This window comes from Lentzea sp. NPDC042327 (assembly GCF_040647275.1).
Lineage (GTDB): Bacteria > Actinomycetota > Actinomycetes > Mycobacteriales > Pseudonocardiaceae > Lentzea.
The window spans coordinates 388,931-502,578 of sequence record NZ_JBEZBX010000003.1 but is presented as its reverse complement, the minus strand read 5'-3'; the positions used below and the strand labels follow the sequence as shown (position 1 = coordinate 502,578).

106 protein-coding genes, 1 tRNA gene and 1 riboswitch (2 of these 108 running past the window's edge) are annotated in these 113,648 nt (G+C 71.5%); of the genes, 48 read left to right on the top strand and 59 right to left on the bottom strand.

Annotation, left to right across the window (positions count from 1 at the left end; all coding sequences use genetic code 11):
* Positions 1–1,066: the start of a hypothetical protein gene (locus AB0A63_RS10195; RefSeq protein WP_360387897.1), read on the bottom strand. The gene continues 4,382 nt to the left of window position 1, outside the view; the window shows 1,066 of its 5,448 coding nt (coding positions 1–1,066); the start codon lies at positions 1,064–1,066; its stop codon lies off the left edge, out of view.
* Between the two features lie 492 nt (positions 1,067–1,558).
* The gene (locus AB0A63_RS10190) at positions 1,559–2,170 is read right to left on the bottom strand and encodes a TetR/AcrR family transcriptional regulator (protein ID WP_360387895.1); all 612 of its coding nucleotides are present in this window, start codon (positions 2,168–2,170) and stop codon (positions 1,559–1,561) included.
* Positions 2,171–2,348: 178 nt separating this feature from the next.
* On the opposite strand from AB0A63_RS10190, the gene AB0A63_RS10185 reads away from it, so the two are divergent.
* The 3 genes from AB0A63_RS10185 to AB0A63_RS10175 all read left to right on the top strand — a co-directional run bounded on the left by AB0A63_RS10185 (position 2,349) and on the right by AB0A63_RS10175 (position 4,822).
* Complete coding sequence (locus AB0A63_RS10185) at positions 2,349–3,968, top strand: SDR family oxidoreductase (protein ID WP_360387892.1); 1,620 nt, start codon at positions 2,349–2,351, stop codon at positions 3,966–3,968.
* Positions 3,969–4,135: 167 nt separating this feature from the next.
* Positions 4,136–4,258, top strand: coding sequence for a hypothetical protein (locus tag AB0A63_RS10180; protein WP_360387889.1), 123 nt, complete (start codon positions 4,136–4,138; stop codon positions 4,256–4,258).
* Between the two features lie 27 nt (positions 4,259–4,285).
* On the top strand, positions 4,286–4,822 hold the full coding sequence (locus AB0A63_RS10175; RefSeq protein ID WP_360387887.1) for a hypothetical protein: 537 nt from the start codon (positions 4,286–4,288) through the stop codon (positions 4,820–4,822).
* Positions 4,823–4,867: 45 nt separating this feature from the next.
* Here AB0A63_RS10175 and AB0A63_RS10170 read toward each other — a convergent pair whose 3' ends face one another.
* Both AB0A63_RS10170 and AB0A63_RS10165 read right to left on the bottom strand, forming a co-directional pair.
* The gene (locus AB0A63_RS10170; protein ID WP_360387884.1) at positions 4,868–5,281 is read right to left on the bottom strand and encodes a tetratricopeptide repeat protein; all 414 of its coding nucleotides are present in this window, start codon (positions 5,279–5,281) and stop codon (positions 4,868–4,870) included.
* 87 nt (positions 5,282–5,368) lie between these two features.
* The gene (locus tag AB0A63_RS10165; protein WP_360387881.1) at positions 5,369–5,887 is read right to left on the bottom strand and encodes a DUF4231 domain-containing protein; all 519 of its coding nucleotides are present in this window, start codon (positions 5,885–5,887) and stop codon (positions 5,369–5,371) included.
* A gap of 121 nt (positions 5,888–6,008) precedes the next feature.
* On the opposite strand from AB0A63_RS10165, the gene AB0A63_RS10160 reads away from it, so the two are divergent.
* Positions 6,009–6,542 carry a hypothetical protein gene (locus AB0A63_RS10160; RefSeq protein WP_360387879.1) on the top strand — a complete coding sequence of 178 codons (534 nt, stop codon included), beginning with the start codon at positions 6,009–6,011 and terminating at the stop codon, positions 6,540–6,542.
* A 46-nt stretch (positions 6,543–6,588) separates the two neighbouring features.
* Here the strand turns inward: AB0A63_RS10160 and AB0A63_RS10155 are convergent, their stop codons facing one another.
* Positions 6,589–7,992, bottom strand: coding sequence for an AlkA N-terminal domain-containing protein (locus tag AB0A63_RS10155; RefSeq protein ID WP_360387876.1), 1,404 nt, complete (start codon positions 7,990–7,992; stop codon positions 6,589–6,591).
* 122 nt (positions 7,993–8,114) lie between these two features.
* On the opposite strand from AB0A63_RS10155, the gene AB0A63_RS10150 reads away from it, so the two are divergent.
* The 6 genes from AB0A63_RS10150 (at position 8,115) to AB0A63_RS10125 (ending at position 14,369) form a co-directional block, all read left to right on the top strand.
* The gene (locus AB0A63_RS10150; RefSeq protein WP_360387873.1) at positions 8,115–8,804 is read left to right on the top strand and encodes an SGNH/GDSL hydrolase family protein; all 690 of its coding nucleotides are present in this window, start codon (positions 8,115–8,117) and stop codon (positions 8,802–8,804) included.
* A gap of 137 nt (positions 8,805–8,941) precedes the next feature.
* Positions 8,942–10,711, top strand: coding sequence for a carbamoyltransferase C-terminal domain-containing protein (locus AB0A63_RS10145; RefSeq protein WP_360387870.1), 1,770 nt, complete (start codon positions 8,942–8,944; stop codon positions 10,709–10,711).
* A gap of 6 nt (positions 10,712–10,717) precedes the next feature.
* A complete protein-coding gene (locus tag AB0A63_RS10140) occupies positions 10,718–10,996 on the top strand; it encodes a hypothetical protein (RefSeq protein WP_360387868.1) in 279 nt (92 codons plus the stop codon).
* Positions 10,986–12,458: an MmgE/PrpD family protein gene (locus AB0A63_RS10135; protein ID WP_360387865.1), complete on the top strand. Its 1,473-nt coding sequence runs from the start codon at positions 10,986–10,988 to the stop codon at positions 12,456–12,458. The genes AB0A63_RS10140 and AB0A63_RS10135 overlap by 11 nt, the downstream gene beginning before the upstream one ends.
* 16 nt (positions 12,459–12,474) lie before the next feature.
* Positions 12,475–13,680, top strand: coding sequence for a cytochrome P450 (locus AB0A63_RS10130; protein WP_360387863.1), 1,206 nt, complete (start codon positions 12,475–12,477; stop codon positions 13,678–13,680).
* Entirely contained in the window at positions 13,671–14,369 is a 699-nt protein-coding gene (locus AB0A63_RS10125) for an HAD family hydrolase (RefSeq protein ID WP_360387861.1), read from the top strand. The genes AB0A63_RS10130 and AB0A63_RS10125 overlap by 10 nt, the downstream gene beginning before the upstream one ends.
* Here the strand turns inward: AB0A63_RS10125 and AB0A63_RS10120 are convergent.
* Both AB0A63_RS10120 and AB0A63_RS10115 read right to left on the bottom strand, forming a co-directional pair.
* Positions 14,315–14,839, bottom strand: a complete 525-nt coding sequence (locus AB0A63_RS10120; protein WP_360387858.1) for a methylated-DNA--[protein]-cysteine S-methyltransferase — start codon at positions 14,837–14,839, stop codon at positions 14,315–14,317. The two genes, AB0A63_RS10125 and AB0A63_RS10120, sit on opposite strands and share 55 nt — an antisense overlap.
* The gene (locus AB0A63_RS10115; RefSeq protein ID WP_360387855.1) at positions 14,836–14,961 is read right to left on the bottom strand and encodes a hypothetical protein; all 126 of its coding nucleotides are present in this window, start codon (positions 14,959–14,961) and stop codon (positions 14,836–14,838) included. The genes AB0A63_RS10120 and AB0A63_RS10115 overlap by 4 nt, the downstream gene beginning before the upstream one ends.
* Before the next feature lie 10 nt (positions 14,962–14,971).
* Here AB0A63_RS10115 and AB0A63_RS10110 point away from each other — a divergent pair, with 10 nt between their 5' ends.
* The 5 genes from AB0A63_RS10110 (at position 14,972) to AB0A63_RS10090 (ending at position 19,536) form a co-directional block, all read left to right on the top strand.
* On the top strand, positions 14,972–16,360 hold the full coding sequence (locus AB0A63_RS10110; protein WP_360387852.1) for an MFS transporter: 1,389 nt from the start codon (positions 14,972–14,974) through the stop codon (positions 16,358–16,360).
* 46 nt (positions 16,361–16,406) lie between these two features.
* A tRNA-OTHER gene (locus AB0A63_RS10105) sits at positions 16,407–16,495 on the top strand.
* A gap of 22 nt (positions 16,496–16,517) precedes the next feature.
* Positions 16,518–17,408, top strand: coding sequence for a diacylglycerol kinase family protein (locus tag AB0A63_RS10100; protein ID WP_360387850.1), 891 nt, complete (start codon positions 16,518–16,520; stop codon positions 17,406–17,408).
* Positions 17,408–18,478: a ferritin-like domain-containing protein gene (locus AB0A63_RS10095; RefSeq protein ID WP_360387847.1), complete on the top strand. Its 1,071-nt coding sequence runs from the start codon at positions 17,408–17,410 to the stop codon at positions 18,476–18,478. The genes AB0A63_RS10100 and AB0A63_RS10095 overlap by 1 nt, the downstream gene beginning before the upstream one ends.
* A complete protein-coding gene (locus tag AB0A63_RS10090; protein WP_360387844.1) occupies positions 18,478–19,536 on the top strand; it encodes an alcohol dehydrogenase catalytic domain-containing protein in 1,059 nt (352 codons plus the stop codon). The genes AB0A63_RS10095 and AB0A63_RS10090 overlap by 1 nt, the downstream gene beginning before the upstream one ends.
* A gap of 58 nt (positions 19,537–19,594) precedes the next feature.
* On the opposite strand, the gene AB0A63_RS10085 is transcribed toward AB0A63_RS10090, so the two are convergent.
* Genes AB0A63_RS10085 through AB0A63_RS10035 form a run of 11 tightly spaced genes read right to left on the bottom strand, consistent with a single transcriptional unit; the run spans position 19,595 to position 29,479 of the window.
* Positions 19,595–20,827: a beta-ketoacyl-[acyl-carrier-protein] synthase family protein gene (locus tag AB0A63_RS10085; RefSeq protein WP_360387842.1), complete on the bottom strand. Its 1,233-nt coding sequence runs from the start codon at positions 20,825–20,827 to the stop codon at positions 19,595–19,597.
* Positions 20,824–21,063, bottom strand: coding sequence for an acyl carrier protein (locus AB0A63_RS10080; protein WP_360387840.1), 240 nt, complete (start codon positions 21,061–21,063; stop codon positions 20,824–20,826). The genes AB0A63_RS10085 and AB0A63_RS10080 overlap by 4 nt, the downstream gene beginning before the upstream one ends.
* Before the next feature lie 16 nt (positions 21,064–21,079).
* Positions 21,080–22,039 (bottom strand): beta-ketoacyl-ACP synthase III, encoded by a 960-nt coding sequence (locus tag AB0A63_RS10075; protein ID WP_360387837.1) that lies wholly within the window; start codon positions 22,037–22,039, stop codon positions 21,080–21,082.
* A complete protein-coding gene (locus AB0A63_RS10070; protein ID WP_360387834.1) occupies positions 22,036–23,067 on the bottom strand; it encodes an acyl-CoA desaturase in 1,032 nt (343 codons plus the stop codon). The genes AB0A63_RS10075 and AB0A63_RS10070 overlap by 4 nt, the downstream gene beginning before the upstream one ends.
* Positions 23,064–24,029 (bottom strand): VlmB-like protein, encoded by a 966-nt coding sequence (locus AB0A63_RS10065; RefSeq protein ID WP_360387831.1) that lies wholly within the window; start codon positions 24,027–24,029, stop codon positions 23,064–23,066. Before AB0A63_RS10065 ends, AB0A63_RS10070 begins: the two co-directional genes overlap by 4 nt.
* 2 nt (positions 24,030–24,031) lie before the next feature.
* Positions 24,032–24,475: a flavin reductase family protein gene (locus AB0A63_RS10060; protein ID WP_360387828.1), complete on the bottom strand. Its 444-nt coding sequence runs from the start codon at positions 24,473–24,475 to the stop codon at positions 24,032–24,034.
* 11 nt (positions 24,476–24,486) lie between these two features.
* Positions 24,487–24,963 (bottom strand): hypothetical protein, encoded by a 477-nt coding sequence (locus tag AB0A63_RS10055; protein WP_360387826.1) that lies wholly within the window; start codon positions 24,961–24,963, stop codon positions 24,487–24,489.
* A complete protein-coding gene (locus AB0A63_RS10050) occupies positions 24,963–25,442 on the bottom strand; it encodes an SRPBCC family protein (protein WP_360387823.1) in 480 nt (159 codons plus the stop codon). Before AB0A63_RS10050 ends, AB0A63_RS10055 begins: the two co-directional genes overlap by 1 nt.
* Positions 25,435–26,715, bottom strand: a complete 1,281-nt coding sequence (locus AB0A63_RS10045) for an aminotransferase class III-fold pyridoxal phosphate-dependent enzyme (protein ID WP_360387820.1) — start codon at positions 26,713–26,715, stop codon at positions 25,435–25,437. The genes AB0A63_RS10050 and AB0A63_RS10045 overlap by 8 nt, the downstream gene beginning before the upstream one ends.
* Positions 26,712–27,854, bottom strand: coding sequence for an acyl-CoA dehydrogenase family protein (locus AB0A63_RS10040; protein WP_360387818.1), 1,143 nt, complete (start codon positions 27,852–27,854; stop codon positions 26,712–26,714). The genes AB0A63_RS10045 and AB0A63_RS10040 overlap by 4 nt, the downstream gene beginning before the upstream one ends.
* 11 nt (positions 27,855–27,865) lie before the next feature.
* Positions 27,866–29,479, bottom strand: coding sequence for an aldehyde dehydrogenase family protein (locus AB0A63_RS10035; RefSeq protein ID WP_360387816.1), 1,614 nt, complete (start codon positions 29,477–29,479; stop codon positions 27,866–27,868).
* 152 nt (positions 29,480–29,631) lie between these two features.
* Here AB0A63_RS10035 and AB0A63_RS10030 point away from each other — a divergent pair, with 152 nt between their 5' ends.
* A complete protein-coding gene (locus tag AB0A63_RS10030; protein WP_360387813.1) occupies positions 29,632–30,630 on the top strand; it encodes a DUF2156 domain-containing protein in 999 nt (332 codons plus the stop codon).
* Between the two features lie 4 nt (positions 30,631–30,634).
* On the opposite strand, the gene AB0A63_RS10025 is transcribed toward AB0A63_RS10030, so the two are convergent.
* Positions 30,635–31,399, bottom strand: coding sequence for an AfsR/SARP family transcriptional regulator (locus AB0A63_RS10025; RefSeq protein ID WP_360387810.1), 765 nt, complete (start codon positions 31,397–31,399; stop codon positions 30,635–30,637).
* 249 nt (positions 31,400–31,648) lie between these two features.
* Here AB0A63_RS10025 and AB0A63_RS10020 point away from each other — a divergent pair, with 249 nt between their 5' ends.
* Entirely contained in the window at positions 31,649–32,164 is a 516-nt protein-coding gene (locus tag AB0A63_RS10020; protein WP_360387807.1) for a hypothetical protein, read from the top strand.
* A gap of 61 nt (positions 32,165–32,225) precedes the next feature.
* On the opposite strand, the gene AB0A63_RS10015 is transcribed toward AB0A63_RS10020, so the two are convergent.
* Positions 32,226–32,972, bottom strand: coding sequence for an NAD(P)H-binding protein (locus tag AB0A63_RS10015; protein WP_360387805.1), 747 nt, complete (start codon positions 32,970–32,972; stop codon positions 32,226–32,228).
* A 91-nt stretch (positions 32,973–33,063) separates the two neighbouring features.
* Positions 33,064–33,927 carry an RNA polymerase sigma-70 factor gene (locus tag AB0A63_RS10010; RefSeq protein WP_360387802.1) on the bottom strand — a complete coding sequence of 288 codons (864 nt, stop codon included), beginning with the start codon at positions 33,925–33,927 and terminating at the stop codon, positions 33,064–33,066.
* A gap of 86 nt (positions 33,928–34,013) precedes the next feature.
* Between AB0A63_RS10010 and AB0A63_RS10005 the strand changes: the two genes are divergently transcribed.
* Complete coding sequence (locus AB0A63_RS10005) at positions 34,014–34,517, top strand: DinB family protein (protein WP_360387800.1); 504 nt, start codon at positions 34,014–34,016, stop codon at positions 34,515–34,517.
* A 173-nt stretch (positions 34,518–34,690) separates the two neighbouring features.
* Here the strand turns inward: AB0A63_RS10005 and AB0A63_RS10000 are convergent, their stop codons facing one another.
* Positions 34,691–35,119: a hypothetical protein gene (locus AB0A63_RS10000; protein ID WP_360387797.1), complete on the bottom strand. Its 429-nt coding sequence runs from the start codon at positions 35,117–35,119 to the stop codon at positions 34,691–34,693.
* 157 nt (positions 35,120–35,276) lie between these two features.
* Here AB0A63_RS10000 and AB0A63_RS09995 point away from each other — a divergent pair, with 157 nt between their 5' ends.
* A complete protein-coding gene (locus tag AB0A63_RS09995; RefSeq protein WP_360387795.1) occupies positions 35,277–35,564 on the top strand; it encodes a muconolactone Delta-isomerase family protein in 288 nt (95 codons plus the stop codon).
* Here AB0A63_RS09995 and AB0A63_RS09990 read toward each other — a convergent pair.
* Entirely contained in the window at positions 35,561–36,187 is a 627-nt protein-coding gene (locus tag AB0A63_RS09990) for a DUF2238 domain-containing protein (RefSeq protein WP_360387793.1), read from the bottom strand. The two genes, AB0A63_RS09995 and AB0A63_RS09990, sit on opposite strands and share 4 nt — an antisense overlap.
* Positions 36,188–36,193: 6 nt before the next feature.
* Positions 36,194–37,327 (bottom strand): MFS transporter, encoded by a 1,134-nt coding sequence (locus AB0A63_RS09985; protein ID WP_360387791.1) that lies wholly within the window; start codon positions 37,325–37,327, stop codon positions 36,194–36,196.
* 45 nt (positions 37,328–37,372) lie between these two features.
* On the opposite strand from AB0A63_RS09985, the gene AB0A63_RS09980 reads away from it, so the two are divergent.
* On the top strand, positions 37,373–37,924 hold the full coding sequence (locus AB0A63_RS09980) for a TetR/AcrR family transcriptional regulator (RefSeq protein WP_360387789.1): 552 nt from the start codon (positions 37,373–37,375) through the stop codon (positions 37,922–37,924).
* A 10-nt stretch (positions 37,925–37,934) separates the two neighbouring features.
* Here AB0A63_RS09980 and AB0A63_RS09975 read toward each other — a convergent pair whose 3' ends face one another.
* A complete protein-coding gene (locus tag AB0A63_RS09975; RefSeq protein WP_360387786.1) occupies positions 37,935–38,324 on the bottom strand; it encodes a VOC family protein in 390 nt (129 codons plus the stop codon).
* Between the two features lie 354 nt (positions 38,325–38,678).
* Between AB0A63_RS09975 and AB0A63_RS09970 the strand changes: the two genes are divergently transcribed.
* A complete protein-coding gene (locus tag AB0A63_RS09970; protein WP_360387784.1) occupies positions 38,679–40,475 on the top strand; it encodes a S8 family serine peptidase in 1,797 nt (598 codons plus the stop codon).
* Positions 40,476–40,548: 73 nt separating this feature from the next.
* Here AB0A63_RS09970 and AB0A63_RS09965 read toward each other — a convergent pair whose 3' ends face one another.
* Positions 40,549–43,410 carry an AAA family ATPase gene (locus AB0A63_RS09965; protein WP_360387781.1) on the bottom strand — a complete coding sequence of 954 codons (2,862 nt, stop codon included), beginning with the start codon at positions 43,408–43,410 and terminating at the stop codon, positions 40,549–40,551.
* A 207-nt stretch (positions 43,411–43,617) separates the two neighbouring features.
* Positions 43,618–43,992 carry a helix-turn-helix domain-containing protein gene (locus AB0A63_RS09960; protein ID WP_360387778.1) on the bottom strand — a complete coding sequence of 125 codons (375 nt, stop codon included), beginning with the start codon at positions 43,990–43,992 and terminating at the stop codon, positions 43,618–43,620.
* Between the two features lie 96 nt (positions 43,993–44,088).
* Between AB0A63_RS09960 and AB0A63_RS09955 the strand changes: the two genes are divergently transcribed.
* A complete protein-coding gene (locus AB0A63_RS09955; RefSeq protein WP_360387775.1) occupies positions 44,089–44,472 on the top strand; it encodes a RidA family protein in 384 nt (127 codons plus the stop codon).
* Positions 44,473–44,483: 11 nt separating this feature from the next.
* Here the strand turns inward: AB0A63_RS09955 and AB0A63_RS09950 are convergent, their stop codons facing one another.
* Positions 44,484–44,849, bottom strand: a complete 366-nt coding sequence (locus AB0A63_RS09950; protein WP_360387772.1) for a hypothetical protein — start codon at positions 44,847–44,849, stop codon at positions 44,484–44,486.
* A gap of 128 nt (positions 44,850–44,977) precedes the next feature.
* Between AB0A63_RS09950 and AB0A63_RS09945 the strand changes: the two genes are divergently transcribed.
* A complete protein-coding gene (locus AB0A63_RS09945; RefSeq protein WP_360387769.1) occupies positions 44,978–46,009 on the top strand; it encodes an NAD(P)/FAD-dependent oxidoreductase in 1,032 nt (343 codons plus the stop codon).
* Between the two features lie 18 nt (positions 46,010–46,027).
* Here the strand turns inward: AB0A63_RS09945 and AB0A63_RS09940 are convergent, their stop codons facing one another.
* From AB0A63_RS09940 to AB0A63_RS09915, 6 genes are read right to left on the bottom strand one after another with little or no spacing between them, the layout of a single operon-like run.
* A complete protein-coding gene (locus tag AB0A63_RS09940) occupies positions 46,028–47,101 on the bottom strand; it encodes a S1 family peptidase (protein WP_360387766.1) in 1,074 nt (357 codons plus the stop codon).
* Between the two features lie 8 nt (positions 47,102–47,109).
* On the bottom strand, positions 47,110–49,821 hold the full coding sequence (locus tag AB0A63_RS09935; protein ID WP_360387764.1) for an AbfB domain-containing protein: 2,712 nt from the start codon (positions 49,819–49,821) through the stop codon (positions 47,110–47,112).
* Between the two features lie 7 nt (positions 49,822–49,828).
* Entirely contained in the window at positions 49,829–50,779 is a 951-nt protein-coding gene (locus tag AB0A63_RS09930; protein ID WP_360387761.1) for an ABC transporter permease, read from the bottom strand.
* The gene (locus tag AB0A63_RS09925) at positions 50,776–51,708 is read right to left on the bottom strand and encodes an ABC transporter permease (RefSeq protein ID WP_360387758.1); all 933 of its coding nucleotides are present in this window, start codon (positions 51,706–51,708) and stop codon (positions 50,776–50,778) included. Before AB0A63_RS09925 ends, AB0A63_RS09930 begins: the two co-directional genes overlap by 4 nt.
* A complete protein-coding gene (locus tag AB0A63_RS09920) occupies positions 51,689–53,191 on the bottom strand; it encodes a sugar ABC transporter ATP-binding protein (RefSeq protein WP_360387755.1) in 1,503 nt (500 codons plus the stop codon). The genes AB0A63_RS09925 and AB0A63_RS09920 overlap by 20 nt, the downstream gene beginning before the upstream one ends.
* Positions 53,181–54,227 (bottom strand): ABC transporter substrate-binding protein, encoded by a 1,047-nt coding sequence (locus AB0A63_RS09915; RefSeq protein WP_360387752.1) that lies wholly within the window; start codon positions 54,225–54,227, stop codon positions 53,181–53,183. The genes AB0A63_RS09920 and AB0A63_RS09915 overlap by 11 nt, the downstream gene beginning before the upstream one ends.
* 128 nt (positions 54,228–54,355) lie before the next feature.
* Here AB0A63_RS09915 and AB0A63_RS09910 point away from each other — a divergent pair, with 128 nt between their 5' ends.
* On the top strand, positions 54,356–55,336 hold the full coding sequence (locus AB0A63_RS09910; RefSeq protein WP_360387750.1) for a LacI family DNA-binding transcriptional regulator: 981 nt from the start codon (positions 54,356–54,358) through the stop codon (positions 55,334–55,336).
* A 21-nt stretch (positions 55,337–55,357) separates the two neighbouring features.
* Here AB0A63_RS09910 and AB0A63_RS09905 read toward each other — a convergent pair whose 3' ends face one another.
* From AB0A63_RS09905 to AB0A63_RS09880, 6 genes are all read right to left on the bottom strand, one after another.
* Positions 55,358–55,855 (bottom strand): O-acetyl-ADP-ribose deacetylase, encoded by a 498-nt coding sequence (locus AB0A63_RS09905; RefSeq protein ID WP_360387747.1) that lies wholly within the window; start codon positions 55,853–55,855, stop codon positions 55,358–55,360.
* 7 nt (positions 55,856–55,862) lie between these two features.
* Positions 55,863–57,113 (bottom strand): prolyl oligopeptidase family serine peptidase, encoded by a 1,251-nt coding sequence (locus AB0A63_RS09900; RefSeq protein WP_360387745.1) that lies wholly within the window; start codon positions 57,111–57,113, stop codon positions 55,863–55,865.
* 11 nt (positions 57,114–57,124) lie between these two features.
* Complete coding sequence (locus AB0A63_RS09895) at positions 57,125–57,499, bottom strand: STAS domain-containing protein (protein WP_360387743.1); 375 nt, start codon at positions 57,497–57,499, stop codon at positions 57,125–57,127.
* Between the two features lie 87 nt (positions 57,500–57,586).
* Positions 57,587–58,486: a helix-turn-helix transcriptional regulator gene (locus AB0A63_RS09890; RefSeq protein ID WP_360387741.1), complete on the bottom strand. Its 900-nt coding sequence runs from the start codon at positions 58,484–58,486 to the stop codon at positions 57,587–57,589.
* Positions 58,487–58,615: 129 nt separating this feature from the next.
* Positions 58,616–58,750, bottom strand: coding sequence for a hypothetical protein (locus AB0A63_RS09885; protein WP_360387739.1), 135 nt, complete (start codon positions 58,748–58,750; stop codon positions 58,616–58,618).
* Between the two features lie 453 nt (positions 58,751–59,203).
* Complete coding sequence (locus tag AB0A63_RS09880) at positions 59,204–59,590, bottom strand: nuclear transport factor 2 family protein (protein ID WP_360387736.1); 387 nt, start codon at positions 59,588–59,590, stop codon at positions 59,204–59,206.
* 68 nt (positions 59,591–59,658) lie between these two features.
* Here AB0A63_RS09880 and AB0A63_RS09875 point away from each other — a divergent pair, with 68 nt between their 5' ends.
* On the top strand, positions 59,659–59,967 hold the full coding sequence (locus AB0A63_RS09875) for a hypothetical protein (RefSeq protein WP_360387734.1): 309 nt from the start codon (positions 59,659–59,661) through the stop codon (positions 59,965–59,967).
* 12 nt (positions 59,968–59,979) lie between these two features.
* Here the strand turns inward: AB0A63_RS09875 and AB0A63_RS09870 are convergent, their stop codons facing one another.
* Positions 59,980–60,375, bottom strand: coding sequence for a GNAT family N-acetyltransferase (locus AB0A63_RS09870; RefSeq protein WP_360387731.1), 396 nt, complete (start codon positions 60,373–60,375; stop codon positions 59,980–59,982).
* Between the two features lie 405 nt (positions 60,376–60,780).
* Here AB0A63_RS09870 and AB0A63_RS09865 point away from each other — a divergent pair, with 405 nt between their 5' ends.
* From AB0A63_RS09865 to AB0A63_RS09845, 5 genes are all read left to right on the top strand, one after another.
* The gene (locus AB0A63_RS09865) at positions 60,781–63,633 is read left to right on the top strand and encodes a LuxR C-terminal-related transcriptional regulator (protein ID WP_360387728.1); all 2,853 of its coding nucleotides are present in this window, start codon (positions 60,781–60,783) and stop codon (positions 63,631–63,633) included.
* 209 nt (positions 63,634–63,842) lie between these two features.
* Positions 63,843–64,367, top strand: a complete 525-nt coding sequence (locus AB0A63_RS09860; RefSeq protein WP_360387725.1) for a hypothetical protein — start codon at positions 63,843–63,845, stop codon at positions 64,365–64,367.
* A 73-nt stretch (positions 64,368–64,440) separates the two neighbouring features.
* Entirely contained in the window at positions 64,441–65,754 is a 1,314-nt protein-coding gene (locus AB0A63_RS09855) for a PepSY-associated TM helix domain-containing protein (protein ID WP_360387722.1), read from the top strand.
* A 164-nt stretch (positions 65,755–65,918) separates the two neighbouring features.
* Entirely contained in the window at positions 65,919–66,905 is a 987-nt protein-coding gene (locus AB0A63_RS09850; protein WP_360387720.1) for a YbaB/EbfC family nucleoid-associated protein, read from the top strand.
* 78 nt (positions 66,906–66,983) lie between these two features.
* Entirely contained in the window at positions 66,984–68,312 is a 1,329-nt protein-coding gene (locus AB0A63_RS09845) for a M28 family peptidase (RefSeq protein ID WP_360387717.1), read from the top strand.
* Between the two features lie 61 nt (positions 68,313–68,373).
* Here the strand turns inward: AB0A63_RS09845 and AB0A63_RS09840 are convergent, their stop codons facing one another.
* A complete protein-coding gene (locus tag AB0A63_RS09840; RefSeq protein WP_360388371.1) occupies positions 68,374–70,338 on the bottom strand; it encodes a bifunctional diguanylate cyclase/phosphodiesterase in 1,965 nt (654 codons plus the stop codon).
* Between the two features lie 209 nt (positions 70,339–70,547).
* Between AB0A63_RS09840 and AB0A63_RS09835 the strand changes: the two genes are divergently transcribed.
* Both AB0A63_RS09835 and AB0A63_RS09830 read left to right on the top strand, forming a co-directional pair.
* Complete coding sequence (locus tag AB0A63_RS09835) at positions 70,548–71,552, top strand: sugar ABC transporter substrate-binding protein (protein ID WP_360387714.1); 1,005 nt, start codon at positions 70,548–70,550, stop codon at positions 71,550–71,552.
* A 132-nt stretch (positions 71,553–71,684) separates the two neighbouring features.
* Entirely contained in the window at positions 71,685–73,148 is a 1,464-nt protein-coding gene (locus AB0A63_RS09830; protein WP_360387712.1) for an amidohydrolase family protein, read from the top strand.
* A 191-nt stretch (positions 73,149–73,339) separates the two neighbouring features.
* Here AB0A63_RS09830 and AB0A63_RS09825 read toward each other — a convergent pair whose 3' ends face one another.
* Positions 73,340–74,737, bottom strand: coding sequence for a non-reducing end alpha-L-arabinofuranosidase family hydrolase (locus AB0A63_RS09825; protein ID WP_360388368.1), 1,398 nt, complete (start codon positions 74,735–74,737; stop codon positions 73,340–73,342).
* 470 nt (positions 74,738–75,207) lie between these two features.
* Complete coding sequence (locus AB0A63_RS09820; protein ID WP_360387709.1) at positions 75,208–75,987, bottom strand: SDR family oxidoreductase; 780 nt, start codon at positions 75,985–75,987, stop codon at positions 75,208–75,210.
* A gap of 85 nt (positions 75,988–76,072) precedes the next feature.
* On the opposite strand from AB0A63_RS09820, the gene AB0A63_RS09815 reads away from it, so the two are divergent.
* A complete protein-coding gene (locus tag AB0A63_RS09815) occupies positions 76,073–76,921 on the top strand; it encodes a helix-turn-helix transcriptional regulator (RefSeq protein WP_360387706.1) in 849 nt (282 codons plus the stop codon).
* Between the two features lie 4 nt (positions 76,922–76,925).
* On the opposite strand, the gene AB0A63_RS09810 is transcribed toward AB0A63_RS09815, so the two are convergent.
* Both AB0A63_RS09810 and AB0A63_RS09805 read right to left on the bottom strand, forming a co-directional pair.
* Entirely contained in the window at positions 76,926–77,618 is a 693-nt protein-coding gene (locus AB0A63_RS09810; protein WP_360387704.1) for a class I SAM-dependent methyltransferase, read from the bottom strand.
* Between the two features lie 85 nt (positions 77,619–77,703).
* Positions 77,704–79,308 (bottom strand): FAD-dependent monooxygenase, encoded by a 1,605-nt coding sequence (locus tag AB0A63_RS09805; RefSeq protein ID WP_360387702.1) that lies wholly within the window; start codon positions 79,306–79,308, stop codon positions 77,704–77,706.
* 203 nt (positions 79,309–79,511) lie between these two features.
* On the opposite strand from AB0A63_RS09805, the gene AB0A63_RS09800 reads away from it, so the two are divergent.
* The 7 genes from AB0A63_RS09800 to AB0A63_RS09770 are packed head-to-tail and all read left to right on the top strand — an operon-like array spanning position 79,512 to position 88,786.
* Complete coding sequence (locus AB0A63_RS09800; protein WP_360387699.1) at positions 79,512–80,204, top strand: methyltransferase domain-containing protein; 693 nt, start codon at positions 79,512–79,514, stop codon at positions 80,202–80,204.
* Entirely contained in the window at positions 80,201–83,248 is a 3,048-nt protein-coding gene (locus tag AB0A63_RS09795) for a ferritin-like domain-containing protein (protein ID WP_360387696.1), read from the top strand. Before AB0A63_RS09800 ends, AB0A63_RS09795 begins: the two co-directional genes overlap by 4 nt.
* Entirely contained in the window at positions 83,248–84,486 is a 1,239-nt protein-coding gene (locus AB0A63_RS09790; RefSeq protein ID WP_360387693.1) for an FAD-dependent oxidoreductase, read from the top strand. Before AB0A63_RS09795 ends, AB0A63_RS09790 begins: the two co-directional genes overlap by 1 nt.
* Positions 84,483–85,493, top strand: coding sequence for a methyltransferase (locus AB0A63_RS09785; RefSeq protein ID WP_360387691.1), 1,011 nt, complete (start codon positions 84,483–84,485; stop codon positions 85,491–85,493). The genes AB0A63_RS09790 and AB0A63_RS09785 overlap by 4 nt, the downstream gene beginning before the upstream one ends.
* Before the next feature lie 25 nt (positions 85,494–85,518).
* Positions 85,519–87,066, top strand: coding sequence for a tryptophan halogenase family protein (locus tag AB0A63_RS09780; protein WP_360387689.1), 1,548 nt, complete (start codon positions 85,519–85,521; stop codon positions 87,064–87,066).
* A gap of 5 nt (positions 87,067–87,071) precedes the next feature.
* Positions 87,072–88,307, top strand: coding sequence for a cation:proton antiporter (locus tag AB0A63_RS09775; protein WP_360387686.1), 1,236 nt, complete (start codon positions 87,072–87,074; stop codon positions 88,305–88,307).
* Positions 88,304–88,786: a flavin reductase family protein gene (locus AB0A63_RS09770; protein WP_360387684.1), complete on the top strand. Its 483-nt coding sequence runs from the start codon at positions 88,304–88,306 to the stop codon at positions 88,784–88,786. Before AB0A63_RS09775 ends, AB0A63_RS09770 begins: the two co-directional genes overlap by 4 nt.
* Before the next feature lie 42 nt (positions 88,787–88,828).
* Here the strand turns inward: AB0A63_RS09770 and AB0A63_RS09765 are convergent, their stop codons facing one another.
* Positions 88,829–89,623, bottom strand: coding sequence for an alpha/beta fold hydrolase (locus AB0A63_RS09765; protein WP_360387681.1), 795 nt, complete (start codon positions 89,621–89,623; stop codon positions 88,829–88,831).
* A gap of 166 nt (positions 89,624–89,789) precedes the next feature.
* Between AB0A63_RS09765 and AB0A63_RS09760 the strand changes: the two genes are divergently transcribed.
* The 3 genes from AB0A63_RS09760 to AB0A63_RS09750 are packed head-to-tail and all read left to right on the top strand — an operon-like array spanning position 89,790 to position 94,143.
* Positions 89,790–91,286 carry an NAD(P)/FAD-dependent oxidoreductase gene (locus AB0A63_RS09760; RefSeq protein WP_360387679.1) on the top strand — a complete coding sequence of 499 codons (1,497 nt, stop codon included), beginning with the start codon at positions 89,790–89,792 and terminating at the stop codon, positions 91,284–91,286.
* Positions 91,283–92,968, top strand: coding sequence for an FAD-dependent monooxygenase (locus tag AB0A63_RS09755; protein WP_360387676.1), 1,686 nt, complete (start codon positions 91,283–91,285; stop codon positions 92,966–92,968). Before AB0A63_RS09760 ends, AB0A63_RS09755 begins: the two co-directional genes overlap by 4 nt.
* Positions 92,965–94,143, top strand: a complete 1,179-nt coding sequence (locus AB0A63_RS09750) for a cytochrome P450 (protein WP_360387673.1) — start codon at positions 92,965–92,967, stop codon at positions 94,141–94,143. The genes AB0A63_RS09755 and AB0A63_RS09750 overlap by 4 nt, the downstream gene beginning before the upstream one ends.
* Here the strand turns inward: AB0A63_RS09750 and AB0A63_RS09745 are convergent, their stop codons facing one another.
* The 3 genes from AB0A63_RS09745 to AB0A63_RS09735 form a co-directional block, all read right to left on the bottom strand.
* Positions 94,144–94,323: a hypothetical protein gene (locus tag AB0A63_RS09745; RefSeq protein WP_360387671.1), complete on the bottom strand. Its 180-nt coding sequence runs from the start codon at positions 94,321–94,323 to the stop codon at positions 94,144–94,146.
* Positions 94,324–94,399: 76 nt separating this feature from the next.
* The gene (locus tag AB0A63_RS09740) at positions 94,400–95,035 is read right to left on the bottom strand and encodes a VTT domain-containing protein (RefSeq protein WP_360387668.1); all 636 of its coding nucleotides are present in this window, start codon (positions 95,033–95,035) and stop codon (positions 94,400–94,402) included.
* Positions 95,036–95,145: 110 nt separating this feature from the next.
* Positions 95,146–96,030, bottom strand: a complete 885-nt coding sequence (locus AB0A63_RS09735) for a DUF5829 family protein (RefSeq protein ID WP_360387665.1) — start codon at positions 96,028–96,030, stop codon at positions 95,146–95,148.
* A gap of 58 nt (positions 96,031–96,088) precedes the next feature.
* Between AB0A63_RS09735 and AB0A63_RS09730 the strand changes: the two genes are divergently transcribed.
* Complete coding sequence (locus AB0A63_RS09730) at positions 96,089–97,156, top strand: class I SAM-dependent methyltransferase (protein ID WP_360387663.1); 1,068 nt, start codon at positions 96,089–96,091, stop codon at positions 97,154–97,156.
* A 31-nt stretch (positions 97,157–97,187) separates the two neighbouring features.
* On the opposite strand, the gene AB0A63_RS09725 is transcribed toward AB0A63_RS09730, so the two are convergent.
* From AB0A63_RS09725 to AB0A63_RS09715, 3 genes are all read right to left on the bottom strand, one after another.
* Positions 97,188–97,514 (bottom strand): hypothetical protein, encoded by a 327-nt coding sequence (locus tag AB0A63_RS09725; RefSeq protein ID WP_360387661.1) that lies wholly within the window; start codon positions 97,512–97,514, stop codon positions 97,188–97,190.
* 19 nt (positions 97,515–97,533) lie between these two features.
* Positions 97,534–99,237: a glycosyl hydrolase family 8 gene (locus AB0A63_RS09720; RefSeq protein WP_360387658.1), complete on the bottom strand. Its 1,704-nt coding sequence runs from the start codon at positions 99,235–99,237 to the stop codon at positions 97,534–97,536.
* A 229-nt stretch (positions 99,238–99,466) separates the two neighbouring features.
* On the bottom strand, positions 99,467–100,300 hold the full coding sequence (locus AB0A63_RS09715) for a patatin-like phospholipase family protein (protein ID WP_360387656.1): 834 nt from the start codon (positions 100,298–100,300) through the stop codon (positions 99,467–99,469).
* A gap of 62 nt (positions 100,301–100,362) precedes the next feature.
* A riboswitch (S-adenosyl-L-homocysteine riboswitch) is annotated at positions 100,363–100,444 on the top strand.
* Between the two features lie 13 nt (positions 100,445–100,457).
* On the opposite strand from AB0A63_RS09715, the gene metH reads away from it, so the two are divergent.
* From metH to AB0A63_RS09700, 3 genes are all read left to right on the top strand, one after another.
* Positions 100,458–104,039 carry a methionine synthase gene (metH, locus tag AB0A63_RS09710; RefSeq protein WP_360387653.1) on the top strand — a complete coding sequence of 1,194 codons (3,582 nt, stop codon included), beginning with the start codon at positions 100,458–100,460 and terminating at the stop codon, positions 104,037–104,039.
* Positions 104,040–104,172: 133 nt separating this feature from the next.
* Complete coding sequence (locus tag AB0A63_RS09705) at positions 104,173–105,231, top strand: sugar ABC transporter substrate-binding protein (RefSeq protein WP_360387651.1); 1,059 nt, start codon at positions 104,173–104,175, stop codon at positions 105,229–105,231.
* The gene (locus AB0A63_RS09700; protein ID WP_360387648.1) at positions 105,228–107,153 is read left to right on the top strand and encodes an EAL domain-containing protein; all 1,926 of its coding nucleotides are present in this window, start codon (positions 105,228–105,230) and stop codon (positions 107,151–107,153) included. Before AB0A63_RS09705 ends, AB0A63_RS09700 begins: the two co-directional genes overlap by 4 nt.
* A gap of 134 nt (positions 107,154–107,287) precedes the next feature.
* On the opposite strand, the gene AB0A63_RS09695 is transcribed toward AB0A63_RS09700, so the two are convergent.
* Positions 107,288–108,217, bottom strand: coding sequence for a phosphotransferase (locus AB0A63_RS09695; protein ID WP_360387646.1), 930 nt, complete (start codon positions 108,215–108,217; stop codon positions 107,288–107,290).
* A gap of 64 nt (positions 108,218–108,281) precedes the next feature.
* Between AB0A63_RS09695 and AB0A63_RS09690 the strand changes: the two genes are divergently transcribed.
* Positions 108,282–108,722 carry an NUDIX domain-containing protein gene (locus AB0A63_RS09690; RefSeq protein ID WP_360387645.1) on the top strand — a complete coding sequence of 147 codons (441 nt, stop codon included), beginning with the start codon at positions 108,282–108,284 and terminating at the stop codon, positions 108,720–108,722.
* Here AB0A63_RS09690 and AB0A63_RS09685 read toward each other — a convergent pair.
* The 5 genes from AB0A63_RS09685 to AB0A63_RS09665 all read right to left on the bottom strand — a co-directional run.
* Entirely contained in the window at positions 108,716–111,715 is a 3,000-nt protein-coding gene (locus AB0A63_RS09685; protein WP_360387643.1) for a DPP IV N-terminal domain-containing protein, read from the bottom strand. The two genes, AB0A63_RS09690 and AB0A63_RS09685, sit on opposite strands and share 7 nt — an antisense overlap.
* An 81-nt stretch (positions 111,716–111,796) precedes the next feature.
* Positions 111,797–111,961 (bottom strand): hypothetical protein, encoded by a 165-nt coding sequence (locus tag AB0A63_RS09680; RefSeq protein WP_360387640.1) that lies wholly within the window; start codon positions 111,959–111,961, stop codon positions 111,797–111,799.
* A gap of 30 nt (positions 111,962–111,991) precedes the next feature.
* A complete protein-coding gene (locus AB0A63_RS09675) occupies positions 111,992–112,285 on the bottom strand; it encodes a hypothetical protein (RefSeq protein ID WP_360387638.1) in 294 nt (97 codons plus the stop codon).
* Positions 112,282–113,463, bottom strand: a complete 1,182-nt coding sequence (locus tag AB0A63_RS09670) for a cation:proton antiporter (protein ID WP_360387635.1) — start codon at positions 113,461–113,463, stop codon at positions 112,282–112,284. The genes AB0A63_RS09675 and AB0A63_RS09670 overlap by 4 nt, the downstream gene beginning before the upstream one ends.
* 5 nt (positions 113,464–113,468) lie before the next feature.
* Positions 113,469–113,648 carry the 3' portion of a TrkA C-terminal domain-containing protein gene (locus AB0A63_RS09665; RefSeq protein WP_360387633.1) on the bottom strand. Its footprint extends 294 nt past the window's final position, so only the last 180 of its 474 coding nucleotides appear in the window; its start codon lies off the right edge, out of view; its stop codon occupies positions 113,469–113,471.

Sequence of the window (113,648 nt, the reverse complement as noted above, 5' to 3'; positions counted from 1 at the left end):
CGATCTTCGGCTCGGTCTCGGGCAGCGCCTCGTCGACCGCCACGGCGACCGGCGTCACGGCGACCGGCGTCATGGCGACCGGGTCCGGCCGCGATCCCGACGCGGGCTTCTCCTCCGGTGTTCTCCCAGGGCCGGCGTTCGTTGTGGTCGTCAACGCCGCGTGGTCCCTGCGCAGCACCGCCAAACTGTTCAGCAGTCCGGCCTTGGCCTCCTCGGGAAGAGTGGCGAGCAGGGCTTCCAAGCCGGCGATCTGACCGCGCAGCTCCTCGGCGCGCGCCGCGACCGAGGCCTCTGCCCGCAGGCGGTCGGCTTCCTCCGCGCGCAGCTCCTCCACCCGCGCCTCGATCTCCACGAACTCCACGTGCTCCGGGAGGTCCAGCGCCAGCACCAACTGTTCCCGCTGGCTCGCGTACTCCTCGAGAGGCGCCGTCAGGACGACCGCTCCTCCCCGGTCTGCGACCTGCGCCGCAGCCCGCAGAGCAGCCGAGACCTCCGCGGCGAGGTCGCGGAGCCCGGTCAGCCGCAGCTCGTTCTCGGCGAGCCGGTAGCCGTCCCCCACGGCGCTCGCACGGTCTGTCACGTGGTGTTCCCCGCTCCCGATGAGGTCTGACAAGGTCTTCCTGGCCGCGCCGCCCACAGCGCGTTCGAGCTCGTCGCGATGACGCGTGGCGGCCGGAGTGGCCCTGGCGTTGCCGAGCAGGAGGCCGTACAGCGTCAGCCGCCCCATCAGCTGTCCGAGGGCGACGAGCATCGCGCTCAACTGCTCGTCGGTCGGATCGGCGACCTCGGCCTCGCTGAACGACAGGTGGTGGATCAGCAAGTGGGCAGCGGGGCTCAGCACGGCCTCCGCGACCAGTGCCAGCTGGTGGGTGTGCGCCTTGGCCAGCCAGGCGCGGACCGCTTTGAGCTCGCGGCGCACCGGCAGGCGTGTGGTGACCGCACCGTGGGAGAGCTTGGCTGCAGCTTGCAGCGGCCCGCTCAACACCACGACGACACCGAGGTCGGCGTCATCGAGCGTCTTGAGCCACCTGCGCAGTTCGTTGGAGACATCGGCGACGACTGTCACGGTGGGTAGTTGTACGCCTCACTCCAACGGAACCGGCCAGGCCACCGCTCAAGATCACCTGAGTGGAGCAGTGCAATTGGCTCAATTGCGCTCGAACGGCCCAATGCAGCCAGCGGCACAGTCATTTGAATGACGCAAGAAGCGCCGCCGTAACACCACGCAAGGATCACGCGATAGAGGATCAACCACCCGCAGCAAAGTCGGAGTCAGACCGATTCGAACACATAACTCCTGCTCAACATGGCAGGCACGATCTACTCGCGGCACCACGCGTCAAATAAGATGATGTCCAGCTTTTGTCCTTCTACTGTCACTTTTTCGCATCGGGGAAGCACAACTCAATCGACAGCATCCGCCGTACGAGTTGCATGTTGACGAGGAGAATTCCGGTAACTCTCCACGATGACGCAAAGTGACACGCCGCTGCGCCGAAGAGGTCACGGAAAGCAGCCACCTACACCCGCGTGGAGCTGAACGGCTCACACGAGGTTCTCAGCGCAGGCCGTGCGCGATCCGGGTCACGAACGCCACCAGCCGGTCCGGCGTGAACTTGTCCGGATCGGTCAGCACCAGCCGCCCTGACATCTCCGCCAGCGCCAGCATCGCGTGCCCCAGCAGGGCGGAGTCGAGGTCGTCGAGGCCGCCGAGCTCCTCCAGGCCGAGTGCGGCGAGCTCCTCGATCTGCGCCAGCACGCCGGAGCGCACCAGCTCGACCTGTGCGCGGAACTCGCGCGGGGTGCCCTCGGGGGGCAGCAGCACCAGGCGCCAGCGGTCCGGGCAGTCGACGACGGCCTGCACGAACACGCGGACGGCGTCGGCGAAGGCGTCGTCGGGGGCGCGGGTCGCGAAGTCGGTGGGCAGGGCGGCGAGGACCTGGTCGGTGGCGCGGGTGGCCTCGCGGTCCAGCAGGGCGGAGATCAGCTCGGCGCGGTTGGCGAACAGGTCGTAGAGCACGGGCTTCGTGACGGCCGCCGCGCGGGCCACCGACTCCATGGTCACCGTGTCGAAGCCGGCGGAGATGAGGCCCAGGGCGGCGTCCAGCAGCTGCTCGCGGCGTTCTTCCGGGGGCAGGCGGGGGGCGTACTTCCTGCGCGTTGTGCTCACGGGTCCATATTGCTACGGTGGCGTAGCTTTCACAAAGCTACGCGTGCGTAGTAATCGTCGGGCCGAGGACGGAGCCGGACAACCGTTCGCGGTGGGACCGCACCGCAGCGGGTAACCCTCGACGTGCCGGCACGTGCGGCGTGCGGATCTGCGGCGACTGCCTGGTGTTGGAGGAGATGTGAAGGTTCGCTCCGGAGAACTCGACCTGGCCGTGCAGGTGCGCGGGACGTCGGGACCGGTGGTGGTGCTGGTGCACGGCTACCCCGACACGCACGCGGTGTGGGACCGGGTCGCGGCGTTGCTGGAGGGGGACTTCCGGGTCGTCACCTACGACGTGCGCGGCGCGGGTGGGTCCACCGCGCCGTCCACTGAGGACGGTTATCGGCTCGAACACCTGGCGCGGGACCTGTTCGCGGTGGTCGACGCGGTCAGCCCGGACGAGCCGGTGCACCTGGTCGGGCACGACTGGGGGTCGATCCAGTCGTGGGAGGCGGTCACGACACCGGGCGCGCGGATCGCGACGTTCACCTCGATCTCCGGACCGTGCCTCGACCACCTGGGCCACTGGTCGCGGAAGCGGTTGTCGCTCGCCCACGTCAAGCAGTTCCTCCGCTCCTGGTACGTCGCCGCGTTCCAGCTGCCGGTCGTCGCACCCGCGTTCTGGCGCCTGTACCTCGCGCGCCGCTGGGGTGGCGTGCTCCAGCGGCTGGAGGGCGTTGACGCGCGACCGGCGAGGACCATCGCGTCCGACGCCGTGAACGGGATCTCGTTGTACCGGGCCAACATCCGGCAGGTGATGCGCTCGCCTCGGCAGCGCGTCGCCTCCATGCCGGTGCAGGTCGTGCAGCCGACCCGCGACCGCTACATCCGCACCGAGCCGCTCGACCTCGAACGCTGGGTGCCGTCCCTGCGCCGGCGCCGCATCGCCGCCGGCCACTGGGCGCCGCTGAGCCACCCGGAGCCGGTGGCGCGGATGATCAGGGAGTTCATCGCGGACTCCACTCCCCCGCGCGAGCTCGTCGTGATCACCGGCGGCGGCAGCGGAATCGGGCGGGCGACGGCTCTCGCCTTCGCCGCGACGGGTGCGCGGGTCGTGGTGTCCGATGTGGACTTCGCGGCGGCTGAGGAGACCGCGGCGCTGGCCGACGGGCACGCCTACGAGGTGGACGTGCGGTCGGAGGAGGCGGTGCGGGCGTGGGCGCGGCAGGTCGCCGACGAGCACGGTGTGCCGGACGTGGTCGTGAACAACGCTGGCATCGGGCACTCGGGGTCGTTCCTGTCGACCTCGACCGAGCAGTGGCAACGGGTGCTGGACGTCAACCTGTGGGGCGTCGTGCACGGGTGCCGCGCGTTCGGCGAGCTGATGGTGGAACGCGGCGAGGGCGGCCACATCGTCAACCTGTCCTCGGCGGCCGCCTACCTGCCGTCGAAGATCCTCTCGGCGTACGCCACCAGCAAGGCGGCGGTGTTCATGCTGTCGGACTGCCTGCGTGCCGAGCTCGCACCGCACGCGATCGGGGTCAGCGCAATCTGCCCAGGGGTGGTGAACACGAACATCACGGCCACCACGACGTTCTCCGGGGTCAGCGCCGACGAGGAGCGGCGCAAGCAGGACCGCGCGTCACGGCTCTACGCGCGGCGCGGGTTCGGGCCGGAGCGGGTGGCGGCGGAGATCGTCACGGCGGTGCGGCGCAACCGGGCGGTGGTGCCGGTGACCGCGGAGGCGAAGGCGGCCCGGCTGGCCAGCCGGGCGGCGCCGGGGTTGTTGCGGGCGTTCGCGAAACTGGACATCGTCTAGGACAACAGGATTCCCCTGGAGCGGGAAAGGTTTCCCCGAACAGAGCAACCCGCCGATCCGGTGTAACGAGCTGTTGGCACGCGTCGAAACAGGTGCCGTAAGACCTCGACACAAGCCGGAAAGGTGTGTCCACTATGGCTCCGAAGTGTCCACATTGCGATGTCTCCATGTGGATTTACGAGACCGTGCAGAAGGCCGACGGACCGTACGGCCGCTACGAGTGCAAGACGCAGCACTGCCCGAAGTGCAACGGCAGGTGCACGCACACGGTCGGACAGACGATCTCCTGACCACCGCGTCCCCGACCAGGAGCAGCCATGGGCATTTTCGGCCGTCGCGAGGAAGTTCAGACCGTCGACGTGGAGAACGTCCCCGTCGATCCGGGGGTGGCTGAGCGTCTGCCCGACGCGGGCGACTTCCTGCTGCGCAACCTGTCGGACCTCCCGGCGAGCTCGCTGCGCGAACTCGCCGCGGAGATCGAACGGGTCCGGCACCCCAACGGCTCCATCACGAACCGCAACCTCGACGGTGTGGGGGTGCGGGACTGGAGGAGCGGGCCGCTCACGAACCTCGTGTGGATCACCGCCGCGGACTGGATCATCACGGGCGTCTGGGCGTCGTTCGGGCTCAGCGGCCGCGACCGACGCCAGGTCGAGCGCACCGCGGAGACCATCGCCAGGGGACAGGGGGTGGCCGCCGCCGCGACCTGGGCGTTGCGGGCCAGGCCGGAGGGCAGGCTCCGCATCGAGTCGCTCGCCTCGCAGCTCGAGGACTCGCACAGCGAGTGGTACGGCAAGCTCACGAACGGCGACGTCATCAAGTCGTTCAAGAAGTGGCGCCGGCAACCGGGGTGACCGCACCGGCCGCGGTGAACGCGGCCGGTGCGGGACCGGAGGTGCTCAGGCCACCGGTTCGCCGGAGAGGGCGGCGGCCAGGCGGAGCCACGGCGTGGCCTCGTCGGACCGCCCCTGGCGCTCCAGCGTGCGGCCGAGCAGCAGGTGGGCGTAGTGGTCGACCGGGTCGCGGTCGACGAGCGCCCGCAGCTGCGCCTCGGCCTTGGTCAGCTGGGCCGAGTGGTAGTAGGCGCGGGCGAGCAGGAGGCAGAGGTCCGCCTGGAACGGCACCTCGTCGACCACCTCGGCCAGCAGCGTCGCGGCCCTGGTGTACTCCTTGGCCTCGAAGAGCAGCTGGGCGCGTTCCCACTTCTCGGCCGCGGTCTCCTCGTGGCCGGTGTCGAACAGGTGCGTCGCGGTCACCCACCGGTCCGGCGACACGTGGCCGTTCGGCAGGTAGTCGGTGAAGTTGTCCTTCATGAAACCTCCTTCCGCCGCCTACAACGCCGCACGGCCGCTGCTATTCCCGGCCGTCGAGCAACGCGAGGACGACCGCCGGCGATCCCGTCACGACTTGGTGCTCGGGAACGCCATGTCCTTGAAGTAGGTGGTCGCCTCGCGTTCCCGCAGCTCCCCCAGCCGGTCGATGAACGCGGCGGCGTTCTTCTCCTGCACCAGCCGCTGCTCTGGCTCCTCGGTCACCGGGAAGTTGCCCGGCGCGGCCTTCCACTCCAGGTAGGCGGCGGTCACCGCCATCTCGGTGTTGCGCAACAGGATCCACGACTGGTCCCACCGGTAGAACGCGCGCAGCCCGGTCAGGCCCGCGACGAGCACACCGGCGAGCGAGATCAGCCAGCTCTTGCCGGGGTACTCCAGGCTGGTCAGCACGGGCAGCGCCGCGCCGACGAAGATCACCGCGACGCCGCTGAGGCGGTAGAACCGCCGGTGCCAGCGGGCGCGGACGTCGTAGAACGTCCTCAGCCACGCGCCGTACGCGTCCGCCGTCGCCACGACACCGTCGTTCAGCGACGCGATCCGAGCGGGAAACGACGGAATCCGCCTCATCTCCAGGCCCCCTCTGAGCATTGTGGCCACACGGTATCCACGACCGAGGCCGGGCCGCTCCCCGGCAACTGCGCGACACCGCTTTCTGATCCTCCACAACGCCTTCACGCTTCGCGCACAACTCGGACCTAGCGTGCGGCACGTGCTGGGGGAACTGGAGCGGTCGCGGGTGGCCGTCGTCGTGCTGGTGGTCGCTGCCGGAACGTCCGCGCTGGTGGCCTGGACGGCCGGGCTGGTGGTGGTCGCCGGCGGGTGGGTCGTCCCGGACTGGGCGGTCACCGGTGCGCTGCTGGTGGCGGCCGGTCTGGTCGTGGTGGTCCGCTGGCGGGGCCGGACCCCGTGGCCGTTCCGGGTGGTCGCCGTGCTGACCGCGCTCGCGACCCTGCTGTCCGGGCTGGGCGACACCCTGGCGACCTACACCGTGCTGCCGCCGGACGGCTGCCGGGTCGTGGTGCGCGAGACGTCGTTCCTGTTCGCGGGCTCCGGTGACGTGTTCCTGACCGGGCCGCTGGGCGTCGGCACCCGCGTCGGCTCCTACCGCACCGACGACGGGTACCTGCCGGTGGCGAGTGGCGACTACTCGTTCCGCTGGGAGTCCGGCACCGGGCGGCTCGGCTTCGCCGGACGTCCTGGCGACCCGGTCCTGAACCTGGAGATCGAGCCGTTGCGCTGCTGACGGCCGCCTCCCCGGACACGGTTCCGGGAACCGCGGCGGGCGGGTGTCAGCGGCCTGCCAGGTGCTGGGCCGCGTACGCCCGCCACGGCCGCCACTGCCCCGTCCGCTGCTCCAGCGCCTCCGCGGACGACGGCAGCCCCAGCTCCCCCGCCGCCTGCCGGACCCGCGTGTCCACCGCGAACGCGTCGGGGTCGCCCAGCGCCCGCATCGCGATCGTCTCCACGGTGGTGCCGCCCATGCCGGTGAGACCGCCCAGCACCGCGCGGGCCTGCGCCCAGTCGCCGCCGACGCTCAGGTCCACCGCACCGGAGACCAGCGCGCCGGCCACCGAGTGGATCGCGGCCGCCCTGCGCGGTGACACGGGCAGGTCCGCCTCGTGCAGCCGGTCCGGGCTCGGGAACAGGTGCGTGAGCCCGCCGCCTGGGTCCACGACGGGGTCGCCGTGCGCGGCCACCAGCTTCGCCGACGACGAGCCCGCGACGGCGCGCACGGCGAACTCGGCGCCGTCCACGGTGCGCGGCACCCGCCGGCCCGGCACCTTGGCCACGAGCGGCGCGAGCACCGGGTCGCGGCCCAGCAGGTCGTCCACGGCCACCGGGTCCGCGTCGAGGTCGAGCAGGAAGCGGCACCGGCTGATCGCGATCGACAGGTCGCGCAGGTCGGTGAGCGTCAGGTGGCAGCTCACGTGGTCGGGCAGGGCCCGCAGCTCGGCGATCGCGGGGCCGTGCGGCAGCCGCAGGGTGCGGCGGTAGGCGCCGTCGCGCCACTCCTCCACACCGGGCACCGCGGTGGCGACCAGCTGCTCGAACAGCTCGTCCGGCGCCAGCGGGGCGCGGAAGGGCAGCCGCAACGTCAGCGCGCCCGCCGTTCCCACCGGGCTCTTCCTCTTGCCGGCGCGCGCCCGCAGTTCCGTGGGGGACAGGGCGAAGACCTCGCGCACGGTGTCGTTGAACGTCCGCACGCTGGAGAACCCGGCCGCCAGCGCCACCTCGACCATCGGCAGGGCGCTGGTCTCGATCAGCAGCCTGGCCGTCTGCGCCCGCTGGGCCCTGGCCAGCGCCAGCGGACCGGCGCCGATCTCGGCCAGCAGCTGCCGCTCGACCTGGCGGGTGCTGTACCCGAGGCGCCGGGCCAGCCCGGGAACGCCCTCCCGGTCGACCACCCCGTCGGCGATCAGCCGCATGGCCCGCGCCACCAGGTCCGCGCGCACGTTCCACGCGGGCGAACCGGGGCTCGCGTCCGGCCGGCACCGCTTGCAGGCGCGGAACCCGGCCTGCTGGGCGGCCGCCGCGCTGGGGTAGAACCGCATGTTCTCCACCTTGGGCGGCACCACCGGGCAGCTGGGCCGGCAGTAGATCTTCGTCGTGACGACGGCGGTGAAGAACCACCCGTCGAACCGGGCGTCCTTGGACCGCACGGCACGAAGGCACCGCTCGCTGTCGTTGTGCACACCACGAGCATCACCCCGGCACCCCGGTGCGGTCTAGCAGGAATGCGACACGGTGATCCGTACGGGTGGTGATGTCGCAAAACCGCCAGACGGACCCCTCACCCGGTGGTGGAGTTGCCCGCATGACCAGTTACGCGCGCGAGGAAGCCGACCCCTACTGCGCCTGGCCCGCCGAGGCCGACCTGCTCGTCCGCGCCACCCCGTGGAAGCGGGTCGTGGTGGTCGGCGACAGCGTGGCCGCGGGCATCCGCGAGCCGCTGGAGGGCTACCGCGACCTCGACGGCACCGGCCGGGTCGCGGACGCCTTCGGCTCCTCGGTGGAGTACCTGAACCTGGGGGTGCGCGACCTGCGCATCGCCGAGATCCGCGCCACCCAGCTGGAACCGGCGCTGGAGTTCGCACCGGACCTCGCGATCGTGGCGGCGGGCGGCAACGACGTGCTCGGCCGCAAGTTCGACGAGCAGTACGTGGAGACCGAGCTGACCGCCGTCGTCGGACCGCTGGTGGCGCAGGGCGCGCAGCTGGCGATGATCGGCCTGTTCGACCTCGCCCGCTCCGGGCTCGTGCCCGCGGAGCACGCACCGGCGCTGGCCGAGCGGTTCGACCGCTTCGACGCGCTGACCAAGCGCGTCGCGCAGGCGCACGGCGGTGTGCAGTCGGAGAACCACGCGCACCCGCTGGCCGCCGACCCGAGCATCTTCTCCTCCGACCGGATCCACTGCAACGCCCGCGGCCACGCCATCGCCGCGACCACGTTGCTGGAGGCGTTGCTGGTGCTGTGGAAGCGCCAGGACGAGGAGCGCACCGCCTGACCCCGGTGACCGGAGGCCGTACCGGACAACCGGGGGCGCGGCGCTGAAGTTCGGGTCTCAGCCCGTTCTCAGAGCGATGTCAGCGCCCTCGTGTTGCATGAGTCCAGTTCACGGCCGACCGGTAAGGGAGATCAGCAGTGATCGTCGTCGGTTACAACGGATTCACCCGAGGCGCCGAACTCTTCGCCGGCCTCTACGGGGCCACGGGCAGGGACCGCCACAGCATCCTCGGCCACGACGCCGCGGTGGCGCTGATGATCGACGGCGAGCTGGTCGTGGCCGTGGAGGAGGAACGGCTCAACCGGGAGAAGAAGACCTCGGACTTCCCCATCGAGTCCCTGCGCTACTGCCTGGACCAGGCGGGGGTGGCGATCGACCAGGTGGACAGGTTCGCCTTCCCCTGGTCCTTCCCCTCGTCCACGGTCACCACGATGATCAACGCGATCGCCGCCACCGAGCTGCCGGACGCGGCCAAGTTCGACCGGCTGCGCAGGTTCGGCGACCTCCACACCGGAATCCTGAGCCACCAGGCCATCCGGGCCGACCTCGCGGCGAGGACCGGCTTCGACGTGCCGGCGGAGAAGATCGTCACGGTCCCCCACCACCTGGCGCACCTCAGCTGCGGCCGCCACTTCAGCGACGGCGGGGACGCCGCGTTCCTCATCAGCGACGGCCGGGCGGAGATGTGCTCCGCCATCGCAGGCGAGATCCGCGACGGCGAGATCACCGTCTTCGACGACATGACGATCACCGTCACCCACTCGCTCGCGCTGCTGTACGGCGAGATCACCCGCTACCTGGGCTTCATGCCGAACAACGACGAGTACAAGGTGATGGGCCTGTCGGCGTTCGCGGACACCGAGCAGCCCAACCCGCTGATCGAGCACGAGGTCGTGCAGCTGCTGCCGAACGGCCGCTACGCCCTCGCCATCCCGAACGACCCGGCCGGCACCAGGGGCTACTACGCCCTGCTGGACCGGATCTTCGGCGGTTCCGAGGACGTCCGGGAGGAACCGTCCTACCAGGCCAGGGTGGCGCGGGCCGCGCAGGACATGGTGGAGGTCGTGACGGCACACCAGGTCGCGGAGCTCGAACGGCGGACCACCGCGCCGCAGCTGCTGATCGAGGGCGGCTTGGCGCTCAACTGCGTCAACAACACCAAGCTGCTGGAGAACTCCCGGTTCGCCGACGCGCACGTGAGCTTCGGGGCGAGCGACCCCGGCGTCGCGATCGGCGCGGCGGTGTACGCGGGCGGCACCACCACCCGCGACCCCTCCCCCTACCTCGGCCCGCATTACTCCGACGACGAGGTGGAAACCGTTCTGCGGCAGTACACCGACCGCGTCCGCTGGGTCGTGATGGACGACATCGCCGGTGAGACCGCCAAGCTGCTGACGGAGAAGACGGTCATCGGCTGGTTCCACGGCAGGACCGAGTACGGCCCGCGGGCGCTGGGCAACCGCAGCATCCTCGCGAACCCGAGCTTCCCCGACATCAAGGACATCATCAACACCAGGGTGAAGCACCGCGAGCCGTTCCGCCCCTTCGCCCCGATCGTGCTGGAGGACGACGCGGCGAAGGTGTTCGAGCTGGGCAAGAAGAAGTCCTCGCCGTACATGACGTTCGTGTTCCCGGTGAGGCCGGAGTACGTGAGCGTCATCCCCGGTGCGGTGCACGTGGACGGCACGTCGCGCATCCAGACGGTGACCGAGGAGGGCAACCCGCTGCTGGCGGAGCTGCTCGGCCGGTTCACCGAGCTGACCGGCATCCCCTGCCTGGTCAACACCTCGTTCAACGTCGCGGGCGAACCGATCGTGTGCTCCCCGCGCGACGCCGTCGAGTGCTTCCTCAACACCGAGATCGACCACCTGGTGCTCGGCCGGTTCCTGGTCTCGAAACAGGACTGACCCGCCGTGGCCGGGGGGAAGTCGGTGCGGGACATGCTGGAGCACGCGCTCGGCGAGCTCCTGGAGGCAGGCCGCAGGGAGGAAGCACTGGTGGAGGCCAGCATCGCGGCCGTCGAGTGCGCGCTGCGGCTCGTGACGGTCTCCGAGGGGGCGCAGCGGGGCAACCCGAACCTGGTCGAACCCACCAGGGAGGCGCTGGCGTCGGCCAGGGCCTCGGTGGTCGCCACCAGCTGTGCACTGTGGACGATGGACGACGAGCGCAGGGAACGCACGCATGAGCGGTGAGCGCACTCTCGCGACGGAGCTGGCCACCTGGGCCGCCCGGCTGACGTACGCGGACCTCCCCACCCGGATCACCGACTACGCGGTCAGCGCGGTCATCTCGCACCTGGGGGTGCTCCGGGCGGGCATCTCGCACCCGTTGGGGTGGAAGCTGCTGAAGGCGTTCGGCTCACCGCTGGCCGACGACCCGGCACGGGCCGCGCACGTGCTGGCCGGGCTGTCCTCGTGCCTGTACTACGAGGACAGCATGTACGTGGGGCACGTGACGCACTCGACGGTCAACGTGCCGCTGGCCTACCGCAGGCAGTCCGGTCTGGACGGACGCGCGCTGCTCGCCGCCGTGGTGGCGTCGAGCGAGTGCGCCGCGCGGGTCACCGCAGCGGCGGCGCTGGGCACGTTGCGCGGCCAGGGCGCGAGCTACGCGCAGCTGGTCGGCGCGGTGGCCGCGCGCTCCCACGCCCAGGGCGACCCGGTCGAGGCGTGGGTGAACGCGTGGGGCATCGCGCTGAGCGCACCGCCGTGGCCGCTGCGCAGGGCATTCCTGGGCAGCGACGCCAAGGTGCTGTCCGCGGCGGTGCCGGTGCGCATCGCGCTGGACGCCTGCGACGCCGCGGCGGCGGGGCTCACCGGCGCACCGGACCTGTTGGAGCACCCGAACGGGCTGCTGGCCAAGGTCTCCCAGGTCCCCTCGCCCGAGGTGATCACGAGCGGGTTCGGCGAGCGGTGGCACACCGAGACGCTGACGGTGAAGCTGCACCCCGCCGGTGCCTACGTGGACGCCGCGATCGACTGCGCGATGGCGTTGCACGACAAGCTGACCGCGCAGGACGCGGACGACATCGCGGAGGTCGAGGTGCGGGCGGCCGGGCTGACCATCGCCATGGACGCGGACGGCGCGCCGTACCTGGACCGGGAACGTTCGGCGATCATGGCGCTGAACCTCTCCGTCGGGTACAACGTGGCCACCGCGCTGCTCACCGGTGCCGTCACGCCCGCGGACCTGACCGGACCCGCCACCGCGGACCCGCGCCGCTGGGAGCTCGCCGAGCGGACGCGGCTGCGGTTCGACCCGGAGCTGAGCCGCAACCTGCTGCGGGCGACGGCCCCGCTGGGCGAGGCGGTCAGGCAGGCGGGCGAGCGGGCCCGCGGGTGGCTGGCCGACTTCTCCGGTGGCAGGGCCGCGCCACCGCCCGGTCCGCCCAGCACGACCTTCGAGAACGCGACCAAGGCCGTGGGTGCCGTGGTGACCCTCGTCTTCAAGGACGGCCGCAGGCTCACCGAGGGCCGTGCCCACGCCGCCGGCTCGGCCGGCGAGGAGACCAGGCGCGAGCACCGCGCCATGGCACGGGCGAAGCTGCTCGCGACCGGTGTCCCGCAGGAGGTGGCCGACGAGCTCGACCGGCTCCCCGAGCTCGACGCGCGGCAGCTCGACCACCTGATCCGCACCGCACTGACCGCCCACTGAGGAAGGACGTTCCGCCATGGCCGAACACACTCCGCGGTTCGCCTACCCGTTGCTGCGCACGAGTCCCGTGGACCCGCCGGAGGAGTACGCGCAGCTGCGCAGGGAACAACCGGTGTGCCCGGTCTCGCTCGCGACCGGTGACCCCGGCTGGATCGTCACGAGGCACGACGACGCGCGGGTCGTGCTGAACGACCGCCGGTTCAGCCGCGAGGCGGTGTTCCTGCCGGGCGTGCCCAAGGCGCAGCACGTGCTGCCCGACCCGAACAGCATGCTGAGCATGGACCCGCCGCGGCACACGCGGCTCCGCAAGCTCGCCAACCCCACGCTGACCGCGGCGAAGATCGACGCGATGCGCCCGCACCTGCAGAAGGTCACCGATGAGCTGCTGGACGGGCTGGCCGCGCAACCGCAGCCGGCCGACCTGCTGGAGCACCTGGCGCGGCCGCTGGCGCTGCGGATGATCTGCTCGATCCTCGGCGTGCCGTTCGCCGACCACCACCTGTTCGGCGGCTGGACCGACCGGTTCATGTCGCTGACCAAGTACCCCGGCGAGGAGATCGCCAAGGCCAACGCCGACATGCGCGCGTACTTCGCCAAGCTGATCGAGGACAAGCGGGCGGAGCCGGGCGACGACATGATCAGCTCGCTCGTCGCCAAGCACGACAGCGAGGGCGACGAGACGATCACCGAGACCGAGATCGTGAGCCTCGGCGTGCTGCTGCTGCTCGCCGGGCACGACACGACGGTCACCGTGCTCGGTTCGTCGGTGGTGACGCTGGTCCGCAACCCCGACCAGCTCGCGATGCTGCTCGAGGACCCGTCGCTCTACCCCGCCGCGGTCAACGAGATGGTGCGGCTCAACGGGCTGGGCGGCGGCACGTCCATCCGCGTCACGGTCGACGACGTGGAGCTGAGCGGGGTCAAGATCCCCTCGGGGTCGGCGGTGATCGCGTCGGTCGCGTCCGGCTGCCGCGACGAGTCCGTGATCGAGAACCCGGACACCTGCGACATCACCCGCGCCGAGACCACGCAGCTCGGGTTCGGCTTCGGGCCGCACTTCTGCATCGGCGCGAACCTCGCCAAGGCCGAGCTGGAGATCGCGCTGCGCGGCCTGTTCGACCGGTTCCCCGGCCTGCGGGTCGCGGTGCCGCTGGAGGAGCTGCGGTGGAAGGACTACGCCGCGCTCGGCGGGTGGGAGGAGCTCCCGGTCGCATGGGACTGAGCGCCGCGTTCTTCGACGTCGACGAGACGTTGCTGGCCGTCCGCAGCATGTTCCGCTTCCTGCAGCACCACCGGCCCGACCGGTTCACCGAGGTCACCACCCGGCTGCGCGCGCTCGCCGCGGCCGGGTGGTCGCGGGCGGAGGTGATCGGCGACTACTACCGCGTGTTCGCCGGTGAGGCGGTCGCGGAGCTGGCGGCGGCGGGCAGGGAGTGGTTCTCCGCGTACCCCGACCCGGAGGAGCTGTTCCTGCCCGCCCCGCTGGAGGCGTTCCGGTGGCACCGCGACCGCGGCGACCTCACCGTGCTGGTGTCCGGGTCGTTCGAGGTGTGCCTGGCTCCGATTGCCGCCTGGCTGGGCGCCGACCTCGTGCACGGCACCCGGCTCGCGGTGCGCGACGGGCGCTACACCGGTGAGGTCGTCACGCCGATGATCGGGCCGGACAAGGCCGACGTGGCGAACGCCGTGATGGCGGCGCACGGCCTGGACCCGGCGCTGTGCACCGCCTACGGCGACCACTCGACGGACCTGCCGATGCTGCTGGCCGTCGGCACCGCCGTGGTGGTGGGCGACGATCCGGTGCTGGTGGAGCAGGCAGCCGCGCGGGGGTGGACGCGGCTGCCTGCCGCGGCTGCTCAGACGCGTTCCATCTCCAGCAACCGCATCTTGCGCGGTAGCCCGCCGCCGTAACCGGTCAACGAGCCGTTCGCGCCCACGACCCGATGACAGGGCAGGATGATCGAGATCGGGTTGCGCCCGTTGGCGGCACCGACCGCGCGTGACGCGGTCGGCTTGCCGATGGCCAGGGCGATCGCGCCGTACGTCGTGGTGACACCGCACGGCACCGTGCTCAGCTCACGCCACACCTCCAGCTGGAAGGGCGTTCCCCGTGGCGCGAGCGGCACGTCGAACACCTTCAGCTCGCCGGCGAAGTACGCGTCCAGCTGGCGTTCCAGCTCCCCGAACAGGCCGGGGTCGCGCACCCAGTCGTCGGCGATCGCCGGCATGTACATCTGGTCCGGCATCATGTAGATGCCGGTGATCGACTCCCCGTCGCCCAGGAGCAGCAGCTCCCCGATGGGCGTGGGGGTGATGGTGAACCTGCGCGGTCCCCCGAGCGGGACCGCGAACTCCACGGGTGGCAGTGGTGCTGACGTCACCTGATCATGGTGGCGCATTCCCCGGCGCTTGACTGGCAGTTTTGCGACACGATCCGCACCGGGTCACGGCCCGGACGGGTGATGTCGCAAAACCGCCAGAGCCGCCCGGCGATCACTGCCATGGTCGACTCCATGACCCGGCCCGGCTTCACCACCGTCGTGCTGCTCGCGTGCGGAGCGACGTTCCTGTCGCTGCTCGACGCGACCATCACGAACCTCGCCATCACCGACCTGCACCGCACCTTCCCCGACGCCTCCGCCACCGACGTCACCTGGGTGATCTCCCTGTACGCGGTGCTGTTCGCGTCGCTGCTCGCACCCGCCGGCCGGCTCGCCGACGTCGTGGGACGGCGTTCGCTGTACACGTTCGGCGTGGGCCTGTTCACCGCGGCGTCGGTGCTGTGCGCCGTCGCCCCGACCCTGCCGGTGCTGCTGATCGCCCGCGGGCTGCAGGGCGTGGGCGCGGCCGCGATGATCCCCGCGTCGCTGGCCGTGGCGCTGGTCGACTCACCGCCGGAACGCCGTGCGGAGGCCATCGGCCTGTGGGCTGCCGCTGCCTCCGCTGCCGCGGCCGCCGGACCCGTGCTGGGCGGCGTGCTGATCGACGCGTTCGGCTGGCGGTCGGTGTTCCTGGTCAACCTGCCGCTGGGCGTCGCGCTGCTGCTCGGCATCCGCAAGACCGAGAAGTCCGCGCGGCACAGCGGGAAGCTGCCCGACCTGCTCGGCACGGCGGTGCTGGCGTGCGGTGTCGGCCTGCTCACCCTGGGCGTGACCGAGGGGCAGACCTGGCGCTGGGACTGGCGGGCGCTCACCGCGCTCGGCGCCGGCGCGGTGCTGCTGGCGGTCGCGATCGTGCGCTCGTGGCGGCACCCGGTGCCCGCGCTCGAGACGAGGCTGTGGCGCACCAGGACGTTCGCGCTGGCCAATGCCGTCTCGCTGTTCTTCGGCGCCTCGCTGTACGCGTGGCTGCTGATCGGCGCGCTGGTGCTGGTGAACGTCTGGCACATCTCGTGGCTGGTCGCCGGTCTGGTGATGAGCCCCGGCGCGGTGGTGTCCGCGATCGTGGCCGCCCGCGTCGGCAAGGTGCTGAGCAAGCGCAACCCGCGGCTGGTGGTGTCGGTCGGCGCCCTGCTGGTCGTGGCCGCCGGGGTGTGGCTCTACCTCGGGCTCTCCGCAGAGCCGCAGCTGTGGTCCCTGTGGCTGCCGGTGGGCCTGGTGGCCGGGCTCGGCATGGGCGCGGTGAGCACCGGTGTGTCGAGCGCGGCGGCGTTGTCCGTGCAGCCGACCCAGTTCGCCGGCGCGACCGGGCTGAACATGGCCGTGCGGCAGATCGGCGGGGCGCTGGGCATCGCCGCGCTGGCCGCGATCCTGCCCGTCGAGGTGTCGTCCGATCCCGTCCCGCACGGCCACGTGGCGCTCTTCTGCTGCGTGACGGCCGCGATCGCGGGTCTGATCAGCCTCGGCCTGTCCATCCACACCGGTGCGCCGGCACCGCGCGCGGAGACCGCGCTGAAGCGGTGATCTCAGTGGAATGTAAGGACCTTCTGGCAGCATCGGTGTCGAACGAGGAGAGATTTCCGTAGTGGCCCAACGGAGGTCGGGCTCGCCCGATCGAGGCCCCCGTGGCTTCCGCAGGTTCGAATCCTGCTCTCTCCGCTGACAGCGAAGGGACCCCCGCATGCCGGTGATCATCACCAATCCCGTTGCCGGACAGGGTGGTCGGTCCCTCGCAGACGAGGTCGCCGGTACGTTCGCCACGGCGGACGTGCTGGTCACCGAGTACCCGGGACACGCGGAGGAGCTCGCCACCAAGGCGGCCGCCGACGGCGCCGACCTCGTCGTCGCGGTCGGCGGTGACGGCACCGTGCGCGAGGTCGCCTCCGGGCTCGTCCGGGCGGCCGGCGAGGCGCCACCGCTGCGGATCGTGCCCGCGGGCACCGGCAACTCAACCTACCGCGAGCTCTGGTCGGACCTGCCGTGGCGGGAGGCGCTGCGGGCGCCGTCGCGGGTCGCCCGGCTCGACGTGGGCTGGGTGCTGGAGACCGACCGCTACTTCCTGCTCGGCGCGTGCACCGGTCTGGTCGCGCAGGCGCTCGTGAGCGCCGCGCGGCTGACGCAGCACCACGGCCGTGAGCGCTACCAGCGGGCCGTCGCCGAGACCATCGCCACCTTCACGCCCTACCCGGGCCGGGTGCTCGTAGACGACCGGCTAGTGCACGACGGCACCGTGGTGCTGGCCAACGTCGGCGGCGGCCGGTTCCGCGGCGGCCGGTTCATGGTGCTCCCCCACTCCCTGCTCGACGACGGGCTGCTCGACGTCTGCGTCGTGAGCGGTGAGCTCGACCCGAAGGCGCTGCCCGGCCTGACCGCCGACGGCAGCCACGTCCACCGTCCCGAGGTGACCTACGTCCGCGGCCGCCGGTTCGTGCTCGAACGCACCGACGGCGAGCCGCTGGTGTTCGAGCACGACGGCGAGCTGCAGACCACGCCCGAGTCGCGGTACACGATCGAGGTCGTGCCCGGCGCGCTGCCCGTGGTCGTCCCCTCCGAACCTGTGGAGAGTTCCTGATGGACAGCACGAACTGGACGTTCCCCGCGGCCGGCGACACCTACTTCAGCTGGGACTACGACTCCGGCCGCGAACGGCTGCTGAGCCTGTACCAGAAGGGCAAGGACAAGCAGTGGGACAGCGTCAAGCGGATCGACTGGGACATCGAGGTCGACCCGTACGACGTGCTCGGCACACCGGAGAACACGCTGGCGCTGTACGGGTCGCGGCAGTACGAGAAGCTGAACGACCAGGAGCGCAAGGTGATGCGCCAGCACATGGCGTCGTGGGAGTTCAGCCAGTTCCTGCACGGTGAGCAGGGCGCGATGATCACCTCGGCGCGGATCGTGCAGTCGGTGCCCGACATCGATGCCAAGTTCTACGCCGCCACGCAGGTGATGGACGAGGCGCGGCACGCGGAGGTGTTCTCCAAGTTCCTCGACGAGAAGATCGGGCTGACCTACCCGATCAACCCGCACCTCAAGTCGTTGCTGGAGGACGCGCTCAACGACTCCCGCTGGGACATGCCCTACCTGGGCATGCAGGTGCTGATCGAGGGGCTCGCGCTGGCCGCGTTCGGCATCCTGCGGGACAAGACGAACAAGCCGCTGCCCAAGCAGATCCTCGCGTACGTCATGCAGGACGAGGCGCGGCACGTGGCGTTCGGCCGGCTCGCGCTGAAGGACTACTACGCCGAGCTGTCGGCGAAGGAACGGGCCGAGCGCGAGGAGTTCGTCATCGAGGGCTGCTACCTGATGCGCGACCGGCTGCGCATGCAGGAGGTGTGGGAGAACCTCGGGTTCGACATGGCCGAGTGCATGGAGCTGATGAACAAGGGCCCGCGCATGCGCGCTTTCCGGTCGTTGCTGTTCGCGCGGATCGTGCCGTGCGTGCGCGACATCGGCCTGTGGGGCCCTGCCGTGCAGAAGGCCTACGACGACATGGGCGTGCTGGACATGGCGAACAAGGACCTGCTGAAGCTCATGGCGGCCGACGAGGACCAGGCGGAGCAGCTCGACCGGGAACGCCGGGAGCTCCAGGAGCGCCAGGCCGAGATCGACGAGACCATCTCGATGGCGGCGGCCGACTGATGCGCGTGCTGGCCGCGGTCACCACCGGTGGCCCGCTGAGCGTGGAGAAGATCTCGCTGCGCGCCCCCGGTCCCGGCGAGGTGCGGGTCCGCCTGACCGCCGCCGGTGTCTGCCACTCGGACCTGTCGCTGGCGCAGCGGACGCTGCCGCACCCGTTGCCCGCCGTGCTGGGGCACGAGGGCACCGGCGTGGTGGCCGAGGTGGGACCGGACGTCACCGGTGTGCGGGTGGGCGACCACGTGGTGCTGAGCTGGCGGCCGGCCTGCCGGTCGTGCCGGTGGTGCCTGCGCGGTCAGCCCTTCCTGTGCACCCGCGGGGACGAGGCGTCACGCCGCCCGCTGGGCACGTGGCAGGACGAACCGGTGTACCCCGGTCTCGGGGTGGCCGCGTTCGCCGAGCAGACCGTGGTGCCCGCCGAGGCCGTGGTCGTGGTGCCGTCCGACCTCCCGCCGGAGACCGCCGCCCTGCTGGGGTGCGCGGCGCTCACGGCGTACGGGGCGGTGCGGCGCAGCGCGCGGGTCGCGCCCGGTGACTCGGTCGCCGTGATCGGCACCGGTGGTGTCGGGCTCATCGCGGTGCAGGCGGCCAGGTTGAGCGGCGCCGAGCGGATCATCGCGGTCGACGCCTCACCGGCCAAGGAGTCCGCCGCCCGCGCCTGCGGTGCCACGGACTTCCTCCTGGCCGGCGAGTCGGCCCGGTCGCTCGTGGACGGCGGTGTCGACCACGCCATCGAGTGCGTGGGCAGCGCGGAGACGATCCGGCAGGCGTGGGACATGACCCGCCGCGGCGGTGTCACCACGGTCGTCGGTGCGGGCGGGAAGAGCCAGCAGGTCACCTTCTCCGCCCTGGAGCTGTTCCACTCCGCGCGCACGCTCGTCGGCTGCCTGCACGGCAACACCGATCCCGCTCGCGACCTGCCGGAGCTGCTGGAGCACGTCCGGACCGGCGCGATCGACCTCGACGTCGTGGTGACCGACCGGATTCCGCTGGAACGGGTCGGTGAGGCGTTCGAGCGGATGGAGGCCCGCACCGGCGGGCGTTCGCTGATCGTCTGGTAGCCCCTCTGGGCGCCACCCGACTGGTCCTGGTCGTTCCCGACGACCAGGACCAGTCGCGTCAGGGGCGGGTGAGCACCAGCACGGCGTTCTGGCCGCCGAACCCGAACGAGTTGCTGACCGCCACGTCGACCGTCGCCTCCCTGGCGATCTTCGCGACGACGTCCACCTCGATCTCGGGCGCGATGTTGTCGAGGTTCGCGGTGGGCGGGATGAGCCGGTCGCGCACGGTCAGCGCCGTCGCCACCGCCTCGATCGCCCCCGCTGCGCCCAGGGCGTGGCCGACGACGCCCTTGATGGACGTGACGGCCGGCCGGTCCCCCAGCACGCGGCGGATCATCCTGGCCTCGGCGACGTCGTTCAACGGCGTCGAGGTGCCGTGCGCGTTGACGTGGTCGACCTCGCCGGCACCGATCTGCGCGTCCCGCAACGCCGCGAGCACCGCCAGTTCGGCACCGGCGCCGTCCGGGTCGGGCGCGGTCGGGTGGTGCGCGTCGGCCGAGGCGCCGTACCCGCTGACGCACGCGTGGATGCGCGCGCCGCGGGCACGGGCGTCCGCGACCCGTTCCAGCACCAGCACCGCCGCGCCCTCCGCCGGCACGAAGCCGTCCCGGTCGACGTCGAACGGCCGGGACGCCACGTCCATCTCGTCCCCGCGCGCCGACAGCGCGCCCATCTGGCTGAACCCGGAGATGATCGACGGCACCAGGCACGCCTCGGTGCCGCCGGTGATCACCACGTCGCACCTGTCGTTGCGCAACAGGTCCCTGGCCACACCGACGGCGGTGGTGCCGGAAGCGCACGCCGTGGCGGTCACCAGGCTGGGTCCCTTCGCCCCGCACTGGATCGCGACGTAGCCGGCGGACATGTTCATCGACAGCATCGGGATGAGCATCGGCGACACCTCCAGCGGACCGTTGTCGCGCAGGACGTTGTGCTGCTTCTCCCATGCCGCGGCGCCGCCGATGCCGTTGCCCAGCACCACCGCCACCCGCTCGCCGTTCCACCGCGCCGGGTCCAGACCGGAGTCCGCCAGCGCCTCGGCCGCGGCGGCCATGGCCATCTGGGTGCTGCGGTCCAGCCGCCACGCGGTGCGCTTGCCGAGGGCCGCGATCGCGTCGAAACCGTCGGCCTGGCAACCGAAGTCCGCCGGGGTGCCCGCGAGCGCGGGCACCTTCGTGGCGGCGGTCGCCGAGCCGAGCAGGATGCGTTCCCACGCGGCGGCCGCGCCGACTCCGGCGGACGTCACCAGCCCGACCCCGGTGATCGCGGCGTCGAACCGGCCGGGCGTCACACCTTCACGCCCTTGCCCACGATCAGCTCCGCGGTCTGGGCGATGGTGAAGTCGGGGCTGACCTCGTCGTCGGCGATCTCGACGCCGAACTCCTTCTGCACCACCAGCACGAGCTCGACCAGGCCGAGCGAGTCGACCTCGAGCTCGTTGAACGTGTGGTGCGGCTGGATCTCGTCCTCCTCCATGCCCATCACGTCCATCAGCATCTTGACCAGCCGGTCGTAGACGTCGTTCATCTGCGTTTCCTTCCACTCAGGTCAGGGACAGGTCCGGCCAGCGCAACGCGCAGGCGCCCCAGGCGAGTCCGCCGCCGAAACCGGTCAGCAGCACGCGGGTGCCCGGCGCGAGCCGGGCGTCGGAGAGGGCGAGCGGGATCGACGCGGCGGCGGTGTTGCCGACCCGGTCGAGGTGCACGGCGCACCGGTCGCGGGACACGCCGAGCTGGCCCGCGACGGCGTGGATGATGCGCAGGTTCGCCTGGTGCGCCACCAGGACGTCCGGTTCGGCCCAGCCGGCGGTCCGCAGGGCGGTGCGCGCCGACTCGGTCATGCGTTCGACCGCGTGCCGGAACACCGCGCTGCCGCGCATCCGGAAGTACGGGTCGGTGCCGAACGGGTCGCGCGCGCCGCCGGACGGGATGGTGATCATGTCGTGGCCGGTGCCGTCGCTGCCGAGCTGCACGGGGCCGAGCGCGCCCAGCTCGTCCGGCTCGCCCGCCCGCAGCACGACCGCTCCCGCGCCGTCACCGAAGATGACCCGCGTGCTGCGGTCGGCGGGGTCGAGGATGCGCGAGTAGGTCTCCGCGCCGATCAGCAGGACCCGCTCCGCGGCACCGGACGCGATCAGCCCCGCGCTGATGCCGAGCCCGTACAGGAAACCCGTGCACACGGCCTGGACGTCGAACGCCGGCACGGTGCCGAGCCCGAGCCGCGCCGACACCAGCGGTGCCGTCGCCGGGCACCGCTGGTCGGGTGTCGTCGTGGCGAGCACGACGGCGTCCACGGACGCGGCACCCGCCGACTTCAACGCCCGCGCACCGGCCTCGACGGCCAGGTCGGACGTCGCGAGGGACGGGTCGGCGACGTGCCTGCTGCGGATGCCGGTCCTGGTCGTGATCCACTCGTCGGAGGTGTCCAGCTCGGCGGCCAGGTCGTCGTTGGTCACGACCGCGGGTGGCAACCAGGCGCCGAGGCCGCACAGGACGGCGGTCACACCTTCCCCAGATCGCGGACGTCGTCGCTGACCTCGCCCAGGTAGTCGGAGACCTCCAGGTACGAGCGGGCCAGCGACACCTCGACGTAGGGCAGTCCCTGGCGCAGGCAGAAATCCTTCACCAGCGGCTGGGCGCGGTGCAGGTTGCTGCGCGGCATCGACGGGAACAGGTGGTGCTCGATCTGGTAGTTCAGCCCGCCGTAGAAGAAGTTCGTGACCCGGCTCGGCAGCATGTTGCGCGAGGTCACCACCTGGCGGGTCAGCCAGTCGAGCTCCTCGGACTCGCCGTCGCGCACGGGCAGGCCCTTGTGGTTGGGCGCGAACAGCAACCCCATGTAGAAGCCGAAGAGCGCCTGGTGCACCACGATGAACGCGAGCGCCTTCAGCGGCGACATCACCAGGAACACGGCCACGAGGTACACGACCAGGTGCAGCGTGATGACGACGAGCTCCGCGTTGCGGTACCTGGTCAGCGCGCCCTTGCTGGCGGCGACGTAGCCGGACAGGTGCAGCCGCACGCCCTCCATCATGATCAGCACGTAGAACATCCACGACTGGTGGCGCACCACGAACCGGGAGAACGCGCTGGTGCGGCTGGCGCTCTGGCTCTTGTCGAAGATCACCTGCCTGCGCAGGATGTCCGGGTCGAGCGAGAGGTGGTTCGGGAAGTTGTGGTGCTTGGTGTGGTGCCCGACCCACCAGCCGAAGCTGACGCCGGTGAGCACGTTGCCGTGCACGTAGCCGATCACCTCGTTCGGCGTCTTGGTGCGGAAGATCTGCCGGTGGCCGGCGTCGTGGCCGATGAGGTCGGTCTGCGCGAAGCAGAACGCCAGGTAGACCGCGACCGCGAGCTGCCACCACGAGTCGCCGACGAGCACGAACGCCACCCAGCCCGCCGCGAGCAGCACCAGGTTCGAGATGATCTTGATCGTGTAGTAGACGGGCCGGGAGTCCATCAGCCCGGCTTGCTTGACGATCCTGGTGATCTCGGCCAGCGCGGTCGGCGGCTGGCTCTTGATCGAGGTCATGCCGTTCCTCCCTCCAGTCCCATGTAGGCGAGCCGGACGCGCTGCATCTGGTCGGTCCACTCGTGCGCGGTGCCGACCCGTTCCTCGACGGTGGTGTCGGCGAGCCGCCTGCCCGGCCAGATCTCGTAGTCGCCGAGCAGGTGCCCGTGCAGGCGGATGCCCTCCTGGAACAGGGACTCGCGGCGCACCAGCATGTCCTCGGTCGGCAGCTTCGCCCACAGCTCGTAGCCGTGCTGCATCAGCTCCAGCACGCGTCCCCTGGCCTCGGGGTTGTGCCGCAGGTAGTCGCGGGCGATGGCGCTGCCGACGGTGAGGTGGCGGATCTCGTCGATGCCCGCGCCGCGTTCGATCTCCGCGGCGGCCGGGTCGAAGACGCGCCACTTGCGCTCGCTCAGCTCGGCCGCCGGTGCCAGCACGCCCTCGACCAGCACGGTCAGCACGACCACGCCGCCGATGAAGTCGCCCTCGTCGCGCAGCACCCGCAGGCCGAGCTCCTCCAGCGGCACGAGGATGCGGTCGCGGTCGGTCTCGGCGAGCCGGTCGATGGTGGACCACAGGTCCTGCGCGGCGACGCCCAGCTCCAGCAGGTGGTTGCGGAACACCATGGCGTGCCGCGCCTCGTCCATCAGCTGGGTGGCGTAGAACTCCATGGACGCGTTGTCCGGTGCGAGCGCCACCAGGTAGGAGATCGCCCGCGTGGCCTTCTCCTCCGCGATGGAGCGGAACGCGAGCTCCTGGGTGAGCGCGTCGTTGAGCGGGCCGGGTTGCGCGGTGACGTCGAGCGGCACCACGTCCGGCGCGTGCCCGAGCACGTGACCGCGCAACGTTCCCTGCGGCACGTTGCCGAACCAGTACTTCAGGTCGCAGGTCTCGGCCGTGAGGTCGAGGCTCATCGCACCGTCGACGAGCGAGGGAGCGTTCTCCCAGTCGGCCTCGGCGGGAATCGTCGTGCGGTCGGACACCGTCAGCTCCTCGGGTCGGTTCGAAAGGTGTTCGAGAGCGGGGCACCCGCACCGAGCTCGGCGCGCAGCACGCGGCCCAGCACGAGGACGTGGTCACCGGTGGGCACCACCCGGTCGACCGTGCACTCCAGCCAGCCCGCGGCGTCGGCGAGCAGCGGCACCTCGGTGCCCTCCCGCCACACCTCCGGCTGCCCGCGTCCCCTGGTCGCGCTGGCGAAGTAGCGGGCGAGGTCGGCCTGCCCCTCCGCGAGCCGGTTGACGGCGAACCGCCCGGCCGCCAGCAGGGCGGCGAGGCCGCGGCTGCCCGAGCGCAGCGCGAACGACACCATCGGCGGGTCGACCGAGGCGAGGGCGAGCGTGCTGACCGTGACGCCGTGGACGGACGGCCCGGTGCCACAGCTGAGCACCGCGACACCGTTGGTGAAGTGCCGGCTGAACCTGGGCACCGTGCCGACGCTCACCGCGTGCCCACCAGCTCGGTCACCCCGCGGTCGGCGGCGTCGAGCTCGGCGCGGAACCGCAGCCACGCCGGGTGGGCGACCGGTTCGAACGACAGCACGAACGGCTTGAGCAGGTTGCCGAACAGCGCGCGGTCGCCGAAGAGGTGGATCGGCAGGGCGAGCAACGCCCACTCCGGTCCGATGAGGACGATCCACGCGATGGCGACGAGTCCCTGCGTCACCAGGCTGTGCATGGTGTTGTAGAGGACGTAGTAGACCTTGGGGATCTTCTTGTCGGCGCTGCGGTGGTAGGCGACCGCCCCCGGCAGGTAGCCGATCAGGTCGATGTAGAGGAACAACCCGATCGCGGGCAGCCAGCGCACCTCGCCGATGTGCCAGAAGAACAGCACGACGGCGACGACGAGACCGAGCCCGTACTCCGCGCGCAGCAGGTTGTACGTGGTGCGGGTGGTGAACGTGTTCTTGGCGTCCATCACCGCACCCCCGCCGCGAGTGCGAGTGCGGCGTCGTCGCCCACCACGTCCACCCGGTCGAACAGGCCGGCCACCGCGCGGACGATGGTCTCCTTCAGCACCCGCTCGGCGATCGGGTCGAGCAGCCCGGCGAGGCTCGGGATGCCGAAGTCGAACCCGGCCGTGAACGCGACGGCGCTGCCGGTGCCGTGCGGTGTCACCACCCAGGTGCCCGCGAACTCGGCGAAGTCGCCTTCGAGCTGCTCGAACGTGATCGTCAGCGCGTCCGCGTCGAACCGGTCGACCTCGGTCCAGCGCAGGATGCCGTTGCGGAAGAAGACCTCCCAGTCGCTGTGGTCCTCGCCGGGGCCGACGGGCCGGACGCTGACCGAGCGCACGACGTCGATCAGGTCCGGGTACGCGGCGAAGTCGGAGATCCGCTCGAACGTGGTCGCCGGGCCGACGTCGGCGACGAGGATCGTCACCTGCGCGTCACGCATGGGTCTGCACCCCTTCCGGGTATCGGGCGGCCTGCACCGCGCACGCGCGGTCCAGCGCCTCGTAGAGGAAGTCGAGCTCGTCGCGGGTCAGCACCGCGGGCGGCGTCAGGCGCAGGACGAGGTGGGAGTTGAGCGAGTGGTTGGCGATCACGCCGTGCTCGACGAGCTCGATCAGCAGGTCGCCGGCGAGACCGGGTTCGGTGAACTCGACGCCCATCAGCAGGCCGCGGCCGCGCACCTCGCGCACCAGGTCGCCGAAGTGGGCGTGCACGATCCTGCGCACCTGCCCGAGGATCTCCTCGCCGAGCACGCGGGACCGTTCGACGAGGTTGTCCTCCTGGATCGCCTCGATCGCGCCGCGGGCCGCCGCCATCGCCAGCGGCACACCGGAGAACGTCGAAGTGTGCAGGAACGGGTCGCGGTCGAGCGCGCGGAACGCCCGTGCGGTGGCCACGACGGCGGCGACCGGGACGACACCGCCGCTGAGCCCCTTGCCGACGAGCAGCAGGTCCGGCGTGACGCCCTCGGTGTCGACGCCCCACCACGAGCCGAGCCGGCCGAGACCGGTCTGGATCTCGTCGACCACGAGCATCGCGCCGTGCGCGCGGCAGGAGTCCGCGACCGCCCGCAGGTAACCCGGCGGTGGCAGCACCACCCCCGCCTCGCCCTGCACCGGTTCGACGAACACGCAGGCCTCGCCCGGCATCGTCGCGAGCAGCGCGTCGAGGGCCTCGGCGTCGCCGTACGGGACGTGCGAGGTGCCGGGCAGCAGCGGCAGGAACGGTTGCTGGAACACGTCCTTGCCGGTGAGGCTCAGCGCGCCCATGGTCTTGCCGTGGTAGCCGGACCCCATCGCGACCAGCCGCCGCTTGCCGTTCGTGCGGGCGATCTTGATGGCGGTCTCGACGGCCTCGGCGCCGGCACCGGAGAAGTGCACGCGTTCCAGTCCCGGCGGTGAGACGGACACCAGGGCGTCGGCCGCGAGCGCCGCCTGCGGTTCGAGGAAGATCCGCGTCGACACCGGGTGCCTGCTGAGCTGCGCGAGCACGTGCCGCAGCACCGTCGGGTGCCGCGCGCCCATCAGGAACACGCCGTAGCCGCCGCAGTTGAGGAACCGGCGGCCCTCCTGCGTGGTGACCCAGGCGCCCTGCGAGCCCACCTCGACGTGCCCGCCGAACATCTCGCCGAGCGTCGCGCGGCCCTTGCTGAGCCTGGACCGGTACAGCCGGCCGAGTGCCTCGCGGTCGGGCGTGGCGGTGTCCAGCACGCTCATGACCCACTTCCCAGTCGCAGCGGCTGCCCGCCGACGTGTGCGAGGAACGGAACGGTGAAGCTGCCGCGCGAGGGCGGGTGGAACGCGAGCGCGTGCGTGACCGCTGCCAGGTAGGCGACCTCGGGCGAGGAGATGAACGCCATGCCGCCCAGCAGCTCGACCGCGCGGTTCACGGTGTCGGTCAGCGCGTCCTGCGCGGCGTACCTGGCGACGAGCGTCTTGCCCAGTGCGACGTCGTCCACCTCACCGGCCATGATCATCCTGGCCATGCCCTCCAGCAGCAGCGTCGCGGACTCCAGCCGCAGCACCACCGCCGCCCGGTCGGACTCGCTGCCCTTGGCCGCAGCGAACACGCGTTCCACCAGCGCGCTCGCCATGCCGAGGTAGGACGAGGAGATCAGCAGCTCGAACCAGATGAAGCCGATGGTCTGCAGGTCGTCCAGCTCGTCGCGGGCCGCGTCGGTGCGCATCAGCAGCTGCTCGTCGGCGAACACGTCGGTGAGCCGGATCTCGTCGCTCTCCGCACCGGCGAGCGCCCAGCTCGACCAGAACGGGTGCACCGTGATGCCCTCGCTCTGGCGGGGCAGCAGCAGCACCGCCATCTCCTGCTGACCGTCGTCGCCGGTCACCGACACGCTGGCGGTCAGCAGGTCGAAGGACCGGGACAGGCTGCACGGCTTCTTCGAGCCGTTGATGAGGTACCCGCCCTCGGCCTTGACCGCGGACATCGTCGGCGTGAGGATGCCCTGCCCCGGCTTGCCCTCGGCGAACCCGGAGGCCACCAGCAGGCGTTGCGTGGCAACGCCTTCCAGCAGCGCCCACTCCATCCCGCTCGACTTCACGCTCTCCGCCAGGGTGAACAGCGTCGCCACGGAGAAGTGGTGCATGGTCGTGGCGACCGCCAGCGAGGGCGCGCGGGAGGCCAGGGCGCGGGTGACGGCCATGGCCTGCAACGGGTCCGCGCCGGCGCCCGCGTACGCCCGCGGGATCACCAGCCCCGGCCCGCCGGCCGCGCGGAAGAGCGCGATGGCGGAGGACTCCGGTCCTTCCAGCTCATCGAGCTCCAGCGCGGCGAGCTGGTCCTGCAGGCCGGGGAGGAACGCCTCGCACGTCTCGCGAGCGGCGTCCAGTGCACGCATGGGTGGTCCCTTCAGTTCGCCGTGCCCAGTGCCGCCTGCCACGCGCCGAAGATCGCGTCCCTCGGACGGATGCCGGTGGCGATGCTGACACCCTGCAGGTGGGAGGTGCGCAGGATCGGGTAGTTGGCCTCGCCGAACACGCCGCCGGTGAGCCCGGTGCCGCCGTGGGTCGGGAGGTAGGGCAGGAAGCCGATGTGCGAGTCGTTGACCTTGAGCAGGCCACCGCCGTTGATCCGGTCGACGAACCGTTCGACGACCTCGGGGTCGTTGGCCCACACCGAGTTCCGCAGCCCGTACCGGTTGCTGTTGACGAAGTCGACGAACCGGTCGAGCAGCACCTCGTCGCTCGCGGGCTCGGCCACGACCAGCGGCAGCAGCGGGAAGAACGTCTCCTCGCGCACCGCGTCGACCTCGCGGGCGCCCTCCAGTCCGCGCACGAGCACCACCGTCGGTTCCAGGAAGACGCCGTTGGGGTCCCTGGTCTCGTCGGTCTGCATCGCGTACCCGCCGCACACGAGCTCGGCGCCCTTGTCGAGCGCGTCGGCGAGCACGGCGAAGAACTTGTCGTTGCGCAGCACCGGGGTGAGCAGCACGTCCTCCTCGGAGGCCGGGCCGGGGCGGATGTGCAGCGCGGTGCGGACCAGCAGCCGGACCAGCTCGTCGGCGACGTCCGGGTGGACGAGCACGTGGTTGGGGATCATGCAGAGCTGGCCGGAGCCGAAGAAGCTCTCCGACAGCGCCTCCGCCGCCAGCTCCAGGTCCGCGTCCTTCCAGACCACGACGGCGTCGTTGCCGCCCAGCTCGAGGATCGGCTTCTTGCCGGCGGAGACGCAGCGGTCCTGGAAGCGGATGCCGTTCTCGCTGCTGCCGAAGTACATGATGTCGTCGACGAGGGGGCTGTCCACCCAGACGTTGAGCATCGGCGCCGGGTCGCCGCACACCACGTTCAGCGTGCCGGGCGGTGCGCCGATCTCCTCCAGCGCCGGCACCACGACCTCGTGCAGCACGTACATGACGCCCAGTGGTGCGCTGCGCGGGGCGCGGACGACCAGCGAGTTGCCGGCCATCAGCGACGTGACGCCGAGCAGCGCGCTCGACAGCGGCGCGTTCTGCGGCGGGTTCAGGCACACCACGCCGTCGGGCTGGCGGCGCACCAGGATGCGCCGCTCACCGTGCTGGAACTCCTGGCGCATCTGGGACCGGTAGAAGGCCAGCGACTCCGGCCCGTAGCACTCCAGCATCCCGGACACCTGCCAGCGCGCGAGCGCCAGCGGGTGGCCCTCCTGCACGAGGACCTCGGTGATCTCACCGGCCTTCTCGACGAGCCGGGCGTGGATGAGCTTGCCCAGCTCCTCCAGCCTGGTGTCCAACGGGAACGCCGCCCACACCGGTTGCGCGCGGGCCGCGGCCTCGACGGCCCGGTTCACGGTCTCGCGGTCGGCCTTCGCCACCTGCCCGACGATCGAGGCGGGCAACGCGTCGGGGAGGTGCGCGCCGTCTTCCAGCCTGCGCTTCAGCGTCAGGCTGGCGAAGACGTCGTCGAGCAGGCTCGCGGCGTCGACGACGTACACCCAACCGGCGCTGGAGACGTTCCGGCCGTCGACATAGGACAGATATGTGCGCATGGCTCGACGTGGCCCCCTGTTCTGTCGATGTGCCGGTGACTCTTCCAGCCGCCGCTGAGAACCCCCGGAGACAGCGCTGACACCGCGCTTTCAGCACGGTCTCCGGCTCGTCGGCGATGCTGGGCCCCTCCCGGCCACCGAAGGAGATCCGCATGAGCACCGTGGACGACACCGTCCGCTTCGACCTGGCCCGGCACGCGGTGCGCGAGTTCGGTGAGAACCCGAGCGCGTTCCTGGCGCTGAACTCGGGCAACGAGTACTTCACCGCCGCAGGTCACACGGGTGTCATCGCCTACCGCACGGCCGGTCGGTACCTCGTGCAGTTCGGTGGGGTGCTGGCGGCGCCGGAGGACCAGGAGCCGCTGCTGCGGGCGTTCCTCGCACACGCGGGTGCGCACAAGCGAAAGGTCGTGTCCATCCAGCTGCAGCCGGCCGATGTCGAAACGTACGTTCGTGCGGGGTGCACGATCAACCAGGTCGGTGCTTCCTACTCCCTGGAATTGTCCGGTTTCTCCCTGCGCGGCACGAAGTTCATGAAGCTGCGCAACAAGATCGCGAAGGCGCGGCGCAGCGGGGTCGAGGTCGCGGAGGTGCCGTACGAGCAGCACCGGGACGACCTGAAGACCATCGACGGCCAGTGGCTGCGGTCGAAGGGGCGGCACGTCAAGGAGATCGAGTTCCTCGTCGGCGAGTGCGGCGGCGCGGTGCAGGAGGACCGCAGGCTCTTCCTCGCGACGATCGGCGGCGAGCCGATCGCCTACGTGTCGTACTCACCGGCGTTCGGCAGCAGGAGCGGGTGGCTGCACGACCTCAGCCGGCGGGTTCCGACGGTTCCACCGGGGGTGATGGAGCTCGTGAACTCCGTCGCGATCGAACGGTTCCGCGAGGAGGGCGCCGCGTGGCTGCACTTCGGCTTCACGCCGTTCACCGGTCTGTCACCGGATCTCCGCACGTCTACGGCGAGTCCGTTCACCGACCGGCTGATGCGGTTGCTCGCCACGCACGGTGACGCCGTCTACCCCGCCGCGAGCCAGTTGGCGTACAAGGAGAAGTGGGGACCGCAACTCGTTGTGCCGGAGTACCTGGCGTTCCACGGCAAGGCGTCGCTCGGCGCGGTCTGGCAGATACTCCGGATCACCAGGTCGGTGTGACCGTTCAGCGCAGCAGGGCGGGGTCTTGCTGGAGGATCCCGTGGAACTTGTCGCGCAGCGCCTGGCTGGGTTCGAGTCCGAGGTCGACGGCCAGGCGCTGGCGCAGCTGGTGGTAGAGGTCCAGCGCCTCCGCCTGGCGTCCGGCCTGGTAGAGAGCGGTCATCAGCTGCCCGCAGAACCGCTCGCGCAACGGGTGCTGCTGGTGCAGCTGTTCCAGCTCGGTGATCAACGCCCGGTTCTCGCCCAGGGCGAGCTGCGCGTCGAACAACCGCTCATAGGCATTCAGCTTCGTCTCCGCCAATCGGGCGTACGCGAGCCGGGAGATGCGGCCGTGGCCGGTGTCGATGAGTGCCGGACCGCGCCACAGGGACAAGGCCTCGGTAAGGACCGCGATGACGTTCAACGAATCCATGTCCGGTCGCAGGCCGACCTGGTTCACCATTTCACAAAACTTCAGCCCGTCGATATCTTGGGGCGCCAGCGCCAACGCGTAACCGGCATCCGAAGTCTGCACGATATCGCGCAGGGACTCGCGCCCGGTCTCCTCGCCGAGAATCTTGCGCAACCGCGCGACATGCCCCTGCAGGGAGTTCGCCGCATTCCGCGGCGGGGAGTCCGGCCACAACTCGTCGATCAGCTGCTCCTTGGTAGCGGGCCGACCTGCGCAGAGAGCGAGCGCCGCCACCAGTGCCCGCAGCTTCTCGCCCGGCACCCTGAACTTCACGCCGTCCTCGGATAACTCGAGCGGTCCGAGAATGCTGATCTTCACGAATACCCCCGACTACCGTGTGCGGACGTTCGGAGGTTGATTTCGCAGGAAAGCGCGCACGCCAGCGTGCGCCCCCCAACGCGACCCCCCGCAGCCTTGTCAGCAGACTAACCTCACGCAACGTCGTCGTCAAACGTCACAGCGTGATCCAGAGCTGCAATCCGATAGGCAGGATGCAAGAGCCCTGTACCCTCGAAAACCGGTATTGTTCGGCTTGCGTCGCACACGTATTCGGGGTCAGGGGGAAAAATGACTGAGACACGGCTGGCGGGGGTGACGCCCGACGCACCGTGGCGTCGGCTGGTGGCACTCGGCGACCCCGGTGGCATCGGCCCGTCCTCGCGCAAGGGACTCGCCAGGCACCTGCGCGACACCCACACGAGCCTCGCGTTCCTCGACCTCTGCCGCACCAGGGCGTCCATTTCGGACACCCGCGCCCGGCACCTCACCCGCGCACTGGACTTCCGCTGCGACCTCGCGCTGGTGCTGTGCGGAGGACAGGACGACGCCGCGAACCCGTACGACGCGGAAGTGGAGCTGGGCCGCGTGATCGGGCCGTTGCGCGACGCCGGTGCGGACGTGCTGACGATCGTACCGCCCACGTCGACCCGTTCCCCGCTGCGCGACCGGTTCGCCGCGGTGTCCATGCGGCACGGGGCGTTGTACCTGCACCTGGAGTCGACGGCGCAGACCTCGGTGCTGGGCGAGGTCGTGCGCACCCTCAACGCGAAGGTCTGGTCTCGCCGGCAACGCGTCTCGTCGTGACAGTCCTCAGCAGACGGTCGTCCGGCCTTTTCGGACGGACGACCGTCTGTTGTGGATCGGGTCAGTTGCCTGCGGCGAACCAGTCCTCGATGCTCGTCGCCTGCAGCTGCGCGCCGGCGTTCGGGACGAGCTGCCTGCCGGTCAGCGCCGTGCCGAAGTACTGCGCCCGCGGGTCCGACACGACCTCGCGCTCGTCCTCGCGCCGCGTGAGCACCGTGCGGATCCACCCGTCCATCGTGAACTCCTCGGGCCCGCCGATCTCCAGCACGCCGTTCACCGGCTCGGTCGCCGCCGTCCTGGCCACGACCGCCGCCACGTCCGCCGCGGCGACCGGCTGGACACCGCCGTGCGGGAGCCGCACCACGCCGTCCGCGGTGGCGCTGTTCGCGATGGCGCCGGCGAACTCGAAGAACTGCGTGGCGCGGATGACCGAGTACGTCAGGCCCGACGCCCTGATGAGCTCTTCCTGCGCCACCTTCGCCCGCAGGTAGCCCGAGTCCGGCAGCTCGTCGGCGCCGACGATCGACAGCGCGACGTAGTGGCCGACCCCGGCCTGCCGTGCGGCGTTGACCAGGTTCGTCGTGGCCGTGGTGAAGAAGCGCAGGACGTCCTCGTCGGCGAACGACGGCGAGTTCGACACGTCCACGAGCACGTCGGCGCCCTTCACCACCTCCTCGACGCCTGCGCCGGTGACGGTGTCGACGCCGCTGCTCGGGGAGGCCGCCACCGCCTCGTGGCCGTGCTCCCCCAGCCGCTTCACGACCTGGCTGCCGATCAAGCCGGTGCCGCCGATGACAACGATCCTCATGGTCCATCCCTTTCGTGTGCCCGCTGGTGTGCGGGCGTTCACGAGCTAGGACAAGACAGCCCGCGCGGTTGTGACGCGCTGCGAACGCCTCCTAGGCGAACGCGCCCAGCTTCTCCGGGTTGACCAGCCACATCACCTGGTCGATGCCCTCCTCCGACACCGCCACCGTGATCACGCCGAACACCGCGCCGTCGCGCTCCAGCCGGATCGCCGCCTGCCCGTTCGCCTCCACGTACGAGACGTCCTCGGCCGTCCAGAACGTCGGTGCCCAGGCCGCGAAGATCTTCGCCAGCGCGGTGGCGCCGTACAGCGGGCGGCCGGCGGCGCGGACCTTGCCGTTGGAGTCGGACCAGCTCACCACGTCCGCGGCGAACAGCTTCTCCAGGCCCGCGAGGTCACCTGCCTGGGCGGCGGCGACGAAGGCCTCCAGCAGCTCGCGTTGCCTGGCGGGGGTGGCCGGGGTGCGGCGCGAGTCGGCGAGGTGCTTGCGGGCGCGGCTGACCAGCTGGCGTGCGGCGACCTCACTGGTCTGAACGACCTCGGCGATCTCGCGGTACGGGTAGTCGAACGCCTCGCGCAGCACGTAGGCGGCACGTTCGGTGGGGGTGAGCTTCTCCAGCAGCATCAGCACGGCGAGCTCCAGCACGGCACCCCGTTCGGCGCCCAGCTGCGGGTCGGCGGCCGTGTCGACCGGTTCGGGCAGCCACGGGCCGGCGTAGGTCTCGCGGCGGGCGCGGGCGGTCCGGCTCTCGTTGATGGCGAGGCGGGTGGTGGCCGTGGCCAGGTAAGCCTCGGGGTTCAGCACTGCGGCGCGGTCGGCGGTCTGCCAGCGCAGCCACACCTCCTGCACCAGGTCCTCGGCGTCGGCCACGCTGCCGGTCATCCGGTACGCGATGCCGAAGAGCCTGGGCCGCGCGGCCGCGAACGCCGACTCCGCCTGCTCGAGCTGCGTCATCCGCCACTCCGTTCCGTCTCCGCACCCACCGTAGCGCCGGCCCCCGGCGGCGGTCGCCGCGGTGGCGGATCTCCACAATGGAGGGCGTGACCGACCGACCTGAGCCGCCGCTGACCGGGAACGAGCGCGACACCCTGCGCGCGTTCCTCGACTTCCACCGCGCCACCCTCGCGCTCAAGTGCGCGGGGCTGTCGGACGAGCAGCTGCGCCGCCGGTCGATGCCACCGTCCACGCTCACCCTGCTGGGGCTGGTGCGGCACATGGCCGAGGTCGAGCGCACGTGGTTCCGGCGCGTGATCAACGGCGAGGACGTCACCAACGTGTGGTCCGCCGACAACGACTACCAGGTCGCCTACGACGCGAGCGGCTCGACGCGCGCGGAGGCGTTCGCGGCGTGGGAGGCCGAGGTCGCGCACGCCCGCAGGATCGAACGCGCCGCCGAGTCGCTCGACATCACCGGCTACCAGCCCAAGTGGGAGCAGCACGTGTCGTTGCGGCTGGTCATGCACCACCTGTGCCACGAGTACGCACGGCACAACGGCCACGCCGACTTCCTGCGCGAGGCCCTCGACGGCTCGACCGGCACCTGACCCCTGCTCTTCCGGCATCTGCAAGTACCACCAACTCAACATCAACAGGCACTTTTCCACTACCAACAGCGCCGCCGACCGTCCGTGGGTCCGGAGTCTCCTTCGTCAGACGGCGAACATGTTGGTGGTACTTGCAGATGCCTGGGCAGCAACGGGGGTGGCGGTGGTACCGGTTAGAGGGATCGCCAGACGTAGAGGTGCTCCCCGGTGGCGCGTGAGCGCGCGGCCAGTGCGATCAGCTCGTGCAGGTGCGGGGCCAGGTCGAGCGGCTCACCGGTGTGCGTCGCGAGCTCCTCGATGCCCGCCCAGCGCCGCGCCAGCGCGGGCACGTCGGCGGCGGGGATGTCGGCCAGGGTGTCCCTGACGTCATCGGCGAACTCGCAGACCCACGCCTCGAACTCGCTGTCCTCGTCGCTGACCAGCGTGGTGGCGGACAGGCCGGGGTGCCACTCGACGTCGCGCACGAACCCGATCAGCTGACCCAGCACCACGTCGGGTTCGAGGCCGGCGACGGTGTCCAGGTGGTTCAACGGTCCGCCGTCCACCACGAGCGCCGCCTGCTCGGCGCCGGGTGCGCGGAAGTAGTCGTTCAGAACGCCCACGTGCTCCCCCAAAAGATGTCCGGCGGAGCATAACCACACGGGTCCCGGGGCTGGAGTTGTGGTCGTCGCGGCTCGCATCGAACGGGCCCGGGGCGGGTATTCCCCGTGACGGCGGCACCTCGACCCGCGGGGGCCGCCGACCTGCGGAGGTGAGCTCGTGCTCTTCCACGTGCGAATGGACGTCTCGCTCCCCCACGACCTGGATTCCGCGCGACGGGCGGAACTGGTCACGGCGGAGAAGGAGCGGGCGCTGGAGCTGCAACGCCTGGGTGTCTGGCCGCACCTGTGGCGGGTCGTGGGGCGCAGCGACGTCATCGGGATCTTCGACGTGCCGACCAACGACGAGCTGCACGCCGTGCTGTCGTCGTTGCCGCTGTGGGAGTTCATGGACGTCGAGGTGACGCCGCTGGCGCAGCACCCGTCCGACCTCGCGGCCCAGGGCTAGGGCCGCAGGCCGAGCTGGCGGTCGTGCAGCCGCCGCCACACCAGCAGGGAGACCACCGCTCCGCACAGGCACAGGAACATGTCCCACTGCGTGTCCCACTGGTCGCCCTGCGTGCCGAGGAAGTCGTCGGCACCGGCTCCCAGGACCACCGCGCTCAGCCACTCGACGAACTCGAAGCACGCGCTGATCGCCAGGCACACGCACGTGCTGAGGAACGCCACCCAGCCGCCCGGCCGCAACGGCGTCCGGCGCAGCAGGACCTCCCGCACCGCGACCGCGGGCACGAACCCCTGGACCACGTGGGCGAACCGGTCGTAGTTGTTGCGTTGCGTGCCAAGCCATTCCTGTGCCCACTCGCCGAGCGGTGTCTCCGCGTAGGTGTACTGCCCGCCGTAGCAGAGCACCAGCGCGTGCAGCACCAGCAACCAGCACAGCAACCGGGTCAGCGGAAAGCGCTTGCGCAGCAACACCACCAGCGGCAGGCCGACGACCACCCACACGACCTCCAGCGCCCACGTGCCGGGTGACCTCGCCAGCACACCGGTCACCACCAGCGCGGCGACCACCACGCCGACCAGCACCCGCCCCTCGATCCGGCCCGGCCCGTGCACAGTGGACTCCATGCCGGATCACCGTAGTGGTGCGGCGGCACCGGTCTCGGCACCCGGCCGTACCACCGCGCCGAGCAGTCCTGCGGCGGCGGCGCCGAGGAACGCGGTGAGGTGGCCGAAGTGGTCCACCGCCACGCCGGCGAGCAGGGCGCCGACGGCCTGCCCGACGGCGATCAGCAGGAACGACGTGCCGACGCCGGTGGCCGGCCGGTCGCCGTGCACGCGCGTGCTCCAGACCAGCAGCAGCCCGCTGAGCGCGATGTAGGAGGCACCGAACAGGCCGGCGGCGGTGAACGACACGGCGACGTCGCCCGGCCACAGCGCGAGTGCGGCGGTGGCAGCGGAGAGCAGGACGAGCACGGCGGTCCAGGCGGTGCGCAGGCCCAGGACGCCGGTCAGGTGACCGCTGACCGCGCCGAGCAGCCCGGCCAGTCCGATCAGCGACCACATCAGCGCGGCGGCGGTCGGCCCGGTGTGCACGACGTCGCGGCCGAACGTCCACACCGCCGAACTGGCCAGGCCCAGCAGGAACGCGGCGGTGAGCAGCGGCGCGGCACCGGGCGGCAGCAGCGACCCCGTCTCCCGGCCCGTCGCACCGCGTCCGTGCGGCACCGTCGCCACCACCCACGCCGTGACGGCGACCGACACCACGGCGAACGCCGCCCAGGCGAGCCGCCAGTCGTCCAGCAGGACCAGCGCGACCGGTCCGGACAGCAGCACGCCCACGCCGGTGCCCGCGTTCACCACCGACTGCGCGCGGTCCTGGCGCGCCGCGTCGACCGTGCGGGCGATCGCCTCGGCCAGCGGCGGCGACGCCAGACCGGTGCTCACCCCGGCGACCAGGACACCGGCCGCGAGCAGCACGCCGTTCGCCGAGACGGCGACGAGCGCGGTGCCGGCGGCGGCGAACACCCCCGCGCCCACCGCCACCGGCCGCGGACCGTGCCGGTTGGTCAGCAGGAACCCGGCGACGACCGCGATCCCGTAGCCGGCGTAGCTGCCCGCGCCGATGACGCCGAGCAGCGTGGAGCCCAGCGCGAACTGCTGCTGGAACGCGGGCGCGAACAGGCCGTAGGCGAACCTGGCGAACCCGTAGCACACCCCGACGAGTGCCGTGCCCGCACAGATCAACCCCACCTGCCGCCTGTCCACGATCCTCCCCTGGTAGAACGCCGGTTCTACTCCTAGACTAACGGCGTGGCCCCTTCAGCGCGAGAACGCATCCTCGTCGCCGCCTCCGAGCTGTTCTACGGCGACGGCATCGCGAACACCGGCGTGGACGCCGTGGTGGACCGTGCCGGGGTCGCGCTCGGCTCGGTGTACAAGAACTTCGGCGGCAAGGACGGCCTGGTCGAGGCCTACCTGCGCCGCCGGGACCACCTGTGGCGCGCGACCTGGGAACGGGTGGCCGCCGACGCCGCGACACCGCTGGACCGGGTGCTGTCGGTGTTCGACGCCCTGCTGCTGTGGTGCCGCGACCAGGGCGCCGACCAGGGCTGCGCGCACGTCGCCGGGCTGGTGCAGCTGCCGGCCGGGCATCCAGCGGTCGAGGTGGCCCTCGCGCACAAGGACCACCTGGTGCAACGCCTGGCCGAGCTGGCGGCGGGTCTTCCGGCGGTGGACGAGGTCGTCGCGGACGTGGCGATCGTCTACGAGGGCGTTCTCGTGCGGATGCAGCTCGGGGCCGATCCGGAGGAGGTCATCCCGCGGGCCCGGAAGCTGGCGGAGACGGCGATTCTCTGTCGTTAGAACTTTTGTTCTAGTTCGGGTCGGCGTAGTTGCAGATCTCCACGAGGTTGCCGTCCGGGTCGCGCACGTAGACGCTGCGCATCTGCCCGAGCGCCCCGTCGCGCTCCCCCGGCCCCTCCTCGACGGGAACGCCGTGGGCGGCGAGGGTCGCGAGCACCTCGTCGAGCGGGTCCTCGGTGACGAAGCACAGGTCGGCGCTGCCGGGCACGACGTGGCGGGCCTTGGGTTCGAACTCGTGGCCTGCCTCGTGCAGGTTGATCTTGCTGTGGCCGAAGGCGAGCGCCTTGCGGTCCTCGCCGAAGGTCATCTCCCGCATGCCGAGCACGGTCACGTAGAAGTCGAGCGTGGCCCGCAGGTCGGTGACGGTGAGGACGAGGTGGTCGAGCCGGTCGATGCGCATCACCCCAGTCTGCCGGTTCGCGGCGTTCAAGGAGGTCCTCGCCGAGGTCGGGCGGACCTGCCGCCACTGAGCGGGCGTTGCCGGCCCTGTGCCGGGTCAGGTGACCGCTCCGCCGGGAACAGCAGGGGGCGGCGGTGGTTGCGATAGGGGTTCGCGTCGTTGCGGTACGGGTTTCCCGGATCGGCGTACCGGTCTTTCCCGGTGCCCTCCACCGACGCGAAATTACGTGGTGGCCGGGACGGATGTCGTTCGTAGCGTGGTGAGAGCGCGGGTTGTCTCCGCGTTCTCCCCTGCGAATGAAGGACATGACAGCTCATGGCGAGATGGAAAACCTCAGCGGGTGTGATCGGCTGTGTGATCGCTGCGGCCGGGTCGGCTCTCGTGCTCGCGACGCCGGCGTCGTCGGCGCCTTCGGCCCCCGTCCTCAACGCCGGGTCCGCCGATGCGGTGCCCGGCAGGTACATCGTCGTGCTCAAGGGCACCGCGACCGCGCAGGGCACAGCCTCGGCTGCCTCGTCGGTGGTCCAACGGCACGGCGGTCGCACCCGGCACGTCTTCGACGCGGTGGTCGGTGGCTTCTCCGTGTCGATGTCGCCGGAGCAGGCCGCGCGCACGGCGGCGGACCCGGCCGTCGAGCGGGTGCAGCAGGTCGTGCGCATGCAGGTGCTCGACACCCAGCAGAGCCCGCCGAACTGGGGTGACGACCGCATCGACCAGCGCGACCTGCCGCTGGACAGCAAGTTCACCTATCCCGCCAACGGCGGGGAGGGCGTGCGCGTGTACGTCCTCGACTCCGGCATCAACGCGAACCACCAGGACTTCACCGGCCGGATCGCGGCGGGTTACGACTTCGTCGACAACGACTCCACGCCGCAGGACTGCAACGGTCACGGCACGCACGTCGCCGGCACGGCCGCCGGAACGCGGTACGGCGTGGCCAAGAAGGCCACGATCGTGCCGCTGAAGGTGCTCGACTGCGGTGGGAGCGCCTACGACGACGACCTCATCGCCGCCGCGAACTGGGTGGTGCGCAACGGGTCCGGGCCCGGCGTCGTCAACTACAGCATCGGCTGCCGTCAGCGGTGCCCCAGCAACCCCGCGCTCGAGAACGCCGTCACCGGTGTCGTCAACAGCGGCGTGCAGTGGGTCATGGCGGCGGGCAACTCCAACGACGACGCCTGCCAGTACAGCCCGCAGCACCTGCGGGCGCCGATCACCGTCGGCAACAGCAACCGCTCCGACGCCCGCCGTTCGGACAGCAACTACGGCACCTGCCTGGACATCTTCGCCCCGGGAACGGACATCGTGTCCGCGGCGTACAACAGCAACACCGGCTCCGCCACCATGTCCGGCACGTCGATGGCGTCGCCGCACGTGGCGGGCGTCGCGGCACTGCACCTCGCGCAGAACCCGTCGGCCACCCCGGCGCAGGTGCGCGATGCGCTGGTGAACAACGGTTCCACCGGCAAGCTCAGCGGCATCAACACGGGCTCGCCGAACGTGCTGCTGTACTCCGGCTACCTCAACGGCACCCAGCCCGGTGGGGTCACCGTGGCGAACCCCGGTGACAAGACCGCGACGGTCGGCCAGTCGTTCCAGCTGAACAACAGCGCGAGCGGCGGGTCCTCCCCGTACACCTGGTCGGCCACCGGTCTGCCCGCCGGCCTGTCGATCAGCTCGACGTCCGGTTCGATCACCGGCACGCCGACCACCGCCGGCACGGCGAACGTCACCGTGACCGCTCGCGACAGCGCGGGCAAGACCGGTTCGGCGTCGTTCCGCATCGTCGTCGGCACCACCGGCGGCGGTACCTGCCCGGCCGTGACCAACTCGAACAGCGGCCAGATCCTCGACTACTACACCACGCAGAGCGCCATCACGATCACCTGCTCCGGTGCGGCGTCAGCCACCTCGACGGTCGCGGTGGACATCACCCACACCTACATCGGTGACCTGCGGGTGTACCTGACCGCACCGGACGGCACCACCTACCAGCTGCACAACCAGACCGGTGGCGACACGGACAACCTGGTGCGCACCTACACGGCGAACCTGTCCAGCGAGTCCCGTGCGGGCCGCTGGCTGCTGAACGTCTACGACGGCGGTCCCGGCGACACCGGAACGCTCAACCGGTGGACCCTGACGCTCTGACCTGAGCGAACGGTCCCCGCGCAGGAACAGGGGTGCCCGGCGGTCACCACCGCCGGGTACCCCTGGCTTCGTCTCAGCCCCGGCCGATGAGGTGGTCGTTGTCCCGCAAGGACTGCCGGGTCACCCCCAGTTTGCGCAACACCTTGGCGACGTGTTGCTCGACCGTGCGCGGCGACAGGAAGAGGACGTCCGCTATCTCGTTGTTGCTGCTGCCCGCGGCCACCAGCCGGGCCACCTCACGCTCACGAGGTGACAGGTCAGAGCCATAACCCCGGCGACCGGCACGCGAAGGGGTCGCCCTGACCCCGAACTCCCGCAGCAGGTGCCGGCAGCGGGCGGAGTCGTAGGTGGCGCCCAGTGCCTCGTAGTCGTCGATGGTCCGGGTGAACGCCCGCACCGCTGCCGCCGGGTCGCCGGCGAGCAGGGAGGTGTCGGCACGCTCCCGTGCCCCGACGGCCAAGTACGATGCACCCATCTCCTCGTACGCGCGCGCTGCAGCGGTGTGGTGCTCGATCGACGACCGACCGTCGTGGTCGGCGAGCGCGCCGTGACAACTGTGCAACGCGGCCACGGCGAGCGGCGCGTCCATCCCGCTCACCCCGTCCGTCAAGTCCCGCACGACGGCCTCGGCGTCGGCGACCCGGTCCGCCGCCAGGTAGGCGTCCACGGCAGAGGGTGCGACCTCTCCCGCCCACGCCCACACGCCCTTGCGGCGCAGCAGCGCCATGCCCGCGTCCGCCTCGATCCCCGCACGCTCCACGTCACCGTCGCGCAGCGCGATCCGGACCAGACCGGCGGCGCAGCCGAGCGCGACCGGCGCGAACGCGTTGCGCGGAGTGCGGACGTGGGTACCGGTGAAGTGAGCGACGGCCGCCGCCCGCTCGCCGCGGGCCAGCGCGTGCAGGCCGAGCACCATGTTCAGCTCGTCGGTGATCGCGGCGAGCTCGTGGTACTCGGCCAGCAGGGCCCGCGCCCTGGCCGCCAGACCGTCCCAGGCTCCCGTGAACCAGTCGAGGACCAGCGCGGTGCTCCGCGCTCCGCTCAGCACGTACAGGCTGCCGGTCTCCTCCGCCGCCCGGATTCCCGTCCGCAGGTACCGGCGGGCGTCGCCGAACATGCCGATCGTGGTCATCGCGTCGGCCAGGTTGCAGTGGACCCGGGCGACCTGGCGGTGTTCGGCCATCGTCCGGCCCGTCTCCGGCACCGCCGTCAACCGGTCGCGGACCCCGGCGTCGCCGATGACGACCAGCGAGCCGATCACGTTGGCCAGCAACGACATCCGCATCGCGGGGTCGGCGCTGCGGTCGATCGCCTCGTCGGCCTTGCGCAGCCACGGCCTGAGCTCGGTGAGCGGGGTGTCCCCGATGAACGGCTGGGACAGCATGCTCATCGCCCTGGCCGCGAGGTCCGGCCGGCCGGCGAGCTCACCGACGGCGATCTCCATCTGCGCGCGCGCCTTCGCGACGCCTTCCTCCTGCTTGACGAAGAGCATCGCCAGCAGCATGCGCACCTCGCCGCGCGCACCCTCGGACAACCTCGGGTCGACCAGCAGCTTCTCCAGCGCCTCCGCCGGGCCGTACGAGTCGAGCCCGAGCGCCGAGACCTCACCGAGCTTCGTCCCCAGCCGGTCCACCTCGGCACCGGACAGCCACGGCTCGGCCAGCAGGCGCCGCAGCAGCGGGATCGCCGCGGACGCGTCGGACAGCACGAGCGCCTGGTCGGCGGCGGCCTCGCCGTAGCGCAGCCAGTCCTCGCGCCGCCCCACCCTCCTGCAGTGCTCGGCCAACTGCACCAACGGCGGCCGGTCGAGCCCGGCGAGCACCACCACCGCGCGCTCGTGCAGCTCGTACCGCTCCAGCACCCCCACCGCGCGGTAGACGGCCTGCCGGGCCAGCGTGTGCCGGAACTCCAGGACCCCGGCGCCGCCGTCGTGCAGCAACGTGCTCGCCAGCGCCTCGGTGGCGGCGGCACGTACCGCGCTCCCGTCCAGTCCGGCGACCTCGCCGATGAGGTGGACCGTCGCCGGCACGGCCAGGACGGCCGCCGCGCGCACGAACTGCCCGGCCTCCGCGGGCAGCGCACCCAGCCGCTCCGCCGCGGACTCCAGCAACAGCGCCGGAACCTCGCCACCGCTCGTGAGCCGCCGCACGGCCGCGCTGTTCGCCACCACCTCGTCCGAGCCGCCGCGCAACGAGCGCAGGACCTCCTCGACGACGAGCGGCAGCCCCGCGGTGTGCCCGTGCAGCTCCGCGGTGAACTCATCGCTCACCTCGTCCGTCTCCAGCGCGGCCGCGGCGAGCGCGGCCACCTCGTCCACGGTCAGCGGGGCAGGCCTCACCAGTTCCGTCGTCACGCCCGGCCCAGGCCGGTACGCCGTGCCCAGCGGCATCGCGGTGGGCAGGTCCTCACGCCGGTAGGTCACCACCACCGCCAACCCCGCGGGCGGGTCGGCCATCAGGAACCGGAGCAGCTGCAGCGTCCCGTCGTCGGCCCAGTGCAGGTCTTCGACCACCAGCACGGTGTCCCCCAGCGCCACCAGCACCGCGCGGATCGCCCGGAACAGCAGGTGCCGGTCGAACGAGTGGCTGCCGTTCACTGTCACCGGCTCCGGCAGCACGTCGGCCAGTTCGGGCAGCGCCTCCCGCAGGGCCGCCGTCACCGGGCTCAGCGGCCCGCACCGCTCGATCCGCGCGCGGCACCGGCCGAGCGCCTCCAGCACCGGCCCCAGGATGAACGGCTCGCGCAACTGCTGGCAGTGTCCCGTCAGGACGGTGCGCCCAGCGGCCTCCTCCGACGCGAGCAGCTCACGCACGAGCCGGCTCTTGCCGATCCCCGCTTCCCCCTCCACCTGCACCAGCGCGGGCAGGTTGCGCAGCGCGCGGTCCATCACCTCGAGCTCGTCGCGGCGACCGACGAACACCGAGCTGTCCCGCACGACCAGAGACCGGACCAGGACCCCGTCCCTCCTCTCGGCGGCGAAGACGGGCTCGCTGCCTTCGAATGGGCCAACAGGGTACGTGACGTGCGAAGAAGACGTAAGGGACGACTTCGAACCGGCGGCGGACCTCTCCCGCAGCGAAGAGTGAACTGGGCGGCGCCTGCTCACCGCGCTCGCGCTCGCCGTCGCGTTCGACGCCTGCGCTCAGGCGTCGAACGAACGGCGGGCCGCTTCGATCTCCCGCAGGTGCTTCGTCGTCCACGCGCACATGGCGTCGACGGTCTGGCGCAGCTCCCGGCCCGGTTCCGTCAGCGCGTAGTCGACCCGCGGCGGCACGGTCGGGTGCACGAACCGCGACACCAGCCCGTTGCGCTCCAGCAGCCGCAGGTTCTGCGTGAGCATCTTGTGGCTGATCCCGTCGACCAGGGCGCGCAGCTCCGTGAACCGCCGGGTCTCGTCACCGATCGCCTCGATGATCAGCAGCGCCCACTTGTTGGCGACGTCGGAGAAGATCTCGCGCGCCAGCGAGTCGGCGCGGGCCAGGTCCGCGTCCTGCGGCAGCGTGAACTGCTTGCTCACCTTTAGGTTCCCCAGTCACGATAAAGTGCGTTCTTCCAGGTCAGCGTTCACTCTCCTATGGTTTCCCAGTAACCACAAGAGAGCGAGAACCTGAACATGATCACCCTGGTCAACCCCGACGGCCTGCCGCAGATCGACGTCTACCACCAGGTGGCGGTGGCGAGCGGGAGGACGGTGCACGTCGCCGGGCAGGTCGCCTGGGACGCCGGGCCCGACCTGGCCGAGCAGGTCGCGCAGGCCTACCTCAACGTCCACACGGCGCTGCGGAGCGTCGGCGCGACGTTCGACGACCTCGTCAAGGTCACCGTGTACGTCGTGGACTGGACGCCGGACAAGATGCCGCAGCTGCTCGAAGGCATCGCGAGGGCGGCTGCGGAGGCGGGCAGCACGCCCCGGCCGCCGGCCACGCTCATCGGCGTCCAGGCGCTGGACGTGCCGGAGCACCTGGTCGAGATCGAGGCCACGGCGGTCATCGACTGATCCACCGGTGGTCACCGGCGGAGGGTGACCGCCAGCGCCACCGCGGCGGTCAGGGCGATGACCCCGCTCACCACCAGCTGGTTGAGCCACACGACGGAGTTCCAGTCGGAGTCGCGCAGCAGCGCCGCCACTACCAGGGCGAGGGCCAGTGCGATCGTGATCTGGCGCAGCAGCGGCACGTCCAGCGGTGCCATCGCGCGGACCATGCCGAGCAGCATGACCAGCACCGCGAGGCCCATGGACACCCAGTAGGGCTCGAAGGCGTTCACCGCCGCGTCGAAGTGCAGGACCGGTGGCGCCGCGATCAGCCACACACCGGCCAGGAACGCGGTGACGCCTGCCCTGCTCTCGACGGTCCGCCCGCGCGCATCCCCCACGCGAACGATTCTCACCTCTTGGCGGCGCTGAGGGAATACCCGTGCGGGATGTGCAGGACCTGTGCAGGTTCGGTGAAAGGGCCGCGCACGACGGGCAACCGCGCGCCGGGCGCGTTCTACCGTCGGGCATGGACACCGTGGACGTGCTCGTCGTGGGCGCGGGACTGGCCGGTCTGCGCACCGCCCGCCTGCTCGCCGAGGCCGGGTTGGACGTGGCCGTGTGCGAACGGCGCGGCGACCTCGGCACCGGCATCCGCACCACCGGCATCTTCGTGCGGCGCACGCTGGAGGACTTCGACCTGCCGCACCTGGGGCCGGCGGTGCGCAGGGTGGTGCTGTACCCGCCGAGCCTGACCAGGCCGGTGGAGCTCGTCAGCGGTCGTGACGAGTTCCGCGTCGGGCACATGGAGGGCGTGTACGCGCAGGCGGTCGAGGACGCCCGGCGGGCCGGTGCGCAGGTCACCCTCAACGCCGGCTACCCGGCGAAGGCCGTGAAGGCGCGGTTCACGATCGGTGCGGACGGGGCGCGGTCGACGGTCGCGCGGCAGCTCGGGCTCGACGTCAACCGCACGATGATCACCGGTGTCGAGGAGGTCTACCCGGTCGCTCCCGGCGGGACGCCGACGTTCCACTGCGTGCTCGACCCGCGGCTCGCGCCCGGCTACCTGGCCTGGGTGATCGACGACGGCGAGCACGCCCACGTCGGGCTCGCCGGCCGCGCCGACCGGTTCACCGCGCCGCTGCCCCGGCTGCTGCGCAGGTTCAAGGACGGCTTTCCCACCCCCACACCCACCGGCCCGGTCCGGCGGCGCGGCGGGCCGATCCCGGTGGGCGGGGTGCTGCGCCGGATCGTCAGCACCGAGGGGTTGCTGGTCGGGGACGCGGCGGGGGCGGTGTCGCCGTTGACCGCGGGCGGGCTCGACCCGTGCATGCGGATGTCGGAGCTGGCGGCGTCGGTCACGGCCGACTACCTGCGCAGCGGCAACCGGTACGTGCTGGAGCACTACGACGGCGCGGGGCTGCGGCGGCGGTACGTGGCGCGCGGGGCCATGCGGCGGGGGTTGTCGCTGGTGCGGGGGCCCGGTGTGGCGGAGGCCGCGTTCAGCGGGCTGCGGACGTGGCTGGGACGGGCGGTGGCGGCCAGGATCATGTTCACCTGACCGCCACCGCCCCTGCCGTCAGGCCGTGAGCAGCGTCAGGCCGTAGACCCGCAGGATCTCGTTGACCGGCTGGAACCACGTGCGACCGCCGCTCGCGCAGTTGCCGTAGCCGCCGGACGTCACGCCCTGGGCCTGGTCACCGGTGATGAACGAGCCGCCGGAGTCGCCCGGCTCCGCGCACACCGACGTGCCGACCATCTCGTAGACCGCGCCCTGCTGGTAGTTCACGGTCTCGTTGCGGCCCTGCACCACACCGCAGTGCCAGTGCGTGGTCGAGCCAGAGCGGCACACGGACGTGCCGGGCGGGGCCTCCCACGAACCGCGCACCAGGGCGTCGCTCACCTGGCCCCAGCCGAGCACGACCGGCACGTTCCACCAGCCGCCGCCGGTGCGCACCCAGCCGTGGTCGTCGGTGGGGAACGACGAGCCGACGAACTCGCCCTGCCAGGAGCGGTCCCAGCCGTGGACGTTCCAGGCGCCGACGTTGCAGTGCCCGGCCGTCACGTAGCCGCCGTGCACGGAGAACCCGATCGAGCACCGGACGTTGCCGGTGTAGAACGGGTCACCGCCGACGGTTCCGGCGGCGAACGTCTGCGGCTGCCGGACGCCGTCGCGCTGGACCACGACGTCCTTCGGCAGTGCGGAGACGTCCGCAGCGGGCTCGGCCTCGACGACGACCGTGCCGCTCGGCACGTCGACTCTCCACGACGCGATGCCGGGCGGGATCTTGCCGGACTTCGACATCCGGTCGATGTCGTTCTTCACCGCGGTCAGCGACGCGAGCGACTTCGCCCGCAGCACCGGTGTCGCACCGGTGGCCCGCACGGCGTCGGCCTTCGCCGGGTCGGTGACGGCGACGTTCAGCTTGCCGTCGGCGAACCAGCTGCCGCCGTAGGCGTCACCGGCCGCCGCCTGCGCGGACGGGTCGATGCGCAGCGCGGTCTTCTCCTGGCCGATCCGCGTCACCGCCTCGGCCTTGCTGATGCCGAAGTCGCGGCTCATGGCGTCGACGACCTCGGCGGAGGCCACGGCGGCGGGGACGACGATCGTGCTGAGTACGAGAGCTGATACGGAAACAACGCGCAGCAACACTCTTCCTCCTAGGGTGCCCAGGGTGAGGTGGCGGCCCAGCTGACGTCCTCGGCATAACCTGCAGGGTTGTCGTAGACGTGTGCGCCGCCGCTCGATGCGACCCAAACCTCCTCTGCGTAGTGCCTGATGTTGGTGCCGAGCTCGTTGAACGACTCCAGCCGCACGCCGCCCCGCCCCGGCTGGGCGCAGAACGTCGCGTCGCGGCGGAACAGGTCGGTGTTGTCGTTCGTGCCGAGCTGGACGCGGAAGTCGGCGTGCCTCAGGAACTGGTTCGGGAAGTTGCGGGCCTCCAGCGAGTAGCACGACGGGTCGGCGAGACCGCGCCGGACCACGAACGTCGCGTCCGCCTTGAGCACCGCGTCGCTGCCGCCGGCGACGACGTCCGTGCGGGCCAGGCCGTCCCGGTGCCGCAGGTAGCGGTCGGTGAAGCCGGGCGTGGTCACCCGGAACGACCGGGCCTGGTCCAGCGGCAGGTCCGCGCCGCTGCGCCACAGCGCACCCGCCACCGCCCACGTGGTGTCCGCGGCGAACGAGCTCGCGGTGTCCCACGGGTTCGGGCCGCCGGAACGCGCCAGGTAGACGTTCTCGCCGTAGTGCCGGATGAACGCACCGCGCTGGTTGTACGACTCCAGCGCGGTGCCGCCGGAACCCGCGCGGGCGCAGAACGTCGCGTCGCCCACGGCCGGGTTCGCCGCCGTGCCGATCCGCGCGCCGCTGTGCCGCAGGTACCGGCCGGGGAAGTTGCGCGACTCGAACGACAGGCACGAGGCGTCCGCGAGACCGGGCCGCGCGAAGAACGTGGCGTCCAGGCGGTCCAGGTCGGAGGACGGCACGTCGGTGCGCGCCAGGCCGTCGCGATGGCGCAGGTAGCGGTCGGTGTGGCCGGAGGTGGTGACCCGCAGCGAGACCACGTCGTCCGGGCCGACCGCCGTGCCGTTCGCGATCGCCAGGACGCGCAGGTTGATCTCGCGCACCCGTGCCTCGGTCATCTTCAGCACCTGGCGGTCGTAGGTGTAGAAGCCGTTGACCTCGTTCTCCACGTCGTACGGTTCGGTGTAGACCGAGCCGGACAGGCCGCGCGTGTGGACCATGCGGGCGACCTGCTTGGTGATCTCCACGTACCGCGTGGTCAGCGACGTCTCGTCCGGGTACAGGGCGCCGTAGGCGAACCCGCGGCCGGGCTGCCACTCGTGACCGGTGATCCGGCGGCCGAGACCGCCGAACTCGCCGAGCACCGCCACCCGGCGCGCGTCGGGTGTCCTGGTGGCCGTGGTGATCTGGTAGTGGTGGTCGTCGATGACGTCGCCGTTGCCGGGGTCCGGGTCGGAGACGCAGCAGTTGGCGCCGGAGTTGTGGTTGACGAGCCTGGTGCCGTCGATCGACCGCACCAGGTCGGTGATGCGGCCGGCGTCGTACTCGCCCCAGCCCTCGTTGAACGGCACCCACTGCACGATCGACGTGATGCCCTTGAGCTGGTCGATCACCCGGCGCAGCTCGGACTCGAACGCGGTGTGGCCGTTCGGGACCTCGTCGACGGCGTCGAGCGACGGCATGTCCTGCCACACCAGCAGGCCCAGCCGGTCGGCGTGGTAGAACCAGCGGGCCGGCTCGACCTTGATGTGCTTGCGGACCATGTTGAACCCCAGTGCCTTCTGGCGTTCGAGGTCCCACCGCAGGGCCGCGTCGGTCGGGGCGGTGTAGATGCCGTCGGGCCAGTAGCCCTGGTCGAGCGTGCCGAGCTGGAACACGAACTTCCCGTTGAGCAACGGCCGCATGACACCGCCGACCAGCGCCTTGCCGAGCGAGCGCATGCCGAAGTAGCCGGTGACCGCGTCACCGCTGCTCGACGTCACCCGCAGGTCGTAGAGGAACGGGTCGTCCGGCGACCACAGCCGCGCGTTCGGCACCGGGACCCGCAGGCGCGCACCGGTCTGCCCGGTCGCCGTGCCCACGACCTGGCCGCCGCTGAGCACCTGGGCGGTCACGGTCTGGCCCGCGGTGCCCTGCACGACCAGGTCGAGCGCGCCGCCGGGCACGTCCGGTGTGGTGTCGAGGCGGGTGATGTGCTGCGCCCGCACGGGTTCCAGCCAGACGGTCTGCCAGATCCCGGACGCGGCGGTGTAGAAGATGCCGTCCGGGGTGCGGCGCTGCTTGCCGATCGGGTAGCGGCTGCCGTCGACCGGCGAGTGCACGCCGACGACGACCTCGTTGCTGCCCGCGCGCAGGGCGGGCGTGATGTCGAACGAGAACGCGTCGAAGCCACCGGTGTGCGTGCCGACCTGGGTGCCGTTGACCCAGACCCTGGTCTCCCAGGTGACCGCGCCGAAGTTGAGCTTCACCCTGCGACCGTCCCAGGTGGACGGAATGGCGAAGGTCCGGCGGTAGAACATGGTGTCCTCGTGCCGTTTGACGCCCGACAGGGCGGACTCGACCGGGTACGGCACGAGGACCCCTTCGGCCAGCGGCCTGCCGAAGGGCGGTGAGCTGAGGTCGGGAGCACCCGTGAACTCCCAGACCCCGTTGAGGTTCTGCCACTCCTGCCGGACCAGCTGCGGTCGCGGGTACTCGGGCAGGGCGTTGGCCGGTGACACATGGCTGGTCCACGGTGTCGTGAGGGGTGCGGGTTTCGGTTGCCACTCGGCGGCCTGCGCGGCCGTCGGTGTGACGGTTGTTGCTGCGACGAGGAATCCGACCAATACGCCCAGGACGCGTCTGGTCATGGCTCTCCTATCTCCGGAGTGTTCGTTGCAGGACGACGACGATGAGCAGGAAGACGCCGCTGACGACGGACTGGAAGTTGCTGTCGAGCGTGCCGATCTGGTTGATGACGTTCTGGATCACCGTGCGCAGGCCGACACCGATCATGGTGCCGAGCACGGTGCCCGCGCCGCCGGTCAGCAGCGTGCCGCCGATGACGACCACGGAGATCGCGTCCAGCTCGGTGCCGACGCCGATGACCGTGACACCGGACTGCAGGTAGGCGGCGGTGAGCGCGCCGGCCAGTCCCGACAGCACGCCGCTCATGGTGTAGACGAGGACCTTGGTGCGCGCGACGGGGACGCCCATCAAGATCGCCGAGGACTCCGCGCCGCCGGTGGCGAACACGTTCTGGCCGAAGTTGGTGCGGTTGAGCAGCAGACCGCCGAGCGCGGCCAGCACGAGCGCGATGAACACCGGGTGTCCGAAGCCGAACACCGTGCCGCGGCCCAGCTCGACGAACGCCGAGTCCGGTGCGATCCGGTAGGTCGTCGCCCCCTCGTCGGTGATCACCAGCAGCAGGCCGCGGGCGAACAGCAGCGAGGCCAGCGTGACGATGAACGGCGCCATGCTCGTGCGGGCGATGAGCAGGCCGTTGACCACGCCGATGAGCCCGCAGACCAGCAACGGCAGCAGCAGGGCGCCGAAGAAGCCCCACTGCGAGCCGTACGCCGCGAGCACGCCGCCCAGCGCGTAGAGCGAGCCGACGGACAGGTCGATGCCGCCGGTGATGATCACGAACGTCATGCCGATCGCGATCACCGCCAGGAACGAGCCCTGCAGCGCGAGGTCGCGGACGTTGTCGAGGCTGCCGAAGCGCGGGAACACCAGCCACGCCACGACGACCATCAGCACGAGCGCGACGGCCGCGCCCTGGCGTTGCAGGACCTTCGTGCGGGCGGAGGCGAGGGTGGTCGTCATCGGCGCTCCCTCGCGACGTAGACGGCGGCCACGATGATCGCGGCCTGGATCATCTGCGCGATGGAGTCGGGCAGGTCGTGCTTGATCAGGGTGGCCCGCACGAGCTGCATCAGCACCACGCCCATGACCGTGCCGAGGACGCGGACCTTCCCGCCGGTCAACGGGGTTCCGCCGACGACGACGGCGGTGATCGCGGACAGCTCCATCAGCAGGCCGATGTCGGCGGGGTCGCTCGCGGCGAGCCGGGACGTGGCGAGCACGCCCGCGACGGCGGCGAGCACGCCGGTGATCGCGTAGACCCCGACCAGCACCCGGCTGACCGGCAGCCCCGCCAGGTGCGCGGCCCTGCGGTTGCCGCCGACCGCGACGAGCTGGCGCCCGAACGTGGTGCGGTTGACCAGTCCCGCCACGAGGACCGCGAGGACGACGGCGACGAGCACGCTGATCGGCAGGCCGAACACGTCGTCGGTGCCCAGCGCCAGGAACGCCGGGTCGTGCAGCTGGACCAGCTGACCGTTGGCGATCACCAGGGCGAGACCGCGCCCGGCGACCAGCAGCGCGAGCGTCGCCACGATGGGCTGGATGCCCACCCGTGCGACCAGGAAGCCGTTGAACCCGCCTGCCGCCAGGCCGACCGCGAGCGCGATCAGGACGGCGGGCACCGGGCCGTACCCCAGGTACAGCGGGATGAGCGCGGCGGCCAGTGCCATGACCGCGCCGACGGACAGGTCGACGCCCTCGGTGCCGATCACCAGTGCCATGCCCAGCGCGACGACCAGCACCGGCGCGGCCTGGACCAGCTGGGTGCGGAAGTTGCCCGCGGTCAGGAAGTTCGCCGTGAACAGCACGTTGAACAGCAGCAGGGCGGCAACGGCGACGTGGACACCGTTGTCCTGGAGCCAGCGCGTCCTAGTGGCGGTCAGCGTCATCGGTCACCTCCGCCGGTTCCGCCGCGATGGCCGCGAGGACGTGCTCGCGGGTCAGCTCACCGCCGGTCAGCTCGCCCGCGACGTGGCCGTCGCGCAGCACGACGAGCCGGTCGGCGCCGTCGAGCAGCTCGTCCAGCTCGGAGCTGATCAGCAGCACCGCGAGTCCCTCCTTCGCCAGCTCGTCGATCAGCGCCTGCACCTCGGCCTTGGCGCCGACGTCGATGCCGCGGGTGGGCTCGTCGAGCAGCAACACTCTCGGTTCCGCGCAGAGCCAGCGGGCCAGCAGCACCTTCTGCTGGTTGCCGCCGGACAGCTCGGCGACCCGCTGCTCCGGGCTGGAGACCTTGATGCGCAGCCGCGTGATGAACAGGTCCACGATCCGGTCCTGCTTCGCCCGGCTGACCAGTCCGAACCGGCTGAGTCCCGGCAGCGCGGCCAGCACGATGTTCTCCCGCACGGACAGGTGCGGGATGATCCCCTCGGCCTTGCGGTCCTCGGCGAGCATGCTGATGCCGGCGCGCATCGCGGCCTTGACGTTGCCGCGCGGCACGGGCTTCCCGCCGACGAGCACGGTGCCGTGCTGGGTGGGGATGGCGCCGATGATCGCCTTCGCGGTCTCCGTGCGGCCGGAGCCGAGCAACCCGGCCAGTCCCACCACCTCCCCCGGCCTGATGGTCACGTTCACCCCGTTGAGCCTGGGCCTGCTGGTCAGGTCGCTCGCCTCCAGGACGGGCTCCTTCCCGGCGTGGTGGTCCTCGCCGAACGCCGTCGTCCCACCCGCTCTGATGTCGCTGACCGATCGGCCGAGCATGAGCGACACCAGCTCGATCCTGGGCAGGTCGGCCAGTGGTCCGCTGTGGACCTTCCGGCCGTCGCGCAGCACCGTGACGGTGTCGCAGAGCCGGTACAGCTCGTCCATGCGGTGGCTGACGTAGACGATCGCGATGCCGCGCTCGTGCAGCCGTTCCACGACCGCGAACAGCGTCTCCACCTCGCGCGGCTCGAGCGACGACGTGGGCTCGTCCATGATCACGACGTCCGCGTCGGCCTCGACCGCGCGGGCCAGTGCGACCATCTGCTGCTCACCGACCGACAGCGAACCCAGCGGCTGCGCCACGTCGGCGGTGATCCCGTAACCGCTCAAGATCCGCTGCGCGTCGGCGATGGCCTTCGCGCGGTCGATCAGGCCCAACCGCGTGCGCGGCTCGCGGCCGAGGAACAGGTTGCTGGCCACGCTCATCAGCGGGATGAGGTTGACCTCCTGGTAGATCGTGGAGATGCGACCGGCACGCCGGACCTCGCCGCCGTCGGGCTGGTGGATGCCGGTCAGCACCTTGATGAGCGTCGACTTGCCGGCGCCGTTCTCCCCCACCAGGGCGTGGATCGAGCCCCGGTGGAGGGTGAAGTCGACGCCGTCGAGCGCCTTGACGCCCGCGAACGCCTTCGTGACGCCCGCGACCTCGATGACGGGTTCAGTAGGCATTGGCGAGCTTCTGCGCGGCGTTGGTGGCGTCGTACTCGTCGTCGGAGATCACGATGTTCTGCGGGATCTCCTGGCCGGCCGCGAACTTCTCCAGCGTGTCGAACGCGAGCGGGCCGAAGCGCGGGTTGGACTCGACCACGGCGGTGTAGCTGCCGTCCGCGATGAGCTGCACGGCGGTGCGCGTGCCGTCGACCGACACGATCTTCACGTCCTTGCCCGGCTGCTTGCCCGCGGCCTTGAGCGCGGTCACGGCACCGACGCCCATCTCGTCGTTCTCCGCGTAGACGGCGGTGATGTCCGGGTTGCTCTGGATCAGCTGCTCCATCACGGCCTGGCCCTTGGAGCGGTCGAACTCACCGGTCTGCTCGGCGACGACGGTCAGCCCGGTGCCGGCGATGCCGTCCTTGAAGCCCTTGGTGCGGTCGACCGTGACGTTGTTGCCCGACGCGCCGAGCAGGATCGCGACCTTGCCGTTGCCGCCGGTCGCCTTGAGCATCGCCTGGGCCGCCCGCTTGCCCTGCTCGACGAAGTCGGAGCCGATGAACGTGAGGTAGTCGGTGCAGGGTTGCGACGTCACCTTGCGGTCGATCGTCACCACCGGCACCTTCTTGGCCTTCGCCGCGTCGAACGCGGGCTGCAGACCGTCGGAGTTCAGCGGTGCCACGATCAGCAGCTTCGCGCCGCGGTCCAGCAACGACTTGATGTCGCTGATCTGCTTGTTGAGGTCGCTCTGCGCGTTCGTGGTGAGCAGCTCGACCCCGCGCTCGGCCGCCTCGTCCTTGATCGACTGGGTCTCGGCGGTGCGGAACGGGTTCGCCTCCTTCTCCGACTGCGAGAAGCCGACGACCGCGCCCTTGAGCTCGACCTGCGGGTACCCGGTCCTGTCCCGGCCGCAGCCGGGGCCGCCGCTCTGGTTCGCGGCGGCGCTCGCGGCCGGCCCACCGCTGGTCGTCGTCTGCTGGCCCTCCCTGGCCGTGCAGCTCGCGAGGAGCGCCACGGCGGCGAGGGCGATCGGCAGGGTGCGACTGAGGGACATCGTTGGCTCTCCTACGCGGTGCGGGTGCGTGGTCGCGCTCTCAGGGGCTAGATTTGCATCGTTGTTCCAACGATGTAAAGACCGCGGACTTCCCGGTACCTTTCCCGGTACCTCTTCAGGAGGCTGAGTTGGCCACGCTCAAGGACGTCGCGCGCCTGGCAGGCGTGTCGGTGAAGACCGTCTCGAACGTGGTCAACGGCTACTCGTTCGTCAAACCCGACAACCGCCGCCGGGTGGAGGAGGCGCTGGCCGCCACCGGCTACCGCCCCAACCTCGGCGCCCGCAACCTGCGCCGCGGCCGCACCGGCTTCATCGGCCTGGTGCTGCCGGAGCTCTCCATCCCCTACTTCGCCGAGCTCGCCGGCCTGGTGATCGCCGCCGCCCAGGAGCACGAGTGGAACGTGCTGATCGAGCAGACCTTCGGCACGCTGGCCGGCGAACGCGCGGCGCTGGAGGCACTGGGCCCGCACCTGGTCGACGCGGCGATCGTGAGCCCGGAGGCGGTCAGCGACTTCCAGCTGGAGGTCCCGACGGTGCTGCTCGGCGAGCACGAGGTGGACGTGCCGATCTCCCGCGTGGGCATCGACAACGTGCTCGCCGCCTCCACCGCCGTGCGGCACCTGATCTCGCTGGGCCGCACCCGCATCGCCGCGATCGGCGCCCACCCGCAGCGCGGCACGGCGGCGCTGCGCCTGGAGGGCTACCGGACCGCCCTGGAGGTGGAGGGCATCGAGTTCGACCCGGCCCTGGTCGTGCCGGCGTTGAACTACCACCGCGCGGACGGCGCGGCGGCGATGAACTCGTTGCTGGACCTGGAGAACCCGCCGGACGCGGTGTTCTGCTTCAACGACCTGCTGGCCGCCGGCGCCATGCGGGCCGCCGCGGAGCGGTTCGTGCGGGTGCCGCAGGACCTGGCCGTGGTCGGGTTCGACAACAACGAGGAGAGCGCTTACAGCTCGCCCTCGCTGACGTCGGTCGCGCCGGACAAGGGCGCTATCGCCCGTGCCGCGGTGGACCTGCTGCACCGGCGGGTGGGTGCGGACGCCGTGGCGGTCGAGAACGTGCAGACGCCGTTCTCGTTGCGGGTGCGGGAGAGCACGGCGTCGTGAGGCCCGCCGTGCCGGTGCTCGCTACGGCCGCGCGTAGGCCTCGTAGGTCTTCCGGTCGAACAGCACGAACCGCACCAGCTCCACCGGCGCGTCCCTGACCGCCGCCAGCGCGATCTCCGCCGCCGACTCCACCGGCCAGCCGTAGATGCCCGTCGAGATCGCCGGGAACGCGACCGACACCGCCCCGAGCTCCGCCGCGACCCGCAGCGAGTTGCGGTGGCAGTCGGCGAGCAGCTCGGAGCGGTCCTCGGTGGCCGACCACACCGGGCCGACCGTGTGGACGACCCAGCGCGCGGGCAGGCGCCCCGCCGTGGTGGCCACCGCCTGACCGGTCTTGAGGCCGCCGCCGTAGTGGCCGGCGCGCAGTGCGCGGCACTCGGCGAGGATCTCCGGACCACCTCGGCGGTGGATCGCGCCGTCCACTCCCCCGCCGCCGAGCAGGGAGGAGTTGGCGGCGTTCACGACCACGTCGACGTGCTGTTCGGTGATGTCGCCCTGGACGAACTCGACGGTGCTCATCCTCAGATCATGACAGCGGGCACGTCGAGACGTCGGCCGGGCGCGGGAGGGTCGCCGAAGCGGGTGGCGTGACGCCGTCGAGCCAGCGTTCCAGCGCCACGAACGCCGAGCGGTGGCACGGGGCCAGCGGGCGCAGGCGGTCGGGGTAGGCGTCCACCAGGCCGTCGACGTGGGTGCCCTGCTCGACGCGGAAGTAGCGGTGCAGGCGGTCCGGGGTCATCGCGGCGTAGACGTCGGAGTCCTGGGAGATGGGCAGCAGCACGTCGTGGGTGCCGTGGACCGTGATCAGCGGGCGGTGGATCTTGCCGGTCAGGGCGACCGGGGCGATGGCGGGGCCGGCGATGCGCCGGCGTGCGGCGTAGTCGTAGTCGGCGTCGCAGGCCGGGGTGCCGGACGCGCAGAACGGGGTGCCCGCTTCGAGAGCGCCGTCGAAGGACGGGTCGAACTCCTCGCGGTAGATGCGCTGGGTCAGGTCCCAGTAGTAGCGGTGGTGGTAGTCCCACAGGAACTCCGTGCCCGCGGGGAAGCCCGCGGCGACGATGGCGGCGTGGGCCTGCGGGTCACCGGCCAGGTAGGCGGGATAGGCCCTCAGCACCGGCGGCAGGAACGTCAGCGGGTTCGCCCCCTTGACCGTCCACAGCGTGCCCTCCCAGTCGACGCCGCCGTCGTAGAGGTGCGGGCGGTTCTCCAGCTGCCAGCGCACGAGGTAGCCGCCGTTGGAGATGCCGGTGGCGATGGTGCGCCTGGCGGGGCGGCCGTACCGCTGCGCGACGACGGACTTGGCGGCGATGGTGAGCTGGGTGAGGCGGTGGTTCCACTCGGCCATGCCGTCGCGGTAGAACTGCGCGCCGGTGTTGCCCTTGTCGGTGGCGGCGAAGGCGTAGCCGCGGGCGAGGACCCAGTCGGAGATGGCCCTGTCGTTGGCGTACTGCTCCCGCACACCGGGTGAGCCGGCGACGACCAGGCCGCCGTTCCAGCGGTCGGGCAGCCTCACCACGAACTGCGAGTCGTGGTTCCAGCCGTGGTTGGTGTTGGTGCGCGAGCTGTCCGGGAAGTAGCCGTCGACCTGGATGCCGGCGACGGGGGTGGGAGCCGGCAGCGCGGCGCTGGTCAGACCTGCCCAGTCGGCGGGGTCGGTGATGCCCCCCGCCGTGCTGAGGTCGGCCAGCCTGACCAGTTGCTGGTGTTCGGCGCCGGGGACGTGCAGCGCCGGGGCCGGTACGAGCAGCGACGCGACGAGCGCCAGGGGCAGCAACATAGCTGGTCAAGCTAGCTGCGGCCGGTCCTCGGCGACATGGTTGCCTCCCACACAAGCCCGGCTTTGAAAGTGGTGAAGCCGAACAGGTCGAGCACCCGGCGCACCCGCGGCTGGGCGCGGCGCAGGGTGAGGTCCTTGCCGTTGTGGTTCGCCGCGCACAACAGCAGGAGCAGGATGCGCAGCCCGCTGGCGGACAGGAACGTCACCTCGGCCAGGTCGATCGTCACGCTCTCCACGGCGCCGTCGGCGATCCCGGGCAGCACCGCGGCGAAGAACTCGTCACAGGTGGTCACGTCGACCTCGCCCCGGCAGGTCGCGACGAAGTGCGCGCCCGTGCGGCTGGTGCTGATCGCGAACGGGCTCGGTTCACAGGCTTCTGCGGACATCGGTCCTCCTCCCGCACCACTGCACCGCAGCGGCGGGTGCGGCGCTAGCAGCGGAAGCGAAGGCGCCGACTGCCAAAACGAAGGACGTCAGCCCGACCTCAGCGTCTGCGACGGCGACACCCCGTACGCGGACCGGTAGTGCGCCGCGAAGACACTCGGCCGGGCATACCCCCACCTGGCGGCGATCTCGGTGACCGTGCCCTGCCGCCGCTGCAGGTCGAGGTGGGCCTGCGCGAGCCGCACCCGCCGGACGTACGCCGTGGGCGTGGTGTCGAGGTGCCGCCGGAAGGCGAGCTGGATCGCCCGGAGCGACACGCGGGCCGCACGTGCGATGTCGGCGGCGGTGATGTCCTTCTCCGCCTCGGACTCGATGTACGCGATGGCGCGTTTCAGCGCGTGCGGACGGGCCTGGCCCGGCCCGTAGTCCACGAGGGAGACGTTCGGGAACGTCGCGAGGGTGGTCGCGATGAGCAGGCGTGTCGCGTTCTCCACGACGAGCGGTTCGTCCTCGAACGCCGGCAGCACCTCGTCGCGCAGGTGCACGCACGTCGACCGCCACGCCGCCGCGGCCCGCGCCGACACCGCCGTGCAGCTGGTGAACCGCACGCCACCGGCGAACCGGTCGACCACGGCCCGGTCCACGACCACGAGCGTGGCCTTGGGGTCCTCGGCCACGACGGAGTACGGGAACTCGGGCTGCCCGGTCAGCAGCAGGTGTCCCGGCAGCACGTTCTGGTAGTCACCGCTCGTGCGGTACCGCGCCCGCCCACCGTCGAGGTACCCGAAGATGTAGGCGCTCTGCGGCCCGCTGGTGGCCTCGAAGCCGATGGAGCTGTCGATGACGTCGAACCGGACCGGCCCGAACCGGCGGGAGCGCAACCGCATCCACGACCGCCCATCGCCGCCGTGGATGCGCATCTTGCCATAGGCGACACTGAGGGCCGCCTGCATCTCGTCCAGATCTGTCAGCTCGACGACCTGTTCCACGCGCTGAACAATCCTCGCCCGCGCCGGTCGTGTCCATGACCCGCCCGGATGCCGGTGCTGGTGCTTCGAACGCAACGCCCGGCGACTGAACGGACCAGCGGGCGACGCGGTGCGCGACAGCGGCCGCGCTCAGGCGGCGGCGAGGACCGCTGCGATCTCGTTCAGCAGCACGGACTTCCGGCTGTTCGGCAGGAACGAGGCCAGCACGGCGTTCTCAGCCAGCCGCGCGACCTCCGCGCGACTGAGGTCCACTGTGGACGCCACGGCCAGGTGCTCGCCCTCCAGCGTGGCACCGAAGAACGGGGGGGCAGGAGAACGCGTGCGACTCAGGGAGCGAGGTCGCCGCGTTCGGTGTCAGCGCCGTAGAGCGGCAGCTTGCGGTCCAGCACGCGCTCCACGCCAGCGGATCACGCGGGAGTCCGGCGAGGTCCCGCTGCTTGCTCTGCCGGCGTCCGCAAGGAGAGGGAGGGGGCGGCAAGACTTCTGGCCAGGGCCTGGACGCGCTGCGCGGCCTTGGCGTGTGGTATCGGTGGCGGCTGGGGGATCGACGCTTTGGTCGGCCGGCGGACGCGGCCGCACGGGACCTGCACGACCTGGAGCTGCTCAGGGTGGCGTTCGGCGACGTCGGCTGAGACCGGAACACCACCGGGAGGTCCACATCAGACCGGGCGGCGCTGGTCGCACGGGCCGGGACCGCCCTCGACGCGACCCGGCAGCTCACGCGGACATGGCCTCCGCTTTGATCTGCTCGAACTGCGCCGCCATGGCCGCGGACAGCGCCTGGGCCGCGGACAGCGGGCGGACCATGACGGTGAACTCGTCGATCAGGCCGTCGGCGTTGAGGTGCAGGAAGTCGCAGCCCTGGATCTCCCTGCCGTCGACTTCGGCGCGGAACACCAGCGCGGAGTTCTCGCCGTCGACGATCTCGCGTTCGTAGCGGAAGTTCTCGAAGACCCGCAGGACGCCGCGCAGGATCGCCGCGGTCAGCGGCTTGCCGGGGTACGGGGAGAACGCGACGGGGCTCGTGAACACCACGTCGTCGGCCAGGCAGGCCGCCATGGCGTCGGTGTCGCGGGCCTCGACGGCCGCTCGGAAAGCCTTCATGAACGGCACCGTACCCCGGACGGCGTGGTTCACGTGCGCGCACGGGCGAGTGAGGTTGAATCGAACGCATGAACGGAATGTCCGCGTTGCAGGAGGCATTGGCAGAGCCCGCGGCGCAGGCGCGCGACCGGTTCGCGGGACGGCTCAACGGTTATCTCGACGGATCCGGCGTGGTGCACGCGGTGCGGTTGCAGGGGTGGCTCGGGCTGGAGGTGCCCGGTCCCGGTTGTCACGTCGGGACCGGCAGCTGGGACTTCACCCGGTTCAAGCCGACCACCTCGCCGGTCTCGTGCGGGCGGTGCCGGTCGGCGGGGCTGCTCGCGAGCTCGTTCACCGGCGGGCCGCACCAGCAGGTGCTGGACCTGGACGGGATCTGAGCGGCGCGGGGCTCACCCGCAGGCGTCGCGGTTGCGCAGGATCATCCCGGTGACCGCGGTCATGCCGAGGCGTTCGTAGTACGGCCGCAGCTCCTCGTCGCAGACGAGGTCGATCGAGTACAGGTGCGCGCCCTCGGCCACGACCCGGCGCACCAGCTCGGCACCGATCCCCCGGCCCTGGTGCTGCGGCAGCACCTCCAGCCACGGGACGAACCCGGTCAGCACGCCGTCGCTGATCAGGTTCACGAAGCCGGCGACCTGCCGGTCCACGCGTGCGACGACGGCACGGTAGCTGCCGCGCAGCACCGCGAGGTGCTGCGCGGGGCTCGGCGGCTTCGGCCAGCCGGCGAAGAACCCCGTCAGGTCGGCTTCGGTCAGATCTTCGACGTCGGTGCTGTACGTGATCACGACAGCAGCCTGCCACCGCGCCGATCAGAAACGTTCACCCGATGCCGGTGGCTCGTGCGCGAATTCCACGCGAAAACCTTCGGAACAGGTCCGGTTTCTGCCCGTTCCGTCTTGATTGGCATACCTGCCCCGACGTGCCAGAAAACGGTTGCAGCCCGAATTCCGGATTACTGATCCCTTTAGGTCGTTATGGTCTCAAGCGGCAGTTTCGGTTCTTTGACATTTTTCTTTACACAGTCCTGAGCTGCAGATATGATGCAGAAAAGGGACGACAACCACCCGTCTGGCGGAATGATGAGCCGTTGGCGTACTGAGACACGTGCTAGCCGACTGACATTTGTCGTCCCTATCCTCTATTTGCACACGCCGCACCTGAGGTGATCTGCGCAGTCGGGGAGGAAGAGTGTGGAGCGTCGGATTCTCGAAGAGCTCGCGGACGGGGTGGCGCCGGACAGCGCAGGCCCCCAGTGGGCCCTGCACGGCCGGACGGCGGAGGTCGGCCGCGTCGAGCTGCTGATGCGCGAGAGCGCCGAGCAGCAGCGGGCGCACGTCGTCGTGCTGGAGTCCGGCGCGGGAACCGGCAAGACACGGCTGCTGCTGGAGCTGATGTCGGCCGCGGCCAGGCGCGGCTTCGCGGTCGTCAACGGTGCGGCGGAGCAGACCGGTCACGGCAGGGCCGTCACCCTGGTCAACGCGCGCGGCGGGCGGGCGGAGGAAGACCGGGTCGGCGTGCTCGCCGGGCGGTTCGAGGCCCAGCTCGCCGGTCACCTGCGGCGCGGACCGGTGCTGGTGGCCGTGGACGACGCGCAGTGGACCGACTCCACGCTGCTGCAGGCACTGGGGGCCGTGATGTCCAAACTGGACAAGGCGCCGGTGCTGTGGCTCTTCGCCGTGCACACCGACCACGCCGAGTCCCCCAACGGGGTCGCGTTGCGGGTGCTGGCGCGCAGGCACCGCACCGAGTGGCTCGGGCCGTTGCCGCCGCTGAGCGGTGCGGCGGTCGCGGGCATCGCGGGCGACCTGCTCGACGCGACGCCGAGCGACGACCTGGTGGCGTTGTGCGAGAGCGTCGGCGGCACCCCGCAGGCGGTCGTCGACCTGGTGCTCGACCTGCGCCGCGAGGGCTGCGTGGTGGCCGGCGACCACGTGGCGCGGCTCGTGGGCGGGCCGTGGGCGACGGGGGTCTCCGCGGCGGTCGAGGCCGAGCCGGACGCACCGCTGCCGCGGCCGTTCGTGCGGCTGGCGCAGGCGCGGCTGTGGGAGCTCTCCACCCGCGCGCAGGAGGTGCTGCAGGTCGCCGCTGTGCTGGGCAGCAGGTTCACGCCGCAGGACCTGGCCGAGATGCTCGGCGAACGCCCCGCACAGCTCCTGGGGCCGTTGCAGGAGGCGCTGGCCGCGGGGCTGATCGGCAGCGAGGCCGACGAGTTCGTGTTCCACCGCGAGCCGGTGTGGCGCGCGGTCCTCGGCACCGTGCCCGAGCTGCTGCGCTCGATGCTGCACCACCAGGCCGCCACGATGCTGCTGGCCCGCCCGCGCGCCAGGGCCGAGGCGGCCGCGGTGCACCTGGTGCACTGCACGGTGCCCGGCGACACCGCGGCGATCGCCACGATCCGCGAGGCGGCGCACCGGATGCTCGCCTCCTCGCCGCAGGCGGCGTCGGCCCTCGCGACCCGCGGGCTGCGGATCGCGACCCCCGGCAGCGCCGACCACGCGGCGCTGGCCACCACCGCCACGGCCGCGCTGGTCCGGCTCGGGTGCCTGAGCGAAGCCGTGGACCTGGCCCGCGAGCAGCTGGGCGAGCACCTGCACGGCGGTCCCGAGTTCACCCGGCCGTTGCGGACCTGGCTCGCCACGGCGTTGCTGCTGCGCGGCGACACCACGGCCGCCTACGACCTGTCGAACCAGGCCGTGTCGGTCACCCGGCCGGGCACGGACCTGCGCGACCCCGCCACCGAGCCGTGCCCGGAGCTGCTGCTGCTCAACGCGTTGTCGCACAACGACCAGAGCAAGGTCACGCTCGTCGCGGACCGGGTGCTCGACCTGCCGGAGCCGCACAGCGACGACGTCCGGGCCGCCGCTCTCAACGTGCGGGCGATGTCGCACTGGCGGGAGGGCCGGCTCGACGAGGCGATCAGCGCCGTCGACGAGGCGGTGCGGCTGCGCGGCCCGCTCACCCGCGCGTGGCAGAGCGATCCGCTGTGGACCAGGGCGTGGCTGCTCACCAGGGTCCGCAAGCTCGACGAGGCGCTCGCCGCCGCCGAGACCGCCCGCGCGGCCATCAACGCCGAGCACAACGGCGTGCTCAGCCCGGTCCCGCTCGCCCTGCGCGCCACGATCCTGCTCGCCAAGGGCGAGCTGGCGGCGGCGGAAGCGGACGCGCGCGCCGGGCTGGCGGCCTCCGAACGCGCGGAGATGCCGTTGTACCAACCGCAGCTGCGCGCGGTGCTGGTGATCTCGGCGCTGCGCCGCGGTGATCTGGCCATGGCGTCGGACAGCCTGCGGCGGCTGGAGGAACGCGCACCGGCCGAGCGCGCGCAACCGTGGACGGCGCTCATCCGCGTGCTCGCCGCCGTGGTCACCTCCGCACGCCGTGGCGCGCACGCCGCAATGGACGAGCTGCGCGGGGCGATCACGGACACCGAGCAGTGCCGCCAGATCCTGCTGGAGGACCCGTCGATGACGGCGTGGGCGGTCCGCACGGCGCTGTCCGCCGGTGAACGGCAGCTGGCCGGGAACGTCGTGACCGCCGCCGAGCGGATCGCGGCCGAGAACCCCGGCTTCGACACGGTCCTCGCGGCCGCACGGCACGGAAGAGCGTTGTACGACAACGATGTCAGCGCCCTGGCGGGTCTGGAGGACGGCTACGGCGACCCGTGGGCGGCGGCGTCGGTCATCGAGGACACCGGGACGTTGCTGCGCGAGCAGGACCGCGACCGCGCCATCGCCGGGCTGAACCGGGCGATGGCCGCCTACGACGAGCTGGGAGCGGAGTGGGACTCGGCCCGCGTGCGGCGCAAGCTGCGCAGGCTGGGCGTGCGGCGGCGGCACTGGAACCACGAGGCGCGGCCGGAGACGGGCTGGGACAGCCTCACCAGCACCGAGGCGAAGGTGGCCCGGCTGGTGGCGCAGGGGCTGACCAACCGGCAGGTGGCGAGCGAGATGTTCGTGTCGCCGCACACCGTCGGGTTCCACCTGCGGCAGATCTACCGCAAGCTCTCCATCCAGTCGCGCGTGGACCTCGCCCGCATCGCGCCCTAGAGGCGCCTGCGGGGGGTGTCGAAGCGTCGAATCCCACGCCGGCCACAGCCGGGTGGCCCGCGTCGAACGGGGCTTCGACACCGCGGTTGCCCTGATGGGGATACGGACGCGCAGGCGGTCCGGTTCACTGTGGACCGGTCCGTGTGCACGTTCTCACCTGGGGCCGATCGGAGGTCCTCCCCCCGCGTTCCGGCCACTATTCTGCCTGCATGGCCCTGCCTTCCGCTCCTCTGCGCCGTGCGCGCTGCGGAGCTGTCGGCGTGACCACGGGCGCCTTGGCCGTCCTCGCGCACTCCAGCGCCGATGGCCACCTGCCCGATGCCGGGCTGGTCTTCTCCCTCGTCGCGTTGCTGACGTGGGCGGTGGGCGGGCTGGCACGGCACGAGCTCACACCGGCGCGGCTGCTGGCGCTCGTCGGCGGCGGGCAGCTCGCGATGCACCTCGTGCTGGAGCTCGCCTCGTCCCGGCACGACCACGTCAGCGCCGGGTACGTCAGCGCCGAACGCATGACCGCGGCCCACGTCGTGGCCACGGCGGTCGTCGTCGGCGCGCTGGCGGTCGCCGAGCGCACGGTCCTCGGGCTGGCGCGCACGCTCGCCTCGCTGCTGCCCCGCAAGCTGACGCCGTTCGTGGCGACGGCTCCCCTCTCCGTGCCCGTGTACCGGCACGTCCCGGCCGCCCCGGTGGTCCTGGACGTGCTGTCGTGGCGCGGTCCCCCGGCTGAACAGGCCTGACTCCCCCTCATCCCCGAGGCCGGCGCGCTCGTGCGCCGGCCGGTGCCTGTTCACGCCCACTTGGAGCTCTGCCATGTCCACCACGGAAACACCGCCGGCCACCGCGCCTGCGAACAGGACCTCGTTCGCCTGGCGCGGACTGTTCCTGCGCCTGCACTTCTACGCCGGCGTGCTCGTCGGCCCGTTCATCCTCGTCGCCGCGCTGACCGGTGTCCTCTACGCGCTGACCCCGCAGCTGGAGTCGTGGGTCTACTCGGACCAGCTGCGCGTTCCCGCGTCCGCGCAACAGCTCCCGTTGTCCGAACAGGTCAGCGCGGCGATGGCGACCGCGCCCGCCGGTGACCTCGTCGCGGTACGCCCGGCCGCCGAACCCGGTGACACGACCCGCGTGCTGTTCGCCGAGGAGGGCCTGGGCGAGTCCGAGCGCCGCGCCGTCTTCGTCGACCCCGGCACCGGGAAGGTGACCGGCGACCTCGTCGTCTCCGGGGCCAGCGGCGTGCTGCCGTTGCGCACCACGCTCGACCAGCTGCACCGCAACCTGGCGCTCGGCGAGCCCGGCCGCCTCTACAGCGAGCTGGCCGCCTCCTGGCTGTGGGTGATCGCGCTGGGCGGTCTCGTCCTGTGGCTCACGCGGGCCCGCGGCAGCAAGCGCATCCGCAAGCACGGCCTGCTCGGCGTGTGGGTGCTGGCGGGCGCGCTGTTCCTGTCCGCGACCGGTCTCACCTGGTCGGCCTACGCCGGCGAGAACATCGGCACGCTGCGCGAGGCGTTCGGCTGGTCCACCCCGGCGTTGCAGGTCCCCGGCGGTGGTGAGCACTCCGGTCACGGCGAGCACACCGAGGCGCCGGCCGCCGACCCCGCGGACGTCGACGCCGTCCTGGCCACCGCGCGCGGGTGGGGCATCGACGCGGGCCAGGTCGAGATCGGGCTGCCCGCGGAGGGCGTGTGGAAGGTCACCGAGATCGAGAAGGGCCTCGCGAGCCACGGCGACGCGGTGGCCGTGCGGGACGGCTCGGTCGTGAGCTCGGTGCGGTTCGCCGACTTCCCGTTCATGGCGAAGATGACGCGGTGGGGCATCGATGCGCACATGGGCGTGCTGTTCGGCTGGCCCAACCAGCTGCTCCTGCTGCTGCTCGGCGGCGGGCTCGTCGCGCTGGTGGTCATGGGCTACCGGATGTGGTGGAAGCGCAGGCCGACCCGCGGGTTCGGCCGCCCGACGCCGCGCGGGCAGTGGCGCAAGGCGCCGCCGGTGGCGCTCGTGGCGCTCGGCGTGGGCGCGGTCGTGGTCGGGTGGTTCGCGCCGTTGCTCGGGATCAGCCTCGTGGCGTTCCTCGTGGTGGACGCGCTGCTCGGGTTGCGGGGCGAGGAGAAGACCGCGGCGAGCTGACCCGCGGGACGGTGTGGTGCGCACCGGCACCACACCGTCCACAGTGGACAAGGCTTGCTTGATCTGGACATTTGCGGCATATTTGTCCCCAGGTGCGCCGGGAAGCCTGGTCGGCCCGCACGTCACAGCAGGTGGCGGCGGAGAGCTGACGAGGGGTGCGCACGATGACTCTGATCCCGCACGCCGTCCCCCTGAGCAACGACCCGCAGGTCGTGCGCGCGCTGGCCGGGCGCTGGCGGCGGACCCGGACGTTGCTGCTGTTCTCCGCGGGTGTGCTGCCCGCCGCGATCGGTGTCGTGTGCGTCGTGCTGGCCGGGATGACGTCGGCCGGGCAGCGGATCATGCCGTGGTGGTCGGCGATCCCGGCGGTGGCGGCGGCCGCGTGCGCCTGGGCGTTGCTGTCGTGGTTGCGGCGCAACGGGTTGAGCGACCCGCACTCGTGGTTGCCCGCGACCACGCTGATGACCGGGGCGCAGGTGGTGCTCGGCGTGCTGCCGGGGTCGGGGATCGCGTTGCGGCTCAGCCCTGGTGCGGCGGTCGCGGTGAAGGCGCTGTGCGCGGCGGGTGTGCTCGGGGCGGGCTCGGCCGGATGGCTGGCGCGGCTGGCGAAGCGGTCGTTGCTCGCGACACCGGTCGTGGAGCTCGGCGCGACGGCGTTCCCGCTCGTGCTGGCCGGTGGCGGGACGCGGGTCGTGATCGGCACCGACCGGGTCGACTGGCGGGCAGCGGGAGTCGACGCCGGAGTGGCGTTCGCCCGGATCGACGAGGTCACCGCGCGGGACGACGCGCTCGTGCTGCGGACGGCGTCCGGGACGTGGACGGTCCCGGTGCCGGACCCGGTGGGCGCGCGGGACCTGCTGCTGCGGCGGATGGCGTGGTGGCGGGAGCAGACCGAGGCGGCCGCGCAGCAGGAACGCGAGCGGTACCACGAGCTGTTGCGCGACCTCGGCGCGGTCGTCGGACGCGCGTCGACCGGACCCGTCAGCGTCACCGTGGACGCGAACGGTGTCACCACCGGCATCGCGCTCGACCCGGCCGCACGCGACCAGGACCCCGACGTGTTGTCGGCGTTGCTGATGGCGTGCATCGGCAAGGCACGCGCGGATGCCCGCAAACGGGTGCAGGACCTCGTGCTCGACCACGCCGCGTGACCCACCGGAAGTCGGTTGTCCTCCACGCCGGCGTCTCCGTACGTTCACGTCGACAACGGGAGATGGGGGCGACGCACCATGCGCAGACGTGACTTCCTCGCAGCGGCGGCCGGTGTTGCGGTCGTGGCGGCCAACCCGGCGAGCGCGTGGGCCGCGACGCGGCAGCGGCCGGGCGCCTCGCACCTGCCCGACCTCCACCTCGGCGACTTCCCCGTGGTGGCACAGGTCAAGGCCCGCAAGGCGCTCGAGCACCTGCGGGTGCTGAGCGACCGGATCGGCCCGCGCATCGGCGGCACCGCCTCCGAGCACCAGGCGCGCGACTACCTCGTGAAGGTGCTCAGGCAGCTGCGGTACCAGGTGACCACGCAGCCGTTCACCGTGCCGGACAAGTACCTCGCCGACGTCGTGGTGGACCGCGCGCGCTGGCAGGCGGGCGCGTCCCGGTTCGGCGCGCTCGGCGTCACGGTCACGGCACCGGTCGCCGACGTCGGCGACGGCAGCGCGTTGCCCGACCTGACCGGCAAGATCGCGCTGTTCGTCAACGCCCCCACCGGTTCCGCGCCGACGCTGGCCGCGATCGAGAAGGGCGCGGTCGCCGTCCTGCTCGGCCGCGTCTCGACGACCGCGAGCAAGCTGAGCGCGTTCTCCCCCACCCTCACCCAGAACGTCGCCGTGCCGGTGGTCGGTCTCGCCCAGGTGCACACCGAACGCCTGCGCGGCAGCACGGCCGAGCTGACGATCACCACGACCCACCACGCGAACCTGACGTCCTACAACGTGATCGCCGAACGCCCGGCCACGTTCCCGTGGCGCGACAACGGGGTCGTGATGGTCACCGCGCACTACGACAGCGTTCCGGGCTCGCCGGGCGCCAACGACGACGGCAGCGGCACGGTGCTGTGCCTGGAGCTCGCGCGGGTGCTGCGCCACCTGCCGACGAGCAGGACGCTGCGCTTCGCGTTGTGGGGCTCGGAGGAACAGGGCCTGCTCGGCTCCCGCCACTACGTCTCGCAGCTCACGCCGGAGGAGATCGCCCGCATCTCGGGCGTGTTCCAGAACGACATGGTCGCCACCAGCCACGACCCGGCCACGGCGTACTGGCTGCTGTCCGTCGACGGCGCCGACAACAACACCACGCGCGAGGTCCGCGCCGCCGCTCAGCGACTCGGCTACGACCCGCGCGTGCACGGCCCGGTGGCCCGCGGGTCCAGCGACCACGTGCCGTTCCACGAGAAGGGCATGGCGTCGGCGAACTTCAGCTGGCGCGGCGAGGGCGGTCCGCAGCTGCTGGAGCCGATCTACCACACGCCGGAGGACACGATCGCGGCCAACGTGAGCCTCGAACGCCTCCAGGTGTCGATGGAGCTGGTCGGCGCGGCGGCATACCGGCTCGCCACGCAGCGCTGAACGGTCCCGCCGCTGAGGCGGCACGGGGGCGCGCCCCTCACGCCGGGGTGCGCGCCCGCGGTCATCCGCTCGGAACGGTCAGCCCGGTGGGCGTCCGCTCGCGCAGCCAGGCCGCGAACTCGTCGGCGGGCAGCGGGCGGCTCAGGCAGTAGCCCTGCACGATGTCGCACCCCAGCGCGGCCAGCGCGGACCAGGTCTCCTCGTCCTCCACGCCCTCGGCCACGACCTCGAGCTCCAGGTTGTGCGCGAGGCCGAGCAGCGAGCGGGTGATCGCCCCGCTGCTGGGGTCGGTGCGCATGTTCGTGGTGAACGACCGGTCGATCTTCATCTCGTGCACCGGCATCGTGCGCAGGTAGGCGATCGACGAGTAGCCGGTGCCGAAGTCGTCGATGGACAGCCGCACGCCGAGCTCGCGCAGCCGGCCGAGCACCTCGGTGGCGCGGTGCGGGTCGGCGATGATGGCGCTCTCGGTGATCTCCAGGGTGAGCGCGCCCGGCCGGCGGTCGTGCCGTGCGAGCAGGTCGAGGACCTGGTCGGGGAACGTGAGGTCGTGCAGGCACTGGGCGCCGACGTTGACCGAGACCGGCACCTCCTGCCCGGCCGCGTGCCACCGCCGGCACTGGTCGAGCGCGTGGTCGAGGACGTAGCGGGTGAGCGGTTCGATCAGGCCGGTCTCCTCGGCAGCGGGGATGAACCGGTCGGGGCCGAGCAGGCCCAGCCGCGGGTGCTGCCAGCGGCACAGCACCTCGGCGCCGCAGATCGTGCCGCTGCGCACGTCGGCCTTCGGCTGGTAGTGCAGCACCAGCTCGCGCTGGTCGATCGCCCGGCGCAGGTCGCTGATCACGGTCAGCTGGGCGGCGCTGTGCTCGTCCAGGCCCGGTTCGTAGGCCGTGGTGCCCAGGCGGTTGCGCTTGGCCGCGTACATGGCGATGTCAGCGTGTTTGAGCAGGTCGTGCGCGTCGGTCGAGTCGCTCGGGTACAGGGCGACGCCGATGCTGCAGCCGACCTCCACCGACAGGCCGTCGAGGTCGACGGCCTCCTCCAGGGCCCGGTGCACCTTGCCCGCCACGGCCAGCGCGTTCGCCGTGCTGCCGACGGCGGGCAGCAGCACCGCGAACTCGTCGCCGCCCAGCCGCGCCACGGTGTCGTCCCCGCGCACGGCGCTCGTCAGCCGGGTCGCGACGTGCTGGAGCAACCGGTCGCCGAACGCGTGGCCGAGGGTGTCGTTGATCGGCTTGAAGCGGTTGAGGTCGATCAGGAACAACCCGAGCGGGTCACCGGAGACCGCTGCCCGGCTGATCGCCTGTTCGGTCCGCTGCGTCAGCAACGTGCGGTTGGCGAGGCCGGTCAGCGCGTCGTGCGAGGCCTCGTGCTCGCTCTTGGCGGCCTGGCGCAGGATCTTGCGGCGGTGGCCGAGCAGCACGACCGCGCAGAGCGCGACCAGCCCCAGGTCGACCACGAACGCGACCAGTGCCGCGATCCGCAGCTGCCCGTTGTGGTGTTCGGCGTGCTTGAGGTACTCGGAGGTCTCCAGGCGCTTGAGCTGCACCACGGTCGAGAGCTGTTTGCGCAGCGAGACGACGGTGAGCTCGGCCTGGTCGGCCTTCAGCGCGGCACCGGTCGCGTCACCGCCGTCACCCAGGGCCACGACGTCGCGCAGCAGCGTCGTGTAGTCGCCGTACAGGTCGCCGACGATCCCGGCGGCGCGCACGTCGGCCGCGCCGCCGTTGTCGCCCAGCCACCGCAGGCTCTCCCCCGCCGCTCCGGCCGCGCTGACCAGCGGCTGCCGCATCACCGGCGTGCCGGAGCGCAGGTAGTCGGACATGGCGTGGTCGGCCACGTCGACGTTCTGCACGACCTGGCCCCAGCGGTCGCTGGTCTCGTTGAGCTCGTGCAGGTGCGCGGCGGCGCGCTGGGCGCTCAGGCTCATCCACAGCGCGATCCCCGCGAGCGTGGCCAGGCCGATCACCAGGCTCACGACCGTCGTGTGCGCGGTCGTGCGGGCCTCGACCCAGGTGGACAGCATCACCGCGCCTCACGATCGGAACTCGTGCGAAGTGCTCATTGGTACGCAGCCAAAGGATGGCACGCAACCCGCGGACGGTGCTTTCCGGACCACTGGCGGTGATCGGCACCGACCCACTACCGTCTGGCGCTCGGCACACCCGACGATGGGGCTCACCAATGCTTTCGCCTGCCCGTGCCCTGCCGGCAGCGGTTCTCACCCTCGCACTGGTGGTGAGCGGGTGCACGACCGGGCAGACGTCCGATGATCCGCCGACCATCGGTTTCCTGTCGCAGAACACCTCGCGCGACTTCTCCCGCGAGATGAGCGACGGGTTCACCGCGGGCGCGCAGCTGGTCGGTGGCGTGCGGACCGAGACCACCGGCCCGGCCACGCACGACGGCCTGCGCCAGGTCGAGCTGCTCAGGGACCTCGCCACGCGGGCCAGGGGCGGCATCGGGGTGTCCGCGGTGGCACCGGAGCTGCTCGCGGGGCCGATGGCGCGGCTGGTCGAGCAGGACATCCCGGTGATCGCGGTCGCCGGCGGCCAGATCGCGCCGGGCGCCGACGTCGAGCTGCTCATCGAGAACGACAGCTACGACATGGGCCAGCTGCTCGCCGACGCCGCCGTGGAGCGGCTCCCGCCCGACGCCGCGGGCACCGTGGTGATCGGCAGCAACTCCCCCGCGATGCCCGCGCTGGACCAGCGGTCGGCCGGCATGCGGGCCCGGCTCACCGAACGGCTGCCGAAGCTGCGGGTGATGGGCCCGCTCGACACCGGCAGGGACGCGCAGGCGAACCTCGCGACCTGGCAGCGGGTCGTGGACGCGAACCCGGACGCGCTCGCGTTCCTCGGCGCCGGCGACGTCGACGCGGTGAACCTCGCCGCCGTGCACGCCGCCAGGGGCGCGCGGTGGCTGGCCGGTGCGTTCAGCGTGGACCCGAAGGCGCTGCAGGGCGTCAAGGACGGGCACCTGTTCGCGTCGGTGTCGGCGGAGCACTTCGTGAAGGGCGCGGTGGCCGGCTGGCTGCTCGCCGCGCACGCGAAGAACGGCCGCCCGCTGCCGGAGGGCTGGTTCGTGGCGCCGGGGCTGCTGGTGACGCGGGCCAACGTGGACCAGATCATCGCCCGCCAGTCGAGTCCCGAGGCGCGGCTCGACGCGGCACGGCCCCAGGTGGAGGCGTTGACCGCCCACGCCGAACGGCACATCCGGCCGCTGCACGAGGCTCGGTGAGCGGGGCACGCCGGCTGGACCAGGCGCGGTAAGCGCCTTCCACCGCCTGGTCCAGCGGCCGCGGCAGCACGGTGACAGGGGCGGAAGTCCCAGGTGAGCATGACTCGTCCGAGTCCCAGCCCTGGAGGTCCCATGATCAACCGCAGGACGCTCACCAAGTCCCTGGGTGCCGCACTCGCCATGTCCGCGACGGCTTCCGCGACGGGTTCCGCGACGGCAGCGGCCACCGAGCCGGCGACAACACCCGCCGGCCCCGGCCCGCACCGGGGCCGCCTGCTGATCAGGGGCGGCGCGGTGGTCACCGTCGACCCCGCGCTCGGCGTGCTGCCCCGCGGTGACGTGCTCGTCGAGAACGGCCGGATCGCCGCGGTCGGCCTCGGCCTGAAGGCACCGGACGCGCAGGTCGTCGACGCGACCGGCATGATCGTCGCGCCGGGGTTCGTCAACACCCACCACCACATGTGGAGCGCGCTGGGCCGCAACTTCGTGGCCGACGGCTTCCCGTACTTCGCGGCGAAGCGGGCCACGTCGGCGCTGTACGAACCGGCCGACCACTACCGCAGCGTGCTGCTCGGGCTCGCCGAGCTGGCGAACGCGGGCGTCACCACCGTCCACAACTGGTGCAACAACACGCGTTCCCCCGCGCACGCCGACGCCGAGCTGCGGGCGCACCGCGACGGGCTGCTGCGCGCTCGGTTCTCCTACGGCCACGTGGACCAGATGCCGCGGGACGTGCCGGTGGACCTGACCGACGTGGACCGCGTGCGGCAGCAGTACTTCGCGGGTGGCACCGCGTTCGACGGGCGCGTGCACCTCGGGGTCAGCGTGCGCGGGCTGTCGCAGAGCGATGAGAGCGCTTTCTTCGCCGACATGGACGCGGTGCTGGGCCGCGGGCTGCCGGTGTCGGTGCACGCGGGCCAGTCGCCGCCGCGGATCGTGGACGCCGCCGACTACGAGCGGCGCGGGTGGCTGGGGCCGAAGACGTTGCTGTGCCACTACGTCACGGCGCTCGACAGCGACATCGAGGTCCTGGTGCGCACCGCCACGCCGCTGAGCTGGGCGCCGCACTCGGAGTTCCGCCTCGGCGCGGCCGGTGACCCGAGGGCGGCGCTGCTGCGCATGAACGCGGCCGGGCTGCCGGTGTCGCTGTCGTCGGACGCCACGTCCATCGCGCCGCCGGACCCGTTCGAGACGATGCGGGTGGCCTGGACGACGGGAATCCCGTGGCAGGGCACGCCCACCGCGGACCTGCCGGAGATCGGGTTCCGCCGGGTGATCGAGATGGCGACGGTCAACGGCGCCCGCGCGCTGGGCCTGGGCGACGTCACCGGGTCGATCACCGTCGGCAAGCGCGCCGACCTCGTCCTGGTGCGCACCACCGACGTCAACATCGCGCCGGGTGGGCTGCCCGAGACCGCGCTCGTGCAGTCGGCCACACCCGCCAACGTGGACACCGTGCTCGTCGACGGGGAGTTCGTGAAGCGCGGCGGCCGGTTGGCCGGTTACGACGTGGACCGGATCGTGCGCGACGCCACGGCCTCGTCGCTGCGGATTCGCGCGGCGGCGGGCGGGGTGCTCACGCCTCCCGCCGGCTGACGCGGGGGCACGGAGGCGTTCACAGGGCGAGCACGGCGCGGGTGAACGCCTCCGGTGCGGACGTACCGAACCGCGGACCGATTCCGGTATGCGAACGGAATGAGCCATGAATAGCGAGAACGGTTTCCCCGCCGGACTCAGGAAGCCCGGCGGAGAAACCGTTCAGGTGTTCAGATTCGTGAAAAGGTCGGTCAGCGCTGCAGCGTCAGCACACCCGGCCGGTACGGCAGCTTGCCGTAGTCGCCACCCGAGCTCGGGTTGCGGCCCTGGTACAGCAGCTGCAGGTTGCAGGGGTCGATCGTCTTGGTCTGGTCGGGGTTGGTGCGGATCAGGTCACCGTGGCTGATGTCGTTGGTCCAGGTGGCACCGCTGTTCGCCTTGCCGGCGAACGGACGGCTCTCGGTGGCCGCCTGCGGCGTCCAGGAACCGCTGAGGCTGCTGGAGGTGAACGACCGGAAGTAGCGGCCGTTGGCACCGATCGCCTCGACGATCATCAGGTACTGGTTCTGGCCCTGGACCTTGTAGACCTCGGGCGCCTCGAACAGGTTGTTCGTCGTGTCGCTCATGACGGTCGTGTAGGAGGAGCCGAAGCTGCCGGGGAAGTTCCCGATGGGCATGACCTGGCGGTAGATCTTGCCGTTGTCGCCGGCGAAGAACAGGTACATGTTCTGGCCGTCACCGATGAGCGTCTGGTCGATGGGGCCCGTGCCGGAGCCGCTGATGCTCGCCGTGGAGAGCACCTGCGGCGACGACCACCCGTTCGGGTTGGTGGGGTCGCTCGACGTCCGGTAGGTGAACGCGGTGCCGCCCCACTGGTAGGCGAGCACCCAGATGTTCTTCGGGGCGAAGTAGATCAGCGTGGGCGCGACGGTGCCGGAGTTCATCGCGTTCTGGCTCGCCGACCCCATGTCCGACCAGTTGGTGAACGGGGTGAAGTTCATCGAGCCCCAGCTGGTCCCGGTGTCGTGCGTGGTGCTGTAGACCAAGTGCTTGCCGTTGACCATGACGTGGGTGAAGTCCTTGAGGGACACCCAGCCCTGCCGCGGCTGCGCCAGCGCGCCGGTCGAGGACCAGCGGTAGGTCGACGGCAGGGAGCACTGGCCGGGGTTGTTGCTCGTCGTGGTGGTGGGGCCGGTGTCGCCACCGACGCGCACGAGCTGCCACTGCTGGTTGGTGCCGCCCCAGTCGCTGTACTGCACGACGTTGCCGCCGTCTGCGGTGGAGGCACCCTGGACCTCGACGGCCTTGCCGCTGTTGCGGTTGATCAGCCGCACGTGGCCGCCGTCGGAGTCAGCGAGGCGGAACTGCTGGTTGGTGCCGTTGAGGTCCGACCACTGGACGACGTTGCCGCCGTCCGCGGTCGAGAAGTTGTGGACGTCGAGCACCTTGCTCGACAGGCGGGACTTCACCCGGTAGTAGCCGTCGCCGGAGTCGACGAACTGCCACTGCTGCTGGTTGCCGTCGTTGCGGCTCCACTGGGTGATGCGCGCGCCGTCACCGGTGGCGAGGTTGTAGACGTCCAGCGCCTTGCCGCTGTTGCGGTTGACCAGCACGTACCAGGCGGTGGTGTCGACGGTCGCAGCCGACACGGGCGCCGCGTTGACCGCCACCAGCAACCCGCCGAGCAGCACGCCGATCACGGCGGTGACGCCGGCGGCACGGCGCCTGCGGGTCTGGGGAAGTGCGGTGGGCGGGTGATGGTCTGTCCTGACCACGGGCGTGCTCCTCTTCGTCGAGGTGTGGGCGAACTGCGGCACGGGCAACGTCCGAGCGACCTCTTGCGCCGAGTGGTCATCGCGCGCCCTGTGATGAAAGTGCCTCTATGTGAGCGTTCGACAATTCGACGACGACCCCGGAGACCGGGCTGTCTTCACCGCACATGTCGAACGCACACAGCAAACTCTGAGGCACGATCTGCGACTGGTCAAGAACCAATGTGAACGCTAACACGATCAAGCCCGCCACATCCTGCTGCTTTTAGCGGAAGCTAAAAGAACCCGCATTCCTTTAGCTTCCGCTAAAAGCGCGGAACCGCGAGGTGCGCGCAATTGCGCGGTGGCTACGCGCCCGCACCGCCGTCGACCGGCACCAGCGCACCGGTCACCATCGCGGCCCGGTCGCTCAGCAGCCACGCCGCCACCTCGGCGACCTCGCGGGGCTGCGCCATCCGGCCCACCGGGATCGTGGCGGTGAGCTGCTCGACGACGCCGGGGGTCGCCGCCTCCCACTCGTCGATCATCGCCGTCTCGGTGCCACCGGGCGTGATGCCGTTGACCCGGATGCCCTCCCGGCCCCACGTCACGGCCGCGCTCTCGGTGAGGCTGTTGAGCGCGCGCTTCATGGCGCCGTAGGCGGGCAGCACGGGGTTCGCGCGGCGGCTGCCGATGCTGGAGGTGTTCACGATCGCGCCGCCGCCGTTCTTGCGCATGAGGGCGGCTTCGGCGGTCATCGCGGTCCAGTGGCCGCGGAAGTTGACCACGAACTGCTCGTCGATCGTCTCGTCGCTGGTCGTGTCGAGCGGGCCGGGCTGCTGCACCACCGCACCGTTGTTGAAGGCGCCGTCGAGCCGTCCGTGCAGCTGCTCGACCCGGTCGACGGCGGCGCGGATGCTGTCGCGGTCGGCGAGGTCCACCACGACCGCGTCGGCGACACCGCCCTCGGCGCGGATGCCGGTGACGACGCGGTCCAGGGCGTCGGCTCCGCGGGCGGCCAGCACGACGGCGGCACCCTCACGGGAGAACAGCCGGGCCGCTGCCTCGCCGATGCCGCGGCTGGCGCCGGTGATGAGCACGACCTTGCCGGTGAGCAGCCCGGCCGGAGTGGTGTCGGAGTTCGTCATGGCTCCAGCGTCGAGCCGCCGGCGCACCGGAGGCAGGCACAGGCTGTACCACCCTGGGCCCGTCCGCGGCGCGGATACTCGGGGCATGGACAAGCAGCAGCTCGGCGCGTTCCTGCGCAGCCGGCGCGCCCGGCTCCGGCCGCAGGACGTCGGTCTCCCGTCCGGCCCGCGCCGCAGGACCGCGGGCCTGCGGCGCGAGGAGGTGGCGGTGCTCGCGCACATCTCCACCGAGTACTACGTCCGCCTGGAGCAGGGACGGGCCCCGCGCCCGTCGGCCGAGGTGCTCGCCGGGATCGCGGGCGCGCTGCGGCTGACCGGCGCCGAGTCCGACCACCTGCACGTCCTCGCGGGCACCGCGCCCAGCCGCACGGCGGTGCACCGGCGCGACGTCCGGCCGAGCGTCCTCGCGTTGCTCGACCGGCTGCCGCAGACGGCCGGGATGGTGGTCTCGGCGGCGTTCGAGGTGCTCGCGTGCAACGACCTGATGGCCGCGCTGATGGAGGACTTCCGCGTCCTGGCCCCGCGGGACCGCAACCTCGCGCGCCGCGCGTTCCTCACACCGGGGCCCGCGCTGTACGGGGTCTCCGACGCGACGGAGTTCCGCCACCACGTCGTCATGCAGCTGCGCGCCACCCTCGCCCGGTACCCGGCCGACGTGGTGATCTCCGATCTGGTCGGTGAGCTGTGCGAGGGCAGCGCCGAGTTCGCGCGGCGGTGGGAACGCCACGACGTGCAGTCGCCGACCGTGCTCAGCAAGAGTTTCCGGCACCCGCTGGTCGGGAGGATCACCGTCGACTGCGACTCGCTGGCGCTCACCGACAGCGACCAGCACCTCGTGCTCTACAGCGCACCGGCCGGGTCACCCGACGCCGAGGCGCTGGCGCTGCTGAACGTGGTGGCGGCACAGGGTTTCGACACCAGCGACAGGGCCTGACCGGTCACAGCCTGCGGACCCGGCCGAGCCACGCCGCCAGCTCGACGGGCCCGTGCGCGGGCAGGCCGCGCTGCACGGCCACCGCGGAGATCTGCTCGGTGATGAACCCCTGGTAGCTCGCGGCCTCGACGCTCTCGACCACCCAGCCGTCGATGAACGCCGCGGGGATCACGCCCTCGCCGATGCTGGAGCTCAGCCCCGGCGCGGCGTCGGAGTGGGCGAGGATGTGCACGAGCGCGCCGGGGTTCGTCAGCGAGTGCAGCACCTGCGCGTACGCCTGTGCGTGACCCGAGTCGCCGTAGGCGCCGAACCCGTGGAACAGCGCCACGTCCACGACCGTGTCGAACCCGCCCGACAGGAACGGGTGGTCCTGCGGCCGCAGCATGTTCGCGACCTCGAACCGCGCCTCGGGCACCCCGCGTTCGGCCGCGGTGCGGCGGGCGTAGGCGATGGCGCTCGGGGACAGGTCGACGCCGAGGGAGTCGTAGCCGAGCTTCGTGAAGAGGGTGGTGTGCTCACCGGAGCCGCAGCCCGGTTCGAGGACGCGGCCGCGGACCAGGCCCTGCCGCTCCAGCTCGACGATCGCGGGCTGCGGCCCGCCGATGAGCCACGGAGCGGTCCCCTCGTCGTACATGAAGTTCCAGTACTCGGGGTCCGTGAAGCCGCGGGACTCGTCGGTCTTCTCGCTCTGTGTCATGGGCACAGTCTGATGAGCAGGACGGACCGGGAACACCAGGTGGAAACGATCCCACGCGGTTGCGCAGCATGGACCCCGCGCGGGGTCAGACCGCGGACCGCACGCGGGTCAGCACGGTGTCGAGGTGGTCCACCACGCCCTGCACCGACGACGGGTCCGCGACCGCGGCGACGTGCCCGTCCGGCCGGACCAGCACCAGCAGCGGGCCGTTCACCTGGTACCCGCGGTGGGCGGCCTCCTCCTCCGGCGGGATGACGTGGGTGGTGATCGCGGCGGTGTACCGGTCGTCGAGCCGTGCGGCCAGCCCGTCGGTGTCGAGGCCCTGCGCGCCGAACAGCAGCACGTGGTACCCGGCGCCGTGGGTCAGGTCCAGCACGCTGCTCGCCCCGTCCGGGGTGGGCCGGATCTCGGCGTACGGCGCGCGGTCGCCCGGCCGCAGCGGCCCGGTGCCGGGGCCGACCGCGGCCGAGCCCCGGTAGCTGATCCACAGCTGCGAGAACATGTGGAAGAACATCCGGCGGATCGGCGCCAGCCGGGACACCACGCCGACCACGCGGGTCGCCACGTGCGTGCGCATCCACACCGCCACCGCGCTGTTCCCGGTCTCCAGCTTGAACCCGAGGTCGGTGCGCTTGAGGACGGTCCGCGCGATGGGGCGGCGTTCCGACTCGTAGGTGTCGAGCAGCGACTCGGGCGCCTCGCCGTTGACGACCTGCGCGAGCTTCCAGGCGAGGTTGACCGCGTCGCCGACACCGAGGTTGAGGCCCTGGCCACCGGCCGGGTTGTGGATGTGCGCGGCGTCGCCCGCGAGGAACACGTTGCCGACGCGGAACTTCGAGGCGATCCGGCTGTGGAACCGGAACATCGACGCCCACACGACGTCCTTGAGCCGGGCGTCGACCTTGAAGTAGTTCTCGAACCACTGCTGCAGGTCCGCGGGCGGCAGCGGCGCGTAGGCCTCGTGCGTGGGGTTCTTCTGCGCAGGCGCCTGGCTCAGCTCCGGCGGCACCACGCCGAAGAGCCGGCAGCGCCCGGACGCCAGCGGCAGGATGCCGACGAAACCGCCGCGGGTCAGGTTGAGCCGCATCCCCCGCACGCCCAGGTCGACGTCGAGCGTGACGTCGGCGAGCATGCCCGCCTGGGCGTAGGTCTCGCCGTCGAACGACTGGCCGACGAGCCCGCGCACCACGCTGCTCGCCCCGTCCGCGCCGACCAGCCAGCGGGCCGTGATCGTGCGCCCCTGCACGGTGGTCACGGCGACCTCGGTGCCGGAGTCGGCCAGGTCCGCCACGGCGGTGTTCCACTCGACCTCGACGTGGTGCTCCTTCAACGCCTCCACGAGCACCCGCTCGGTCTCGAACTGCTCCAGCGCGAGCGCGTAGGGGAACCGGGTCTGGTCCGCGCTGCCCTCACCGGCGAGCGGCATGTCGCCCACGTGCCGGCCGGCCTCGTGGATCGCGACGTCGGTGATGGGCAGGCCGCGGGCGACGGCCGCCTCCGCGACCCCGAGCCGGTCGAAGTGCTCCAGGGTGCGGGCGTGCACGATCGCGGCACGCGCCTGTTCCACCGGGCCCGACCCGGCGTCGACCACCCGCACCCGCACGCCGTGCTGGGCGAGCATGAGGGCGGCGCAGAGACCGGTCGGTCCCGCGCCCGCCACCAGGACGTCGCAGTCGCGTTCGTCGCGCATCGGCTTCCTCGTTCACGTCGGCGAATGTGCGATCGCAGTATTGCGAGCTGCGCGGACGCACCACATCGCCCGCCGTGGAACGGGATCGGGGGGCCACCCTGCGCGAGCGCGCAGGTTCTCCGGCAGGTCCTTATCAGCGGACCGCCCGACGTCCGATGGTGGAGGCCGTCACGTCGTGGACCGCCGGAAGTCGAGGAACCTCAATGAGCGCCCCGGAAGCGTACTTTGATGACCTGGCCGAGCTCTACGAGCGGTTCACGGTGATCCGTGACGCCGCCACGAGCCCGGTGCGGTCGTGGCTCGTCGAGCAGCTGCCGGGAGGTCGCCGCGCGCTCGACGCCGGGTGCGGCAGCGGCAACAACTGCGGCCTGCTCGCGAGCCGGTACGACGAGGTGGTCGGCGTCGACTTGTCGCAGAAGATGCTCGACATCGCCGCCACCAAGCGGACGCGGGTGCCGGTGCGCTACGAGTGCCGCAACGCCGTCGACCTCACGCCCGAGCGCGACGGGCAGTTCGACCTGGTGATGTCGGTCAACGCGGTGTTCCACATGGGACCCGCCGACGAGGTGCTGCCCGTGCTGCGCGCCCTCGTCGCCCCCGGCGGCCGGCTCGTGGTGGTCGACGTGACCCAGCCCGACGGTGCCGCGGCGCCGAGCGAGCAGAGCGCCTACGCGTTCGAGACCGGCAAGATCATCTACGACGTGTCCGGTGACGTCGACGCCGCGTGCGACTCGGTGCGGATGATGCTGCACCCGCGCTGGCTGGAGATGAGCGCCGCCGCGATGCCGCTCACGGACACGGAGTTCCGCCTGCAGTACGAGAAGGCGCTGCCCGGCGTGCGGATCACGAAGGACCTCATCCCGACGATGAGCGCGGTCGTCTGGGACAACGCATGAGCGTCTTCGACCTGCCCCGCCTGCACTTCGCGGGCTCCGCCGTCACCCGCCTGCCCACCGGGCCGCGCGCGGGGTGGCTGGACCTGGAGAGCAACCGGGCCATCGACGCCGACGGCGTGTTCGACACCGACCGCCCGGTGCAGGACTACTACGACTTCCTGGGCGAGTCGAAGGGCCACAACTTCGAGGGCAACGGCCACTTCTGGGTCGACGCGGAGGTCGTCGGCACGGAGCTGGCCGCCGGTGAGGTGGGCGCGGACGACCTCGTCGTCGGCCGGCAGCTCGACTTCTGGGGCCACTTCTGCGACTACACGGCGGGCACGGCGAACCGCTCGCGGGTCTTCGACGTCGACCCCGCCTCCAACTGGACCACCACGCTGATGGTCGGCCAGCTCGCACTCGGCCGGTCGGGGCGCTCGCACGACGTCCCGTACCTGGTGACCGGTGACGTGAACGGCCTGTGCCCGCCGCGCTGGAACCAGTTCCACACCGTGCTGCACCAGTTCGTGGTGGACAAGACCGAGGGCCTGCACTGGCTCGACGGCGCAGCGGACTCCCCCGCGCTCGCCCGGTTGCGCGCGGTGGCCGAGGACGACGCCGACGGCCTCGTGGTGCAGTTCTCGATCACCGACATGAAACCCACCGGCGTGGGCCAGCCGGACGTCTGGCGGCTGCGCGGGACGATCGCGCCCTGGCGCCGCCACGAGCTGCGCACCTCCCCCGCCGGGCGGCTGCTCACCGCGCGCACCACCGGGTCCGCGCTGCCCAACGCCTCCGTGCACCTCACCGAATCGCACGTCACCGCGAACCTGGTCACCGCGTGGTCGCGGACCGGCCTGGAGGTGCGCACGGCGTCGGGCACGCTGCTCGCCACGATTCCCCCCGCCGAGGACGCGCGCACGTCCGGCGTGGTCGTGGTGTCCAGGGTGGACGGTGGCACCGGCGACCCGGCCGAACCGCTCGTGCTCACCGCGCCCGACGGCACCGTCCTGTCCCGCGAGGAGGAGGTCGTCGTCGAGTCCGACGAGGCCGCGCTGTTCCTGGAGCACGAGAACACCGGGACCGGCGAGGACCACGCGGTCGAGATCCCGGTCCGCTCCTACGTGCGCGGCGCACCGGCCCGCGTCGACCGCATCCACGTCGAGCAGCACGTCAACCCGGCCGCGCTGCCGTTGGCGCAGGACCGCGACACCGCGCAGCTCGTCGCGTTCCTGCCGGTCGGCCAGTCCGAGTACCGGCCCGACCTGGTGCTCTCGACCGACGAGCACGGTCGCGGCACCATCACGCTCAAGGGCGTGCGCGGCGGTGCGACGAGGGTGCTGCTGCGCCCGGAGACCACGCCGGAACCGCGCGGCACCACGGCGGCCGAGCGCTACGACAACAACGACGAGCAGGGCTACTGGTCGGCGGTCGGGTCCGTGGCCGTGCGGGTGCTGCCGGACCACTGGCACCTCGACGACCTGCCCGACGAGGAGATCACCTTCCCCACGCTGTACCGGGAGGCGCTCGCCTACTACGAGCTGCAGTACTCGTTCATGCGCTCGGAGGTGCTGAGCCTCGCCGACGAGTTCAAGGTCGAGCCCTACGCCCGGCTGATCTGGCACGTGTCCGCGCCCGAGCACAAGGGCAAGACGTTCTACATGCCGCCGACGCGGGACATGAGCGCGCCGCAGATCCGCCTGATGCTGCGCTACCTGCTCGCCGACGACGACCGGCGGCAGACACCGCCGACCTTCGTCCCCCAGCAGCGCAAGCTCGGCACCATCACGACCAAGGACCAGCTGCTGCACGCGCTCCACCAAGCCGCGGCGATCGAGCTGGCCACCATGGTCCAGTACCTCTACGCGGCCTACAGCGTGCCCACGCACGGTGCCGGCCGGAAGCTGGTCGAACGCGGTGAGTGGACCGAGGAGCACCTGCTCACCGCGTGCGGCGAGGGCACCGAGACGTGGAACAACGGCATCCGCGGCAGCCTGATGTCCGTCGCCCGCGAGGAGATGATGCACTTCCTCGCGATCAACAACATCCTGATGGCGATGGGCCGGCCGTTCCACCTGCCCAAGCTCGACTTCGGCACGTTCAACAGCCAGGTGTGCGTGCCGCTGGAGTTCTCGCTGGAGCCGTTGAACCTCGCGAGCGTGCAGCGGTTCGTGGCACTGGAACAGCCGCACGACCTGATCGACGACATCGAGGGCAACGACTCCGCGGTCCTGCGCGCGGACGGCGAGCCCTACCAGTACGGGTCGCTGAGCGAGCTGTACGCGGCGATCCGCGAGGGCGTCCAGGCCGTTCCCGGTGTGTTCCTGGTGAAGAAGGGCCGCGGCGGCGGTGCGCACCACCTGTTCATGCGCGAGTCGGTCAACGCGGTGCACCCGGACTACCAGCTGGAGGTCGACGACGTCGCGAGCGCCGTGTTCGCCATCGACTTCGTCACCGAGCACGGCGAGGGCGGGCACATCCCCTCGACGCTGCCGGAGGAGGAGTCGCACTTCGACACGTTCCTGCGGATCTCGGAGCTGCTGATCGCGGAACGCGCGAAGGGCCCCAACGGCCGCAAGATCCCGTGGAACCCGGCCTACCCGGTGATGCGCAACCCCACGCTGAAGCCCGGCAACCCGGCGATGGACCACATCACCCACGAGCCGGCCCGCATCGCGGTGAAGGCGTTCAACCGGTCGTACTTCCTCGCGATGCAGCTGATGGTGCAGCACTTCGGCTACAGCCCGGACAAGTCGCTGCGCCGCTCGCGGCTGATGAACTGGTCGCTGGACATCATGACCGGTGTGCTGCGGCCGCTGGGCGAGCTGGTCGTCACGCTGCCGTCCGGGCGGCCCGGCCGCACCGCGGGACCGTCGTTCGAGCTCGACTCCACCCCGGAGTACATCTCCCGGCCCGACGTCGCTGTCGAGTGGATGGCCCGCGAGTTCCACGAGGTGGCCGACCTCGCCCGCAAGTGCGTCGGCTTCGGCCTCACCCCGACCGTCGCCGACCTGCTCGCCTTCATCGGCGACTCGTTGCGCACCATGGACCTGAAGGACCTGTGATGGCCGAGACGACGACCGTGTGCATCGCGGGCGGAGGCCCGGCCGGTGCCGTGCTCGGGCTGCTGCTCGCCCGGTCCGGTGTGGACGTCGTGGTGCTGGAGAAGCACGCCGACTTCCACCGTGACTTCCGCGGTGACACCGTGCACCCCGCCACGTTGCAGATCCTCGACGAGCTCGGCTTGATCGAGAGGTTCCACGAGCTGCCGCACCAGAAGGTCAGCACGATCGGCGTGGTGCAGGACGGCAAGCGGATCGACATCGCCGACTTCCGCCGGCTCCGGGTCCCCTACCCGTACATGGCCTTCGTGCCGCAGTGGGACTTCCTGGACCTCATCACCGCCGAGGCCAAGCGGTACCCGGGGTTCCGGTTGCTGATGAAGACCGAGGCGCTGGGCGTGGTGCGGTGCGACGGCCGGGTGGCGGGCCTGCGCGTGCGCGGCCCCGAGGGCGAGCGGGAGATCCGTTCGACGCTCGTGGTCGCGGCCGACGGGCGGCACTCGGTGATCAGGCGGGACGCGGGGTTCGAGCCCACGCTGATCGGCCGCTCGCTCGACGTCATCTTCTTCCGGATCTCCCGCAGGGACACCGATCCGGACGAGGGCATCTGCGTGCGGATCGGCAACGGCAAGATCTTCGGCGCCACCGACCGCCGCACCTACTGGCAGATGTCCTACGAGACGTCCACCGGCGGCATGGACAAGGTGCGCCGCGAAGGCCTCGACAAGTTCCGCGCGGACCTCGCCGAGCTGGTGCCGTTCCTCGCCGACCGGGCGCACGAGGTGTCCTCCCTGGACCAGCTGAGCCCGCTGGAGGCGCGGATCGACCGGCTGGAGCGCTGGCACGAGCCCGGTCTGCTGTTCATCGGCGACGCCGCGCACGCCATGTCCCCGGTCGCGGGCTTCGGCGTGAACCTCGCCGTGCAGGACGCGGTCGCCACCGCCAACATCCTCACGGAGGCGTTGCTGCGCAAGCAGAACGGAGAGCCCTTCGACGACGGGCTGCTCGCGCGGGTGCGCAAACGACGCAAACGCGCCGTCGCGTTGTCGCAGGGACTGCAGCGCGCCACCCAGAAGTTCGGCATCGACGAGGCGCTCGACGGGTCGGGCCAGCCGCCCGCCCCGAAGGTCTTCGAGAAGCTCGGCGTCGCCCAATGGCTGATGAGCCGCGTCATCGGGCTCGGATTCCGGCCAGAACACGTTCGCACCCAAGCCGCAGCGCCGGAGGAGACCGCCCGATGACCGCACCGGGAATGCCACCGCAGGCACGGATGATGCAGATGATCACCGGGTACTGGGTCACCCAGATCGTGCACGCCGTCGCCGACCTCAAGCTCGCCGACCACCTCGCCGACGGTCCGCTGACCGGCGCGGAGATCGCGGAGCTGATCGGCGTCGACGCGGGCACGACCACCAGGTTGCTGCGCGCCTGCGCGGCGCAGGGGCTCGTGACCTACGACAGCGGCAAGTTCCTCAGCACCCCGTTGCTGGAGACGCTGCGCGAAGGGGCGCCGGGGTCGTTCCGCGACATCGCGATCGTGCACGGCTCACCGGGGCACTGGCTGTCCTGGGGCCGGTTCCCGGACGCCGTGCGCGCCGGCGAGCCGCAGACCGGTGCCGCGCTGGGCAGTGACATCTGGACCTACTTCCAGGCGAACCCGCGGGAGTGGGAACGGTTCTCCAGCTCCATGTCCGAGCTGACCGACGGGCTGTCGCGGGAGATCGGCGACCTGCTCGACACCACCGGTCTCACTACTGCGGTCGACGTCGGCGGCGCGAACGGCGCGTTGCTGCACCCGCTGCTGAGGGCGAACCCGGAGCTGCGGGGCGTCGTCTTCGACCTGCCGACGGTGGAGCCGACCGCGGTGGCCGAGGCGGAGAAGGCCGGTCTCGCCGACCGCTGCACGTTCGCCGGCGGCTCGTTCTTCGACGCCGTCCCGGAGGGCGACCTGTTCCTGCTCAAGGCCGTCCTGCACAACTGGGACGACGACGCGTGCGTCGAGATCCTCACCAACTGCCGCAGGGCGTTGCGCCCCGGCGGCCGGGTGGTCGTCGTCGAGATGCCGCTCGGGCCGATGGGCGAACCGGGCTTCGCCCCGCTGCTCGACCTCGGGATGCTCGCCGTCAACTCCGGCCGCGAGCGCGACCTCGACCACTACGACGCGTTGCTGCGGCGGTCGGGCCTGCGCCGGGTCGAGGTCACGCCGACCTCGTCACCGCAGAGCCTGATCCACGCCGTCGCCCAGTAACCACGAACCGGAGGACTGACCGAAGATGTTGAAGAACGTAGTTGTCGTCGGCGGCGGCACGGCCGGCTGGATGACCGCCTCCTACCTCACGGCCGCCTTCGGCGACCGGGTCGACGTCACGCTCGTCGAGTCGGCCCGCGTCGGCTCGATCGGCGTGGGCGAGGCGACGTTCAGCACGGTCCGGCACTTCTTCGAGTACCTCGGCCTGGAGGAGAAGGAGTGGATGCCCGCGTGCAACGCGACCTACAAGCTCGCCATCCGGTTCGAGAACTGGCGTGAGCCCGGACACCACTTCTACCACCCGTTCGAGCGGCAGCGCGTCGTCGACGGCTTCCCGCTGACGGACTGGTGGCTGCGCGAGCGGAAGTCGGACCGCTTCGACAAGGACTGCTTCCTGGTCGGCACGCTGTGCGACGACCTGAAGTCGCCGCGGCACCTCGACGGCGAGCTGTTCGAGGGCGGCCTGGGCGAGCGCAGCACGTACCGCACGACCCTCGCCGAGCAGACCACGCAGTTCCCGTACGCCTACCACTTCGACGCCACGCTGGTCGCGAACTACCTGCGCGACTACGCGGTCGCGCGGGGTGTGAAGCACGTGCTGGACGACGTGCAGGACGTGGCGCTGGACGACCGCGGCTGGATCAGCCACGTCGTCACCAGGGACAACGGGAACCTCACCGGCGACCTGTTCATCGACTGCACCGGTTTCCGCAGCCTGTTGCTGGGCAAGGCGTTGCAGGAGCCGTTCGAGTCCTACCAGTCCTCGCTGCCCAACGACAGCGCGGTCGCGTTGCGCGTGCCGCAGGACATGGAGAACCGCGGGCTGCGGCCGTGCACGACGGCCACCGCGCAGGAGGCGGGCTGGATCTGGACGATCCCGCTGTTCGACCGCATCGGCACGGGTTACGTCTACGCCAGCGACTACACCACGCCCGAGGAGGCCGAGCGGACGCTGCGCGCGTTCGTCGGCCCGGCCGCGCAGGACGCCGAGGCCAACCACATCAGGATGCGCATCGGCCGCAGCCGCCGCCACTGGGTGAACAACTGCGTCGCGATCGGGCTGTCCAGCGGGTTCGTCGAGCCGCTGGAGTCCACCGGCATCTTCTTCATCCAGCACGGCATCGAGCAGCTGGTGAAGCACTTCCCGGACGCGCGCTGGGACGACGGCCTGCGCACCGCCTACAACAGGCTGGTCAACAACGTGATGGACGGCGTGCGCGAGTTCCTCGTCGTGCACTACTACGCCGCCAAGCGCCAGGACAACCAGTACTGGAAGGACACCAAGACCCGGCCGCTGCCCGACGGGCTGGCCGAGCGGCTGGAGCGCTGGCAGACCCGGTTGCCGGACAACGAGTCCGTGTTCCCGCACTACCACGGGTTCGAGTCCTACTCCTACGTGTGCATGCTGCTCGGCCTGGGCGGGCTTCCGCTGAAGTCCTCCCCCGCGCTGGGCCTGATGGACCCGTCGTCGGCCCAGCACGAGCTCAAGCTCGTCGCGGAACAGGCCGCGGAGCTCGCACGGACGTTGCCCACGCAGTACGAGTACTTCGCGCAGCTGCACCAGGCGAGGTGACGGCGGTGGTGCAGAACGGGATCTACCTGCTCGTGCTGCTGGCCGCGGTGTTCGCGGTCGCGTGGCTGGGCCGACGCCTCGCGCGGCTGCTGCGGATGCCCACCGTGGTCGGGGAGATCGCGCTGAGCATCCTGCTCGGACCGGTGCTGCTGGCCGCGTTCGGCAGGGGCGTGTTCACCGCCGTGCTGCCCGCGGCCGTCACCGGTCCGCTGAAGCAGGTCGGTGAGGCGGGGCTGGTGCTGTTCCTCGTCGGCGTCGTGCACCACCTCGACCGGGGTGCGGGCGGGTGGCGCGGCCGGGCGCTGGGCCGGATCAGCCTCGGTGCGTTCGCGGTGCCGCTGCTGACCGGTCTCGTCTTCGCCGCCTGGGCGGTCTGGCTGGCACCAGCGGACGTGCGCGGCACCGCACCGGCCACCGCGCTGGTGATCATGCTCGCGGTCGCCATGTCCGTGACCGCGGTGCCGGTGCTGGCGCGCATCCTGGAGGAGCGCTCGGACCTGGGGCGTGCCTCGGCGCTGTCGATGATGGCGTCGGTGCTGATCGACACGCCGGCGTGGTTGCTGCTGACCGTCGCGCTCGGGCTCGCCGCCGGTGGTCTCGGCGGCGTGTGGCTCGCGTTCGCGACCATCGCCGCCGGCGGCCTCGTCGCGTGGGCCGGGCACCGGGCGCTCGGCTCGGCACCGGCCGAGGCGTTCGCCGCCGCACGGCCGCGCACGACCGCGCTCGTCCTCGCCGTCGTGGCGCTCGGTGCGGGAACGGCGGTGCACTCGCTCGGTCTCACGGCCATCTTCGGCGCGTTCCTCGTCGGTCTCACGGTGCCGGGGACCGAGGCGTGGTCGCGGGTCGTCACGCTGGTCAGCGGCGTGGGCCGGGCGTTCGTGCCGGTGTTCTTCGTGGTGGCCGGCGCGACGCTGTCCACCAGCGGGGTCTCCGCGTTCCCGTGGGTCGGCGTGGTGCTGGCGGTCGTGCTCGGCGTCGCGGGCAAGGTCGGCGGCGGGTACGCCGGTGCGCGCTGGGGCGGCGAGGACCGGGTCACCGCTCTGCGGGTGGGCGTGCTGGTGAACACCCGCGGGCTGACCGAGATCGTGGTGCTGCAGGTCGGTTTCACCGCCGGCCTGCTCACGCCCGGCCTGTTCGTCGCCCTGCTGGTGATGGCGCTGGTGACCACCGCGCTCACCGGCCCGCTGCTCGACCTCGTCACCCGGCGGGTCGGCGCGGCCCGAGAGGAGGTCCCGTTGTGAGCACCCAGTTCCGCTCGCTGATGGCGGCGTTCCCGACCGGTGTCGCGGTGGTGACCGCCTTCGACCGGGACGGCACGCCGTGGGGCATGACGGTGTCGTCGTTGTCGAGCGTGTCGCTGGACCCGCCGACGTTGCTGGTGTGCCTGCGGTACCTCAGCCCGACGCTGGACGCGTTGGTGCACAACGGTTCCTTCAGCGTGAACCTGCTGCACGACGGTGCCAGGCCGGCCGCGGAGCTGTTCTCGTCGGGCGACCCGTCGCGGTTCGAGCGGATCTCCTGGGAACGCCCGGAGTCCGTCGGCGGGCCGCACCTGGTCGACGACGCGCACGCCGCGGCGGACTGCGAGGTCGACCACATGCACCGCACCGGCACGCACGTGGTGGTGTTCGGCAGGGTGGCGCGGGTCGTGCACCGGTCGGCCGCGCAGCCACTGCTCTACGGCCTGCGGCAGTACGCCTCCTGGCCGCAGATGGCGTGAGGAAGGGCCCCTGCCGCGGCAGGGGCCCTTCCTCGTCGTGCGTCAGTGCGAGCCGAGCAGCCACTCCGCGGTCACCCGGATCGCCGGGGCCTGCCAGTGCGCGTCGACCGGCGGGCTGATCTCGACCAGCCGGCTCGGGCAGGTGAGCGCCTCCACCGCGGTGCGCGACGAGGACACCGGCACCGCGGTCGGGCCGGTGCCGTGCACGACGAGGGTCGGGGCGGTGACCACCGGCAGCACGCCGCGCGGCTGCAACCAGAAGACCTCGTTCAGCATCGCCCTGCCGACGACGAACGTGTCGGAGACCCGCAGGTGCCCGTCGGCGAGCAGCGCGCGTGCCGCCTCCTCGCCCAGGAAACCGCGCGACCACGCGGGGTGGGCGTCGGCGAAGTGCTCCTGGTAGTCGATGAGCGGGTTGTACAGCACGACCTTCGCGACCTCGTCACCGCGCCGTGCGGCGTACCCGGCGGCGACACCGCCGGTCAGGCCGGTCGCGACGAGCGCGGCCGGACCCGCACCCACGTGGTCGCGCAGGTGTGCCAGCGCGGCGCTGATGACGTTGAGCAGACCGGACAGGCTGAGCTCCTGCTGGGTGCCCTCGCTGGCGCCGTGGCCGGGCAGGTCGACGCGCAGGGTGGCGACGCCGAGCTGGGCCAGTTCGGTGGCGAGCCGCAGGTAGAACCCGCCCTGGTCGCGGTCGGAGCCCTCGCCGTGCAGCAGCAGGGCCGTGCACCGCAGCTCTCCGGCGGGCAGGACGGTGGTCGCGGCCAACCGCAGGCCGTCGTGTCCGCGCACAGTGGTCGTGCGCTGGTCGAGATCAGCGGTGCGCACTGGCATGCCAGGCCTCCTCACGAGAGTTTGCCCCAGTGTCGGCGGTGGACGGAGCACCGCGCGCCCGTGACCGCGGAAACCGTTGTGTCGTGCGGTATGAACGGGTGAGGCCGGGGTGCGCTGGGGGATGTGGGGCCGTCCGCGGGAGCGCGACGATTCAGCCATGAGTCCGGTGCACACGAACGTACTGTCGGGCGTACCCCACTGGCAGCAGCGGCCCAAGCGCGTCACCGTGCTCGGCGCGGGGGTCGCCGGCCTGGTCGCGGCGCACGAGCTGGAGCGGCTGGGCCACAGCGTCCAGGTCCTGGAGGCACGGCTCGCGGTCGGCGGCCGGGTGCGCACGCACGGGTTCGTCGGCAGGGGCCCGCTCGCCGAGCTGGGTGCCATGCGCATCCCCGCCTCGCACCACCGGACCATGCAGTGGATCGACCTGCTCGGGCTGAGCGACCGGGTGCGGCAGTTCCGCACGCTGTTCTCCGACGACGCCAGCTACCTGGAGACCCGCTCCGGGCACTTCCGGGTGCGCGAGGCCACGAAGGTGCTGGTCGAGGAGTTCCGCGAGGGCCTGCCGCCCGGCGAGTACCGGGAGGAGTCCGTGCTCGCGGCGGCCTGGCTGACTGCCAGCGTCAACGCCGTCGCGCCCGGCGCGTTCCGCACCACCGTGCACAGCGACCTGAACCTCGAGCTGCTGGACCTGCTCGACGGCATCGACGTGCGGCCGTTCCTCGCGAGCACCGGCGGGGTGGAGCGGGTCGACGTCAACCGGTTCTTCGCGGGCAACCCGAAGTTCGCCGCGCGCAGCCGGCTCGCGCACTTCTTCGACGACATCACCGTCGAGACGTCCTCCGCGCTGTTCCGGCTGGAGGGCGGCATGGATCAGATCCCCGTGCGGCTGGCCGAACGCCTGCGCGGCCCGGTGCACCGCGGCCGCGAGGTGGTCGGCCTGCACGTGCGCCCGGACGGCGTGGTCGTGGAGACCCGGCGCGGCCTCGACGTCGTCGCGAGCCAGTGCGACTACGTGCTGTGCACCGTGCCGTTCTCGGTGGTGCGGCGGATGCGGCTGAGCGGGCTCGACGACGACAAGCTCGCGACCGTGCACGACATGCAGTACTGGCCGGCCACCAAGGTCGCCGTGCACTGCCGGGAACCGTTCTGGGAGAGCGACGGCATCAGCGGCGGCGGCTCGTTCACCGGCGGCCTGGTCCGCCAGACCTACTACCCGCCGGTCGAGAGCGACCCGCGGCTCGGCGCGGCCCTGCTCGCCAGCTACACCATCGGCCCGGACGCGGACGCGCTGGGGCAACTGCCCGCACAGCAACGCGAACGCGTGGTGCTGGACGAGCTGAGCCGCATCCACCCCGAGCTCAAGGCGCCGGGGATGGTGCTCGACGTGGTGACCCAGGCGTGGGGCGAGGACTTCTCCAGCATGGGCGCCGCGTCGGTGCGGTGGAGCAAGGACGTCGCGACCTCCGAGGAGGAACGGGCGCTGGCGGCCGCACCGCAGGGCACGCTGTTCTTCGCCGGTGAGCACTGCTCCACCTACCCGGCCTGGATCGAGGGCGCGATCGAGTCCGGTCTGGCCGCGGCGCAGGAGATCCACGCGGCCACCCCGCTCGAACGCCCGCTGGCGGCGTCCGGCTACCGCCGCATGCGCGGTGGTGCGGCATGAACGACGGCACGAGCCACGACGCGAACCGCGGCATGAACGACGGCACGAACCGCGGCGCGCACCACGGCATGAGCCACAGCACGAACATCGAGGAGAACACCGTGCTCGACACCGAGGTCGTCATCGTCGGCGGCGGTCCGACCGGCATGGCCACCGCGCTGGAGCTGCGGTCCCGCGGCGTGGACTTCGTCCTCGTGGAGGCCGGTGACGGCAGTGTCAGCCACCCCAAGGTCTCCAGCATCGGGCCGCGGTCCATGGAGTTCTTCCGCCGCTGGGGCATCGCCGACGACATCCGCCACTCGGGCTGGCCGGAGGACCACCCGCTGGACTGCGTGTGGACCACCCGCATCGGCGGCCACGAGCTGTTCCGGCTGGACCGCCACACGATGGGCACCCGCCCCGACTTCCGGCACACCCCGGAACCGGACGCGATCTGCCCGCAGCACTGGCTCGGTCCGTTGCTGCGCAAGGCGGTCGGCGTGCACCCGGACGGGCCGGTGCGGATGAGCACGCGGCTGGAGTCGTTCACCCAGGACTCGACCGGTGTCCTCGCGGTGCTGAGCGACGGCACGTCGGTGCGGTCGCGGTACCTGATCGCGTGCGACGGCGCGAGCTCGCCGATCCGCAAGCAGCTCGGGATCGCCGCCCCGCCGGTGCACGACACGCTCGTGTTCCGCAACATCCTGTTCCAGGCGCCGGAACTGCGTGAGCGGCTGGGGTCCGCGGTCGCGAACTTCTACTACCTGATGATCTCCTCGGCGCTGCGGTTCCCGGTCCGCGCGCTGGACGGGCGCGGGCTGTACCGGCTGACCGTCGGCCTGCAGGGGTCGCCGGAGTCGACGCAGGACGCCGAGACGCTGGTGCGCACGGCGATCGCGTTCGACACGCCGGTGGAGGTGTTGTCCGACAACGAATGGCACCTCGTGCACCGGGTGGCGGAGAACTTCCGCTCCGGGCGCGTCTTCCTCGTCGGCGACTCGGCGCACACGCTGTCGCCGTCGGGCGGTTTCGGCATGAACACCGGCATCTGCGGTGCCGCAGACCTCGGCTGGAAGCTCGCAGCGGAACTGCGCGGCTGGGCCGGACCGGGCCTGCTCGACAGCTACGCGCTGGAACGTCAGCCCGTGGCGTTCGAGGGACTGGAGGAGGCCAACCGCAACCTGGAACGGGCGATGCGGCGCGAGGTCCCGCCCTTCCTGAACGACGACACCCCGCAGGGCGCGGCGATGCGGGCGAAGATCAGCGAGGGCCTTCAGCGCGGCGGTGTGGCGCGCGAGTTCGACGCGCCGGAGATCCACCTCGGCTTCACCTACGCCGGGTCACCGCTCGTGATCGACGACCCCACGGCCGAGAACGTCGAGGACCGCAGGCCCAACACCCGGCCGGGTTCCCGCGCACCGCACGCGTGGGTGAAGGAGTCGATGTCCACATTGGACCTGTTCGGGGACGGGTTCGTGCTCGTGCACTTCGCGGACTCCGACCGGCTCGGCGAGTTCACGGCGGCGTTCGAGTCGCGCGGAATCCCGTTCAGCGCGGTGCGGCTGGACCAGCCGGAGATCGCGCAGGCCTACGAGCGGCCGTTCGTCCTGGTGCGGCCGGACGGGCACGTGGCGTGGCGCGGCACCGAGCTGCCCGCGGACGCCGGTTCCGTGGCGGACGTCGTGCGCGGAGGTGCGCGGTGAAGCCGTTCTCGTTGCGGGACTGGTCGGACGCCGACCTGCGCGACCCGTTCCCGGTGTTCGCGCGGTACCTGGCCGCCGGACCCGTGCACTTCGCGGACGGCACCTGCTACGTGTTCGGCCACGACGCCGCCGTGCAGGTGCTGACCTCCCCCGCGTTCGGCCGCCGGTCCCCCTCGGGCGGTGGCAGTCCGGTGACGCGGTCGTCGGCGTTGCGCACGATGGTCGAGAACTGGCTGGTGTTCCTCGACCCGCCGCGGCACACCGAGCTGAGGTCGGTGCTGACCAAGGAGTTCTCGCCCTCGGTCGTCACGAACCTCCGGCCGCGGATCACCGCCATCGCCGAAGAGCTCCTGGCCGGCCTGCCGATGACGTTCGACCTGGTGGAGCGGTTCGCAGCCCCGCTGCCGATCCTGGTGATCTCCGAGCTGCTCGGCGTACCGCGCGCGGACTGGGGGTGGCTGCGCGCGATGGCCGTCGACCTCCAGCAGGCCAGCAGCGTCCGCGCGGCGGCCAACCCGGACGCGCACGCCGTCGCCGACCGCGCCGCCCAGGAGCTGCGCGACTACTTCCTGACACTGGTGGAGAAACGCCGGTCCGACCCCGGCGACGACCTGGTGTCGTTGATGGTGTCGGCCCAGACGCGCGGCGAACCGCTGTCGTCGGACGAGATCGTCGGCACCTGCGTGCACCTGATGACCGCCGGGCACGAGACGACGACCAACGTGCTGGCCAAGTCCGTGCTGGCACTGGCCGCCCGCCCGGCCGCGCTGGCCGAGCTGCGCCGCGGCGTGACCCCGGCGGCCGTCGAGGAGCTGGTCCGGTTCGACCCGCCCGTGCAGGCGGTCGGCCGCTGGGCCCACGAGGACGCCGTCGTCGCGGGCTACCCCATCCCCGCCGGCGCCAAGGTGATGGTGGTGCTCGGTGCGGCCAACCGCGACCCCGCACGGTTCACCGCACCCGACTCGCTGCTGTTCGACCGCCCCGGCGGCCGCAACACCGGCTTCGGCCTCGGCATCCACTACTGCCTCGGCGCCACCCTCGCCCGCGCCGAGCTGGAGATCGGCCTCGGCCTGCTCCTGCCCGCGCTGGGCGGCTTCAGCACGGGCGAGGTGGAGTTCCCGCACGACATCGTGTTCCACGGCCCGCACCGCGTGGTCGTGACGCGGCGCGGCTGATCACCTCCTGCGGCCGGCGACCAGGGCGGCGCCGGCCAGCAGGGTCAGCACGCCGAAGGCGATGGTGACGGCGATGCCGAGGCCGAGGACCTGCGAGCCCACGTTGCCGATCAGGAAGAAGACGAGTGCGGTCCAGAGCAGGGCACGGGTCGCGCTGTTGTTCGTTCGGGTGTTCGTCATGCCGGAAACGCTAGTGACCAGGGGGTTCCGCGAGGATCCCGCCAGCTGCCGGGTTCGGGGTGGAGCAGGCTCCACCTCACCCCGGCTGCCGGAGCAACCTGCGCCCCCACACCACCCCGGCCGCCGCCAGCACCAGCCAGGCCGCCCCGGCTGCGACCGACCGGGGTGAGCCGAGGTCGAGCACGGCGTCACCGAGGAACGCGGCCACCAGCGTCGTGGGCACCAGCCCGATCGCGGTGCCCAGCCCGAACGACACCGGCCGCACCGCCGTGACGCCAGCGCCGTAGTTCGACGCGGCGAACGGCACGACGGGCAGCAGCCGCAGCACGACCGTGGCCGCGAGCCCGTTCGTGGCGAACACCGCGTCCAGCACCCGCAACCGCCCGCTGCCCAGCCTGCGCGCCACCGCCTCGCGTCCCAGCAGGCGACCGGCCCAGAAGGAGATCAGGGCACCCGCGGTGAACGCGACGACCGCCAGCGCCGCACCGGTGACGACCCCGAACAGCAGCCCGGACACCGTGGCCAGGACGGGTTTGGGGAAGAACAGCGGCGTGCCGAGTGCCCCGAACGCCAGGAACGCGAGCGGTGCCCACGGGCCCAGCGCCCGCATCGACGTGCGCAGCTCGGCCACGTCGGGCAGGTCGGCCAGCGCGGCGGTGACGACGAGGGCGACGACCAGCACCGCCAGCACCAGGGCACGCACGTCACGCATGGAGGCTCTTCTCACCCGGTGCCGATCTCCTCGTCGGTCAGCCCGGCCACCACGGCCTTGGCCGGCGCGACCAGCTGCTCCTGCCCGACCGGCGACATGGCCCAACTGTGTCAGAACGTCCAGACCGCGTGCCTGCCCGGGCCCACGACCAGCGTGGAGTTGCCGATGCGCTCCTCGTGCCGCGCGACGCCGCGGTTCAGCGCGAACTCGATCCGCTTGAGCCCGGTCTGGCCCATCCGCACCTTGTCGAACCGCATGGTGGTGCCGCCGCGCAACGCCGTGACGCCACCGGCGTCGGCCTTGAGCTTGAACCCGCCTGCCCGCAGCAGCGGCACGGTGCTCGCGAAGTCCCGTTCGGTGACGGCGAGCCGGACGAACGTGATGTCGCGCATCAGGCGGTCGCGGTAGTTGTCCGGCAGGTAGCGCTCGCGGCCGACGTCACCGGGGTAGCGGGCGGGCTGGGTCTGGCCGCGCGGGTCGGCGAAGTACTCGTCGCGGTACTCCATCGCCCACGCACCGAAGCGGTCGTACTGCTCGAAGCCGAGCACCGCGTCGAACCACGGCACCGGCACGTGGTCGCCGAAGTCGCGGGTCTGCACGAACTCGAACGGCGGCACACCGGAGGCGGCCAGGCGGGAGCGCACGGCCGTGATGTCGCCGTCGTGCTCGGTCGACAGGCCCAGGCCCGCCGAACCGAGCAGGCCGTCCTGGCCGGGGACGTCGCCGACGCCGAAGATCTCCAGGTAGGTCTCGCGGCCGCGCAGGTAGCGGCCGGTCCACACCTCACCGCCCGCGCCGGTCGTGGTCCGGACCTCGAAGTCGGCGAACGCCCTCAGGTAGGAGGAGTGCTCGACCGCGTCGGCCGTGACGCGGTCGTAGGTGCCCCACGCGTGGTTGTAGAAGAGCAGCTGCTGCTCCCCCGCCTGTGCGGTCCCGCCGGACACCACCGCGAGCAGTGCGGCCAAGATCATGGATACCGTGCGCCGAATCCCCATGGTGGGATCGTAGGAAGACCCGCTCGACCCGGACTCAAGTCAAACCAAGGGGGAACAGTTGCCGGACGCCAGCTGGCCGGTCCTCGCTCCGCTGCTCCAGGCCGCGACCGCGGGACGTGACCTGCTCGACGACACCCTCCGCCGCCTCGGGCCGGACGCGGTCACCGCGGCGCTGCTGGCCGAGATCGGCGAGGTGGAGCACGACGTCCGCCTGGACCTGCACTTCGACGGCGTCACGACGAGCCACCTGCGCACCGGCGCCGACCTCGTCGTCTCCCTGGACCTCGCCGACGCCGTCCGCACCCTCTACGGCACCGAGCGGCGGTGGCCGAGCCTCGCGGTCAGCACCCCCTCCGCCGGGCTCGACGAGGGCGGCGTGGGCGCGTGGTTCCGCGCCCGCCGCGACTACCCGGCGGCCGTCGAGGCGGTGCTCACCGCGCTGCGACCGCCGCAGGAGGACCTCGGCGCGCTGGCCGTGCGGTTCGGCTCGGACAAGTGGGGCGACCTGCACTGGTACACCCAGCACTACGAACGCCACTTCGCCCGCCTGCGCACCGAACCGGTGCGGGTGCTGGAGATCGGCATCGGCGGCTACGACGACCCGGACAGCGGCGGTGCCTCGCTGCGGATGTGGCAGCGCTACTTCCGGCGCGGCCTGGTCCACGGCCTCGACATCACGGCGAAACCCGGTGTGACCGGCCCGCGGATCACGACCGTGCAGGGCGACCAGTCCGACGCGGCGTTCCTCGACGCGCTGGGCACGCGGCTCGGCCCGTTCGACGTGGTGATCGACGACGGCAGCCACCTCAACGACCACGTGCGGACGTCGTTCCACGCCCTGTTCCCGCACGTGCGCGCCGGCGGGCTGTACGTGGTCGAGGACCTGCAGACCGCGTACTGGCCGAGCTGGGGCGGCGCTCCCGACGGCGGCGCCGGCACGTCGATCGGGATGCTGAAGTCCTTCGTGGACGGCCTGAACCTGGCCGAGGTGGCCGGCCCGCGGGTGAACGGCGGGTACGTGCAGCGCAACATCAGCGGGATCTCGTTCCACCACAACATCGCGTTCGTCGAGAAAGGACTCAACGCGGAAGAGGGCGGTCCGGAGTTCCTGCGGACGCTCTGCTGACCGACGGCGGGTGCCACGCGCTTCGGCGTGCTCACCGGCGGGTGCCAGCGCCGGTCGGCCCGCAGCACCTGGTGCACCAGCACCGCGTCCGGGCGGGCACGGGTGCGGCCCACCGGTGCTCCGGTTGCAGCGCCTCCACCACCCGGAGCACCCGCCAGGACAGGTCCTGGCGGGTGAGGTCCACCCCGGTGCCGGGTACGGCGTGCAGCCACACCGCCTGCCGGGCCACTCCTCCGCCGCCGCGTTCGGCGACGGTCCTGGCGAGCCGCTCCAGCCGGTCGACGAACAGCCCGCCGCCGTCCGTCAGCTGTCCCCGATGTGCCCTCAGCGCGATCCGGCGCGCCTTAGCGATCCCCACCGGGACAGTGAACCCCGGATCACGGGATCCAGTGGTTGCCGCTCACCGTGATCATCACCTGCAGCTGGATGCTCGCGCCGAAGTAGGTGTCGGTGTTGATCGGCGTGGCGAGCATCTTGGCCCACAGCGCGTCCAGCCACGCCTGGCTGCCGGGGTCCGTGGTGGCCGCGACCGCGAACGGCGCCACGAACGCCGCGTCGCTGCCGCTGTTGATCTGCGTGCCGTTGAGCTGGTAGCCGATCGCGATCCTGCCGGGGTCGCCACCGGTCTTGCCCTTGATCCACGAGTTGAGCTTGCGGGCCGCTGCCAGCGACTTCGCGTCACCCGTCAGCGCCGCGTCCGCGCCGATGCGCCACGGGTCGCGGCACGCGTTGTACCAGTACTTGCCGTCGGTCGCCGCCTCCTCCAGCATCTCGCCGACGGCGGGCTTGGCCGTGGAGTTCGTGTCCTGCACGAAGTCCGGCAGCAGACCGGTGCCCGCCGCGTAGTTGGCCTGCAGGTTCGCGATCAGGTCCTGGTGCTTCGCGCGGATCGTGTCCCACGCCGCGTCACCGGTCGCCTTGCGGAACGCCCGGAAGTGGTCGCTCATCCAGTCCGACGACCGGGAACCGTAGTACTGCCTGCTGTTGCCCGAGGTGGACCAGTCGCCCATGAGCAGCAGGTTCGTGTTCGGGTTGACCAGGCTCTTCTTGATGGCGCCGATGTTCTTCAGCGCGATCTGCCGGTAGTTGTAGGTGCCCGCGCTGCCCCACTGCCGGTCGGCGAGCAGCAGGCCGTAGGCGGTGTCCATGTCGCCGTCGGTCGCGCTGTCGCTGCCGTTGACGCTGCGGCAGGCGGTGTCCTGTTCGGACGCGAGCAGGTCGGGGTTGTTGGCCGACGGGTGCGCGAGCTTGTACTTCAGCAGGCCGTCGAAGATCTTCTTCGCGTCCGGGTCGGCGCCGGCCATGGTCGCGGTGATGACCATGCCGTAGCCCTGGGCCTCGGCCACGTACGGGAACGCCGCGTCCGGCGAGATGACCTGGTACCAGCCGTTGCCGCAGTTCTGCTTCACGAACGCCGACTTCCAGCGCTGGTAGTAGTCGACGATCTTCGCGTCCAGCGCCGACGTGCTGCCGGAGGGCCGCAGCACCCCGGCCGCGTACGGGGTCTGCCTGCTGCCGAACGGGTAGCCGAGCCCGGACGACGGCGGTGACGTGGTGGTGGTGGTGGTGGTGGTCGGCGGTGTCGTCGGCGGGGTGGTGCCGTCCGCGCTGCCGTAGACCTCCAGCTCCCACAACGAGTAGCCGTACGCCGTGCCGCGGGCCGTGCCGTAGACCCGCACGTACCGGCCGGAGCCGGACACGGTCAGGTCGTCGGTGCCGCCGTCACCGGAGCTCGTCGAGTAGACGTCGCTCCACGCCGAGCCGTCCGGTGAGGTCTGCACGCGGTACGCCCTGGCGTACGCGGCCTCCCAGCTCAGCCTGACCCGGCTGATGGCGTGGGTGGAGCCGAGGTCGACCCGCAACCACTCCGGGTCGTGCCCCTCCACCGACGCCCAGCGGGTCGACGTGCTGCCGTCGACCGCCTTCGCCGCCTCGAACCCGGTCCCCTCGGTCGAGGAGGCCAGCACCGCCTTGCCGCGGGAGACCAGCGGGTCCGCCGCCGACGCATTGGTCACCCCCGTGATGAGGAGACCGAGCACGAGCCCGACCGCCCCGACTGTCGTCGTCGTCCTGCCGCCCACGACCGCCTCCAGCAAATGGTTAACAAAGCTGACAATGCGAGTGGTTGGCGACGCTAGGCAGGTCAGCGGCCTCGGACAAGGGTCAGGACCGGTTGTTGCGCGTTCGGACAGTGCTCAGCCTCTGGCGCTCAGCCTCTGGCGCCCAAGTCCCAGACCCGCCACCCTTCGACGCCCGGCCCCAGACGCCCGACCGCCGAGCAGCCGACTCCGAACGTCCGGCCCCGGACGCTCAGCCCGCCCAGACCGCCCGCACGGCCTCGGCGACCGACTCCGCCTGGGCGTACCCGGCCTCCGCCGCGGGTCGCCGCCGGGCCGGGTCCAGCAGGTTCTTCCCGATCGCCGCGAGCGCCGCGGCGTCGGGGCTGAGCACGATCGACGGCACGCCCAGCCGCTCGGCCTGCGCCTGCGGGGTCGCCGCCTTCGACATGGCCCGCGTCAGCGGCGCCACCACGACCACCCGCTCGCACCCGGCGGCGAGGTCCACGTTGGCCACCGACCGCATCCCGCCGTCCATGTACCGGCGGCCCCCGATCGTGACCGGCGGCCACACCAGCGGCACCGCGCAGGAGGAGGCCACAGCGTCCACCAGCGGCACCCCGCTGTCCCGGTCGAAGGCGACGAACCGGCCGTCGGCGGTGTCCACGGCGGTCACCTTCAGCGCGCGTTCGGGCCACTCCCTGGTGGACAGCCGGCTCTCGAACACCGCGCGCCGCGACTCCTCCGACGGCGTCGACGCGCGCAGCGCCGCCCTGCCCAGCCGGGCGCGTTTGACGGCGCCGGAACCGGGTAGCGCGTGGGAAAGCGCGTACCGCGCGATCATCCAGCCGGTCAGCCTCGCCGGCAGCTCCCCGTCCGGCGGCAGCAGCTGGCTCGCGTACAGCTCGTCCGGCGCGACCCCTCCGGCCAGCTGGGTGGCGACGACCGAACCGGCCGACGTCCCCACGAGCAGGTCCGCCGCCGCCAGGTCGATCCCCCGCTCGGCGAGACCGTGCAGAAGTCCTGTCTCCCAAGCGATCCCGGTGACACCGCCACCGCCGAGCACCAACGCGCGTCCGCCAGTCATCCGACCATCTTATTTGGTGGGACGGTTTCCTGACCCGTGGTCGGCCACGGTAGACTTCCGGCGATGTCGAGAAGCGCTGCAACGGGCCTCGCGGCCTGCCACGCTCGGCGTCGAGTCACCACGCAACAAGGGCGCTTCCGACTACTCGGGAGCGCGCGTGAGTGATCTCAGGGCCCTGCTGAACCAGCGGATCGCAGTCCTCGACGGGGCCTGGGGCACGATGTTCCAGCAGGCGGGTCTCACGCCGGCGGACTACCGCGGCACCGAGTTCGGCGACCACCACATGGACGTCACCGGCGACCCGGACCTGCTCAACCTCACCCGCCCCGACCTGGTGCTCGACGTGCACCGGCAGTACCTCGCGGCGGGCGCGGACATCACGACGACGAACACGTTCACCGCCACCTCGATCGGCCAGGCCGACTACGGGCTGCAGGACCGGGTGCGCGACATGAACCTCGCCGGCGCCCGGCTCGCGCGGCAGGCGGCGGAGGAGTTCGGCGGGAGGTTCGTGGCCGGCTCGGTCGGCCCGCTCAACGTCACGCTCAGCCTGTCGCCCAAGGTCGAGGACCCCGCCTACCGGGCCGTCAGCTACCAGCAGGTCGAGGACTCCTACGCCGAGCAGATCGCGGCGCTGCGCGACGGCGGCGTCGACCTGCTGCTCATCGAGACGATCTTCGACACGCTCAACTGCAAGGCCGCCATCACCGCCGCCCGCAAGGTCGCTCCCGAGCTGCCGCTGTGGATCTCGGTGACGATCGTCGACCTGAGCGGCCGGACCCTGTCCGGGCAGACTGTCGAGGCGTTCTGGAGCTCGGTCGAGCACGCGGAGCCGCTGGTCGTGGGCGTGAACTGCTCGCTGGGCGCCGCCGAGATGCGCCCGCACGTGGCCGAGCTCGCGCAGAAGGCCGGCACGTTCGTGGCCTCGCACCCCAACGCCGGCCTGCCCAACGCGTTCGGCGGCTACGACGAGACGCCTGAGCAGACCGCGGCCCTGCTCGGCGAGTTCGCGCGGGCGGGCATCGTCAACGTCGTCGGCGGCTGCTGCGGCACCTCCCCCGACCACATCAGGGCCATCGCCGGCGCCGTGCGGGACCAGGCGCCGCGCGCGGTGCCCGAGGCGCGGCACACCACCCGCTTCAGCGGCCTGGAGACGTTCGAGATCGGCGCCGACACCGGGTTCGTCATGATCGGTGAGCGCACGAACGTCACCGGCTCGGCGAAGTTCCGCAGGCTGATCGAGGCCGACGACCACCAGTCGGCCCTCGCGGTGGCGCTGGACCAGGTCCGCGGCGGCGCGAACCTCCTCGACGTGAACATGGACGCCGACCTGCTCGACGGTGAGCAGGCGATGACGACGTTCCTGAACCTCATCGCCACCGAGCCGGAGATCGCGCGGATCCCGGTCATGATCGACAGCTCCCGCTGGGACGTGCTGCAGGCCGGTCTGCGGTGCGTGCAGGGCAAGGGCGTGGTCAACTCGATCAGCCTCAAGGAGGGCGAGGAGCCGTTCCTGGCGCAGGCCCGCGTCATCCGCGACTTCGGCGCCGGCGTCGTGGTCATGGCGTTCGACGAGCAGGGCCAGGCCGACACGACCGAGCGCAAGGTCGAGATCTGCGCCCGCGCCTACGACCTGCTCACCCGCGAGGCCGGTTTCCCGGCGCAGGACATCATCTTCGACCCGAACGTGCTCGCGGTCGCGACCGGCATCGAGGAGCACAACGGCTACGCCAGGGCGTTCATCGACGCCCTGCCGCTGATCAAGGAGCGCTGTCCGGGCGCGCGCACCAGCGGTGGCATCTCGAACCTGTCGTTCTCCTTCCGCGGCAACGACGTCGTCCGCGAGGCGATGCACTCCGCGTTCCTGTTCCACGCCGTCAAGGCGGGCCTGGACATGGGCATCGTCAACGCGGGCCAGCTCGTCGTCTACGAGGACATCCCCGCCGACCTGCTGGAGCTGGTCGAGGACGTCATCTTCAACCGCCGCGAGGACGCCACCGACCGGCTCGTCACGCACGCGGAGACGGTCAAGGGCCCCGGTCAGAAGCGCGTCGTCGACCTGTCGTGGCGCGAGGCCCCGGTCGCCAAGCGGCTGGAGCACGCGATCCTGCACGGCGTCGTCGACTTCGTCGAGGAGGACACCGAGGAGGCCCGCCAGGCCCTGCCCCGGCCGCTCGACGTGATCGAGGGCCCGCTGATGGACGGCATGAAGGTCGTCGGCGACCTGTTCGGCGCGGGCAAGATGTTCCTGCCGCAGGTGGTGAAGAGCGCGCGGGTGATGAAGCGCGCGGTCGCCTACCTGGAGCCGTTCATGGAGAACGAGCCGTCGTCGTCCGCGGGTGGCAACGGCAAGGTCGTGCTCGCCACCGTCAAGGGCGACGTGCACGACATCGGCAAGAACATCGTCGGAGTCGTGTTGGGCTGCAACAACTACGACGTCATCGACCTCGGCGTGATGGTGCCGGCCGCCAAGATCCTCGACACCGCGATCAAGGAGCACGCCGACGTCATCGGCCTGTCCGGGCTGATCACGCCGTCGCTGGACGAGATGGTCGCCGTGGCCGAGGAGATGCAGCGGCGCGGCATGAAGCTGCCGCTGCTGATCGGCGGCGCCACGACCTCCCGGCAGCACACCGCCGTGAAGATCGCCCCGGTCTACGACGAGCCGGTCGTGCACGTGCTGGACGCCTCACGGGTCGTCGGCGTGGTGTCCGACCTGCGCGACGACCGCCGCGGGCACGAGCTGAACCTCGCCAACCGCGCCGAGCAGGCCCGGTTGCGCGAGCAGCACGAGAACCGCAGGCAGGTGCCGCTGCTCGCCATCGCCGACGCGCGCGCCAACGCCGAGCGGGTCGACTTCTCCGAGCTGCCCGCGCCCGCGTTCACCGGCACCCGCGTGCTGACGCCGTCGGTGGCGGAGCTGCGCGAGTACGTCGACTGGACGTTCCTGTTCCTGGCCTGGGAGCTCAAGGGCAAGTTCCCGGCGATCCTGGAGCAGCCGGTCGCCCGCGAGCTCTACGACGACGCCACGGCGCTGCTCGACGAGATCATCGCGAACGACTCGTTCCAGCCGCGCGGTGTGCACGGCTTCTGGCCGGCGCACTCCGAGGGCGACGACATCGTCGTGGAGGCCGGCGCGGAGACCGTGACGTGGCCGATGCTGCGCCAGCAGACGCAGAAGCCGCTCTCCCGCCCGAACCGCTGCCTGGCCGACTACGTGGCGCCTCAGGGCGACCACGTCGGCGGGTTCGCGGTGACCGTGCTCGGCGCGGACGAGCTGGCCGCGACGTACGAGGCGAAGAACGACGACTACCGGGCGATCATGGTCAAGGCGCTGGCCGACCGGCTCGCCGAGGCGTTCGCCGAGTGGATCCACCTGCGGGCGCGCCGCGACTGGTTCGAGCCGGACGCGGCACCCGAGCTCGCCGACCTGCACGCCGAGCGCTTCCGCGGCATCCGGCCCGCGCTGGGCTACCCGGCCTGCCCTGACCACACCGTCAAGCGCGAGCTGTTCGACCTGCTCGACGCCGGGCGGATCGGCGTGAGCCTCACCGAGTCGTTCGCCATGAACCCCGCCGCCAGCGTGAGCGGGATGATCTTCCAGCACCCGGAGGCGAAGTACTTCACCGTCGGGCGGCTGGGCCGCGACCAGATCGAGGACTACGCGCTGCGGCGCGGCCGGCCGGTGGCCGAGGTGGAGCAGTGGCTGCGCCCGAACCTGGGTTATGACCCGTCCTGACGGAAAGGCGCACCGGTAATGTGAAAGCGCTTCCCGTCCAGGAGTGCGCTGTCCCCATTTCACATCGGTCGAGGTAGCATCGGCCGCTCTGGAGATCAACCGTTCCGTCGGTCGAGCGAGCCCGAGGTCTGCGATGCGTACTGCGGGGCTGGTGGCGGGCCTGCTGGGCCTGGTGGCCGCCGGCACCGTCGCCACCACCGGCTGCGGTGCCGCCGCGAGCTCGTCGGCGTTGCCGCACGTCGGGTTCGTGGTCAAGCGCACGGGCGGGTCGTTCGCACAGGAGATGACCAGCGGGTTCCACGAGGGCGTCGGCCGGGTCGGCGGGGTGAGCGCGACCGTCACGGGACCCTCCGGCCACGACGGGCACAGGGAAGTCGAGTTGTTCCGGGATCTGTCACGGACGGCGAAAGGCGGTGTCGCCGTCGCCACGTCCGAACCCGCGCTGATGGCGCCGTCCATCACCGCGGCCTTGCGCGAACACCTCTCCGTCGTCGGTGTGGACATGCGACTCGGGTCGAGCTCCGGGGTGAGGCTCCACATCGGTAACGACAACTACGAGCTCGGCGAAAAGCTGGCTGACGAGTTGATGCGCCGATTGCCCTCGGACGCGACCGGTTCGGTGGTGCTGGGAAACGCCACTCCGGGACTGGCCGGGTTCGACGACCGGGCCGACGGAATCCGTGGGCGGTTCGCCGAGAAACTACCGGGAGTGCGGGTGCTGGGGCCGTTCGACACGCAGCGCGACGACGAGGCGAACCTCGACGCGTGGCGACGGCTCGCGGCGGCCAACCCCGGCGCACTGGCTTTCGTGGGGACCGGAGACTGCGACGGGTTCAACCTCGCCGCGATCAAGACCGAGAAGTCGGCGAGGTGGCTGGTGGGCGGGTTCGGGGTCGACCCTCGGACGTTGCAGGCGGTGCGGGACGGCGTCGTGGTGGCGTCGGTCTCGCCGGAGCACTACCTCAAGGGCGCGGTCGCCGGGTGGCTGCTCGCCCGGCAGGCCAGAGGCGGCGCGGAGTTACCCGAGGGGTGGGTGTTCACCCCGGGACTGGCGGTCACGACGGCGAACCTCGACGAGGTCCTGCACCGGCAGGAGTCGGAGCAGGCGCGCGAGCAGTGGTTCCGGCCCCAGCTCGACGCCTTCGTCGAGGACCCCGCGAGCTGGTTGCGACCGTTGGAGCAGGCACGGTGAGGCTTTGGGAGAGCCGCGCCACCGCACGGGTGGCGACGGTGGGGCTGACGGCCGGGCTGCTGGCACTGGCCGGGCTGGCGTTGTGGAGCAGCATCAGCGCGCAGATCACGACCGCGCAGGTGCGCCAGTTCAACGAGACCAGCGAGCGCTGGAGCCGGGTGCTCGAACACATCAACATCACCGACAACGCGCTGCGCGACCTGCAGCTCAAGCGCACCGAGCTGACCGTCGAGCCGTTGCGGAACTCGGTCGGCGCCGCCCGTGGCGAGCTGGAGTGGCTGCAGGCCAACGGCACCCCGTCGGACGTCGCGGTGGCCACGCGCCTGCTGCCGCTGTACGACACGACGACGGAGACGCTGCGCAAGGTGCTCGCCGGTGACGACCCCGCGCAGGTCGACCAGGCCGGGTTCGCGCACTCCTCGCTGCGCCGCCAGGTCTCCACGACGATCGGTGCCAAGCAGCTCGACACCACCGACTACCTGCGCGCGGCGGACGAGAAGAACACCCGGCTGCGGGTCGCGCAGATCGCGGCGTTCGCGCTGGACGCGTTCCTGGTGGGCCTGTTCGGCATGGTGCTGCTCGGCCACCGCCGCAAGATCCTGCGCCAGGCCGCGAAGAACGAGCACGAGGCGCACCACGACGCGTTGACCGGTCTCGCGAACCGGACGCTGCTGGCGCGCCGGATGGAGCAGGTCGTCGCCAAGGCGCACAAGAAGAACGAGCCGCTGGCGTTGCTGATCGTGGACCTCGACCGGTTCAAGGAGGTCAACGACTCGCTCGGGCACCACGTCGGTGACCTGCTGCTGCGCCAGGTGGCCAACCGGCTGTCGTGGGCGGTGCGCGACACCGACCTCGTGGCCCGCCTGGGCGGCGACGAGTTCGCGGTGCTGCTGCCCGGCGTCGGCTCGGCGGACAACGCGCGGATGGTCGCGGACAAGATCCTCACGGCGCTGGCGATGCCGGTGATCCTGGAGGGCCTGGAGCTGGAGATCGCGGGCAGCGTCGGCGTGGCCCTGTGCCCGGACGACTCCCTGGACGGCCACGAGCTGCTGCGGCACGCGGACATCGCGATGTACGCGGCCAAGCGCGACAAGTCCGGTGTGGCCGTGTACGACGCCCGTCTGCACGAACGCGGTGCCTCGCAGCTCACGGCCGTGACGGAGCTGCGGCACGCGATCGACCGCGGCGAGCTGTTCCTGCACTACCAGCCCAAGGCGCTGGCCGACACGGGCGCGGTGTGCGGCGTCGAGGCGCTGGCGCGCTGGCAGCACCCGACCCGCGGCCTGGTGCGCCCGGACGAGTTCATCCCGGTCGCCGAGGAGAACGGCCTGATCGAGCCGCTGACCCGGTACGTGATCGACGCGGCGCTGCGCCAGTGCCGCACCTGGTCGGACGCGGGCTGGGAGGTGCCGGTGTCGGTGAACGTGGGCGCCGCCTGCCTGCTGCACACCGAGTTCCCCGGCGACGTGGCCGACCTGATCAAGCGCCACGGCCTGCCCGCCAGGCTGCTGACGCTGGAGATCACCGAGTCCGCGATCATCTCCGACCCGGACCGCGCCGTGGACGTGCTGCGCGGCCTGACCGAGCTGGGCGTGCGGCTGTCGATCGACGACTTCGGCACCGGCTACTCGTCGATCTCCTACCTGCGCAGCATGCGGGTGCACGAGATGAAGCTCGACCGTTCGTTCGTCACGCACATGTGCACCGACGCCGGTGACTCGGCGATCGTGCACGCCCTGGTCGCCCTGGCCCGCAACTTCGGCCTGCAGGCCGTGGCGGAGGGCGTGGAGGACCAGGACACCTGGACGGCGCTGGCCGAGGCCGGCTGCGACGTGGTGCAGGGCTACTTCCTCAGCGAGCCGTTGCCCGCCGAGGACGTGGTGGCCTGGCTGGGCGACCGAGCCGCAGCCGCCCACGCTTAGCCCGCATCTGCGAGTACCACCAACTCAAAATCATCCAGCACTTTTCCACTGCCAACCTGTTCGGTGTTCGACGAACGGGTTGGCAGTGGAAAAGTGCGGTTTGCGGGGTGGTTGGCGGTACTTGCAGATGCCGGTCAGGCGCGGGAGCGCCAGGTGTCGACCAACGGCTTCATGAAGTCGACGATCTGCGGCAGCTGCGGCGCGACCACGAGGTAGGCGACGGCGCGCAGAGCGGCGACGGCGTTGACGAACGCCAGCACGTCGGCGTCCAGCTCGCGGAGGCCGTGGGTGCGGGCGCCGCGGTTGTAGGCGGCTTCGAGGTCGGGGCCGAGGGAGGCGAGGTCCCACTCGACCGGCCCGTACGTGACGAGCTCGAAGTCGGAGAACAACGGGCCGGTCGTGCTCGCGAAGATGTTCGCGGGCGGGCAGTCGCCGTGGATCGGCTGCAGTTCTACGCCGGGAAAGCGCTTCTCGAACTCGGCCTGGGAACGCACCACCGGTTCGAGCTCCGCCCATTCACGCCGGGCGCGGTCGAGATCGGCCGCGTCGAGCAGGTCCGGGTGCTTTTCCAGGAGGCGGAACGCGTCGGTGATGAATGCGGGGTCCGCTGTTCCCAGGAATGGGAGCTCGCCCGGATACCCTTTCAGCGCCGCGTGCAGTTCGGCCGCCTTTTCCGAGTTCACGACGTAATCCGGTTCACCGCTCTTGTCCTCCGGGACGAACGGCCAGAACGTGATGGAGAACCCGTCGCGCTGCACGGGTTCGGCCGGCACGTCGGGGCTCGGCGGGATCACCGGGACGCCCTGGTCCGCGAGCCACCGCGCCACGTCCAGCTCGCGCCGCTGGCGGGCGCTGGTGGCGTCGAGGTCCTCGGTGTGCGGCAGGACGACCGGCACGCGGGCCACGACCGGGCTCGGTGCCAGGTGGACGACCACCGAGAACAGCTCGTAGAGCACCGCGGGCTCAGTCACGGTGAGGCCGAGGTCGCGCCCCGCCGCCACGGCCGCGTCCCTGGCCGCGGTGGTGCGCCGGGCGATGTCGTCGGGGGTCGCGAAGGCTGTCATGGCACGATCGTGTCACGACAGCCCGCGCGGCCGCAGATCATTTTCGCGTCCCTGGGAGGACCCGGTGCCCGACCGCCACCTGATCGACGTCCACGTCCTGCTGCTGCGCGCCGGGCAGGTCCTGCTCTCGCTGCGCAGGGACACCGACCCGCGCTTCGACGGGGTGTGGCACCTGCCGTCGGGCAAGCTCGACCGCGGCGAGTCGGTGCCGGCCGCCGCGGTCAGGGAGGCCCGCGAGGAGGTCGGTGTCGAGATCGACCCGGCCGACCTGCGGCACGTGCACACCGCGCACGTCACCGCGGCCGGTGTGGAACCGCGGCTCGGCCTGTTCTTCACGACCACGCGGTGGACCGGGGAGCCGGTCAACCGCGAGCCCGGCAAGTGCTCGGCGCTGCGCTGGTTCGGGCTGGACGCGCTGCCGGAGGAGCTGATCGCCTACTCCGCCGCCGGGATCCGCGGTCACCTCGCCGGCACGCCGTTCAGCGTGCTCGGCTGGGATCAGTGACCGCAGCAGGCGTGGTCGGCCCACTCCGGTTCGTGCCACCAGTGCCTGTTCCGCGCTGACGGCAACGGCGGCAGCGCGTCGTCCGTCGCCGTCCGCTGCTGCGCCCGGTAGGGCTTGAGCAGGTCGGCGACGGTGTGCAGGCGCCCGCCGACCATCACCTGGCGCACGTCGGCCGCCGCCCTGATGTCCGCGAGCGGGTTGCCGGAGACGAACGCGATGTCGGCCGGGGCACCGGGCCGCAGCGACCCGATCGGCAGGCCCAGCCACGTCGCCGGGTTGCGGGTGGCGGTGATCAGCGCCTCCCGCGGTGTGAAGCCGAACTTGACCATGGCGCGCAGGTTCATGTGCGTGGCGGTGGCGGGCGCGTCGAGTGGCGCGTCGGTGCCGCAGATCACGAGGCCACCGCCGCGGTGCACGGCCAGCGCGAACTCGACCCAGCCGCGCAAGATGTGCAACGACGAGGAGGCACCACCGGTGTTCGCCTCGGCGAGGTAGCGCTCGTACTCCCACGGCGGGAACAGCACGCGGGTGCGTTCGTCCAGCACCAGCGACCTGTCCTCGGCGAACAGGGCGCGGTTGTGGAACAGGGTCGGGGTCATGGACATGCCGGTGCGGGTGAACAGCGCGACCACGTCCTGGTAGGCGCGGCCCTGGCGGGAGATCGTGTGCGAGTAGCCCAGGCGGTTGGTGGCGCCGACGTGCTCCATGCCGTTCATGCCGATGTTCGCGGCCGGGTAGAGGTAGTGCGACGACAACGGGACGCGGGACCGCTGCACGGCAGCGCGTTGCAGCTCGACGGGGAGCCGGACGTAGGTCTTGAGCATGTCGTAGTCGAGCTCGTGGGCGCGGCGCAGTTCGAGGTCGAGCTGGGCGCGCGACAGGGTCGGGCGCATGAAGTTGTAGTAGACGCGGGAACCGTCGACGGCCTCGCCGGTCGCGTAGAACCGGGGCCCGGTCAGGGTTCCTGCGGCGAGCGCCTCGCGGGTCTCGACCATCTGGTAGACCGGGTCACCGGGTGAGCGGACGGTGGTGATGCCGTAGGCGAGCCACACGTTGCCCTGGCGCGCTCCCCACGCCCGTCCGCGCAGGTGCCAGTGGTTGTGGGCGTCGATGAGGCCGGGGATGGCGGTCAGCGTGCTCGCGTCCACGTCGGCGCGACCGCGGTGCGGGCGGACGTCCGCGATCCGGCCGTGGTCGACCACGAGGTCGACGTTCTCGCGCAGCTCGTGCGCCTCGCCGTCCCAGTAAGCCTTGACGTGCACGACTTCGCGCTCGGGTGAACGCTGCTTGCGCCAGGTGAGGCCGACCCGGATGGTGCTGGCCTTGCCGTCCAGTGTGGACTTCCGCAGGCGGCCGTTGTTGAGGTACACCAAGGCGTCGTTGCCGTGCCATGCCAGCGAGTCGGTGACCTCGCGGGTGACCTGTCGCGGCGTGCCGAGGAACCGGCCCTTGCCGTCGACGGCCACGACGAAGGCGAGGCTCTCGACGACGAACGCGAGGTGCCGGCCGTCGGGCGACCACACCGGGCCGTCGTCGCCGCGGGTCGCGATCGACCGGAACGGCATCGGCTCGGTGTACCGCAGCTCGCCGCTGACGAGGTCGACGGTGAGGACCTGGCTGGTGCCCTCGCGGAACCGCCGGGAGAACGGCTTCACCGCGGCCAGCGCGACCACCGTGCCGTCGGCGGACCAGGTGGGACGGCCGGGCTGGAACAGCGTCGGGGTGATCTGGCGGCGACCGGCCGCGTCGACCACCCACACCTGGCCGTCCTGGTCGACGTAGGCGACCTTGGTGCCGTCCGGGGAGAACCGGGGCGTGGTCTGCGCGTGCGGCGCGGGCGCGTGGGCCTCGTCGGCGCCGGTCCGCAGGTCCCGCACGCGCAGCTGGGCGATGCCGGTGCGGTCGCTCGCGTACAGCAGCCGGGTGCCGTCGGGCGAGAAGTCCGGGTCGGAGTCGAAGTACGCGCCGTCGGTCAGCTTCGTGGTGCGGCCGTCGGCCAGCAGGTGCAGCGCGTTCAGCGCCCGGAAGGCGATCTTCGTGCCGTCGCGCGACACGACCGGGCTCGCGATGCCCCTGACCTGACCGCCAGTGGGGGTGCGCGCGCGGTGCTGCCGCGGGGTGCGCACGGGAACCGTTGCGCTGAAGGGGATGTCCTTCGTGGACCTGCCGTCGAACAGCCGGATCTTGCCGTCGGCGGTGTAGAGCACGCTGCCGCCGTCCCACAGCGGCGCGAACCCGAAGACGTCCTGCCCGGTGACGACGGCCCGGTCACCGAGCATCAGGTCGGCCTGGCCCGGTCGCATCAGCGTGTAGCTCGGCTGACCGCCCGGCCCGCAGCTCGCGCCGAACAGCTGCGCGCCCGCCGGTGCGGTGACCAGGCGTTCGCGGGTGCCGTCGAGCGCCACGGCGTCCACGGCCGCGTTGCCGACGGTGAAGACCAGCCGGCGGCCGTCGGGTGACCACTGCGGTGCGGCGGCCTCGTCCGGCAGGCCGGTGAGCTGGGTGACGGCACCGGAGGCGACGTCCAGCACGTGCACGCCGTAGCTGCCGCCCCTGTCGCTGGTGAACGCGATCTTCGTGCCGTCGGGCGAGAACGCGGGCTCGCGGTGGTCGTACCGGCCGCTGGTGAGCTGCCGGGGCGTGCTCCCGGCGAGGTCGGTGACGTAGAGGTGGTAGTTGCCGTCCCGGTAGGACTGGAACGCGATCCGGCCGCCCGGACCGAACGACGGCAGCGACGCGTCCTGCAGCTCGTCGGTCAGCCTGCGGGCGGTGCCACCGGTCGCGGGCAGCACCCAGATGGCGGTGACGAGGTCGATCGCGAGCCACCTGCCGTCTCGTGACCGGGTGACGGAGATGTTGGTGCCCTGGGTGAGCGTGACGACGTTGCCCGGTCCGGCCTGCGCCGCACCAGTGGTGGTGAGCGCGGAGGCGGCCGTGGCCAGGGCGGCGGCCTGGCCGGTGCGGGTCAGCAGCTCACGACGAGACAGGTCCATGCGTGGCACTCCCCCAGCGTTGACGCCCTGGAATAACCACACTGCCACCGCACCGGGCCGGCACCATCCACCGATCGGCGGTCAGGCCACCGCCGTGTACACCAACGCGAGGATCGCGCTGGGGCAGCAGATCGTGACGAGACCGACCACCCCGTAGAACGGCTCCTTCTTGGTGATCATCGCCGCCAGCGCGGCGACCCCCACCCCGACAGTGATCAACAACAACGCCAGCACCAGGTACGACACGGTCTTCTTCCTTCGCAACGGGAGTTCGGGTCACAGGCACGCGGATGCGCGTGGCGGTGCCCGGCACGAAGGTGTGGCCGGTGTCGTGGAGGTCGTGGTGCCGCAGTCGACGTCGTCGCGCTGCGTCGGCGGTTCACCCGTCCCGCTGACGGCGGCGGGCCGCCACGCCCACCCGGTGTCCGGTGCGGCGGGCGTGGCGGTGGCACCGTGCGAGACCGACACCCTGCTGGGCAGGTGCCGGTCCCCCAGGTCCTGGTGCTCCCGCTGGGCGGGCAGCAGCGCCAGCAGCAGGGCGAGCAGCAGCGCCGGCGCGGCGCGGTTCACGGTGCGGTGGCCCCTGCCCGCCTGCGCGCGAAGAACTCCGCGACCGGCTCGACGTAGCGGGCCGCGATCGGGCCGATGACCGCCATCAGCAGCACGTACGCCGTGGACAGCGCCGCGAGCTGCGCGCTGACCATGCCGGAGGCCACCGCGAGACCGGCGATGACGATGGAGAACTCACCGCGGGCCACCAGCGCGGCACCCGCGCGGGCCCGGCCCATCGGCCCGACGCCCTGCCTGCGCGCCGCCCACCAGCCGGTCGCGAGCTTGGTCAGCGTCGTCACCACGGCCAGCGCCACGGCGACGCCGAGCACCGGCGGGATGGAGCGCGGGTCGGTGTTGAGGCCGAACACCACGAAGAACATGGCGGCGAAGAGGTCGCGCAACGGCTCCAGCAGGCGGGTGGCGTTCTCCGCGGTGGAGCCGGAGATCGCGATGCCGAGCAGGAACGCGCCGACCGCGGCCGAGACCTGCAGCTGCGAGGCGACACCGGCGACGAGCAGCGCGGAGCCGAGCAGCTTGAGCAGGAACACCTCGTGGTCGGGGCTGTCGACGACGGCGGAGATGTAGCGCCCGTACTTCAGCGCCACGACGAGCACGACGGTGATGGCGAGCAACGAGATGCCGACGGAGGTGAGGCCGCCCAGGAAGCTGACACCGGCCAGCAGCGCCGTGAGCACCGGCAGGTAGACCGCCATGGCCAGGTCCTCGAACACCAGCACCGACAGGACCACCGGTGTCTCGCGGTTGCCTAGCCGGCCGAGGTCGCCGAGGACCTTCGCGACGATGCCGGACGAGGAGATGTAGGTGACGCCGGCCATCGCGAGCGCACCGACCGGTCCCCAGCCCAGCAGCAGCGCGACGACGGCGCCGGGGGTCGCGTTGAGGACGATGTCGAGCAGTCCGGCGGTCCAGGACTTCTTCAGCCCGGTCGTGAGCTCGGAGGCCGAGTACTCCAGCCCCAGGAACAACAACAGCAGCACCACGCCGATCTCACTGGCGAGGTGCGCGAACTCCTCGATGCCGTGCAGCGGGACGATGCCGCCCGCGCCGAACGCGAGGCCGCCGATCAGGTAGAGCGGGATGGGCGAGATGCCGAATCTCCAGGCCAGTCGCCCGAGCAGGCCCAGCCCGAAGAAGACCGCACCCAGTTCGATCAGCGCGATCGTGGTGTCGTGCACTGCGCTCAGCCGCCCGTCAGGATCTCGGCGGCGGTGTCGAGGCCGTCCGCGGTGCCCACGACGACAGCGAGGTCGCCGTTGGAGAACAGGAACTCCGGGCCCGGCGAGGGGTGCGCGGTGCCCTCCCGCACGACGGCGACGACCGACGCGCCGGTGCGGGTGCGCAGCGCGGTGTCGCCGAGCGT

Coding starts and splice junctions, on each gene's coding strand:
- AB0A63_RS10180 (WP_360387889.1), top strand. CDS start 4,136: ATGTGGATTTACGAGACCGTGCAGAAGGCCGACGGACCGTACGGCCGC.
- AB0A63_RS10175 (WP_360387887.1), top strand. CDS start 4,286: ATGGGCATTTTCGGCCGTCGCGAGGAAGTTCAGACCGTCGACGTGGAG.
- AB0A63_RS10170 (WP_360387884.1), bottom strand. CDS start 5,281: ATGAAGGACAACTTCACCGACTACCTGCCGAACGGCCACGTGTCGCCG.
- AB0A63_RS10165 (WP_360387881.1), bottom strand. CDS start 5,887: ATGCTCAGAGGGGGCCTGGAGATGAGGCGGATTCCGTCGTTTCCCGCT.
- AB0A63_RS10150 (WP_360387873.1), top strand. CDS start 8,115: ATGACCAGTTACGCGCGCGAGGAAGCCGACCCCTACTGCGCCTGGCCC.
- AB0A63_RS10135 (WP_360387865.1), top strand. CDS start 10,986: ATGAGCGGTGAGCGCACTCTCGCGACGGAGCTGGCCACCTGGGCCGCC.
- AB0A63_RS10130 (WP_360387863.1), top strand. CDS start 12,475: ATGGCCGAACACACTCCGCGGTTCGCCTACCCGTTGCTGCGCACGAGT.
- AB0A63_RS10125 (WP_360387861.1), top strand. CDS start 13,671: ATGGGACTGAGCGCCGCGTTCTTCGACGTCGACGAGACGTTGCTGGCC.
- AB0A63_RS10115 (WP_360387855.1), bottom strand. CDS start 14,961: ATGGCAGTGATCGCCGGGCGGCTCTGGCGGTTTTGCGACATCACCCGT.
- AB0A63_RS10110 (WP_360387852.1), top strand. CDS start 14,972: ATGACCCGGCCCGGCTTCACCACCGTCGTGCTGCTCGCGTGCGGAGCG.
- AB0A63_RS10100 (WP_360387850.1), top strand. CDS start 16,518: ATGCCGGTGATCATCACCAATCCCGTTGCCGGACAGGGTGGTCGGTCC.
- AB0A63_RS10095 (WP_360387847.1), top strand. CDS start 17,408: ATGGACAGCACGAACTGGACGTTCCCCGCGGCCGGCGACACCTACTTC.
- AB0A63_RS10090 (WP_360387844.1), top strand. CDS start 18,478: ATGCGCGTGCTGGCCGCGGTCACCACCGGTGGCCCGCTGAGCGTGGAG.
- AB0A63_RS10080 (WP_360387840.1), bottom strand. CDS start 21,063: ATGAACGACGTCTACGACCGGCTGGTCAAGATGCTGATGGACGTGATG.
- AB0A63_RS10070 (WP_360387834.1), bottom strand. CDS start 23,067: ATGACCTCGATCAAGAGCCAGCCGCCGACCGCGCTGGCCGAGATCACC.
- AB0A63_RS10055 (WP_360387826.1), bottom strand. CDS start 24,963: ATGGACGCCAAGAACACGTTCACCACCCGCACCACGTACAACCTGCTG.
- AB0A63_RS10050 (WP_360387823.1), bottom strand. CDS start 25,442: ATGCGTGACGCGCAGGTGACGATCCTCGTCGCCGACGTCGGCCCGGCG.
- AB0A63_RS10045 (WP_360387820.1), bottom strand. CDS start 26,715: ATGAGCGTGCTGGACACCGCCACGCCCGACCGCGAGGCACTCGGCCGG.
- AB0A63_RS10040 (WP_360387818.1), bottom strand. CDS start 27,854: ATGCGTGCACTGGACGCCGCTCGCGAGACGTGCGAGGCGTTCCTCCCC.
- AB0A63_RS10035 (WP_360387816.1), bottom strand. CDS start 29,479: ATGCGCACATATCTGTCCTATGTCGACGGCCGGAACGTCTCCAGCGCC.
- AB0A63_RS10030 (WP_360387813.1), top strand. CDS start 29,632: ATGAGCACCGTGGACGACACCGTCCGCTTCGACCTGGCCCGGCACGCG.
- AB0A63_RS10020 (WP_360387807.1), top strand. CDS start 31,649: ATGACTGAGACACGGCTGGCGGGGGTGACGCCCGACGCACCGTGGCGT.
- AB0A63_RS10015 (WP_360387805.1), bottom strand. CDS start 32,972: ATGAGGATCGTTGTCATCGGCGGCACCGGCTTGATCGGCAGCCAGGTC.
- AB0A63_RS10010 (WP_360387802.1), bottom strand. CDS start 33,927: ATGACGCAGCTCGAGCAGGCGGAGTCGGCGTTCGCGGCCGCGCGGCCC.
- AB0A63_RS09990 (WP_360387793.1), bottom strand. CDS start 36,187: ATGGAGTCCACTGTGCACGGGCCGGGCCGGATCGAGGGGCGGGTGCTG.
- AB0A63_RS09975 (WP_360387786.1), bottom strand. CDS start 38,324: ATGCGCATCGACCGGCTCGACCACCTCGTCCTCACCGTCACCGACCTG.
- AB0A63_RS09955 (WP_360387775.1), top strand. CDS start 44,089: ATGATCACCCTGGTCAACCCCGACGGCCTGCCGCAGATCGACGTCTAC.
- AB0A63_RS09945 (WP_360387769.1), top strand. CDS start 44,978: ATGGACACCGTGGACGTGCTCGTCGTGGGCGCGGGACTGGCCGGTCTG.
- AB0A63_RS09935 (WP_360387764.1), bottom strand. CDS start 49,821: ATGACCAGACGCGTCCTGGGCGTATTGGTCGGATTCCTCGTCGCAGCA.
- AB0A63_RS09930 (WP_360387761.1), bottom strand. CDS start 50,779: ATGACGACCACCCTCGCCTCCGCCCGCACGAAGGTCCTGCAACGCCAG.
- AB0A63_RS09925 (WP_360387758.1), bottom strand. CDS start 51,708: ATGACGCTGACCGCCACTAGGACGCGCTGGCTCCAGGACAACGGTGTC.
- AB0A63_RS09920 (WP_360387755.1), bottom strand. CDS start 53,191: ATGCCTACTGAACCCGTCATCGAGGTCGCGGGCGTCACGAAGGCGTTC.
- AB0A63_RS09915 (WP_360387752.1), bottom strand. CDS start 54,227: ATGTCCCTCAGTCGCACCCTGCCGATCGCCCTCGCCGCCGTGGCGCTC.
- AB0A63_RS09905 (WP_360387747.1), bottom strand. CDS start 55,855: ATGAGCACCGTCGAGTTCGTCCAGGGCGACATCACCGAACAGCACGTC.
- AB0A63_RS09900 (WP_360387745.1), bottom strand. CDS start 57,113: ATGTTGCTGCCCCTGGCGCTCGTCGCGTCGCTGCTCGTACCGGCCCCG.
- AB0A63_RS09895 (WP_360387743.1), bottom strand. CDS start 57,499: ATGTCCGCAGAAGCCTGTGAACCGAGCCCGTTCGCGATCAGCACCAGC.
- AB0A63_RS09880 (WP_360387736.1), bottom strand. CDS start 59,590: ATGAAGGCTTTCCGAGCGGCCGTCGAGGCCCGCGACACCGACGCCATG.
- AB0A63_RS09875 (WP_360387734.1), top strand. CDS start 59,659: ATGAACGGAATGTCCGCGTTGCAGGAGGCATTGGCAGAGCCCGCGGCG.
- AB0A63_RS09860 (WP_360387725.1), top strand. CDS start 63,843: ATGGCCCTGCCTTCCGCTCCTCTGCGCCGTGCGCGCTGCGGAGCTGTC.
- AB0A63_RS09855 (WP_360387722.1), top strand. CDS start 64,441: ATGTCCACCACGGAAACACCGCCGGCCACCGCGCCTGCGAACAGGACC.
- AB0A63_RS09850 (WP_360387720.1), top strand. CDS start 65,919: ATGACTCTGATCCCGCACGCCGTCCCCCTGAGCAACGACCCGCAGGTC.
- AB0A63_RS09845 (WP_360387717.1), top strand. CDS start 66,984: ATGCGCAGACGTGACTTCCTCGCAGCGGCGGCCGGTGTTGCGGTCGTG.
- AB0A63_RS09840 (WP_360388371.1), bottom strand. CDS start 70,338: ATGCTGTCCACCTGGGTCGAGGCCCGCACGACCGCGCACACGACGGTC.
- AB0A63_RS09830 (WP_360387712.1), top strand. CDS start 71,685: ATGATCAACCGCAGGACGCTCACCAAGTCCCTGGGTGCCGCACTCGCC.
- AB0A63_RS09820 (WP_360387709.1), bottom strand. CDS start 75,987: ATGACGAACTCCGACACCACTCCGGCCGGGCTGCTCACCGGCAAGGTC.
- AB0A63_RS09815 (WP_360387706.1), top strand. CDS start 76,073: ATGGACAAGCAGCAGCTCGGCGCGTTCCTGCGCAGCCGGCGCGCCCGG.
- AB0A63_RS09810 (WP_360387704.1), bottom strand. CDS start 77,618: ATGACACAGAGCGAGAAGACCGACGAGTCCCGCGGCTTCACGGACCCC.
- AB0A63_RS09805 (WP_360387702.1), bottom strand. CDS start 79,308: ATGCGCGACGAACGCGACTGCGACGTCCTGGTGGCGGGCGCGGGACCG.
- AB0A63_RS09800 (WP_360387699.1), top strand. CDS start 79,512: ATGAGCGCCCCGGAAGCGTACTTTGATGACCTGGCCGAGCTCTACGAG.
- AB0A63_RS09795 (WP_360387696.1), top strand. CDS start 80,201: ATGAGCGTCTTCGACCTGCCCCGCCTGCACTTCGCGGGCTCCGCCGTC.
- AB0A63_RS09790 (WP_360387693.1), top strand. CDS start 83,248: ATGGCCGAGACGACGACCGTGTGCATCGCGGGCGGAGGCCCGGCCGGT.
- AB0A63_RS09785 (WP_360387691.1), top strand. CDS start 84,483: ATGACCGCACCGGGAATGCCACCGCAGGCACGGATGATGCAGATGATC.
- AB0A63_RS09780 (WP_360387689.1), top strand. CDS start 85,519: ATGTTGAAGAACGTAGTTGTCGTCGGCGGCGGCACGGCCGGCTGGATG.
- AB0A63_RS09765 (WP_360387681.1), bottom strand. CDS start 89,623: ATGCCAGTGCGCACCGCTGATCTCGACCAGCGCACGACCACTGTGCGC.
- AB0A63_RS09755 (WP_360387676.1), top strand. CDS start 91,283: ATGAACGACGGCACGAGCCACGACGCGAACCGCGGCATGAACGACGGC.
- AB0A63_RS09745 (WP_360387671.1), bottom strand. CDS start 94,323: ATGACGAACACCCGAACGAACAACAGCGCGACCCGTGCCCTGCTCTGG.
- AB0A63_RS09740 (WP_360387668.1), bottom strand. CDS start 95,035: ATGCGTGACGTGCGTGCCCTGGTGCTGGCGGTGCTGGTCGTCGCCCTC.
- AB0A63_RS09735 (WP_360387665.1), bottom strand. CDS start 96,030: ATGGGGATTCGGCGCACGGTATCCATGATCTTGGCCGCACTGCTCGCG.
- AB0A63_RS09715 (WP_360387656.1), bottom strand. CDS start 100,300: ATGACTGGCGGACGCGCGTTGGTGCTCGGCGGTGGCGGTGTCACCGGG.
- AB0A63_RS09705 (WP_360387651.1), top strand. CDS start 104,173: ATGCGTACTGCGGGGCTGGTGGCGGGCCTGCTGGGCCTGGTGGCCGCC.
- AB0A63_RS09695 (WP_360387646.1), bottom strand. CDS start 108,217: ATGACAGCCTTCGCGACCCCCGACGACATCGCCCGGCGCACCACCGCG.
- AB0A63_RS09685 (WP_360387643.1), bottom strand. CDS start 111,715: ATGGACCTGTCTCGTCGTGAGCTGCTGACCCGCACCGGCCAGGCCGCC.